The organism is Pleurocapsa minor HA4230-MV1 (genome assembly GCA_019359095.1).
GTDB lineage: Bacteria > Cyanobacteriota > Cyanobacteriia > Cyanobacteriales > Xenococcaceae > Waterburya > Waterburya minor.
The window spans coordinates 1-98,691 of the sequence record JAHHHZ010000031.1 but is presented as its reverse complement, the minus strand read 5'-3'; the positions used below and the strand labels follow the sequence as shown (position 1 = coordinate 98,691).

At 39.3% G+C, this 98,691-nt stretch carries 93 protein-coding genes, 1 tRNA gene and 1 pseudogene; 40 read left to right on the top strand and 55 right to left on the bottom strand.

Translation table 11 applies throughout. From position 1 onward, the window contains the following. Positions 1-192 precede the first annotated feature (192 nt). The 4 genes from KME09_22520 (at position 193) to KME09_22505 (ending at position 5,281) form a co-directional block, all read left to right on the top strand. Complete coding sequence (locus KME09_22520; GenBank protein MBW4536710.1) at positions 193-486, top strand: hypothetical protein; 294 nt, start codon at positions 193-195, stop codon at positions 484-486. A 483-nt stretch (positions 487-969) separates the two neighbouring features. Further along, positions 970-1,284, top strand: a complete 315-nt coding sequence (locus KME09_22515; GenBank protein MBW4536709.1) for a hypothetical protein — start codon at positions 970-972, stop codon at positions 1,282-1,284. A 165-nt stretch (positions 1,285-1,449) separates the two neighbouring features. Beyond that, complete coding sequence (locus KME09_22510; protein MBW4536708.1) at positions 1,450-5,085, top strand: tetratricopeptide repeat protein; 3,636 nt, start codon at positions 1,450-1,452, stop codon at positions 5,083-5,085. Positions 5,086-5,098: 13 nt separating this feature from the next. Continuing rightward, a complete protein-coding gene (locus KME09_22505; protein MBW4536707.1) occupies positions 5,099-5,281 on the top strand; it encodes a hypothetical protein in 183 nt (60 codons plus the stop codon). A 106-nt stretch (positions 5,282-5,387) separates the two neighbouring features. Here the strand turns inward: KME09_22505 and KME09_22500 are convergent, their stop codons facing one another. The 6 genes from KME09_22500 to KME09_22475 form a co-directional block, all read right to left on the bottom strand. Next, the gene (locus KME09_22500) at positions 5,388-7,217 is read right to left on the bottom strand and encodes a hypothetical protein (GenBank protein ID MBW4536706.1); all 1,830 of its coding nucleotides are present in this window, start codon (positions 7,215-7,217) and stop codon (positions 5,388-5,390) included. Positions 7,218-7,531: 314 nt separating this feature from the next. After that, positions 7,532-8,626, bottom strand: coding sequence for an ABC transporter ATP-binding protein (locus KME09_22495; protein MBW4536705.1), 1,095 nt, complete (start codon positions 8,624-8,626; stop codon positions 7,532-7,534). 114 nt (positions 8,627-8,740) lie between these two features. Further along, positions 8,741-9,712, bottom strand: coding sequence for a pentapeptide repeat-containing protein (locus tag KME09_22490; protein MBW4536704.1), 972 nt, complete (start codon positions 9,710-9,712; stop codon positions 8,741-8,743). Positions 9,713-9,864: 152 nt separating this feature from the next. Beyond that, positions 9,865-10,407, bottom strand: a complete 543-nt coding sequence (locus tag KME09_22485) for a DUF3122 domain-containing protein (GenBank protein ID MBW4536703.1) — start codon at positions 10,405-10,407, stop codon at positions 9,865-9,867. A 62-nt stretch (positions 10,408-10,469) separates the two neighbouring features. Further along, positions 10,470-10,646 (bottom strand): hypothetical protein, encoded by a 177-nt coding sequence (locus KME09_22480; protein ID MBW4536702.1) that lies wholly within the window; start codon positions 10,644-10,646, stop codon positions 10,470-10,472. 25 nt (positions 10,647-10,671) lie between these two features. Then, positions 10,672-10,944: a hypothetical protein gene (locus KME09_22475; GenBank protein MBW4536701.1), complete on the bottom strand. Its 273-nt coding sequence runs from the start codon at positions 10,942-10,944 to the stop codon at positions 10,672-10,674. 232 nt (positions 10,945-11,176) lie between these two features. Here KME09_22475 and KME09_22470 point away from each other — a divergent pair, with 232 nt between their 5' ends. Both KME09_22470 and rimM read left to right on the top strand, forming a co-directional pair. After that, entirely contained in the window at positions 11,177-12,460 is a 1,284-nt protein-coding gene (locus tag KME09_22470) for a valine--pyruvate transaminase (protein ID MBW4536700.1), read from the top strand. Positions 12,461-12,500: 40 nt separating this feature from the next. Then, positions 12,501-13,154: a ribosome maturation factor RimM gene (gene rimM / locus KME09_22465; GenBank protein MBW4536699.1), complete on the top strand. Its 654-nt coding sequence runs from the start codon at positions 12,501-12,503 to the stop codon at positions 13,152-13,154. A 65-nt stretch (positions 13,155-13,219) separates the two neighbouring features. Here the strand turns inward: rimM and KME09_22460 are convergent, their stop codons facing one another. The 3 genes from KME09_22460 to KME09_22450 all read right to left on the bottom strand — a co-directional run bounded on the left by KME09_22460 (position 13,220) and on the right by KME09_22450 (position 14,117). Continuing rightward, entirely contained in the window at positions 13,220-13,363 is a 144-nt protein-coding gene (locus KME09_22460) for a type II toxin-antitoxin system HicA family toxin (GenBank protein ID MBW4536698.1), read from the bottom strand. An 81-nt stretch (positions 13,364-13,444) separates the two neighbouring features. Then, complete coding sequence (locus tag KME09_22455) at positions 13,445-13,684, bottom strand: type II toxin-antitoxin system HicB family antitoxin (GenBank protein ID MBW4536697.1); 240 nt, start codon at positions 13,682-13,684, stop codon at positions 13,445-13,447. A gap of 19 nt (positions 13,685-13,703) precedes the next feature. Then, positions 13,704-14,117, bottom strand: a complete 414-nt coding sequence (locus KME09_22450) for a hypothetical protein (protein MBW4536696.1) — start codon at positions 14,115-14,117, stop codon at positions 13,704-13,706. 135 nt (positions 14,118-14,252) lie between these two features. Between KME09_22450 and KME09_22445 the strand changes: the two genes are divergently transcribed. From KME09_22445 to pheT, 3 genes are all read left to right on the top strand, one after another. Beyond that, on the top strand, positions 14,253-14,492 hold the full coding sequence (locus KME09_22445; GenBank protein ID MBW4536695.1) for a DUF433 domain-containing protein: 240 nt from the start codon (positions 14,253-14,255) through the stop codon (positions 14,490-14,492). Further along, positions 14,489-14,854, top strand: coding sequence for a DUF5615 family PIN-like protein (locus KME09_22440; protein MBW4536694.1), 366 nt, complete (start codon positions 14,489-14,491; stop codon positions 14,852-14,854). The genes KME09_22445 and KME09_22440 overlap by 4 nt, the downstream gene beginning before the upstream one ends. Positions 14,855-14,989: 135 nt before the next feature. After that, on the top strand, positions 14,990-17,500 hold the full coding sequence (gene pheT / locus KME09_22435; GenBank protein MBW4536693.1) for a phenylalanine--tRNA ligase subunit beta: 2,511 nt from the start codon (positions 14,990-14,992) through the stop codon (positions 17,498-17,500). Positions 17,501-17,522: 22 nt separating this feature from the next. Here the strand turns inward: pheT and KME09_22430 are convergent, their stop codons facing one another. Together KME09_22430 and KME09_22425 are read right to left on the bottom strand one after the other, a co-directional pair. Beyond that, positions 17,523-17,942, bottom strand: a complete 420-nt coding sequence (locus KME09_22430) for a hypothetical protein (GenBank protein ID MBW4536692.1) — start codon at positions 17,940-17,942, stop codon at positions 17,523-17,525. A gap of 3 nt (positions 17,943-17,945) precedes the next feature. Then, positions 17,946-18,170 (bottom strand): hypothetical protein, encoded by a 225-nt coding sequence (locus tag KME09_22425; GenBank protein MBW4536691.1) that lies wholly within the window; start codon positions 18,168-18,170, stop codon positions 17,946-17,948. A 232-nt stretch (positions 18,171-18,402) separates the two neighbouring features. On the opposite strand from KME09_22425, the gene KME09_22420 reads away from it, so the two are divergent. The 3 genes from KME09_22420 (at position 18,403) to KME09_22410 (ending at position 21,151) form a co-directional block, all read left to right on the top strand. Then, positions 18,403-19,332: an o-succinylbenzoate synthase gene (locus KME09_22420; GenBank protein ID MBW4536690.1), complete on the top strand. Its 930-nt coding sequence runs from the start codon at positions 18,403-18,405 to the stop codon at positions 19,330-19,332. Between the two features lie 111 nt (positions 19,333-19,443). Further along, positions 19,444-19,517: transfer RNA gene (locus KME09_22415), tRNA-Asp, on the top strand. A 353-nt stretch (positions 19,518-19,870) separates the two neighbouring features. Beyond that, positions 19,871-21,151 carry a transposase gene (locus tag KME09_22410; GenBank protein MBW4536689.1) on the top strand — a complete coding sequence of 427 codons (1,281 nt, stop codon included), beginning with the start codon at positions 19,871-19,873 and terminating at the stop codon, positions 21,149-21,151. Between the two features lie 172 nt (positions 21,152-21,323). Here the strand turns inward: KME09_22410 and KME09_22405 are convergent, their stop codons facing one another. Together KME09_22405 and KME09_22400 are read right to left on the bottom strand one after the other, a co-directional pair. Continuing rightward, on the bottom strand, positions 21,324-21,560 hold the full coding sequence (locus tag KME09_22405; protein MBW4536688.1) for a hypothetical protein: 237 nt from the start codon (positions 21,558-21,560) through the stop codon (positions 21,324-21,326). A gap of 22 nt (positions 21,561-21,582) precedes the next feature. Further along, a complete protein-coding gene (locus KME09_22400) occupies positions 21,583-22,077 on the bottom strand; it encodes a DUF4168 domain-containing protein (protein MBW4536687.1) in 495 nt (164 codons plus the stop codon). Positions 22,078-22,280: 203 nt separating this feature from the next. On the opposite strand from KME09_22400, the gene KME09_22395 reads away from it, so the two are divergent. Then, positions 22,281-23,576, top strand: a complete 1,296-nt coding sequence (locus KME09_22395) for a GNAT family N-acetyltransferase (protein MBW4536686.1) — start codon at positions 22,281-22,283, stop codon at positions 23,574-23,576. Between the two features lie 248 nt (positions 23,577-23,824). Here KME09_22395 and dndD read toward each other — a convergent pair whose 3' ends face one another. The 6 genes from dndD to KME09_22365 are packed head-to-tail and all read right to left on the bottom strand — an operon-like array spanning position 23,825 to position 32,151. Beyond that, on the bottom strand, positions 23,825-25,870 hold the full coding sequence (gene dndD / locus KME09_22390; GenBank protein ID MBW4536685.1) for a DNA sulfur modification protein DndD: 2,046 nt from the start codon (positions 25,868-25,870) through the stop codon (positions 23,825-23,827). Between the two features lie 31 nt (positions 25,871-25,901). After that, positions 25,902-27,497 carry a DNA phosphorothioation system sulfurtransferase DndC gene (gene dndC, locus KME09_22385; protein ID MBW4536684.1) on the bottom strand — a complete coding sequence of 532 codons (1,596 nt, stop codon included), beginning with the start codon at positions 27,495-27,497 and terminating at the stop codon, positions 25,902-25,904. 24 nt (positions 27,498-27,521) lie between these two features. Continuing rightward, positions 27,522-27,929: a hypothetical protein gene (locus tag KME09_22380; protein MBW4536683.1), complete on the bottom strand. Its 408-nt coding sequence runs from the start codon at positions 27,927-27,929 to the stop codon at positions 27,522-27,524. Then, positions 27,917-29,896 carry an AAA family ATPase gene (locus tag KME09_22375; GenBank protein ID MBW4536682.1) on the bottom strand — a complete coding sequence of 660 codons (1,980 nt, stop codon included), beginning with the start codon at positions 29,894-29,896 and terminating at the stop codon, positions 27,917-27,919. Before KME09_22375 ends, KME09_22380 begins: the two co-directional genes overlap by 13 nt. Before the next feature lie 16 nt (positions 29,897-29,912). Beyond that, positions 29,913-30,074 (bottom strand): hypothetical protein, encoded by a 162-nt coding sequence (locus KME09_22370; protein ID MBW4536681.1) that lies wholly within the window; start codon positions 30,072-30,074, stop codon positions 29,913-29,915. Between the two features lie 16 nt (positions 30,075-30,090). Then, positions 30,091-32,151: a DEAD/DEAH box helicase family protein gene (locus KME09_22365; protein MBW4536680.1), complete on the bottom strand. Its 2,061-nt coding sequence runs from the start codon at positions 32,149-32,151 to the stop codon at positions 30,091-30,093. Positions 32,152-32,218: 67 nt separating this feature from the next. Between KME09_22365 and KME09_22360 the strand changes: the two genes are divergently transcribed. Together KME09_22360 and KME09_22355 are read left to right on the top strand one after the other, a co-directional pair. Continuing rightward, on the top strand, positions 32,219-32,464 hold the full coding sequence (locus KME09_22360; protein MBW4536679.1) for a toxin HicA: 246 nt from the start codon (positions 32,219-32,221) through the stop codon (positions 32,462-32,464). A 10-nt stretch (positions 32,465-32,474) separates the two neighbouring features. After that, positions 32,475-32,702: a hypothetical protein gene (locus tag KME09_22355; GenBank protein MBW4536678.1), complete on the top strand. Its 228-nt coding sequence runs from the start codon at positions 32,475-32,477 to the stop codon at positions 32,700-32,702. A gap of 218 nt (positions 32,703-32,920) precedes the next feature. Here KME09_22355 and KME09_22350 read toward each other — a convergent pair whose 3' ends face one another. The 11 genes from KME09_22350 to KME09_22300 all read right to left on the bottom strand — a co-directional run bounded on the left by KME09_22350 (position 32,921) and on the right by KME09_22300 (position 42,792). Continuing rightward, a complete protein-coding gene (locus KME09_22350) occupies positions 32,921-34,033 on the bottom strand; it encodes a DUF4350 domain-containing protein (GenBank protein ID MBW4536677.1) in 1,113 nt (370 codons plus the stop codon). A gap of 21 nt (positions 34,034-34,054) precedes the next feature. Further along, positions 34,055-34,660 (bottom strand): DUF4129 domain-containing protein, encoded by a 606-nt coding sequence (locus tag KME09_22345; GenBank protein MBW4536676.1) that lies wholly within the window; start codon positions 34,658-34,660, stop codon positions 34,055-34,057. Positions 34,661-34,758: 98 nt separating this feature from the next. Then, positions 34,759-35,196, bottom strand: coding sequence for a cupin domain-containing protein (locus KME09_22340; protein ID MBW4536675.1), 438 nt, complete (start codon positions 35,194-35,196; stop codon positions 34,759-34,761). A gap of 50 nt (positions 35,197-35,246) precedes the next feature. Beyond that, a complete protein-coding gene (locus KME09_22335) occupies positions 35,247-36,620 on the bottom strand; it encodes an HlyD family secretion protein (GenBank protein ID MBW4536674.1) in 1,374 nt (457 codons plus the stop codon). Between the two features lie 89 nt (positions 36,621-36,709). Next, positions 36,710-38,938: a peptidase domain-containing ABC transporter gene (locus KME09_22330; GenBank protein ID MBW4536673.1), complete on the bottom strand. Its 2,229-nt coding sequence runs from the start codon at positions 38,936-38,938 to the stop codon at positions 36,710-36,712. A gap of 237 nt (positions 38,939-39,175) precedes the next feature. Next, positions 39,176-39,556, bottom strand: a complete 381-nt coding sequence (locus KME09_22325) for a hypothetical protein (GenBank protein ID MBW4536672.1) — start codon at positions 39,554-39,556, stop codon at positions 39,176-39,178. An 89-nt stretch (positions 39,557-39,645) separates the two neighbouring features. Next, positions 39,646-39,831 (bottom strand): hypothetical protein, encoded by a 186-nt coding sequence (locus KME09_22320; GenBank protein MBW4536671.1) that lies wholly within the window; start codon positions 39,829-39,831, stop codon positions 39,646-39,648. Positions 39,832-40,036: 205 nt separating this feature from the next. Beyond that, positions 40,037-40,435: a hypothetical protein gene (locus KME09_22315; GenBank protein MBW4536670.1), complete on the bottom strand. Its 399-nt coding sequence runs from the start codon at positions 40,433-40,435 to the stop codon at positions 40,037-40,039. Between the two features lie 363 nt (positions 40,436-40,798). Next, positions 40,799-41,359, bottom strand: coding sequence for a DUF3455 domain-containing protein (locus KME09_22310; GenBank protein MBW4536669.1), 561 nt, complete (start codon positions 41,357-41,359; stop codon positions 40,799-40,801). Positions 41,360-41,684: 325 nt separating this feature from the next. Then, complete coding sequence (locus KME09_22305; GenBank protein MBW4536668.1) at positions 41,685-42,032, bottom strand: beta/gamma crystallin family protein; 348 nt, start codon at positions 42,030-42,032, stop codon at positions 41,685-41,687. 406 nt (positions 42,033-42,438) lie between these two features. Next, positions 42,439-42,792 (bottom strand): beta/gamma crystallin family protein, encoded by a 354-nt coding sequence (locus KME09_22300; GenBank protein ID MBW4536667.1) that lies wholly within the window; start codon positions 42,790-42,792, stop codon positions 42,439-42,441. A 715-nt stretch (positions 42,793-43,507) separates the two neighbouring features. Here KME09_22300 and KME09_22295 point away from each other — a divergent pair. Continuing rightward, entirely contained in the window at positions 43,508-44,035 is a 528-nt protein-coding gene (locus KME09_22295) for a hypothetical protein (protein ID MBW4536666.1), read from the top strand. 113 nt (positions 44,036-44,148) lie between these two features. Here KME09_22295 and KME09_22290 read toward each other — a convergent pair whose 3' ends face one another. Then, complete coding sequence (locus tag KME09_22290; protein ID MBW4536665.1) at positions 44,149-45,378, bottom strand: sensor histidine kinase; 1,230 nt, start codon at positions 45,376-45,378, stop codon at positions 44,149-44,151. Positions 45,379-45,709: 331 nt separating this feature from the next. Between KME09_22290 and KME09_22285 the strand changes: the two genes are divergently transcribed. After that, on the top strand, positions 45,710-46,579 hold the full coding sequence (locus KME09_22285; GenBank protein MBW4536664.1) for a protein kinase: 870 nt from the start codon (positions 45,710-45,712) through the stop codon (positions 46,577-46,579). A gap of 164 nt (positions 46,580-46,743) precedes the next feature. Here the strand turns inward: KME09_22285 and ggt are convergent, their stop codons facing one another. Together ggt and KME09_22275 are read right to left on the bottom strand one after the other, a co-directional pair. Continuing rightward, on the bottom strand, positions 46,744-48,492 hold the full coding sequence (gene ggt, locus KME09_22280; GenBank protein MBW4536663.1) for a gamma-glutamyltransferase: 1,749 nt from the start codon (positions 48,490-48,492) through the stop codon (positions 46,744-46,746). 49 nt (positions 48,493-48,541) lie between these two features. Then, the gene (locus tag KME09_22275) at positions 48,542-49,336 is read right to left on the bottom strand and encodes a PhzF family phenazine biosynthesis protein (protein ID MBW4536662.1); all 795 of its coding nucleotides are present in this window, start codon (positions 49,334-49,336) and stop codon (positions 48,542-48,544) included. Positions 49,337-49,456: 120 nt separating this feature from the next. Here KME09_22275 and KME09_22270 point away from each other — a divergent pair, with 120 nt between their 5' ends. Together KME09_22270 and ppc are read left to right on the top strand one after the other, a co-directional pair. Then, positions 49,457-49,645, top strand: coding sequence for a hypothetical protein (locus tag KME09_22270; GenBank protein MBW4536661.1), 189 nt, complete (start codon positions 49,457-49,459; stop codon positions 49,643-49,645). Between the two features lie 322 nt (positions 49,646-49,967). Then, positions 49,968-53,045, top strand: a complete 3,078-nt coding sequence (gene ppc / locus KME09_22265; GenBank protein MBW4536660.1) for a phosphoenolpyruvate carboxylase — start codon at positions 49,968-49,970, stop codon at positions 53,043-53,045. Between the two features lie 9 nt (positions 53,046-53,054). Here ppc and KME09_22260 read toward each other — a convergent pair whose 3' ends face one another. Further along, positions 53,055-54,233: a histidine kinase gene (locus tag KME09_22260; GenBank protein ID MBW4536659.1), complete on the bottom strand. Its 1,179-nt coding sequence runs from the start codon at positions 54,231-54,233 to the stop codon at positions 53,055-53,057. Between the two features lie 315 nt (positions 54,234-54,548). On the opposite strand from KME09_22260, the gene KME09_22255 reads away from it, so the two are divergent. Further along, entirely contained in the window at positions 54,549-56,138 is a 1,590-nt protein-coding gene (locus KME09_22255) for a glycoside hydrolase family 57 protein (protein ID MBW4536658.1), read from the top strand. 99 nt (positions 56,139-56,237) lie between these two features. Here KME09_22255 and KME09_22250 read toward each other — a convergent pair. Then, a pseudogene (locus KME09_22250) lies at positions 56,238-56,369 on the bottom strand (hypothetical protein). 79 nt (positions 56,370-56,448) lie between these two features. Between KME09_22250 and KME09_22245 the strand changes: the two are divergent. Further along, the gene (locus KME09_22245) at positions 56,449-57,288 is read left to right on the top strand and encodes a prephenate/arogenate dehydrogenase (protein MBW4536657.1); all 840 of its coding nucleotides are present in this window, start codon (positions 56,449-56,451) and stop codon (positions 57,286-57,288) included. Between the two features lie 74 nt (positions 57,289-57,362). On the opposite strand, the gene KME09_22240 is transcribed toward KME09_22245, so the two are convergent. From KME09_22240 to KME09_22230, 3 genes are all read right to left on the bottom strand, one after another. After that, the gene (locus KME09_22240; protein MBW4536656.1) at positions 57,363-58,592 is read right to left on the bottom strand and encodes a 4-hydroxy-3-methylbut-2-enyl diphosphate reductase; all 1,230 of its coding nucleotides are present in this window, start codon (positions 58,590-58,592) and stop codon (positions 57,363-57,365) included. Between the two features lie 464 nt (positions 58,593-59,056). After that, entirely contained in the window at positions 59,057-59,971 is a 915-nt protein-coding gene (locus KME09_22235; GenBank protein ID MBW4536655.1) for a DUF4351 domain-containing protein, read from the bottom strand. A gap of 116 nt (positions 59,972-60,087) precedes the next feature. Then, on the bottom strand, positions 60,088-60,384 hold the full coding sequence (locus tag KME09_22230) for a hypothetical protein (protein MBW4536654.1): 297 nt from the start codon (positions 60,382-60,384) through the stop codon (positions 60,088-60,090). Between the two features lie 271 nt (positions 60,385-60,655). On the opposite strand from KME09_22230, the gene KME09_22225 reads away from it, so the two are divergent. After that, the gene (locus KME09_22225; GenBank protein MBW4536653.1) at positions 60,656-60,928 is read left to right on the top strand and encodes a DUF3143 domain-containing protein; all 273 of its coding nucleotides are present in this window, start codon (positions 60,656-60,658) and stop codon (positions 60,926-60,928) included. A 170-nt stretch (positions 60,929-61,098) separates the two neighbouring features. Here KME09_22225 and KME09_22220 read toward each other — a convergent pair whose 3' ends face one another. After that, positions 61,099-62,418: a hypothetical protein gene (locus tag KME09_22220; protein MBW4536652.1), complete on the bottom strand. Its 1,320-nt coding sequence runs from the start codon at positions 62,416-62,418 to the stop codon at positions 61,099-61,101. A 297-nt stretch (positions 62,419-62,715) separates the two neighbouring features. On the opposite strand from KME09_22220, the gene KME09_22215 reads away from it, so the two are divergent. The 6 genes from KME09_22215 (at position 62,716) to KME09_22190 (ending at position 68,378) form a co-directional block, all read left to right on the top strand. After that, positions 62,716-63,795, top strand: a complete 1,080-nt coding sequence (locus KME09_22215; protein MBW4536651.1) for a saccharopine dehydrogenase NADP-binding domain-containing protein — start codon at positions 62,716-62,718, stop codon at positions 63,793-63,795. A gap of 174 nt (positions 63,796-63,969) precedes the next feature. Continuing rightward, complete coding sequence (locus KME09_22210) at positions 63,970-64,710, top strand: Crp/Fnr family transcriptional regulator (GenBank protein MBW4536650.1); 741 nt, start codon at positions 63,970-63,972, stop codon at positions 64,708-64,710. A gap of 288 nt (positions 64,711-64,998) precedes the next feature. Then, the gene (locus KME09_22205; protein MBW4536649.1) at positions 64,999-65,223 is read left to right on the top strand and encodes a DUF1816 domain-containing protein; all 225 of its coding nucleotides are present in this window, start codon (positions 64,999-65,001) and stop codon (positions 65,221-65,223) included. A 38-nt stretch (positions 65,224-65,261) separates the two neighbouring features. Beyond that, positions 65,262-65,654, top strand: coding sequence for a response regulator (locus KME09_22200; protein MBW4536648.1), 393 nt, complete (start codon positions 65,262-65,264; stop codon positions 65,652-65,654). Positions 65,655-66,570: 916 nt separating this feature from the next. Continuing rightward, positions 66,571-67,680, top strand: coding sequence for an S-layer homology domain-containing protein (locus KME09_22195; protein MBW4536647.1), 1,110 nt, complete (start codon positions 66,571-66,573; stop codon positions 67,678-67,680). A gap of 14 nt (positions 67,681-67,694) precedes the next feature. Beyond that, positions 67,695-68,378 (top strand): DUF2993 domain-containing protein, encoded by a 684-nt coding sequence (locus KME09_22190; protein MBW4536646.1) that lies wholly within the window; start codon positions 67,695-67,697, stop codon positions 68,376-68,378. A 225-nt stretch (positions 68,379-68,603) separates the two neighbouring features. Here KME09_22190 and KME09_22185 read toward each other — a convergent pair whose 3' ends face one another. Then, positions 68,604-69,395 (bottom strand): tryptophan-rich sensory protein, encoded by a 792-nt coding sequence (locus KME09_22185; GenBank protein ID MBW4536645.1) that lies wholly within the window; start codon positions 69,393-69,395, stop codon positions 68,604-68,606. 101 nt (positions 69,396-69,496) lie between these two features. Between KME09_22185 and KME09_22180 the strand changes: the two genes are divergently transcribed. Next, positions 69,497-69,793 carry a hypothetical protein gene (locus tag KME09_22180; protein ID MBW4536644.1) on the top strand — a complete coding sequence of 99 codons (297 nt, stop codon included), beginning with the start codon at positions 69,497-69,499 and terminating at the stop codon, positions 69,791-69,793. 88 nt (positions 69,794-69,881) lie between these two features. On the opposite strand, the gene KME09_22175 is transcribed toward KME09_22180, so the two are convergent. Together KME09_22175 and KME09_22170 are read right to left on the bottom strand one after the other, a co-directional pair. Next, complete coding sequence (locus tag KME09_22175; GenBank protein ID MBW4536643.1) at positions 69,882-70,526, bottom strand: GIY-YIG nuclease family protein; 645 nt, start codon at positions 70,524-70,526, stop codon at positions 69,882-69,884. 118 nt (positions 70,527-70,644) lie between these two features. Beyond that, on the bottom strand, positions 70,645-72,144 hold the full coding sequence (locus KME09_22170) for a plasmid pRiA4b ORF-3 family protein (protein MBW4536642.1): 1,500 nt from the start codon (positions 72,142-72,144) through the stop codon (positions 70,645-70,647). Positions 72,145-72,372: 228 nt separating this feature from the next. On the opposite strand from KME09_22170, the gene dprA reads away from it, so the two are divergent. Together dprA and KME09_22160 are read left to right on the top strand one after the other, a co-directional pair. Further along, positions 72,373-73,473: a DNA-processing protein DprA gene (gene dprA, locus KME09_22165; protein MBW4536641.1), complete on the top strand. Its 1,101-nt coding sequence runs from the start codon at positions 72,373-72,375 to the stop codon at positions 73,471-73,473. A 262-nt stretch (positions 73,474-73,735) separates the two neighbouring features. After that, positions 73,736-75,412, top strand: a complete 1,677-nt coding sequence (locus KME09_22160; GenBank protein MBW4536640.1) for a ShlB/FhaC/HecB family hemolysin secretion/activation protein — start codon at positions 73,736-73,738, stop codon at positions 75,410-75,412. Positions 75,413-75,416: 4 nt separating this feature from the next. Here the strand turns inward: KME09_22160 and KME09_22155 are convergent, their stop codons facing one another. From KME09_22155 to purS, 4 genes are all read right to left on the bottom strand, one after another. After that, a complete protein-coding gene (locus KME09_22155; GenBank protein MBW4536639.1) occupies positions 75,417-75,584 on the bottom strand; it encodes a hypothetical protein in 168 nt (55 codons plus the stop codon). Between the two features lie 259 nt (positions 75,585-75,843). After that, positions 75,844-76,740 (bottom strand): D-hexose-6-phosphate mutarotase, encoded by an 897-nt coding sequence (locus KME09_22150; protein MBW4536638.1) that lies wholly within the window; start codon positions 76,738-76,740, stop codon positions 75,844-75,846. 196 nt (positions 76,741-76,936) lie between these two features. Further along, the gene (gene purQ / locus KME09_22145) at positions 76,937-77,632 is read right to left on the bottom strand and encodes a phosphoribosylformylglycinamidine synthase subunit PurQ (protein MBW4536637.1); all 696 of its coding nucleotides are present in this window, start codon (positions 77,630-77,632) and stop codon (positions 76,937-76,939) included. A gap of 52 nt (positions 77,633-77,684) precedes the next feature. Continuing rightward, complete coding sequence (purS, locus tag KME09_22140; GenBank protein ID MBW4536636.1) at positions 77,685-77,951, bottom strand: phosphoribosylformylglycinamidine synthase subunit PurS; 267 nt, start codon at positions 77,949-77,951, stop codon at positions 77,685-77,687. 149 nt (positions 77,952-78,100) lie between these two features. Here purS and KME09_22135 point away from each other — a divergent pair, with 149 nt between their 5' ends. Next, positions 78,101-78,478, top strand: a complete 378-nt coding sequence (locus KME09_22135; GenBank protein MBW4536635.1) for a transcriptional repressor — start codon at positions 78,101-78,103, stop codon at positions 78,476-78,478. 13 nt (positions 78,479-78,491) lie between these two features. Here KME09_22135 and rlmN read toward each other — a convergent pair whose 3' ends face one another. From rlmN to purU, 4 genes are all read right to left on the bottom strand, one after another. Then, positions 78,492-79,535: a 23S rRNA (adenine(2503)-C(2))-methyltransferase RlmN gene (gene rlmN / locus KME09_22130; protein MBW4536634.1), complete on the bottom strand. Its 1,044-nt coding sequence runs from the start codon at positions 79,533-79,535 to the stop codon at positions 78,492-78,494. Positions 79,536-79,823: 288 nt separating this feature from the next. Further along, positions 79,824-80,153, bottom strand: coding sequence for an MGMT family protein (locus KME09_22125; GenBank protein ID MBW4536633.1), 330 nt, complete (start codon positions 80,151-80,153; stop codon positions 79,824-79,826). Between the two features lie 60 nt (positions 80,154-80,213). Then, entirely contained in the window at positions 80,214-81,062 is an 849-nt protein-coding gene (rsmA, locus tag KME09_22120; protein MBW4536632.1) for a 16S rRNA (adenine(1518)-N(6)/adenine(1519)-N(6))-dimethyltransferase RsmA, read from the bottom strand. Positions 81,063-81,099: 37 nt separating this feature from the next. Beyond that, entirely contained in the window at positions 81,100-81,954 is an 855-nt protein-coding gene (gene purU / locus KME09_22115) for a formyltetrahydrofolate deformylase (protein ID MBW4536631.1), read from the bottom strand. 359 nt (positions 81,955-82,313) lie between these two features. On the opposite strand from purU, the gene KME09_22110 reads away from it, so the two are divergent. The 5 genes from KME09_22110 (at position 82,314) to KME09_22090 (ending at position 91,136) form a co-directional block, all read left to right on the top strand. Next, positions 82,314-85,832 carry a hybrid sensor histidine kinase/response regulator gene (locus KME09_22110; protein MBW4536630.1) on the top strand — a complete coding sequence of 1,173 codons (3,519 nt, stop codon included), beginning with the start codon at positions 82,314-82,316 and terminating at the stop codon, positions 85,830-85,832. 95 nt (positions 85,833-85,927) lie between these two features. Then, positions 85,928-87,583 carry a SpoIID/LytB domain-containing protein gene (locus tag KME09_22105; GenBank protein ID MBW4536629.1) on the top strand — a complete coding sequence of 552 codons (1,656 nt, stop codon included), beginning with the start codon at positions 85,928-85,930 and terminating at the stop codon, positions 87,581-87,583. Positions 87,584-87,593: 10 nt separating this feature from the next. Next, positions 87,594-88,508: a DUF4351 domain-containing protein gene (locus KME09_22100; GenBank protein ID MBW4536628.1), complete on the top strand. Its 915-nt coding sequence runs from the start codon at positions 87,594-87,596 to the stop codon at positions 88,506-88,508. Positions 88,509-88,528: 20 nt separating this feature from the next. Further along, positions 88,529-88,801, top strand: a complete 273-nt coding sequence (locus KME09_22095) for a nucleotidyltransferase domain-containing protein (protein ID MBW4536627.1) — start codon at positions 88,529-88,531, stop codon at positions 88,799-88,801. Positions 88,802-89,027: 226 nt separating this feature from the next. After that, complete coding sequence (locus KME09_22090; GenBank protein ID MBW4536626.1) at positions 89,028-91,136, top strand: pentapeptide repeat-containing protein; 2,109 nt, start codon at positions 89,028-89,030, stop codon at positions 91,134-91,136. Between the two features lie 81 nt (positions 91,137-91,217). Here KME09_22090 and pstA read toward each other — a convergent pair whose 3' ends face one another. Both pstA and pstC read right to left on the bottom strand, forming a co-directional pair. Beyond that, complete coding sequence (gene pstA, locus KME09_22085) at positions 91,218-92,114, bottom strand: phosphate ABC transporter permease PstA (GenBank protein MBW4536625.1); 897 nt, start codon at positions 92,112-92,114, stop codon at positions 91,218-91,220. Between the two features lie 42 nt (positions 92,115-92,156). Continuing rightward, positions 92,157-93,053, bottom strand: a complete 897-nt coding sequence (gene pstC, locus KME09_22080) for a phosphate ABC transporter permease subunit PstC (protein ID MBW4536624.1) — start codon at positions 93,051-93,053, stop codon at positions 92,157-92,159. A 190-nt stretch (positions 93,054-93,243) separates the two neighbouring features. Between pstC and KME09_22075 the strand changes: the two genes are divergently transcribed. Then, positions 93,244-93,678 (top strand): peroxiredoxin, encoded by a 435-nt coding sequence (locus KME09_22075; protein MBW4536623.1) that lies wholly within the window; start codon positions 93,244-93,246, stop codon positions 93,676-93,678. A gap of 104 nt (positions 93,679-93,782) precedes the next feature. Here the strand turns inward: KME09_22075 and KME09_22070 are convergent, their stop codons facing one another. Both KME09_22070 and KME09_22065 read right to left on the bottom strand, forming a co-directional pair. Then, positions 93,783-94,409 carry a CPP1-like family protein gene (locus KME09_22070; protein MBW4536622.1) on the bottom strand — a complete coding sequence of 209 codons (627 nt, stop codon included), beginning with the start codon at positions 94,407-94,409 and terminating at the stop codon, positions 93,783-93,785. A gap of 56 nt (positions 94,410-94,465) precedes the next feature. Further along, positions 94,466-94,681, bottom strand: coding sequence for a DUF2839 domain-containing protein (locus KME09_22065; protein MBW4536621.1), 216 nt, complete (start codon positions 94,679-94,681; stop codon positions 94,466-94,468). A gap of 220 nt (positions 94,682-94,901) precedes the next feature. Here KME09_22065 and KME09_22060 point away from each other — a divergent pair, with 220 nt between their 5' ends. Together KME09_22060 and KME09_22055 are read left to right on the top strand one after the other, a co-directional pair. Next, positions 94,902-95,552, top strand: coding sequence for an MtnX-like HAD-IB family phosphatase (locus KME09_22060; GenBank protein ID MBW4536620.1), 651 nt, complete (start codon positions 94,902-94,904; stop codon positions 95,550-95,552). A 281-nt stretch (positions 95,553-95,833) separates the two neighbouring features. Continuing rightward, the gene (locus KME09_22055; GenBank protein MBW4536619.1) at positions 95,834-97,477 is read left to right on the top strand and encodes a CTP synthase; all 1,644 of its coding nucleotides are present in this window, start codon (positions 95,834-95,836) and stop codon (positions 97,475-97,477) included. A 35-nt stretch (positions 97,478-97,512) separates the two neighbouring features. Here KME09_22055 and KME09_22050 read toward each other — a convergent pair whose 3' ends face one another. Beyond that, positions 97,513-98,367, bottom strand: a complete 855-nt coding sequence (locus KME09_22050) for a carboxylating nicotinate-nucleotide diphosphorylase (GenBank protein MBW4536618.1) — start codon at positions 98,365-98,367, stop codon at positions 97,513-97,515. Between the last annotated feature and the right edge of the window lie 324 nt (positions 98,368-98,691).

Genomic DNA, 98,691 nt, shown 5'->3' with positions numbered 1-98,691 from the left:
CTTTGGTCGTAACACTAAAGCTTTCGCTTACACACACACTTTAACTATTGAAGGTAACTACAGTGGAGCAGGTTCCGAGTCCTACTCTGAGTCTTACTAAATAGTTAATTGTAAATCGCAGTGACTTCATCTTGATGTAGTTCACTGCACTCAAGCTCTGATAAAACTTACAACTGCACAAGGTAATATCCAATGATTATCTATGATTTAGAATTTTTCAACTCTTGTGATCGAGAGTACGAAAAAAACGAAGTTGCTATCAGAGGAGGTGCTTCATCTTCCTCAGCATCAGATTCTATTAGCGTTGATGGTAAGACTTATTCCCTAACATCGATAGAAGGTGAGGGAGATGATGTCTACTCTATATCTATAGCTGGAGACAAAGTAATTAAGAAACACGGCAAGGGATACATCAAGTTTAGACTTGGTAGCCACTCTAGTGGGTCTTATGAACTAACAAAAGAGATGATGCTTAGTTATTTATAACTATTTCGCTGGTTAAAATTGGCAATAGCTTAATCTATATAATTAACCAGTAGCATTATCTAAGTTTCATTCACTTGGTTAAATGATCGACTTTCTCTAATAGAGAGAAAATCAACAAAAGGCGTTGCTGAATCGGGAATGCTATTAGATCACCGAAACGTTGCTTTCTCGCTGATTCTTGCATCAACAACATTACGCACTCACCAACGCCGTAAATGTTGATTTTTCTCCCTGCATTCAAGCTGTGACAAAGTTCTTTTCTCTTGTTTAGCAAAGACGAAAAAAGCTAACTAGTTAATTTCTTTTCAGTCTGTGGAATAGCCGTGGAAAAGTCTAATTTTAGACGGAAAAGAGTTAACTGTTGAGACTGTGAACATAATTTTAGCCCTTGATGCATACATTTAAAATTTTTTTTATGTATGTAGTTGGGTTGGCGTAAACTGTAAACAACAAACTATACACTTTAGCAAGGTTATCGAAACTATGATTATTCAAGACTTAAGATTTATTGAAGCGACCGATGCAACTGAAAATATCAATGGTGGATTCGGTGCTTATACAGGAGGATCCGTTAGTGCTAATGGAGGCGTAGCCTCTGCTAATGTCTATGCCGAAGGCTATGGACAATCTACAACTGCTAACACTTTGACAGGTACTACATCTGCTGCTTCCCCCTATTACAGCCTTAGCGCTGCAACTGGTGCTGGCACTGCTACTGCTGTAACAGTAGATGGTAAAAACTCCAGCGTAGCTACTTCTGTATATACTGGTGTTGCTACTGATATTAAACTTTATTAGATAGTCTTGGATTAAAGCTAGATTATTTTGTTCTTTGATATACTACTGTCTGGGCTGAAAGAAATATTCGCCTGACGAATAATTGGGATGCTCTTAGTTTGAGAGTGTCTTTTTTTATTTGTTTTTAAAATACTGGTTAAATTCTTAAATTAGGCATTAAGAGCGATGGAATCTCAATCTGCATCTGCCAAGTCTTATTTTCAAGTTGGTATTAAACACAGCCAAGCTGGACAAATAGAGTTAGCGATCGCCTCATGGCAAACTGCGATCGCCCTTCAACCTAATTTAGTAGAAGCTCACTATAATTTAGGCATGGCGCTATTACAGCAAGGACAAACAGAGCAGGCGATCGCTTCTTTTCAAACTGCTTTAGATCTCAATCCCGATTATCATTTAGCTAGATTAAGTCTTGTAGTTAGTCAGCTGCCGATAATTTATACAGCAGAGGCAGAAATTGAGTCGAAAAGACAGAAGTATCAACAACAGCTACAAAGTTTAGCCGATTATTATGAGCAAGCGAATGAGCAACAAAGGTCGGCAGCAGCGATGGCTGTGGGTTCTAACCAGCCTTTCTATTTAGCCTATCAGGGAATGTGCGATCGCGATTTACAGCAGACGTATGGTGGCTTGATTCAGCGGTTAATGGCAAGTCGCTATCCCCAATGGAGTCAGCCATTAAGCACACCAAAACTGGCAGCCCAGCAAAAGATTCGCGTCGGTTTCGTTTCAGGTTTTTTTAACCATCATTCAGTCTGGAAAATTATCTTGCAGGGTTGGGTAGAAAACTTAGATCGCAGTGAATTTGAATTATTTGCTTACTTTACAGGGAATAAGCGGGATGAGCAAACGGCAAGAGCAGCAAAATCATTTGAGCGATTTGAGCATCATGCCTTTTCCGTTGACCAATGGGCAGAGAAAATTGCTCAAGACAATTTACATATTCTAATTTTTCCCGAATTCGGCATGGATACGATGGCGGTTCAACTAGGCTGCTTAAGATTAGCTCCTGTGCAAATTGCCTCTTGGGGGCATCCTGAAACTAGTGGATTGCCGACAATTGACTACTTTTTAAGTAGCGATTTAATGGAGCCAACTAATGCTCAATCACACTATACAGAAAAGTTAGTTAAATTACCTAACCTGGGGGTATGTTACCAACCAATCCCAATAAAACCAGAAGCAGTAGCGAGAAAAGATTTAGGCATCTTGGAAAGCGACATCATGTTTTGGTGTTGTCAATCCTTATTCAAATATCTACCACAGCACGACGATGTTTTTCCGCGTATTGCCCAAGCAGTAAGTAATGCTAAGTTTGTCTTGATCAAATTAGAAAGTGAACTAGCTACTAATGTCTTTTGTCAGCGCCTAGCTGATGCTTTCCAAAAATTCAACTTAAATTATCAAGATTACTGCATATTTTTGCCTCTGATGAGTGCCAATGCTTTTGCTGGCTTAGGAGCGATCGCCGATATATATTTAGATAATATTGGCTGGTCAGGAGGTAATACAACCCTAGAATCAACTGTCTACAATTTGCCCATAGTTACCCTGCCTGGTGAACTGATGCGTAGTCGGCATACCCTGGCAATTCTCAAGATGATGGGGATTGAAGAGACGATCGCTCATAATAAAGATGAATATGTACAAATTGCCACGCGTCTTGGTCAAGATCGTGATTATCGTCATCACAGCTCCCAGCAAATTGCTCTTAATAAATACAAGTGTTATGGCGACTTAAAACCAGTCAGAGCATTAGAAGATTTTTTGATGGCGATCGTTGAGAAACCAAGTCGATTTGATAGCGCCGAAGTTAAAGCAGCTTTTCAACTAGCAGAACAGCATTATCAAAATAATCGTCTGGATCTGGCTCAACAACAATATTCTCAAGTGCTAGCCCTACAGCCCAAACATGCCGAGGCTCTGTATGCTTTCGGCTCTATAGAGCAGCAAAAGGGTAATTTAACCTCAGCAGAGCAATATTTTTGTGCCTCTGTTCAAGCACAGCCTAATTTTTTGAAAGCATGGTTTAGCTTGGGAAATTTACGCCAAGCTCAAGGTCAATTCTCAAACGCTGAAGAGGCTTATCGACAAGCTCTAAATTTACGACCAGATTCTGCGCCTATCTATAACAATTTAGGTTATGTCTTGCAGCAACAGAATAAATGGTCAGCAGCAGCCTCCTATTATCAGCAAGCATTAGAGCTGATGCCAAATTGTCTAGAAGCTGATGTTAACTGGGGGAATGCCCTTTTTGCCCAAGGTAAACTCTCGCCAGAAAAACAAGCTCATTATGCCAAGTTAAATTATAAATTGGGTTTAGGTCGTCAAAGAGTCGGCGATGGTCAAACTGCTGAAATTTATTATCTTCAGGCAATCTCAATGCAGCCCGATCTGGTTGAGGCTCACTATGACTTAGGCTCAATTCTGCATCAACAAAGAAATTTAGACCAAGCACTGAACTGCTATCAGCAAGTTCTGCAATTAGATCCTAATTTTGGCAAAGCATATTATAGTTTGGGGCAAGTATATCAAGACCTCGGTGATTTAGTTCAAGCTACAGCAAGTTTTAAACGAGGACTCCAGCTAATTAATCTAGCCTATGCCCAGGCGATCCTTCAGGGTACGGAGGGTGTAATTGCCCCTTCGCCCAATCTAGCTACAGTTGCGGAGAATTATACAGTTCCGCCAATCCCTTCGGGGACAGTAACCATAGGAGGACACGAATTTCCAGCTATTCCTCCAGTTAGCGAAGTTGGCAAGCGACCTTTTTGGAGTGTGGTGATTCCAGTAGTCAACCGTCCTGAATATTTCCCAGAATGTCTGGCTAGTGTTCTTTCTCAGTGGACTAGCGCAGAGGAAATGGAGATTATTGTTCTAGATAACGGCAGTAATCCTCCTCAGTGGCAAATTCCTGATGATTTAGGTCGAGGGATTATTCGTTACTATCGATTACCTGAAACTATACCCTTACAAGAAAATTGGAATACGGCAGTATCTCTTTGTCGAGGAGAGTGGATTCATCTGCTACATAATGATGATTATGTGCTTCCAGGATTCTACGAGCAATTAAAAACAAGTTTAGCAACCTGTCCAGATTCAGTTGGGGCAGCTTTTACTGGTTATCAATCGATTAATGATAATCGTCAAATTTTATACACTGAAGAATACGATCTGGAAAATTATCGTGGTATTGTCCAGGATTGGGTACGGCAGATTGGAGTAGTCAATGCAACTAGTCCTCCATCAATTGTAATTAAGAGAGCTAGTTACGAAAAGTTGGGGGGCTACAAGCTGGATATTCTGTTCACCTGTGACTGGGAATTATATAAACGCATTGCTTCTTTCTCTGACTGGTGGTATGAGCCTGGAATTCTAGCTCATTATCGTCGCCAGGCTAATAGCGTAACTATAACTGAAAACCTGAATGGTGCTTCAGGATACGATCATTTACGAGCGATTGAAATCTCAGAAAGTTATCTACCTGCAAAATACTGCGCAGAAATTACCGCTAAATCTAGGGTTAATCATTTTTTGTGGTGCTTAGATCGAGCAAACACACCACTTAAGTCTGGTAATTTAGATAGTACATTACAACTTTTACAAGCAGCCCTTAAAATTGATCGTTCTTCTGGAGCGATCGCCGAATTATCACGCTGGCTGCAAGCACAAATAGCAGCACCGCTCGTTAAACAGCTAGCTCAACTTGAAATAGATATAGATTCTGAGGAAACAGAACAAAATATTCTGCTTAATTTAGCTCGGACTATTTTCTATAATCGAGAAAAAGATACTTTAAGTTAATCAAACTACAGTTATGACCTACCAAAGAATTATTCGTAAAAAAGTTGTTTCCCCTGATGGTAAAGCGATCGCCGAAGCCACCAGTCAAGTTTTTGTCTCTGGCGATGGCAAAACGAAAACAACTCAAAGTGTTTCTACTACGGTAACCAATAACTCATCTAGTTCTAGTTCCAGTTCCAGTTCCAGTTCCAGCTAAAAGAGAATAGCATTTAAATTGACGCAAATTAACGCAAAAATCGGGAGTTAAAAGCGATCTCCTTTAACTCCCAAGTATTCAATAATTATTAAAAAGACGCGTTAGTTTAAGCAAAGTCACTAATTTTATAAGCTTGCTCACTGTCCCCATAATATATCGCTTCAACGTTTTTGACGGTCAGTACTGAACCAGAATCTTCAATCGTTAAAGTTTTATTGTCTGATGAGCTGGTGAATTGATAATCGTCTAGATTACCCCACAATCTTAAAATATCAAAATCTGTACCTCCATCAATTAAGACACTATTTTTAAAGTCGCCAATTTCAAAAGTATCATTACCGCGATCGCCAAAGACACTAGTATCTTTAATTGAATCAGACTGATCTGACGGCAAAGAAATTGCCCCAGTGAAAGGATCAAAATCAACTATCGCTGCTTTAAACCAGTCATTACCTTGACCTAATCTAATCTGACTGGATTCAACGCCAACCTCTTTGCCATAACCGATCACCCGATCGTCTCCTATTCCTGCATTTAAGCTTCCGCCTAAAATGCCGATTTCACCCATGCCAATAATTTGATCATCTCCTATTGCCGTGAGAATTTTGCCCCCAGTATTATTAATCCCAATGGCGATCGCTTGTGAAGTATCGGTGATCGCATTAGTGTTGGTTTGAGCATCAGAATTATTAACAGTACTGGCAGCATTAGCATTAGCATTGGCAACAGCAGCAGTCTTATCAATGGCGATACCCATTACAATATCGTTACCTTTGCCAGTATTAATTTCACCAAAATTAGCAATTCCTATTGTACTACCCAGGGCGATCGCTAGAGATCGTGCATCTGCCGTGGCAGTCGCCAGATCGTTAGCAGTAGATTCGGCAACAGATTTCGTCTGAGACTTACTGTCAGTTTGGTTATTGGCTAAACCAACAATTACATCATTTCCATCACTCGTTAAAATTTGACCAGAATTAACAATTCCTAGGGTAGTGGTGGTACTAACAGCAGTGGCAGAGGATGTGCTTTGAGAAACAGCCGTTTCAATTACATCAATAGCTTGACAATCACTACCTGTAGCTAAGACAGTCGCATTATAAGCAAATGCAGCAGCGATCGCCTGACTCACAGCCGAGTTAGTAGCAAAACCAATAATAACGTCATGCCCTTCGCCTGTGTTAATTACATTTGTGTTATCAAGACCGATTGCCAAGCTATCGACAATTACAACTGACTCACTATTAGCAGTGGCTGTCAAATCATTTGTAAATACTAATTGAGTTTGGGAATTAGTTGTTGAGTTGCCTGAAGCCGAAGCATTAGCAACACCGACGATGATGTCATCACCACTACCTGTATTAATTCTACCTGTATTACTAATACCAACTGCCTCTACAAGGACATTAACCGTTGCGACAGAGTTACTAGTAGCATCAGTAAAAGTGACATTACTCAAAATTGATTCTGCTTGAGCGTCAGCCGTTGAGTTACCCGAAGCCTCAGCAACACCGAAAATGATGTCATCACCTCTGCCAGTATTAATCTTCCCTGAATTAACAATGCCTAAAGCCAGTACACCAACATCCGCAATAGCTTGACTATTAGCAGTAACAAGATGATCTGAAATAAATTCAGCTTCTGCACTAGCCGTTGCAATACTTAAAGCAGAAGAAATTCCTTTACCATAAATAATATTATGATCTTTGCCTGTGGAGATATCCTGATTGTTATCCATAGCCACAGCTAGATAATTATCTGGATTATTGGGATCGGCTACAAGCGTACTATCTACATTAGATTTATCATCATATTGATAAATTGAGCCTGGTTTTTGACATGCAAGGCTATTCTTTTCTAACTCATAGATTTGATCGGGTATAGTAAAAAAACTATCGATTGATACAATATTTTTCAGTAATATATTTTCAGACATAGGATTAGATTTAATTCAGATAACTGGTTAGATAAAACAATTGTTGAAGTAAATCGATTATCTATTGAACTATTAGAATTAATCATCAAGCCCAGATGAAAATATTATTTTTTAAATCAACTAGAGGTAAAGAGTCTGTATAGTTTAGATGAAACTAATGCTCTTTAATGGCAATAATCTCTTGACTATCAAGGTGTTGGTCATATTAAATATAATCGATCGAGATCACTTACTTGAATAAATAAAATCTCTTTAAATCACTTATAGTTGATAGATTTAAGCAATTTATACTTATTCGTCCAAAAAGTTTTTAACTATTGACAGTTAACAGTCTGCCCATTATTTACATCAAAAACAAATAAATGTGCTGGGTCGAATTTTACGGTGAGGCGATCGCCTTCACGACTTGGACAGTGAGCATCTGTCAGTAAATTAAGCCTAATGTTCGATCCTGGAACAATCGCTTTAATCAAAGTTTCTCTGCCTAAAGGTTCGACTAAATCTACTTCTACAACTAGACAATCACGATCATTCTGAGCGGATGTTGGGTGAATCTGAATATGTTCAGGGCGAATTCCCAGGTTGAACTTCTGTCCTGGACTAAGTTGTAGCTGTCTAGCTAGATTTAATGGGAGAGACTGATTATTAAACACGAGCAAGCGATCGCCATCGTAGGTAGCGGGTATAATATTCATCGGCGGATTACCTAAAAACCCAGCCACCATACTATTTACAGGATTACGATAAATCTCTTGCGGACTACCAATCTGCTGCACTCTACCATGATCTAAAACCACAATCTGATCGGCTAGAGTCATCGCTTCTACTTGATCGTGAGTCACATAAATAGTAGTAATCTTAAACTGCTGATGTAACCGCTTTAATTCTGCTCTCGTATCATCTCGTAATTGAGCATCCAAATTTGATAGTGGTTCATCAAGTAAAAATACCTGGGGTTGACGGGCGATCGCTCTACCTAAAGCGACTCTTTGTTGTTGCCCCCCCGATAGTTGCTTTGGCTTGCGTTTGAGCAGATGTTCTATATCCAAAGAGCGAGCCACTTCCTGTATTTTACGCGCAATATCTGGAGCCGAATCCCGTCGCATCTTTAAACCAAAAGCCAAATTATCCGCCACTGTCATGTGAGGATAAAGAGCATAATTTTGGAACACCATCGCCACATCTCGCTGCCTGGCAGGAAGATCATTAACCAAGCGATCGCCAAAATAAAGCTCTCCTTGGGTAATCGACTCCAACCCAGCAATCGTGCGGAGAACCGTTGATTTACCACAACCTGAAGGGCCAACCAAAACCCAAAAAGCGCGATCGGGAATCTGAAAGGTAATATCTTTGATTGCTGTGGTGCTATCAAACTGTCTAGTAATTCCCTGTAGACGTACTTGAGTCATTGATTGATTACTGATTAATAATTACTGATTACTGATTACTAATTACTGATCATATTAATCAACTCGTAGGCATGATCTAAGCAATCGGTTTTTATTTCTATAATTTTCAATACCTCACGGGTGAGTTGTACCATCAGGCATAACTGTTCCTTTCCAGTTAACACCGCTTAAAACGCTATCTTTAAGATTAGCACCTCTTAAATTAGCACCTCGTAAATAAACATCAACTAAGCTAGCACTGTTTAAGTTTACTTTTTCTAAGGTTGCTTTAAACAGCAAGGCAAATCTAAAATTAGCATTTTGTAAATTAACTCCCTGTAAGTTTGCTCCGCTTAGGTTAGCCGAACCAAAATCGATTTTGTTATCTTGTTGCAAATTCGACAAGCTTAGTTGAGAGATAGTTGCCAGACTACTATTGCCTCGATCTGTGTCTTTTAAAATAGCTCCTGCTAAGATGGCACTTCGTAGATTAGCCGAACGTAGGTTTGCCCCTTGTAAAGATGCCTGTTCTAAATTTGATTGGCGTAAACTACAGCCACTAAGATCGGCTCGATTAAAGCTGGCGAAACTGAGATCCGCATCCGTAAAATTAGCCTCGCTCAAATCTGCACGAGTAAAATTGGCACCGCTTAAATTTACTCCTGTCAGATCTGCTCCACTTAGGTTAGCGCGACTCAGATTTGCCCCACTTAGGTTAGCGCGACTTAGATTCGCTCGACTTAAATCAGCATCAGCTAAGTTAGCATTACAAAAAAATGATTGGCTAAGATTGGCATCGCTTAAGTCTACTCTAGCTAAAGAAGAATTTTCTAAATTAGCCCAGCTAAGATCTGCTCCTGCTAAATCTGCACTGTTTAAATTAGCTCTCGCCATATTAGTTTTGATTAATCGAGCATTGCTCAGGTTTGCCCGACTAAAATTAGCATCTGTTAGGTTAGTACCACTAAAATTTGCCCAATCTAGCTCAGTTCGGCTAAAGTCTATGTTGACTAGTTCAACCTGTAAGATCTGAATTTGACTGAGATTAGCACGACTAAAATCTCTGTTGCCCTGTTTGTAAAGCAGTACTAACTCTTCTGCATCCATTAAATTAAATTGCCATTTCAACAACTAGCTGTAGAACACTATCTTTAGAATTCCCGATCGCTACTCTAAAATAACAGCAAATTTTAAAAGCTAGATAGATTGTCGTGATGACTTCGTGTTTTTCACTACTTTACAAGTGCGTAACATATAGGTTATTTAATTTCTTGAGCTAGTAGCAGCCATTCGGTTAGTACTTCTGAGGGAATTTTAAGCGCTAGCTCTTGATTATCTTGTAGGGGAACAGATAGTTTTAAGCTTTGTTTACCTGGCAGCTGACTGATGATTGAAGTTAAATCGTATTGTCCCACGTTAGGTGCAGGAGCAGATTGGGCATAAGCATCAGTGGCAGTGAAGACTTTTCCCTGAGAAGTAAGAATTTCTAGAGAGTGAGGATGCTTAAATGAATTTACTCCAGGAAATCCGACTAGGCGTAAATAGTAGTTAGTCTGCTCGTTTTGGTTATTTTCAGGAAATAATAGTACCTGCCAGGTATTACCGTTGCGATCTTTGAGAGAGTCTTGGGCATGATAGCGCAACACACCAGGGGTTTCGTGATGTTGTCTTAAAAGTGCGGTAGCTGAAGAGCAAAAATTGAGCCAGCTCACAATTAGAATGAGAGTAATAGCAACCAAACGATTTAACCAGGGATTTAAAGTTTTGCTCTGGCTGAATAAATTAGTTAGTCGATCGAACATGATAACTATACCTATTGCTAGATATTCCCTCGAAGATTACCTGGTTTCAAACTAAATACAGCTTACCGCTTTGCTTTCCAAGTACCGCCATAACGATAGTTAGGGTTATCTTGACTAACTTCTTGCCAACAGTTAGGACATACTAGCACCCAGTCTCCATCCTCTTGATAGCGAATGCGATAGCGAATATCTACTAAATTATGGCAAATATTACAAGGCTTTGATTTTAATTTAACCATATATTAATTAGCTTTACAGCTTGATCTAAAGCAACTTGCTTAATTCAATATACTGAGATTCCAGATCGGCTTGGAACTGAGTTATGTCGCCATGCATTTGATAAACTTTCACTAGCTGTTCAATACTCAGCCGATATCTTTCTGTTGCTTCAGTAGGTAAGTCTAATACTTTATCTAATTTCTCAAATAATAAACGAGCATTTCGTAGAGTCTGCTCAATTTCGGTATGAGTATAAGCCAGCATTAATCTTTTGAATCTATAGCTGTGGGATGCCAAACTGTTAGAATATAGTGCCATCAATGTTTTACTGTGTCAGCAAAGTTTAATTTCTCACAATTATTGGTATTGGCTCAATTGTATTGTATCAAAACAATTTTCTGGCAACAAAGCCCTAAAGAACAAGCGATCGCCTAATTTCATTTTCTCATTTAATTTTATTTTTGTTTTAGGTACTGACTGAATTTACTAAGCGAACTAAAGTTAAAATAAGCGTTACAGTTCTTTTTTTTGCAATTTTAGGTACTGATTAATGAATCTTTCTCTATCTCAATTTGGTTCGCAAATGTCTAAGCTAACGGGAGTTAGAGCGATCATGAAGGACATTATTGAAACCTTAAGAAATAGTAAGGGAAGAGAATTTATTAACCTTAGCGCAGGCAATCCTGTAATTTTGCCAGAGGTGGAACAGTTATGGCGCGACTGTACTCAAGAGTTATTAGATAGCGATGAATACGGCGAAGTGGTTTGTCGTTATGGTTCATCCCAAGGTTATACACCTTTAATTGAAGCAATTGTCGAAGATTTTAATACTCGTTATGGTTTAAAGTTAAGCGATCGCCATATTTTAATTACAGGTGGTTCTCAAGCTCTCTATCTCTATGCTGCTAATGCTTTTGGTGGCTATACAACATCAGGGGAACTAAAACAGGTAGTTTTACCTCTTAGTCCCGACTATACAGGCTACGGTGGAGTAAGTCTAACTCCAGAGGCATTACTAGCATACAAACCGACTTTAGAAATAGATGAAGTTCGCCATCGGTTTAAATATCGTCCTGATTTTAGTCAGCTACAAATTAATCAACAAACTGGCTGCGTAATTTTTTCTCGTCCCTGTAACCCCACAGGAAACGTGATTAGCGACGAGGAAGTAGCTAAAATTGCTCATTTGGCTGCTAGTTATGATGTACCCGTACTAGTCGATTCAGCCTATGCACCTCCTTTCCCCGCCTTAAACTTTACTGAAATGACTCCGCAGTTTGGCGATAATATTATCCACTGCATGAGCTTGTCTAAGGCAGGATTACCAGGGGAGAGAATTGGGATTGCCATCGGCGATCCTAAATTAATTGGGATCTTAGAATCTTTTCAAACTAACGCTTGTCTTCATTCTTCTCGCTATGGACAGGCGATCGCCGCTAAAGCCATTTCCTCTGGTAAACTAGCAAATCTTGCCCTCAACGTAATTCGTCCTCACTATCAACGTAAAATAGAAGTCTTAGCCAATACCCTCGATGCAGCTATGCCTGATATTCCTTGGTACTTACATCAAGGAGAAGGAGCAATTTTTGCTTGGCTGTGGCTGAAAGATTTACCAATGACAGACTGGGAATTTTATCAAGAATTAAAACAGGTAGGAGTCATTGTCGTCCCTGGAAGTACTTTTTTCCCAGGTCTCCAAGAAGATTGGCAACATAAGCAGGAATGTTTTCGCATTAGCTTAACTGCCACTGAGACAGAAATAGCCGAGGCAATGAAACGTTTAGCTCAAGTTGCACAGCAGGTATATCAGTCGGTAGTTTTGAGCCAGCATTAACCAAGAAGTAAATTAATTTTATTTAACAACTAACAACTATATGAATGATGAATCACAAACCATTAACCAACCAGAATTATTAGCAGTTGGTACAATCACTTCTCCTCAAGGTTTAAAAGGAGAGTTGCGCGTATATTCTGATTCTGATTTCCCTGAACGTTTTACGAAAGCAGGAACTCGTTGGCTACAACATCCTGATACAGAAGCTATCACAGAAGTACAATTAAAAGGTGGTCGATATCTAACGGGCAAAAACCTCTATGTAATTAAGCTAGAGGGAGTGGAAGATCGTCGCCAAGCAGAAGAATTTCGTAACTATAAACTGTTGGTGGATAAAAGCGATCGCCCTAAACTAAGTCAAGATGAATATCATGTTGCCGATCTTGTCGGGACAGAAGTTTATCATCAAGAGACAGGAGAGAATATTGGTGTAGTTGTAGATCTCTATTCTGCGGGTAATGATTTATTAGAAATTAGGTTACATAAACAGCCAGAAAATAACGCCAAGCCCGAAAAAGATCTTTCTCAAGTCAGCCGTCGCAGCAAACGTAAAAAATATCGCCCAAAACCTCATAACCCCGTAACTATATTTATCCCCTTTGTTAAAGAAATTGTCCCAATTGTTGATTTAGCTAATCAACGTCTGGAGATCTCCCCCCCTGATGGTTTGATTGATATTCACGAAACCGAATAATTAATAATTAAATTTACATATATAATCAAAATCTGACAAAGAAATAGCGATCGCTCTCTATTTTTTTATTCATAAAAATAATGAAATAGATCTGATTCGGAAATATATCGACAAGCTTGTCTATAAATTGCTCGGCAAGTTCCTGTGTCTAATTGACGGTGATTGGGAACTGTTAAAGTTTCTTTACCTGATATACCAATCCGACGCAATTTAACGTGACTTCTCTTTGGCTATAAACTTCAAAGTCAAACTGTTTTAAAATAGCAATAATTTCTGCGCCCGATAATCTTTTAAGCTTGGGCATAGTTAGTTTGTAACTCAAATGTACCCAAAATAGAAGGATTATCGCTCAATCCAAACTCGGCTGGATTTTCATTTTCTAAATGTAGGGAAACAGCCTCCCTTAAGTTTTGAACAACCTTATCTAAAGTTTCTCCTTGGGTTACAACCGAGATTTCTAAACATTCGGCAATATAACCGCTTTGTTCTCCTGGGCGAATAAAAGATTTGATTGTTTGCTGAAGTTGCATATTTTTACTTTTTTCAAAGTCAGACTAGATTAAATTTTAACGCGATCCGTAGGTCATGCATTAGTGCGATCGTGTAGCTAGCTGTCCGAAAGGACTTATTTCGCAAGGACTTATTTCGCATAAAAGCCTGCTCAAATTCGGACAAATATGATTTCATATCAAAGCTAGAAATTCCATAATTGTTTTCTAAAAGAGAAAATAATTTATCTCTTGAGTTACGTAGAGCAATGATTTTAGATTGACCTTCCTCGTACAGGCTTGTATATGTATCTTTATGAGCTTGATATTCTTGCTGCTCTCTTTGATGCAAACTATCAAATTTTTGTTTTGCGACGTACCCAATAACACTTAAAAAGACACCTGGAGCGAACAATACAACTAAGTATTTTTTTAACCACTCTAAAGATAGTTTTTGTTTTTCATGTTCGCTCATTGTTACTTATGATAGGCTCTCATTTGTTAAAATTTAGCTTATTTAATTCTATCAGCGATCGCCCTGCGAGTAGATTTTGCGATCGCTTTTCTCCTAACATTACAATTACAAGAGAAGAGATATAACTAAGTACTTATGCAAAATTTAGACCGAATCACGTTTAACCCTAAAGTTATGAGCGGACAAGCGTGTATTAGAGGAATGCGTGTTACTGCATCTTTAATTTTGAATTTATTAGCAAATGGCAAAACCACAGAAGAAATTATTGAAGATTATCCCTATTTAGAACCTGAAGATATTCAGCAATCATTACTTTATGCTGCGTGGCTAGCAAGAGAACAATACTATCCCAAAATGAGTGAATCAGTAAGATGAAGTTTCTGGCTGATATGGGTATTTCTCCTCGAACAGTAGCCAAGTTGAGAAGAGCAGGTCATGATGCAGTTCATTTGGTTGAAGAAGGTTTAGAAAAACTTGAAGATCGAGAAATCTTAACCAAAGCAAAAGATGAGGGCAGAATAATTTTAACTGTTGATTTAGATTTTGGCTATTTGTTAGCAGTAAGTAACGCAATTTTACCTAGTGTAGTGCTATTTCGCTTAGGCAATGAAAGCAGAGAAGTAATAGAAGAATACCTAGATGATGTCTTGTTCCAATGTAGCGAAGAATTAAATACAGGAGCAATAGTTTCAGTAAAAGATGATGGGTTGAGAGTAAGATTATTGCCCATTAAGTAAAAACAAGCACTAAATTTTAGTTGATTGTCAAGAGAACGCTCTCACCAACACCAATCAACCATCAACAATCAACGATTTAACGATAAAATTACTCTTGGCGGAAAATATAAATAAAATCATAGAATCAAGGACTCGATGCGCGTCTCTCTAAACTGGTTAAAAGAATTAGTCGATATCAATATGTCCCCAGAAGAGTTGGGGGGAATTTTAACTATAGCAGGATTTGAATTAGAAGAATTAATCGATCTGCGTGCTAATGCTGAGGGGGTGGTAGTTGGGAAGGTTTTGGAGCGATCGCAACACCCTAATGCTGATAAGTTAAGTGTTTGTAAGGTTGATGTAGGTACAGATGAGCCGTTAAATATTGTCTGTGGTGCATCAAATGTAAGAGCCGATATTTTTGTTCCTGTAGCTACGGTAGGGACTTATTTACCTGCCATTGATTTAAAACTCAAGCCCACTAAACTGAGGGGTGAACCTTCTCAGGGAATGATTTGTTCTTTGACGGAATTGGGTTTGGAGAAGGATTCTGATGGGATATATATATTTGAGAAAGATCATATTAAGCCTGGGGATGATGTACGTCCTTTGTTGGGTTTAAACGATGTCATTTTGGATTTGGCGACTACGGCTAACCGTGCGGATGCTTTAAGTATGGTGGGTATTGCTAGGGAAGTGGCAGCTTTAACTGATGCTAAGGTGAGATTGCCAGAAATAAAGGAACAGCAGCTTAATTCTGATAGTTCTTTAGTAATTGCTATTGAAAATCCAGCAGCCTGTATGGCATATATCGGTACAGTAATTGAGGGTGTAAAAATTGCGCCTTCTCCTGACTGGTTGAAGTGGCGGTTAGAAGCAGCAGGTACACGTCCAATTAATAATGTGGTGGATATTACTAACTATATTTTATTGGAATGGGGACAACCTCTTCATGCTTTTGACCGTGAGAAGCTACAGCAGGTTGCTGGTAGTGATGATTTAACTATTGGGGTGCGTTTTGCCCAAGCTGGAGAAAAGCTAAAGACTCTGGATGAACAAGAGCGAAATTTAGTTACAGATAATTTATTGATTACCGCCAATGACAAACCCGTCGCTTTAGGGGGAGTTATGGGGGGTGAAGAGACAGAAGTTGATGATAATACTAGTAATATTGTTTTAGAAGCAGCTTTGTTCGATCCTGTGGTTATTCGTCGTTCATCTCGCGCTCAAAACTTACGCAGTGAAGCTTCTACCCGTTACGAAAGAGGGGTTAACCAAGTAGAATTAGAATCTGCCTGTAAAAGAGCGATCGCACTACTGCAAGAATTGGCTGGTGGTAATCCTGTTAACCAAGCTATTTGTGATCATCGTATCGATCATGCTAGCCGTAATGCTATTGAATTACGTTTGAGTCGAATTCATCAAATTTTAGGTACAGTGAATAAAGAGGATGGTGTTGGTTATATTGAAGCTGCCGATGTTGAATCAATATTAGGAGCTTTAGGCTGTAATTTAGAGCCAGTTACAGGTAAAGAAAATACTTGGTTGGTTAAAGTACCTCCTTATCGTTATCGGGACTTAGAACGGGAAATTGACTTAATTGAAGAAGTTGCCCGTCTTTATGGTTACGATCGCTTTTGTGATACTCTACCCGATAAAACCGAACCTGGCTATCTTTCGGCTGAATATACGATTAAAAATAAACTCCGCGCTGTCTTACGAGGTGTCGGGTTAACGGAAGTAGTGCAGTATTCTTTGGTTAAACCTACAGGTAAAGAAGTAAAGCTCGCTAATCCTCTTTTTGCGGAATATTCTGCCTTACGTGCTGATTTATTCTCTGGTTTGCTAGATGCTTTTGTTTATAACCAGTCTCAAGGTAACGGCGCACTCAACGCTTTTGAAATTGAACGAGTATTTTTCCAATCAGCGCGAAAAGCCGTTGCGGGGGTTTCCCCCGTTGTCCTAAAGGATACACCTTCGGATAAGGCTATTGAGCAAGAAGAAGAACAGTTAAAAGAAAGAGATTCCGTCGCAGGAATTATGGGAGGTAATATCACTTCTCAGGGTATGTGGGTTAACGGTGGCAAAGGTACACCTATGACTTGGTATGATGCTAAGGGAATATTGGAAAACGTCTTTAGTAATCTGGGGATCAGCGTCGAATATCGTCCAACCAGTGATGAACCAAGACTACATCCAGGACGTACTGCTACACTATGGTTGCAAGGCAAAACTTTAGGGATCTTTGGGCAAATTCATCCCCAATTGGCGCAACAGCGAGATTTAAACAACGAAGTTTATCTCTTTGAATTAGATTTCAGTCTTTTACTGACAGCCTTAGATCGCGATGCCATTACTACTCCCAAATTCCAAGCCTATTCTACCTATCCAGGTTCAGATCGTGATTTAGCTTTCTTTGCACCTTTAGATTTATCCGTGGCTGAAATTACCAAAGCAATGAATAAAGCTGGGGGTAAATTATTACAAAAAGTAGAAGTGTTTGATGAATATAAAGGCAAAAACGTCCCCGAAGGACAACGTAGTTTAGCTTTTAACTTAGTTTATCAAGCAAGCGATCGCACTTTAACCGATCGAGATGTCGATCCTGTGCATCAAAAAGTCCGCGAGACTTTGGTTAAGAAGTTTGATGTAACATTGCGGAGTTAGTTTTTTAAGCTTTTATCTATTTTTAAGTTAGTAATTTAAAAATCTCGTCATTGCCAATTATATTGCTATAGCCTTTAGCTTTTAAACCATCGAGCAAAATTTTGTCATTTGTCCACAAAGACATATTCAACTCTATACTTAAAGCCAAAAAAGGAGTATCTTTTTCATCAATATCACGACATAAATCATAAGCAATAGCAAAACTTTCTGATGATATTGCCAGTTTAGGAATAACTGTAACTTCAGTAAACAAATCTCTAACAAACTCTCTGAAAGTGTCTTTTAATTTAGTTTTTTGGACAATTCGTTTCTCATACTTCTCAATTTCCAAAAAGATAAAATCTGGTGCATAGACTTTTGCTATTCTAAAAATATCTAAATAAACAGATTTACCACTAATAAGGGCTGAAAAAACAATGTTAGAGTCTGCTACAATTTCCATCAACTATAATTCCAAATCTTGTTTATATTCTTGCCAAGTTTCAGCCCGAATTTCAGCAAGCTTTGTTTCGTAATCAGATTCTTGCCAAGTTGTTCGTAAGTTCTCAGCCATAACAACGCAACTACGTCGCAGATATAACCATTTGAGACTATCTTTCACTTCTTTTTCAATTACCTGTTTACCGAAATCTTGCAAGGCTTGATCTGGTACTTCAAAAACGAGTTTCATGTTTACTCCTAATTAAAATCTGTTATTCTAATTTTAGGCTTTATTTATTTAATTACTACTGGAAGAATAGTTAAGTAAATATGCGATCGCACTTTGACCGATCAAGATGTCGATCCTGTACATCAAAAAGTTCGCGATACTTTAGTTAACAAGTTTGACGTTATTTTAAGGAGTTGATTTTTTGAGGCTATAGCGATCGCCAATAATAAGTGATCAAAAGCCAATTTAAACAATGGATGATGAACTAAAGTTTCAATTTAAGCTATATCAAAATTATTTTAAGCAGCCCTTGCAGACTAATCATGGTGTTTGGTCAATACGCGAGGGCATCATTATTAGCCTGACAAATTCAGCGGGAATTACCAGTAGAGGAGAGATTGCTCCTTTGCCCTGGTTTGGTTCAGAAACTATTGCCCAAGCAGTAAAATTCTGTCAGCAGTTAGAAGAAGCTATTACTACGCAGGAAATTATGGCTATTCCCGACCATCTTCCCTGTTGTCAGTTTGCCCTAGAATCGGCTTACCTGGCATTGACTCAACCTCATTTAGCTGGTTTCCCTCAAGCTTTAGACTTTTGTTATCTTTTACCTGCTGGCGAAAAAGTTTTGACTACTTGGCAAAATCTATATCAAGCGAATTCTGCCACTATTTTTAAGTGGAAAATTGGAGTTTTGACTCTCGCTGAAGAAATTGAAATCCTCAAGCAACTGACCGCTAATTTTCCTTCAGACGCTAAATTAAGATTGGATGCCAATGGTGGTTTAAATCTAACTCAAGCTCAACAATTATTGTCCGTAACAGATAAGTTAGAGGCGATAGAATTTATTGAACAGCCCTTATCTCCAAACCACTTCAAAGACATTTTAAAACTAAATCAAGAATATACTACTCTTCTAGCGTTAGACGAATCTGTTGCTAGTTTTCAACAGCTACAGCAAGCCTATGATCAAGGATGGCGTGGAGTATACGTAATTAAAGCAGCGATTATGGGATTTCCCACTAGATTAAAGCAATTTTGTCAGTCTAAAGACTTAGATATTGTCTTCTCTTCCGTATTTGAAACTGAAGTTGGTCGTGAGGCAGCACTAAACCTGACACAACAACTAGCTCATCCCCGTGCGGTTGGTTTTGGAGTGCAGCATTTGTATAATCATTTGCCCTGAAACATCCAAGCTTTTCCTCGAGGTAGCGAATGAATATTTTGCATCATAGTTGATTTCTCTGTTTAATATGCTACTATATATTTCGTGGCAAACAAGATAACAAAATAATTTGGGACTGTAGTTCAGCTGGTTAGAATGCCTGCCTGTCACGCAGGAGGTCGCGGGTTCGAGTCCCGTCAGTCCCGTTCAAGCTAAAAGTACTCACCGTATAGGGTCTCTCCTTTGATCTCCTACCCATCAGGCAGGCATTTGCTCAAAACTTGCTCAAAAGTAAATATAGCGAGGCTAGCAGGATAAGTAAACGGGTCTGTAAATATCCCAATTATTTAACCAGAATGTCGGGCTAAGTCCCACCCTATAAACGAGGCGGATATATCGAAGCGAAGCTGAGTACCGCCAATGTTTTAGGGTTGGGATACAGCCCGACCAGCAAACAAACTGCGTAGCCACAATATTCTACCAATTACTTATATTTGTGGTAGAATGTTATCATCCTAAAGGATTCCTAAAGGATTAGCTTCGCGTCACCGCTCCGCATATGATTCTAAATTACACTTACCGCATTTACCCAAATAGCAATCAAATTGACCTACTCAACGAGTGGTTAGAAACTTGTCGCGTTAGCTATAACTATGCCGTGAGAGAACTAAAAGATTGGATCGCATCCAGAAAATGTCCGATTGATAGGTGTAGTTTGGAATCAGAATATATTATGGCTGCGGATTATCCGTTCCCTAGTTACCACCAACAACAAAACAATCTGCCCTTAGCAAAAAAACAATTTCCAAGGCTAAAAGTAGTGCCATCTCAGGTACTTCAAACCAACATAAGACGGTTGCATGATGCCTGGGATTTCTTTCAGAAAAGAGGGTATGGTTTTCCTCGGTTCAAAAAATATGGGCAAATGAAATCTATCTTGTTCCCTCAGTTCAAATCTAACCCTGTTACGGGCTGGCAGATACAGTTGCCTAAGTTGGGTAAAGTACAGATCAATCTGCATAGACCAATACCAGAGGGGTTTGCTGTGAAACAAGCAAGGGTAATCAAAAAAGCAATGGGTTGGTTTGCCCACTTAGCAATTGAATCAGATATCGTTCTTCCCCTGGCCGTGCCTCACGGTCATGCAATAGGTGTAGATGTCGGCTTGTTGTCTTATATAGCAACATCGGACGGATATACCGAACCCAGACCTAAGTTTTTCAAGACAGCCCACAGTCGGCTAAAAGTGCTACAAAAGCGTCTGTCTAAGAAACAAAAACGAGGCGAAAACTACGAGAAAGCGAGGATCAAAGTAGCCAAACAACATAACCACATAGCATTCAAGCGCACTGATTATCAGTTCAAATTAGCTCATAAACTATGCAACATGGCAGACACAATCTTTGTAGAGGATTGTGATTTTCGGATTATGGCAAAAGGAATGTTGGGCAAGCATAGTATAGATGCTAGCTTTGGGCAGATGAGAACTATCTTAGAATACGTAGCTAGAAAGCGAGATGTATTTGTAGGCAAAGTTGACCATCGTGGAACATCTCAGACTTGTCCTAACTGTAGAGCTACAGTCAGAAAAGATCTAAGTGTTCGGTTACATGAGTGTAGCGAGTGTGGTTATGTTGTAGATAGGGATGTAGCTTCGGGACAGGAAATCTGTAACCGAGGAGAAGAAACGTATCGGGGGACTCCCGAAAAGCAAGAAATTGGCTCTCAAGTCGTACTGTCGGGGAACTTGGTTCTAGATAAGTGGCGAAATACCGAAAGGTACAGGGGAGCAATGCCCAATAGTGATATTGGGAAGCCCACGCTATACTCGAAGAGTTAGCGTTGGGAGGATGTCACGCCCTTATATTGGCAAGCACAAAAAGAGGCTGTAGAAAACTACGACTTCTTTTATGAACCCTATGAACTGAATCTTCATACTAGATAAAAAAAAGACGTATGATACCACTTCCTTAACAGTCAGGATGAACAGCAATTAGGCACAGGTTCCAAGTTTATTCAGTCATTTTTTCGGGAGCGCAATAAGCGATCGCCACAGGCTCATGGTCTTCATAAGTAAGCCAGAAATCACTAGAGTTATCACGATCGAAGTAGTTAGATATCATATCGTCTAGCATATTTGATGGAAACAAGCCATTAGCGTCAATCACTTTTTTTAAAGCAGGCACATCATTAGGTGTGACAGGTCGAATATTCTGATTGATTGGCATCTCTGTTTTCTTTCTTTCCATTTTGCGCTTTCTGGCAATACGATTAATTTTGTAACTTGAGCAAGATTTTTTGTACCTGTTGATAAAAGCTATCTTGGCGATCGTATTGGGTTTTTAACTCGTTAAAGCGACTTATGCTCAAATTGTGTCGCTGTACGATTTGTCGCGACTCGGTACAGTAACGATTGGCAATATTTTTTACTTCGGGTTTAAGGTTATTCAAAGTCGATCGCTGATCGCAGACAATATTTGGTGGGGTTTCGTCGAGCAAGTTTTTAATTTCTTGGTAGACTTCCCTCCTGAGTAGCTCTACTTCGTAACCCGCTCTTGCATAGCTTTCGGTTTCTGTGGAAGTGAATTGTTGTCCATAGGCATTGTCAGAGAAGGAAACGCTAATTAGAGGATCTAAATCAGAAGATCTTAGTGATATTTGAGGAGTCATACCCAGCATAATGCCGAGAGATGCCAATATACTGCTGCCGATCAGACGAACACATAGTTGGTTTAATTTAGGTAAAGTGAAATCAACGTTTAACATCATCAATAATAATTACTAATATCAAAATACTGCTACCTACATGGAGTTGATTTAAGGACAATAAGTTCCTGTTTTTGGCTTATTTAGCGAAAAATTTACTTAAAGTGCGTTAAGGAATTGATTGGCGAGCGCGATTTTTCTCGTTTAATATTTGGAGAACTTAAGTTTCAATATTTTTTCAATATTTTCAAATCTGGCTCAAAATGACAATAAAACTAAAAGAGATTGCCATCCAGGATTGGTCTGAGATTTACGATTTAGCCAACACCTACCGCCAACAAGAACAATGGCAAGCAGCAGCGATCGCTTTGCAACAGACAATTGAACTTAGACCTGATTTTTTCTGGTCACATCATCATTTAGGAGATGTCTTAAGTAAGCTACAGCAGTGGCAGAAAGCAGCACAGGCTTATAGTGAGGCGGTAAAGCTTGACCCGCAGTTTTTTTGGTCTTGGCACAATTTGGGAGATGTTTTGAGTAGGTTACAGCAGTGGCAGAAAGCAGCACAGGCTTATAGTGAGGCGGTAAAACTTGACCCGCAGTTTTTTTGGTCTTGGCACAATTTGGGAGATGTTTTGAGTAGGTTACAGCAGTGGGATCGGGCGATCGCTAGTTATCTTCAGGGGATCTATCTACAACCCGAACATCAACTTTCTTATCAAAAATTGGGGACTGCCTTTAAGCAGGGAGACTTAGCTCAAACGATTAAAGATTATCGTCAGTTAATTCAGACTCCACCGCAAAATTCTATTTTTGAGCTACTGCATAACCAACCCCAAAGATTAATCGAGCTTGCTAATAATTTGGTTCAGCAGCATCAGACTTACGGCGCGATCGTAGTTCACTATCTGATCCTAGAAATTCAACCGACTAATATTGATGTTTTACAATCTTTATCTCAATTATTAAAACAGCAGAGTAAGTTAGAAGAGGCGATCGCAGTTAATCAGCAGCAGCTTCAGCAGAATATGGATCGGGACAAGCCTTTAAAGGTTTGTTCCACAGCGCGAGATGTCCGTAGCGCACTGTTAACCCAGCCAGCCATAAATCCTCTGCCAAATCAGCTTAAACCAATACTAGGACGTATTTTAGTTCAAAGTAATGGAGCAATTCCTCCTGACCAATTAAATGATTTATGTAAGGCTGTGGGTTGGTCAAGTCGTACTTTAAGAAAGCTGGAAAAAGCTATACAGGCTAGTTTTAGGTATATTGCAGCTTGGCACGTCGAGCGAGAACAACAGCAGCTAATTGGCTTTGCTAGAGCCGTTTCTGATGGGGTTTATCAGGCAACCTTACTCGACATCGTAGTACATCCAGATTTTCAAGCTAGAGGAGTGGGTAAAACTCTGGTTAAAACTTTAACTAAACAACTTCAGGCAGCACAGATTGTAGATATTACTCTTTTTGCTAGTCCTCATGTTACGGACTTTTATCACCAACTAGGATTTGTTACTCAGCCTAATAATCTTCAATGGATGTTATATGGTCGTACAAAGTAAATTAGGACAATTAGGGTGATCGGCTCGAAGGTAGGAAATAGGAAATAGGAAATAGGGAGTAGAAAGTAATATTTTAAAAAGATCCTAACGTTTTTACGTAAGGCTATAAGTTATAAAAAAAGGACTTTTCTTACTTATACCAACTCTCTATGAAAATGCACTAACTGAAATTTAATTCTTTGCGTCTCTGCGTCTTGGCGCGAGATTTACAATCAAAATATTAAGTGCAACTTTAAGGAGAAATGGTATTACCAAAAATATCCCTTCTCTACGGTAGTTTGACGTTTTTCTGGATTATATTTAAGTAGATATTCTTGAGCGATCGCATCTTGTTCTCTTAATAGCTTGACTTCCTTTTCACCTATTTCTGTATCGGTTGAAAGTAGAATTACTTGATGGGATGCGGTAGGGAAATAGCGCTCAACTAAATTATGGCGATGGGATGAATCTAATCTACCTAAAGGAGTATCGATCGCAATGGGTAAATTACGTCCTGATACTCTAGCAAGTCCCCAGAGAAAGGCGATCGCCAGTAGTTGTTTTTCTCCTGCGGATAGACGTTGTTTGGGAAAGAGTTGACCTTGATGATCGTATAGTTCTAATTTAAAGCGATCGCTATCAATAGTAACGCGATTAATTAGGTTTGATTTGTGTAGTAAATAAAGGAAACAATCTTTAACTTCAGTTTCTAATTTATTGAGTTTTTTTAGTGTTAATTTTTCTTTAAATAGTTTCAAAGTTGTTTGAACTTTAGCCGAGGTTTTAATAATATGTTCATCATTAATATTATCAATCGCTTCTTCACTATAGTTTTTTAATTTGCGATTTAGTTCTTGTTGAAGACGTTCGATTTCTCTATCTAATTGTATCGATTTCTCTTGCTCAATTTGATATAAAGCTTTACAGTTACTCACCTTTTGCTGAGTATTTTCCACGGCTTGCAGTAACTGTTGATAGTCTTCTGGAGAAGCAGCGATCGCTAGTTGACTTTCAGTACGTTCTCTTTCTGCTTCTAATTGCTTTATTTGCAGAATAACATCTTCAGCAGATTTAGTTTGTAAAGGTAAGATATCTTGAGTGTTGCTAATTAGCTGTTGTAATTCTAGTTCTGTTAAATGTAAAAAGCTAGCTGCTTCGTTTTCGATTGAGTTAGCAATCTGATTATTTTCTTGCGTAATAAAAAACTCAACCTTACTAATAGATTCATCGGGCAAACTAATACTAGTTAAATATTCTAGTAACTTACGATCTCTAGCTGCCAAGATACCTTGAGCCTGTTTAAACTGCTGTATTTTTAACTCTTCTTTTCCTTGATTAGCTGCTGCGGATAATAAAGGTGTTATTAATTTTAAAGGTAAACAGCCACTGGCTAGGGTAATTAACTCTTGTCTCTTAGCTTCCAAATGAGAATTAAAATCTTTGAGTTTAGCTTCAACTTGTTCTCGTTTGCTAGCAATTTTCCCCCCTTGCTGATTAAACTTATGCCGAGCGCGATCGCGTTTTTTATTAGCTTGCTCTAATTGATGCTGTAGTTCAGTTAATTTATGATTTATCTGAGTTTTTTCTACTTGTTTAGCTGCTAACTTAGCTTCAGTTTCTTCTATTGTTAACAACTGAGTTTTATTGGCTAGTGCTTTCCGTTTACGATTAACCAATACTTCAAGATCTAAAGACAACTTTTCCGCTAACTCTAAACCCAACAAATTATTAATCGCCTCCACTACCGCAGCGGGGGGAGTATCTAATTCAGCTAACTCTTTAACCTGTTCACCATCAAATAAAAACAAATTAGAAATACCCAACGGGAGAATATTCTCGACATATTCATCCCAATGCTGTTCTAAATTACTATCAAACCGTAATTCCCTTTCAATACTCAGACTATCTTTACCATCTTGCGGATTTTTTTGCCAAGCACGAATAATTTTAAACTGTTGCCAATGTCCTTCAAAAATATGTTCAAAAGACAACTGTATTTGAGTCAAATCTACTTGCTTTGCTTGACTATTTACCGACTGAGTTAAAAAATCTCCATAGCCTAAATTACCCCTGGTTGAACATCTTGCTCTTTGTCCATATAAAGCCAAACGAATTGCATCCATGAGGGTGGTTTTTCCCCCACCATTCATTCCCCCTAATAAAATAATCGGCTGAATAACACCTTCATTTTCTTGAACGGGTCGCTTATGGGGGGAACCCCCAAGACCGCGCCCGTCCGCTTCTGGACGCAAGTTAATAATATGCTTACCTGCATATGCACCAAAATTCTCAATAACTAACTCGGTAAAAATCATTTGTTGTTTTATCTAAACGAGCAATTAACTATCAAGATTTAGGCGCAAACTTCATCTTCGCCCATCCAGCCTTATCCCCTTCTAGATCGTCATTTGGCTGATTCAACTGTTCCACTTGCTCTTTTACTGCTACAATATTACCTTGCTCGGCAGCAGTTTTTAAATCATATTGTTGATGTGCAGTTGCGATCGCTTCTTCCTTACTTCTTGAACTAGTATCAAAACATTTAGCCAAACTATCATAAATACCTAAACGACGGTTTTTAGTATAAAATTGTCGCTCAGTATCTAACAGTTTCGACATCAATTCTAACTGCATTTCATCATCACATATTTCTGCCAAAGTTTCCCACTCATCATTGCCTAATAACTTCTCATCCGCACCAATTCTAATATCTTTAAATACTTCTCCCGTTACTTCTTGATATATGCGGGGTAAACTATCATCAAACTCGTGTTTTTCTTCCAACCAAATTCTTCTAATCTCGCTCAACTCTTCAGGAGTAATTAAATTAATATCTTTAAACTCTTCTGGTGCATTTTGCCTAACTTCAACTTGCGCCGACAATACTCGCCTTAACCAAGTTTCTCGCCATTTCTTAGTATAAGGCCCAGGGATGGGTTCAATGGAAGTTTCTCCATCTTTGTTACGTTCAAACAACTGTACGTTACCGTGAAGACGACGAAAATCTCGCCGATTGCGATCGTTTTTTACTTCCAAATCATTACGGATATCTAACAAAGGCTGTAACCATTCTTTCTCTTCATCATTTTGAATCATTGCCTCCATTGATTTATCTTTATTAACAATTGTGCAAACCCAACAACCGAATCGAGAGTCTCCACAGCTAGGAGTAGATGTATCAACTACTAAAGGACATTCATTATCAGCAGTTGCCCCACGATACATAGCAAATAAATCTTGATTATTTCCTCCCCAAGGATTATCCCACTGCATTAGGTACATCCAAACTTCATTGGTAGTCCAGTCTTCAATAGGAAGATATATTAAAGAATTAGGACGACTAGGATTAGTATTAAGGCGATCGCGTACTCGCCATTGCCTATGTTTTTCCATGTTTTTCGCCCGTTTAGTACTTTCTGCTTTACGAGTTCCTAAAACTAGAATGACTTCACCGCTGTCTCTAATAATTTCACGAATAAATGAGTCGGCAGGTTTAATTTTTAGTCTTTCGGTACACCACCTAAACCTATTTCTAGGGGATGGATATCCTTTCCCCATCAAGCAAACCCAAAATCTATCTTTTACTTCTGGAAAAGTTATGTGGGGTTGAATTGGCATCTGCTGTTTTTGGGCAGCAACTTCCATCTGTTTAACACATCTATCTACCCAAGCAGTAACTATCGGATTTTCAACTAAAGTGTCGTTAGTAATAACATGAATTGTTTTAGTTCGTTTTTCTACTGGCAAGTTTGCGATCGCATTCCAGATTAATTGCAGTACACAACTACTATCTTTGCCTCCACTCCAACCGATTACAAATGGTACTTCGTCTTGAAGATATAGTTCTTGGATTTCTTTAGTTAAGTTATCTACATCGTCTACTAAATCTTTAACGGTACGTTCAGTTAATTCTGGCTGTTCTATCTTTGATTTTGTTTTCATGATTTAGATTTATTGAAATCCAGACTACTCGTTAATCATTTGCCAAATATCTCGTTGAATTTGAGATGTCGAAGTTTTATCCTGCCACTTTTTTTGTAGTAATTGAATACCTGCTTCAGCGTATTTCGTCACTATTTCCAATACTTCAGAACTATCTTTCGGTTCTAATTGATTGTTTCGTTTACGAACGATATGAACTCCTGCTTCTAAAGCTAAGCGAACATCCTCATCAAGGCGAAATACTTCTGCCAAACTATTAGATCTATTTGTTAGAGGTTGAGAAATATCTGCATTTTGCTTCATGGCATAAGTAGCAGCAAAAGCATAAGCATCAATTGCCCGTTTAAATATCTGTTTTTTCTTGAGATAATCCAAATAACCTTTAGCTTCGGATGTAGCCACAAATTTTTGAGTTATTTCTATACGTTCCATTCTTCAACCTCAATAACAGAACCATCTTTTGTACCTCCTAACCGCTTGATTTTGTGAATCTGTACGATATTAGGTCGCAACAAGTTTAAAATATTTTCAGGTAAATCTCTATCTGTTGCTAACAGTATCACTTGAGAGGGTATCTGAGGCAGAGACTTGACTATGTTTTCTTGATGAATCCCGTCAAGTTTACCAAAAGGAGTATCAATCATTAAAGGGGCAGCTTTACCAGATGCTAAATTAAGACCTGCGATAAAAGGAAAAACTAATGCCTGTTTTTCTCCTTCGCTAAGAGATTGAGGATTAACAATATCGCCATTGATTTGTTTAAGCCGTAGATTGTAGCCATTTTTAAGAACTATACCTTCATACTCATCTGGCTTATTTGTAACCATTTTATGAAAGTGTGAAGCCTGATTCTCTATAGTTTGTTGGCAGTTTTCTGTATACCAATCGATTAACTCATCTGCTGCATTGTAGAGTCCTTGGGCTAGTTGAGATTGTTTGTTTAGCATCGACATTTCGCGATCGCTATTTAACAATTCTCCTTTTTGCCTTTTTAGTTCATCCTGCTTCTTTTCCAAGGATTCCATTTCATTACGCAATCGTTCAATTTTTCGTTCTGTTTCCTTTTGATATTCTTCTTGCTGACCAACTTTTCGCCAAATTTCATCAGCTTCTGTCTCAGATACTCCTTTAGTATCTTTCTTAAGATTTTCTATTACTTGTTTGGTTTCTTCAATATCATCTTCAAGGCTATCGCGTTTTAATAGCAGTTGATCTAAGTTTGGAACTTGATACTTAGAAATTCTATTCAAATCAATACGCAAACTCTCAATACGAGAATTTTCTTCTGTTATGATTCCTGCCTCTTTAATATTTTTTAATTGTTGAGAGATAAAATTATATTCTTGTTCGTCAATACAGTTGCCACAGACACAGATATCTGCTTGAAGCAACTCTTTTAATTGGTTAACTGATATAGAGATTCTAGTATTAGTCAAAGTTTTAGTTTGTAAATCATCTGCCATTTCCTTGACAAATTTCCGCATCATGGGGATGGAAGCATTTTCTAAAATTTTAGCTATATCTTGAGCAGTTTTTTCAACCTGTTCGTTTAATCTTTGTTGTTTTATCTTAAATTCTTGTATTTTCTTTAATTTATCTCGGAGTTCTTTTATCTGACTAGCCCTTTCATTTATATCTTCAAGTATTTTCTGTCCTTGGTTGTATTCTTCAATTTCTGTTTGTAGTCGATCTCTTTTCGCAGCAATCTCATGTGTTAGTTGGAATAACTCAGTATTAATATTTTGTAACTTTTTGTTGCTAGAATTTGCCTGATTAATTTTTTGTTCAAACTGTTTGACAACATTTTTAGCGTCTGTTTTCAGATTGATAATTTCAGGAATTCCTAAAATGCTTTCTATGGCTTTGCGAGTTTCTGCCGTTTGAGTAATGTTAGAATACTCTTTTATTTTTTCACCATCGAAGAAAAAGAATTCTCTACATGAACGAGGTAATAGTGAATCTATGTGTTCTCTTGAATCTGCTTTAAGCTTACCGTTTAAATTGAATGAAGCTTCTGAGACTTCAGCAAAGAAAGTTTGTCCTCGCTTTGTCCTTTTAGCCACTCGACCGATCACATAACTATGATCTTCTTTTTGTAATGTTAAACTGACCGATAATTCTAATTCAGAGTTAACTTTGACATTAGGAAAATAAAAATAGCCTTGTTTTTCTGAAGATTGTTCCACTGAATCTACTTTGGCTTTGATTAACCTCTTCGGCGAAACTATTTCGTTACCGTAAAGACACCATAAAACAGCTTCTAAAATAGAAGTTTTTCCATAGCCATTTAATCCCCAAATAACCCAAATATTTTTATCTGTATCTAAATCAAACTCAATGATTTGATTTTCATAGCATCTCCAGTTTTGTAGATGGATTTTCTTTATTTGTAGCGTCACTTATTCAAATCCTCGTTCAATTTGATGCTTCTGAATATTTTTCAATTAGTTGAGCTATTTTTGGAACTAACTGACGATTTTTTAATACTACTTTGTCTTTTTCCATCTGAATTACTTCTTTCAATAAAAAAGCAGGTATATTATATTTTTTAGCAAGTTCCTTGATTTTTTCTTCCATAAAGTTATTTAACTAGTTAAATTAAATCGGAATAAGTAATACCATAATGAGATAATTCATCTCCTAGCTTAGTAATAACTGAGGCTCTATTGCTAGCAGTTTTGGCAAAATGTTTAATTCTCTTTACTTCAGATGTAATTAATTTTACTCGTTCGTCTCCTATAGGTGGTACAACAAGTATATCAATCAAAGTTGCCCTTTCTTTTCTTTCAGCTTTCCGTAAAATTCTGCCTCTACGTTGAATAAACTGACGTTCTGATGTGTCGCTAGCTAATATTATGGCTTCTTGGGCAGCAGGTATGTTTATACCTTCATCAAGACATTTAACGGCTACTAACGCATCAAGACGACCTTGACTAAATTCGTGTAATATTTGAGGGCGTTGCTTATCTTCTTTGGAAGTAAAGCGAGAGACTATCATTCCTTGTTGCGATAATCGATAACAGACCATATCTGCTTGATCGATATTGGCACAATAGATCATGCCTTTATTTAAAGGGTGATCTTGGATAATGAGATCAAGAATATTAATTTTATCATTGGCAGATTTAATAATACGCGATCGCTCGATAGTCAAGCGATTAATTGATACCCTTACTTGATCATTACCGCTTCTAAGTAATTTGGTAATTTTTTTGGTCAGGTTTTGATATTCCTCGTTTTCGGCATCAGTTAGGGTGACAACATAAACATAATATTCATATTGGCAGAGAATATCTAGCTTAATAGCCCGTTTTAAATCTAACTCGTAAACAACATTGCCAAAATAATTCAAAACAAAATTTGTTCCCTCTTCATCATGAGGACGTATGGGAGTAGCGGATAAACCCAAACGGTAGGTAAAGTCATCCCTTAAGATTCTGCGGTACTGTTCTGCCCCTGCGGTGTGAACTTCATCAGCAATAATTAAAGATTTTTGAGGTAAACCGCCAGCATCTTCAATAAGTTCAGCAACTGTGGTTTTAGATAAACCGCTATACGTACCTACCAAAACAGTAGGCAGCCTTTTAACCGTTTGTACGTTTCCATGAATTAAGCGCAACTTCCTGTATAGCGTATTTCTCCAGATCTCAGATTTTCCTACTGCTGCAATGGGAAAGTAAAAATCAGTCAGTTTATCTAACTCATCCATCCATTGCTTGACCAAATCTTTAATCGGCACAACGATAATAATTAAATCTAAATCTTGTATGCTACTAGCACAAGCCAAGGCGGTAATAGTTTTACCCGCCCCTGTTGCCATTGCTAAAATTCCTTGATAATTAGCAGACTGAAAATTAACTAAAGCTATTTCTTGATAAGATCGTAAAGTAATATTTAAACCGTGAAGCGATTTTCTTTCTTCTTCAGTATGATAATTGCTTTTATTTTCTGCTACTAATGTTGCCTTTTGCTTGACTGATACTGTTGGTTTTATATCAGGACGATATTCTAATAACTTACGGGCTGCTGCTTCGGGGAAACTAATAATTTCTGCATTGTAAGTTTTATTAGACCATAGTTTTGCAAAATTTTCATCAATTCGGTTAACTCTTTTTGCCTCTTCTCCTCGCCAAGAACAAAAAACTTCAATATTTTCAAAATTGTCAATCAGGCCCGATTTTGTCTCATTAATTGAACCTGTAAATGCTATTTTATTATCATTATTATCTGCTAAAATTCCAATCTTTTCATGATAAAGACCAGGAGCATCAAAATTATTAGCTACTGCTAATTTAATCTCTAATATTTTCTGACTTAGCAACCAAGATAAACAAGCTAGTCTATCTCGTGAGACGATTTCAAATTCTTTAATAATGGCTGAACTAACAACTTCTTCTCTCTGTTTTAAGCCCTTATCTATGGCTTGGATATCTTCACGAGAAAGATAAGGAGATGCTACCAAACGCATTTTACCACCAGCTTCAATTAAAGCAGCTAGCCCTTGAGAAATAGCTACAATAGAAGTACTAGAAAAATATCCCACTGCTCGACTATAGGAAATAGTTTTCGATAGACAAGGAATATAAAAATCTTCAATTAAATTATTGCGATCACTACGATAATGATCTTTAATATCTATATTTGGTAAACTCAACTAAATAAAATACTTAAAAATATATAATTTATTGACAACACTACGTGAATTTTAGCATTCCAATTAGATGGATATTGATGAAGCCCTGGTAGAACTGAAAAGCGAAACTAACATTAGATTCACCCGTTTATTAACTATAACCGAAAAGTTTTTTGGCAAACCAAGAAATAGAGGAACAAGTCACTATCCGTTTAAAACTCCCTGGCAAGGAAAACCAAGAATCAATCTTCAGCAAGGAAAAGGTGGGAAAGCAAAACCATATCAAGTTAAGCAAGTTAAAGAAGCATTAATTAAACTAAAAGAGATACAATAAAATAAAAATAATGAATAAAATCAACGAATATATTAAACATTACTCCTATGTAGTTAGCTATTCACCAGAAGATGAAGCATATATCGCTGAGTGCTTAGAATTAGGAATTATGGCACATGAAGAAACCCAAGAAAAAGCGATCGCGCAAATCAAAGAAGCAAGTAGGGTACATTTATTAATGTTAGAAGAAGATGGTGACGAGATTCCTCAACCTCTTATCTTACAAAATACAAAATAATTAAATTATTGCGATCGCTTTTATAATGATCTTGGATCTGGATATTTTGTAAATTCAATTGAATACTGATAAATATGAATTAACTTAATATCTATTATTCCCATAATTCAATAAACTTACTTATAATTGCCTTCACTAAAAAAACTTCTTTGTACCTTTGCGTCTTTGCCCCAAACTAAGCGGGATAAACGTCTTTGCGCGAGACAAAAAACGATCGCTTAACTACTTTGATTTAATTTCTGCCACTTTTGAATCCAGGTAATTAATTGAGCATCACTAATTTTCTTTCCCGCATTACTAACCCGTAATAATTGACTTAAATCTACAACTGTGTCTCCTCGCTGCTGTTTATAGGCTGTAATTAAGGTTTGCTCGTCAACCAAAGATTTACCCAACCCTAAAGCTTGTTGCAGCTTGCGCTGTTCATCTTTGGCGATCGCTTCTACGACAAAATCTGTACTATTGGCTTTCTCTAAGACTCCTGCTAAAGCATCAATATAGGCGGTACTATTATCGGCGATCGCCGTTCTGGGCTTAATTGGTAGACCAAAGCGACGAAAGGCAGCAAAGGCAGCAACTATGGCAATGAGGATTGTTTGAATCAAAAAGAAGAACCAAGGGGTTTTAGCTAAGTAACTGAGAAGATCGGCTTGTTGTTCTTTAGCAATGCTTTCTTTGTCTTTGTAACCATGAATGTATTCATCTACCCAAATGCTTTGACGATCGCTTACTAAGTCTGCCAGAAATTGATAGTTGTCGAGATTGTCTTGATAGGCGTTAGCAGCTAAATAGGGAGTCGTACAGTAAATGATTTTTCCCTTGCCAATTTGTTCTTGCCAGACTATTGCACCGTAACGATCCTGGAGAATACTTTGTTGTCCCCCTCGAAAACGACGAGTAGTGGCTATTTTGATTTGATCGTTAGATAGAGTCTGTTGGCGATAGGGAATTGAACTGTTGAAGGGTGCAGCCGTAGCTGGTTCAGACTTGCCGATGATGACTAGAGTATTTCCTTGGCCGATCCAGTTTGATTCAGTTGAAGATATGCCTTCTAAACTCAGTAAATAATCACTTTGACTCAGAATCTTAAGATAGGTGGCATCTTGTACATCAGCTTCAATGAACTGCGCAAAAGGTTTACGCCAACGCTTAAGCGGAATTTCTTTTTTGGACATGTATTCATACCAAGCGCCATAACCATCAGGACTTTTGCCATAAGTTGAACCACTATCATTCCGACCACTATTAGGTGCAGCAACCAGAGTTAAAATAATTATTACCGCGATCGCAATTCCCATCCATAACCATTTGCGTTGACGAAAATTTGGCATTATTGAGCAAGTTGTAAAATATTAATGTTTAACTTCGATCTGTTGATAAGCTTGCTGGCACTCTTCAAATAAGGCTCGATCTGCCTCAGCTTGACTGAAACACAGTCTTTGGTGAATTGATAATAATAGTTCGTAGGAGTTTAAAGAAGTAACGGCAATTTTCAAGAGCGATCGCCGATATTCTTGATCCGTGAGACTTAGCTGAGTCGGAATTATCCCTCGTTCATCCAACAGCTTTAACATTGCCTGATAGAGACAAATAATTGCCAGATGATAGTTACCGTCTACTCTGGCAGATTGCGATCGCTCTACCCAATCGGCTGCTGATAGTTGAGTTGTTTGGGTAGGAGAGGTGAAATTAGCATGGCGATCGCTTGTTCTTTGCCAACGTTTCCAGTAGAGACGTAAAAGTAACCACAGTTGCCACGCGATCCAAACCAGCAAGATGGCGATCGTTGACCACAGGCAAAATTTGATAATTTGCCATAGCAGCGTCTTTTGAAAAGAGGCGAAGTCCCAATCAGGATTTAACTGAGAGGTTTGATATTCCATCCATTCACCAAACCTTTGCTTAATTAAATTGATGCGCCAGTTTAAACCATCTTGTTTGAATGACCCTGCGGACATAATTTAATCTGAGTTGAAAGTATTTACCATCCATCATTAAACATTGATATTTCTTGATTGGGTAGACAGCAATACTGATTTATTCCTACTGAAAGAGTCTAATCAATACGAGTTAATATGTTTAAATCCTGTTCGTCTAACGTTGCACTTATTCCGTTACGAATCAACGCCGAAAAATTCTCATCAGGAACCATGATACACAAAGCATACAAACGTTCTGAACCCGTATTTTTAATCAAGTGAGTCCCTGTTTTGGGAATTAATACACTATCGCCACTGTGCAGAGGTATTTCTTTACCATCGCATATTGCCATGCCTTCACCCTTGAGAATAAAAAACATTTCTACAGCAAAATTATGACGGTTAGGAGGAGTCGCACCACCGACATCAAAAATCTCTACGCACACAGTTAATGAATTATGTGCATTACTAGGGTCGAAAATGAGCGCCAGACGATTACTATCTTGAGGACTAATTCGATAAGCTTGATAATCCTTGGGGGTTTTAATTACAGGAATTACACAATGTTCGTTCATTTTACTATTACACTTATAGCAACTTAAGTTTTTATTGATAATGAAAGAATTTACAAATTGGTAGTTAATCTAGCTTTTCTCAGCAAAAATTTCATGACGGTTTCTTCTCTGGTAACAATATCGGTTTGCCCTTCCATACCCAATTGAATCGCACATTGATTATTCCCCTTGCCTAAAGAACGATTATTAGGCTCAATTGCCACCTCATAAAAAGCTGCACCCGTTTGTTGACTAGGAGTATTAGCGGTAGAAGAGGTATGAGAATTATCAGGTTGAGGAAAAGCTGCATCAGGAGCGATCGCTGTAACTGTTCCTTTAAGAGTACCGTAATCGGAATAAGGACAAGCGGATACTCGCATTTGGGCTGTTTGACCTTTTTTTAGTTTACCTATTTCTTTGGCAGGAACTGAAGCTTTGATCGTTAGTTTGCTATTACTAGGAGCGATTTGGGCAATTTCTTCCCCTGGACGTACCGTTTGACCAGGATTACGCAGATTAAGCTTAGAAACAATACCGTCGGTGGTAGCAGTGATGATAGTTTGCTGAAGATCGGTATTGACTTGTTGCAAATCGCGGGTGTCTTTGTCTAACTGCTTATTGATTTCAATTTGCTGTTGAATCAGAGCTTCTTTTTCTTTCGCTAAAGTAGCCAGACTAGTTTTCCCTGTAGCTTCAGCTTCGGTAATGCGAGAAGTGGCGATCGCAATTTCCGCATTACTAGGATTTATGGCAGTTTGCGCCCCTGCTAATTTAGCTTTGGCTGCTTCCACTGCTTGTTGTTGTTGCTGAAAGGCTAATTTTACTTCCTCTAATTGATCGTGAGAAATTGCTCCTTGTTTGGCTGCACTGCGATAACGATTTAATTTAGCTTGCGCTGCATTTAAAGCTGCTTCTGCTGCTTTGAGGCTTGATTCGGTTTCTTGAACTGCCGTTTTGGTCGTAATTTGTTTATCCTGATATTCCCGTTGAATGCGCTGGTGTTCGGCGATCGCGCCCGCCACATTTCCCTTGATACGGTCAGTTTCGGCTAAAATTTGGCTATTAAGAGCATTAGTTTGGGCGTTAATTTGTACCTGCTGTAATCGTGATTGTTGAATGCTGTCTTGTAATTGGCTTTTTTGAGTTTGCAAACGAGAGTCGTTGATGGTTGCAATGACATCTCCTCGTTGAACAATTTGATTACCTTTGACGGCAATACTCATCACTTGACCTTCTGTAGCAGCTTGAACTAGACGTAATTCACCTTCAGGACGAATTAGGGCTTGTACTTTGACAGTTTCTTTGTATTTAGCCACAGAAGCAATGGGAAATGCTAAGGCAACGATAGCGACGATAAACAGTCCACCAAAGGTAGTCCAACCACTAATTGGAGGTAGAAATTCGTCTTCTCGAACAGAGGGGAGGTTGGGAGGATTAGTAAGCATGGCGGGAATAGGTAGTGGGTAGTGGGTAATGAGTAACGAGTAACGAGTAACGAGTAACGAGTAATGGGTAATAAATTAGTTGTAGAAAGTTAGTGGAGAGAGAGAGAATGTCCGTTTAGATGACTATTGCTGGATAATGCCACCAGGGGTTTGTCTGTAGGGATATAGTCGTCGAGGAAATCTAAATGATCGCCCCCCATAGAGCGTAATTGTTCGGGAGTACCTTGAACTTTTAGTTCTCCTTTCTCTAGCATCACCACCCAATCAGCACGGACGATTACTCTGGGGCGATGACTAATTAGAATAGTGGTTTTGCCTTGTCGATGAGCAAATAATTGTTTTAATACTCGTGCTTCACTGACTGGATCGAGTGCGCCAGTAGATTCATCTAAAATTAGGACTGGTGGATCGGTAACTATGGATCTAGCGATCGCCAGTCGTTGTTTTTGACCACCAGAAAGGTTGGCGCCGAATTCTCCTAGTACTGTTTGATATTTATCGGGTAATTCGCTAATAAATTCATCAGCACCAGCGATTTGGCAAGCTTTGACTATTTGTTCAAAGGTGACATCGGGATAACTGAAACGAAAGTTATCAATAATTGAACGACTCCAAAAGTGGGCTTCTTGGGGTAAAAGTACTACCTGTTGACGCAGACATTCTAAAGACAAGTCTTGTTGATTATAAATACCGTAGCGGAGATTACCAGATTGTACTGAATATAAACCTGCAATCAATTTCGCGAGGGTACTTTTACCACAACCAGATTGACCAATTAAAGCGACAACTTTACCACTAGGAATAGTTAAGGAAAAATCTTTTAATAAATCGACTCTGCCAGCATGATGAAAATTTAAGTTCTGACAGACAATATCGGTGTTCCCAGGAAGTTCTGCCCAAGGTTTTTTAAAGTCATTTTCATCTTCGGGAGTAGCTTCAATTACTTCTGTCAGGCGTTGAATGACTACTTGTGCGGTAATAAATTCGTCAGCTAGTCCGATGGCACTGCCTAAAAATCCCAGAAAATTACCACTCATGCCGTTATATGCCAGCAATTGACCAATACTTAAATCCCCTTTAATTACGAGATAGCTGCCCAACCACAACAAGCTGACGGAGGTGAAGCTAGACAAGACGCTGGTGATGCTACCACTGTAAAGACCCAGTTTCATGGTACTCCAGCCCAGATTAGCCAAGCGACCATAATTACCTTGATATTCTTGCCAAGCTTGGGGTGTAGCTTGAGTGGTTTTGAGTACCTGTACCCCGCGAAAGGTTTCCACTAAAAAGCCTTGATTTTCTGTACCTAAAACAATTTGACTGCGAGTCTTTTGACGCAGGGCAGGTAGAAAGACTAAGTTGACCAGAGTAACAATAATAAAAGCCACAATTGAAGCGACGCTGAGTTGCCAACTATAAAACAACATCATGGCTAGAGAAACCACCGCAATAAAGAATTGACTGGGTAAACCAAGCACGATTTGCGACACCAGATCATTAATTGCCCCGACATCAGAAATCCGACTAACTACTTCGCCACTGCGTCTACCTTCAAAATAAGACAGGGGTAAATGGAGTAATTTGCGTCCGTACTCATAAATTAGTCCCAATTGCAACTTCTGTCCAAAATGACCAATTAGGTGCGACTGCACTAAACCAACCACAGTTCTAAATACGTTCATTACAATCACGGCGATCGCCACTGTAGCGAGTAATTGGGTATCGCCTCTGACTAAAACATCATCTGTCAGCAATTGCATCATGATCGGTGAAGCTAGAGACAGCAATCCTACCGCAAAATTAATGGCGATCGCCTGAAATAAAATCCAACGGTAGGGTAATACTCGTTTGAGATAGCGTCCAAAACCGCCAAAACTTCCTTTATCATCTTCTTCCTGTTCATAGAAACGACTATCATCGGGAGAAAGTAACAACATGACTCCGTTGCCCCAACCGACAGTCAACTCACGACGAGTTAGATAACGAATACCCACGCCAGGGTCAGCAACAACGTATTTTTTCCCTTTTTTACCGTATAAAACGATCCAATGGTAGCCTTTCCAGTGAATAATAGCTGGTAGAGGAATTTCTGAGATGCGATCGATAATCTCTGTAGTTGCTTTAACTTGACGCACATTAAAGCCGAAAGTCTCTGCACCTCGATTTAAACCTAATAAAGTAGTCCCTCTAGCACCCGTACCAACTGCTTCACGTACTCGACTAATGGCAAAGGTGCGTCCGTAATGTTTAGCAACGGTAGCCAGACAAGCAGCCCCGCAATCTTCTTCACTGTGTTGTAATACAATTGGGTATTTCATTTTTCAGTAGGAATTTAAAATCTGGTTTTTTGAGTTATCTGTATCGTAGAAATTAACCCAAAAAAAAACGTCTGAAAAACGTCTCGAATCGTACCTACACTTTATGGGTAAGTCCTTTGTAACTTTAGTAGCTGAACTAGGTTTATTTCTCTATGACTAAAGTTATAAAAGTCAATAATGATCGGGAGTTGCTGAATTAGAGGCCACTTTGGTTGAGATAAATTTTCGAGATTAAGGCTATTGCACAGAAGCTTGCCTTTTTAAGACAAAATAACGATTTAAATCTTTGCTACTTACCAGATAGACCGCAATAATGGCGCTAAGAATAGCCATGATTAAACTTCCCACAATCAGAACAGTGGAGAGTTTTGAACCTAGTGCTAGAACCATTGTGATTAAAATAACCACCAGCAAACTGCAAATACTCATCAGCACCCATTTTGCCCATTTTTGTCCCTGCATAACAAAGTACATCACCACAATCGTTGGTAAGATCCGCCCAATAGCCCACAAATCCCGCGCAATAGTCACTAAGGTAATATCTAAAATGCAGAGCAATACAAGCATAGCGAGTAATCTATTTCGAGCTTTTAAAGCAGATTGGTCAGGATGGTTCATGGGTTAATAAATTTATCAAGAATAAAGGTGTGTCAATCTTTAATTAACATAGCAATAGCTATTTTATTGAGTTCAGTTGAATTAGCGTTTTAATGTAGCATTACTTCAAGATTATTTGCTTTAATATATGCACAACCTTCTTTAAAGCCTCGACGGTAATAAAGTAAAGCATTACATAATAAATGTTCGATTAAATTAAGATTCTTGTGGACAGCATTGTGCCATCCTAAACAGTAAAGCTTATAGCCTAAATAACCAACACGCTCAATTGCCATTTTGCACCTCCAATTTTTTTAAATAAAAGTAAAAAGTTAATTTGATTTATGAGTAAAAACTAGCGCGATCGCGATTTTCTAAAAGGCGATCGCCTTATTTTTAAGTCAAAATTTGCTCAAAAAGAAAGAACAAAGAACTAAGATTAACTTTTTTTTCTTCTTCCTTTAAGAAACAGCTATTTTCCTCTAACTAAATCTCTTATTTCTACCTTATGCGCTTAATGCCTGTAATTGCATCATTATTTTCACCAAGATTAGCGATACCTCCTGCTGCTACAACACCTGTATTACCTTCTCCATCAGCGTCAGTAAAAAATTGCCATGTACCTTTTCTAGTTGTGATTGATGAGACAGAATCGTTAAAACTAGTTTCTGAACCATCTGGGAACACACCAATGTTAATTAGCTCACCCACACGCGCATTTATACCCATTGCCTGTCCTTTTCCGTCTAAATCCTTGTGTAAAACTATAGCTGTAGAATTAGTAGCTTTACCAAAGAAAAACTTTGCTCCACCACTATAATTAGCAGCACTTTCGGGGGCAATATCTTGCACGAACTTAATGTTATCTAGACGATTGGATTGATTGTTGATCTTAGTCATTGTTTTTTTTCCTAATAATTTGGGTTTACTTTAGTTATCTACCAAGCAAGAGTTAATAAAATAATTAGTAGTTAGTTAATTAACTTTTACTTTGGTTTTTAACTGTCTTTATAATAAAATTCAGAGCTAAATAAAACATCTCACGAAAGTCTTTAACCTTTATAAACGAACTAAATAAACTCTCTAATACTTTAGTTATTCAGCTAAGTAAACTATTTATGACTAAAGTTATAATTGCTAATTATAAAAATACCAAATATGCAAAAAACTCTTGCCGAGAAAGGGCAAAAGTCTAATTTGGCACTAATGTTCCAATAAGTTAATGTTAATTTTTGATGATTAAATTAAAAATCTTAATTATGCTTAATTTTCTTCAGCAGTGGAACTGTAAAAGTAATAATCAGCAGTGTAATTTACAGAAATCTCTGTATTTTGGCGATCGCGATCGCAATCTTGCGTAGGGGGGTTGCCACTAGTCGTATGCAGACGCTGAATCCATTTTACGTTTGCCAACATGCCATCACCTTGAGAAGATTCTACCTTGAGAAGATACCAAGGAATTGAGCCGTTTGGGGCGCTTTCTTTAGCTTCTATACTTGCGGTGATTTTACTGCCATCGTTTGCTTCCCAAGTCGGGCCATCGTAATGCTTTCCTAAAACTTTGCCCTGGGCATCGAATAGCTTGGCATCAGGAGCCTTTAATGTCCACTTAAACTGTGATTGGTTGTCTGCCAGCCGCTCGCAAACATAAATTTGTGCTCCTCGACCTACGGCCTTCATTAGGACTTGTTGTTCAGTTGGCACTTGCAACTTTTTGGGTATTGGAGAATCGTTATTAGAGTTGGCGCGAGCAATGCCACATAGCCCTAAACCACTCAAGGAGAAAATGAGACTAATATTTAGCCATGATGAAAGTTTGAGCATAAAAATCCTCTGATCTATTTTGTTTGTCTAAAGCTGGCGCGCGATCTCCTACCAGTTTTGAGCTTTCATAAATCGCTTACTCTTCAGTCAGGAACACCTTTAGCAGTTCTTACCTTGCCATGGAAATTGGCATCGGTGTAAACTTGAATTCCACCTAATACTTCTCGGTTAAGCCCTCTAGCTTGGGGAAGCTGGATTCTTCAAAGTCTCCCAGCTACCCCCAGTATTATGTGTCACGGGGGCAAGGGATGTAAGAGGCTAACACTATAACTTGATCGACTAACCGAAAAGTAGTGATTTGGTAATAATGTACTGACTGAATCTCTTAAATAGATTTTAAGGAAGAGATTGAGTTGTTAAATCTCCCAGGAAGATCGCGAGCAGTATCTGATTCAACATCAATAGATTGGCCCTTAAAATTCGGCTCTGTGTACAACCTCCAAGTCCCACTGTTGACTACAACAGATGAACTGCTATCGTCGAAGTTGTCCTTGCTCAAATCTGCTATTCCATCGTTGACTTGCAAGGATTTTCCTCGTCGATTTTTCTTAGAATAGAGGATTACATCTGGTACTGCTTTCCCCCCAGAAACGGCGGCAGCAGATTCATTGTCAAGATCTTGCACGAAGTTAATGTTATCTAGACGATTGGACTGATTGTTAATCTTAGTCATTGTTTTTATCCTAATAATTTGGGTTTACTTTAGTTATTTACCAGGCGAAAGTTAATGAGATAATTAATAATCGGCTAATCAACTTTTGCTTTGTTTTTAACTGTCTTTATAATAAAATTTAGAGCCAAATAAAACATCTAACAAACGTCTCGAATGCAACTCAACTAAATAAATAAACTCTCTACAACTTTAGTTATTCAACTCAGCAATTTTTCTATTACTAAAGTCATAGTAGAAATTAAAGTTTTCTAAATAAATTAATTGCAGCGAATATAGTTAAAAAAAAGACCCTTGTAAAGAAGAGTCTTGGTTGAATATTTTACTACAAGTGAGAACATTGAAATCGGTAATCGCAGTGATTAAAGCTGTTACCAAAGTTTTAAGCTGATCCTTTTACAACTTCGGACTATGGTAGGGCTTTGAAAGAGGATATTTTCATGCCAAAATCACCAGCATTAACACTTTGACCTGGCCCTACGTCAATATATTTGCCTCCAAAATTTACATCTTCATAGAATCTCCATGCTTTATCATTACGGATAGTAATAGATCCAGTAGCATCATTAAAACCAAACTCAGTTAAGTCTTCTATTTTTTTATTACTGGAAAATTGAGCTCCGTATGAGTCTGATTCGGAGTATAAAGTCACATCTGTAGCTTTTAACGCTCCACCAGAAATAGCAGCAGCAGATTCATGGTCAATATCTTCTACAACTACAATGTTATAGAGAGATTTAGATTGGTTATCGATCTTAGTCATTGTTTTACTCCTAAAAATTTGAATTTACTTTAGTTATTTACTCAGTAAAGTCATTAAACTAATTAATGAGCTTTTCCTTTTCAAACTTTTTTTATCTTATAAATTAGCGAAAAATAAAACATCTCTAAAAAGTCTTGATATGGATATCAACGAAAGTAAGAAAGGTTTTATCACTTTCGTTGATGGCTAAGTAAATATTACCTACATAAAGTTATAGTTATTGCAGTTTTGATATGTTAGAAACGGCTTGTGCCACATAGTTTGGTGCTAGCTATACAATCGCGCTATCACAGCAGTAAGGACGGTTGAAGCACAGGATCAGAGTTTAAATCTCTCAAAACCTCGTTGAGCTTAACTTCAACCTTTAGCCGATCGCAAGGCAAATCATAATCCTTCTCTAGAGAGACGTTAAATCATAAGAAATGGTGAAAGATAAAAAAGTACACCATACATTAACTACTAAGTAAAGATGAATAAGACTTCACGCCCTTTTTCTGAGTTAAGAAATCCTTCTGAAAACATGACTCCATCTGTAAAAACAATTACTACAACCCTACTAGTAACACTTCCTATATCCTTATTTTTCCTGAGTCTTTTTACTGGCTTTATTAAGCTTTAGGATCTGTAGATTCTACAGAGCTTTATATTGCGTTCGTTATCTAGTTATATAGAAGTAAAAATAGTATAAAACCTGATAATTATATAATTAAAAAAAATGAATCCTAATAATTGGTTTACTATCTTTTGCTTCTGTGCGATCGCTACTCTCTTGAGTGTGAGTTATGGTTGGTTAGTAAAACAAGGAAAATTACCATTTAAATCAGTAATGGCTTTCAGTGATACTCAATGGCAGTTTATGAAAGTCTGGGTCAATGCCGCTTTGATCTTGGGGGTAGTTATTCCAGTATTTCTACTGGTTATCTTTTGGAATGAGCCAATTCTACAACAGTTTTTTGGCTGGTATTTATTAGTTGTTGCTATTCAGTTAGTAAGTGAGAGAGGTTTTAGCCGTACACTTTGTAAAAGCGTGGTTGTCATTATTGGAACACTTTACACTGGGTTTCGGATTTGGCAATTATGGTCGGGGTTACAGTTAATAACCTATTCCCAGCCTTGGCTTAGTTTATTGTGGCTAGTTTTGCTGTTTTGGATCGCAAATATGGTTATGCTAACTACGATGGCGATTCCTAGCATTCTCCCTGAATCAAATGCTTACAGTTGGCAGGGAGAGAAAACAGATTAAGTGTGCGTTATTTTATCCGAACTCAAATTACACTTTTGGATTCTGAGCGTGCGATCGCGATCTAGATAAACTGGTGCAAAATATAAAGGCTAAAACAGTATAGCGCTCGCTATTTATTGGGCTTTTTGCAAAATATTTTGGGACACATTAACATGAGGAATTTTGACTTCAATTCGACATCCAGTTCGACTTCCTTTTCTTGCTGAGGTAATTAGCTTAAACTGACCATTAACTGAGCTGATGCGCTCTTGCATTCCCCGTAATCCAAATCCAGAACGTTTTTGCTGAGGATCGAAACCTTTGCCATTATCTTTTACGCTTAAACTCAATTCTTCAGAAGTACTTTTAAGTTCAATTGTTACCTCCGTGGCTTCAGCATACTTAAAAATATTAGTTAAAGCTTCTTGGACAATACGGTAAATTGTTTCAGCTACTGGTGTCGAAACGCGATCGCAGCGACAGATATTTGTACTAATTGATAATCCAGTCCCTTTACGCAAATCATCTACCAAGCTTTCAATCCTGACTTCTAAAGGTTGTTCTTCTTGGTCGTCTTCCCTCAAAGTGCTAATAGATTTACGTACCTCCTGCATTGCCCTTTTTCCCAATGATTGAGCCTGAGTGAGGAAAGAATGAGCCTGTGCGGGTTCTTTTTCCCATAGTTTGACGGCAGTTTGCATCTGAATATTTAAGCTGGTAAGAGCATGACCTAAAGAATCGTGAATATCACGAGCAATACGATTGCGTTCCTGTACCGTTGCTAGTTCTTCAATTTTTTGACTATATTCTTGTAACTGTTCGTTCGCTTGAGCCAATTTTTGCCTCATCTGGCGTTCGGATAGTATTCTATTAGTCAACTGTAATACAAAAAAGACCCCTAAGCCAAACACTAGGGTTTCGGCGACGATGTGCATCCCAAAATTAATTTGTTGTTCTGGATTTTCTGGTACGGTTTTTATAATATATCTGTATTGATCGCTTAAAAATAACATAAACACTATCCCCGTAACGATCCAACGTCCTACAAGTTCAAACAGGAAACAACTGCGCATCACGACAATTAAATATAATGTCGGCAAGATATGCAGATAACCCAGTCTTGTCCCGTAAAAAATTAAGCCAATTTCAAATGCCGTGTAGATAATTTTGATAATTTGGTTGCCACTAGGTAAAACCAAACCCATTACACCTAAGAGAAATAAGATCGAAATGTGTTCTATGGGGATTGTATGACCCCGCCAAGCTTCTACTAATGCCAAAGAGCCACAACTGGCAAGCATTACCCATTCGGTAATGAGTAGAAAGCGAAATGGATTGGGTAAGAATTTAAAAGAAGAAATCATAAAAATCACATTGGGGCAATGTTCTTATATTTAACTGCGAAATGTAATTTGTTTGCCACTATTGAAAGCAAATTTATCACTTTGGTGGCGATCGATGATTTAGTTAGCAGACTAAAGTATTAGGAATATATACCTAATATATCAACGAAAGTAGGAGATGCGATTATCACTTTTGTTCGAGGTCAATTCGGGACGTTTTTTAGATGTTTAAATTATTTCAATTCTCTAAGATTAAGAAATATCAAATAATATAAGCGATCGCTTATTCTACTTGAGTTAACTTCAATAATTTAATCTCGCTAAAAATTTCATACATATTAGGTGCAAACAGATGAGAGACATAGAGCAAGCAATAACCAAGTCAATGTTGCTAAAAGCAGGGCTAGTCCAAGATTATATTGAGGGAATAACCTATCATGCTTTGCTCAATCAACGTCTCGAAGCAAATAATAGATTTAGCGAAGGGGAAATTAAACAATTATTAACCCAAGTCCTACCAATTCTAGAGTACATTCATTCGCTGGGAGTAATTCACCGCGATATTTCTCCTGATAATTTAATCTTCTGCAATCAAGATAAACCCCAAGTGTTGATTGATTTTAGCTGTATTCAAGAAGTCGAACTGAAAACCCAATTTGAATTAAACCAAGTAACTGCAAATATTTCCAAACCACTTAAGGCTGGTTATGCTCCTCCAGAACAGGTAGAACGGGGAATTGTTTACGCTCATAGCGATTTGTATGCCTTAGCTGCTACGGCAGTAGTGCTGTTAACAGGCAAAGAACCACAACAGTTAATCGATCCCCATGGCTACTGTTGGCATTGGGAATCAGAAGTTATTCTTAGTTCCAAGTTGGAATGGATTTTAAGTAAGATGCTGTCTCCTCATCCAAGCGATCGCTTTAGGAGTGCAGCCGAAGTTAGTCGAACTCTTCAAGGTATTTCGATCATCAGAACTTCTCAATTCACTGAAACTACTACTGAAACTACTGTTGCGCCACATCTCAATCAACCAAGCTTCAACAGAAACGTTGGAGACTTACTCGCAAAATCTCTGTTTTTTATCCCTTTTTTCGCAGTTTTAATCTTAGGGGGATATTTATGTCTAAAAGTGGCAGATTTACCAGATCTAGATGTTGTCCCTGTGCCTTCTCAAGTCAATAATTCAGCATTTGAATCAAATTTTTGTAAATGTCAGTAAATTCCTAATGGTGGTTTATTTAAGTATAAAAATACGATAATTCCTGTCTCAATAGATCGTAAGCCTGATGAAACTAGACGCAGGATTGAAATTCCCTTTGTTCCTCCTGGTCAATCAAAATAGATTATTCGACAATTGAAAAAAGCGATCGCAGTTAAATATTACTAATAAGCAACTGCCTTCCCCGCAGGTTTACGCATGTCATTAACGCCGATCATTGTGCGATCGCTCTTAACCATGATGGATTCGGCCGCACCCCAGGAACTAAAAGGCATAATGCTATAGCCCCGCAGTTTCAAGCCTCTAAAGGCTTCAGGCGTAATTGCTTGAGATTCACTAACTACTCGGTTAGGTAAACCTTGATAGTGTACACGGGGACTATTCACCGCATCTGATAAACCCATACCGTAATCAATAACATTAGTGATGACCTGCAACACCGTAGTGGGAATTGTCGGGCCTCCAGGACTACCTGTAACCAGATAAACTTGTCCATCTTTGGTAACTATAGTGGGGGACATGGAACTTAAAGGGCGTTTTAACGGCTCGATTAAGTTTGCCTCTCCCTGATTTAAACCAAACTGATTTGACTTTCCTAACTTACTAGTAAAATCATCCATCTCATTGTTGAGTAAAAAGCCTGTTCCAGGGGCAACTACCCCTGCACCAAAATAAGAATTAATCGTATAGGTCACGGCTACAGCATTACCTTCTTTGTCCACTACAGAATAGTGAGTGGTATTTGTTCCCTCATGCTGAACATCAGTAGAATATATCGACTCAGGATCGAGTGCTGCAAAAGCTATTTTTGATCTTAAAGCAGCAGCGTATTCAGCAGAGAGTAATTTATTGGTTGGGTTATCCACAAAATCAGGATCGCCCAAATAACGGTTGCGATCGCCAAAAGCGAATAACATTGAAGAGAACATCTGATGCAGACTTTGGGGTGTATGCCAGCCTAATTCCTTGAGATTATAGCCAGATAAAATATTCAGCATCTGACAAATAGTAGTACCACCACCAGGTGGCGGAGCAGAAGCCACACGATATCCTCGATAAGTGCAACTTATGGGTTCATATTCTTTAACTTGATAGCTGGCAAAATCTTCTAAACTCAAAATACCGTTATTTTTTTGACTGGCTGCTACAATTTTTTTCGCTATTTCTCCTTGATAAAAAGCTGTCGTTCCCTCCTGAGAGATAGCTTTTAAGGTGTTAGCCAGATCGGTTTGAACTAAAACATCGCCAACTTGATAAGTTTTCTTGCCATTTTGCAGAAATATCTTGGCGACATTGGGTTGTAGCAATTTGTCTTTCCCCGCTTCAAATATCTCTACATCTCCTGATTGCAGAGCAAAACCTTCTTCGGCTAAAGCGATCGCTGGTTCAATTACTTGTTCTCGTTCCATCGTGCCATATCGATCGAGGGCATAATTCAAACCCTTAACTGTACCAGGGACAGCCACCGCTAAGTAACCATCAGTACTCAAATTTTCAATCAGCTCACCCCGATCGTCTAAATACATCTGGCTGTGAGCTTTTAAAGGTGCAGTCTCGCGGAAATTAATAAAAGATTCTGTACCGTCGGCCAAATGAATCAGCATAAAGCCACCGCCACCCAAATTACCGCAGCAGGGATCTGTCACCGCCAAGGCATAACCTACCGCCACCGCAGCATCGATCGCATTTCCTCCATCTTGAAGCACCTGCAACCCCACTGCTGAAGCCTCTTTCTGGGTCGAAACCACTACTCCATTGCTACCGACAGCTTTAGGCTGGACTGTTTCAGCATTAACCTTACTCCAACTATCAACTGTTGAATAAACTAGATAAAGATTATTGATCGGGTAATTACCCATCACAATGAGCAAAATAATACTCAGTGCTAGAGATATAGCTCGTCTAATTTTCATCTATCTGCTCCCAAATACAATAACTTTAATGCCAGAATTTAATGGCCACTCACAATAATTCCCCCCGCATTACGGTTACTGCTTGACCTTGAAGCAAAACGCGATCGCCACCATCGTAATTGATTTTCACTACTCCCCCACGGGCAGAAGCCTGATAAGCTAAAAACCGATCGAGTTTAAGGCGATCGCGCCAATAAGGGGCAAGACAGCAGTGCGCCGATCCCGTCACTGGATCTTCGTCGATGCCGACTCCAGGGGCAAAAAAGCGTGAGACAAAATCATATTGGGAATCGCTGTCAGCTTTACTAGTCACAATCACCTTGGAGATGGGTAATTGCTTGAGTAGGGTAAAATTAGGCTGTAGCTGCTCGACCTGTTGAGCTGTAGCAACTTCCACTAAATAGCCTAGAGAATTGTACAAAACTGTTTTTAAAGGTACGCCCAGGGCATCCCCTAATTTAGTAATCGGCGGAATATCTTGCGATCGATTAGCAGGAAAGTCCAACTCGATCCAATCGTCTTGATATTTAGCAGTTAAAACACCACTTTTGGTTTCAAACTGAATCGACTGTCCTGTAGAAGCATATCCTTCCGTCCAGAGTACGTGAGCGCTAGCAAGGGTAGCATGACCACACAAAGATACTTCGGTTGTGGGAGTAAACCAACGTAGACTGTATGCTTGACCGTGCTTGTGTAAAAATGCTGTTTCCGACAAATTCATTTCCCTCGCTACCGACTGCATCCACTGCTCATCTTGAGGTGATTCTAAGACACAGACAGCAGCAGGGTTACCCTGAAAAGGGCGATCGGTAAAAGCATCTACCTGAACTATGGTTTGTTTCATAAATACTGCTAGGGACTAAGACTAAAGACTTTAATAAAATTTAATCAAAATCATATCGCTTTGCGTTACGAATGCCCAAAGTCAATACAATACTAAGAAGGAGTATTGAATAATTAAACTATGAAGACTAGCAACCCAACAGATCTCAAATTATTTTTAGCCTTAAGTATTGCCACAAGCCCGTTTATTTTTAGCATTTTGTTGTTATATCTCTTGTCAGAATTTATGACTGAATTCGGCAAAGCTAGTGAAGAGATATTTCGCTCAGAACGCTTGCCTATTCTAAATTTCCCTAATTTTGATCGTTGATTGTCTTGAATTTAATTAGCGATGTCGCGACGAGCGCTTCTTTCATAGTACTGGTGTAGTTGAAAAGTCAGTCTTAATGAAGGCTGGAAATAGCTGGAAACTTTTTGTCCTGTCAACACCGCGATTAGAGATGGCGTCCTAAAGGACGACGCGAAGCTAGTCCTAAAGGATAAGCTTCGCGACACGTAGTTAGTCCTTTAGGGCAAATGCTTTAGCATACACCTTCGGATAAGGAAACCTCGCCCTCTCTCGCGGTCAAATCTCAAACATTATTACTGCAACAATCAAGCTACGATTTATCTTAAGTCAAATAGAGGTTTTTATGAGTTCGCTTGTTCAATCTTCGATAGCAAATCGAGAAACTGATGTGGTTGACACTTCCCACTTACTTTTGCGCCATCGGCAACAATTGATTGAAGACCTCTGGGAGTCAGTACTACGAGCAGAATGTGGTCAGGAAATGCTCGATCTGCTTCAGCAAATGCGTTCTCTTTCTTCTGCTGAAGGACAGGTAGCAGAAACATTTACTCAATCTTCCGTATCTCAGTTAATTCAAAAGTTAAGTCTCAACGATGCTATCCAGGGAGCAAGAGCATTTGCGCTTTATTTTCAACTGATTAACATTGTCGAACAACACTACGAATCAAGAGAGCAAAAACTAGCTCGGCGTGTGACTCAAGTTTATACTCATGAGGTTAACGGTAAAAAGCCTCAGATTGCCAATAATCTGCACCACCAAAATTTGCCTAAATCAGAAGAATTAAGCGAACATTGGACTGAACCCAGCATATCTAGCAGTAATCAGGCTGGACTATTTCATTGGCTGTTTCCTTATCTCAAGGAAATTAATATGCCGCCTTTGATGTTGCAAAGATTATTAGATCAGCTTGATATTAGATTGGTTTTCACTGCCCATCCTACAGAAATTGTCCGTCATACTATCCGTAAGAAACAGCGTCGTATTTCCCAAATTTTAGAGCAGTTAGACCTTGCCGAAGAAGCAATGCAGGAAATCGGGCAGATTGAATCCTGGGAAGCTAATGAAACCGTGGCTCAGTTAACCGAGGAAATTCGTCTTTGGTGGCGGACTGATGAGCTACATCAGTTTAAACCCAAGGTATTAGATGAAGTAGACTACTCCTTACACTATTTCCAAGAAGTTTTATTTGACGTAATTCCTCAGCTCGCTGCTCGGCTCAAACAGTCTTTAGGGGCATCTTTTCCCAATCTAGTTGCTCCCACCCATAACTTCTGCTACTTCGGCTCTTGGGTTGGTTCAGACCGTGATGGAAACCCTTTTGTGACACCTCAAGTAACTTGGGAAACTGCCTGCTATCAACGAAAAATTGTGATTGGCAAATATCTTGAGGCGATCGCCCAATTGCGAGAAATTTTGAGTCTTTCCCTGCACTGGAGTGATGTCCAGCAAGAATTACTCGACTCTCTAGAGCAAGATCAGCAGCGAATACCGAGTATTTACCAAGAATTAGCGATTCGCTATCGTCAAGAGCCTTATCGTCTCAAGCTGGCCTATATTTCTTATCGATTGAACAATACCTTGGAAAGAAATCAAGCTTTGTCGTCGGCGGCGGGAAGACAGGCGATCTCGGAAATTAATACGGAAAATATTTACACTTGTGGAGACGAGTTCGTTGCTGAATTAAAGCTGATGCAAGCCAGTTTGGCTGCCACTAAGCTACAGTGTCGCGAGTTGAATAATCTCATCACTCAGGCTGAGGTGTTTGGCTTTAACTTAGTTGAATTAGACTTTCGGCAGGACTCCTCTCGACATAGTGAGGCGATCGCCGAAATTACAGCCTATCTTCAGCTCTTACCCAAACCTTATGATGAACTTTCTGAAGCGGAAAAAACTACCTGGTTGATTCAAGAATTAAAAACTCGTCGCCCCTTAATTCCTGGGGAGATGCCCTTTTCCCCTACGGCTTGTGAGACAATCGAAACTTTTCGGATGCTACGCCTTCTACAGCAGGAATTCAGCACGAAAATTTGTAAAACCTACGTCATCAGTATGACTAATTTTGTCAGTGATGTTTTAGAGGTGCTGTTGCTTGCTCAGGAGGCAGGGCTATACGACCCCGCAACTTGTCACACTTCGATCAGAATTGTGCCTTTATTTGAGACAGTAGAAGATCTAAAACGCGCTCCAGAGGTGATGCGGGAATTATTTGAGCTACCACTATATCGAGCCTCTCTAGCGGGTGGATATGAGCATGTCTCGACCCAACAGAATGAGATTGTAACTGCCACTTCAACCCCCCTCGAACCCAGCAATCTACAAGAAGTGATGTTGGGCTATTCTGACAGTAATAAAGATTCAGGTTTCTTAAGCAGTAACTGGGAAATTCATAAATCACAACGAGCCTTACAGCAGGTGGCGGCTGAATTTGGTATTTCCCTACGGATTTTCCACGGTCGTGGTGGTTCGGTGGGTCGTGGTGGTGGGCCCGCTTACTCGGCAATTTTGGCTCAACCAACGGATACGATCCAGGGCAGAATCAAAATTACGGAGCAGGGGGAAGTACTAGCATCTAAATACTCTTTGCCCGAATTAGCTTTATATCACCTGGAAACGATGACCACAGCAGTAATCCAGTCCAGTTTGTTAGGTAGCGGATTCGATCGGGTCGAACCCTGGAATCAAATTATGGAAGAACTATCCGCGCGATCGCGCGCTGTATATCGTGCTTTAATCTATGAACAGGAGGATTTTGTTGACTTTTTTCATTCCGTCACCCCTGTAGACGTAATTAGCCAGCTGCAAATTGGCTCTCGCCCTTCTAAGCGTCCAGGCAAAGGCGGGGCGAATAAAAAGAAAGATATGAGCAGTCTTCGGGCAATTCCCTGGGTATTTAGCTGGACTCAGAGTCGCTTTTTACTACCTGCTTGGTATGGTGTTGGCTCGGCACTCCATGGTTTTCTAGAGCAAGAGCCTGAGAAAAATCTCGATCTGCTGCAATATTTTTACGTTAAGTGGCCTTTCTTTCGTGTGGTTATATCTAAAGTAGAAATGACCCTGGCTAAAGTAGATCTTCAGATTGCCGAACATTACGTCAAAGAATTATCTCAACCCGAAGATCTCGAACGTTTCCAAAAGTTATTTGCTCAAATCTCGGAGGAATATAATCTCACCAGGGTCTTAATTCTCAAAATTAACGGTCAACAAAGGTTGCTGGATGGTAATCCTGAACTACAGCGATCGGTTCAATTGCGCAATGGCACAATTGTTCCCCTCGGATTTTTACAGGTGGCGCTGATCAAACGTTTACGGCAACACGACAAGTCTCAAGCGCTTCACTTCCGCTTTAGTAAAGAAGAATTATTGCGGGGAGCAATGTTAACTATTAATGGCATTGCTGCGGGCATGAGAAATACGGGCTGATGCTATTTCCTACTTGTATACCAAGAGAGTAAAGCGAAAACAGCTACCAGATTCAGGCGCACTGTCTACCCAAATTTGACCATAATGGGCAGAGACTATCTGGTGGCAAGTTGCCAGTCCTAATCCATAACCTTGGGCAGCGCGATCGCGCTGAAGTCGAAAGCTATCTTCAAAGATCTGTTCTCTTTTGCTAGGGGGTATTCCAGGCCCTGTATCGCAAACACTTACCTGTATCTTTTGATTGGTTCGATGTAGAACGGATAAGGAAATACTACCTTTTTCAGGCGTATATTTAATGGCATTATCTAGCAAATTACTGATCAGTTGACGGATTAATTCAGCGTCAGCATAAATTAAAGGTAGATCTTGAGGCAGATCCATCACAAAATTCATCGATTTTTGCCCTAATTTGGCATCAAACTGGCTGGCGATATCTTGACACAGCGAACACAAATTAAGTGGCTTTGGTTTAACTGCTAGTTTGGCATTGTTGTTTTGAGAATTTTGCAGCAGTTCACCAATCATATTATCCATGATGTTAAACTGATTTCTTGCTTGTTTAAACAACTTCCGTTTTAAAGCAAGCAGCTTATTTTCTGACAAGCCATCATTTTTCTCCGATAACTCAATTGTTTCCACTGCCATAGAGGCTGCCGTCAATGGTGTTCGCAAATCGTGAGCCAACATTGCCAAGATTTTATCTTTGAAACGTAGCTGTGCTTCTAATTCTGCTTTTTCTTGCCTCAGACTAAATATTTCATCGGACAACATGATGTCTTGAGCATCGTAGCTGCTATTCGGCATTGCTGTAGCGGTCGGATTCTCTGGATTTTGGTAGCTGTTTTTCTCTAAAGAAACTTTTACCTGACCTTTCCACTGAGGCCACCACTTCTCTAACTGCTGAATTAAATTACTTCCTGCTAGGGTTTGTCTCGGTGCTGGAGACATCTTCACCAGAGCAGGAGTGGCAACTAATCTAAAGAATTCTACCAGATGAGGCTGTTTTTCAATCTCCACTACATCCAACTTAAAAGCATAATTAGAGCGCAAGCTCTGTAAGTAAGCTTTAATTTCTTGAACCTGTTCTTCAGAAGAAGAACGTTGATCGACAAATAATAGTAGTTGAAGCAATAGTTCCTCCGCACTACCTTGATCGGAATCGGGACATTGCTTATGAAAGTGCAACACTAAATCTAACTCAACACTTCAATATTCGTTCATTAGACGGCGATTTGAGCAATCCTCTTCTACTATTTGCATCGTGTTAAACAAAGTAACTACAATAATTCAATTAGAAAATTAATTAAAAATAGCTATCACTTAACAATCAGCTTAATTAAAGAGAGTTGACCCGCAACTAAAACTTTATTAGAAGACACTATTAAGATATCATAAAATTTACCTAGATTGCCCTAGTTCCTCAATTCAAATCAACCCTTAGCTTTAAAATCTTGTCTTCACTGCTAGCAAAAAATATTTAGAGATACTACAATATACTACATTATGGCTCTTGGTTATCTTGCACTTGTCTTACACGCTCACTTGCCTTATGTCCGACATCCAGAAAGCGATTTTGTTTTAGAAGAAGAATGGCTGTTTGAAGCCATTACCGAAACCTATGTCCCTCTGCTACAAGTTTTTGAAGGCTTAAAGCGAGATGGAGTAGATTTTAAAATGACGATGAGTATGACACCTCCTTTGGTGTCAATGCTGCGGGATGAACTACTACAAGATCGTTACGATGCTCATTTAGCCCAGCTAGAAGAACTAATTGCTAAAGAAATTGACCGACATCAACACAACGGTCATATGCTGTACCTGGCTGAATACTATGCCAACTCATTTAGCCAAATTCGAAAGACTTGGGAAGGTTACAACCGCGATCTAGTCGGTGCTTTCAAGCAATTTCTAGATAGTGGCAACCTGGATATTATCACCTGTGGGGCGACTCATGGCTATTTGCCGTTGATGAAGATGTATCCACAAGCAGTCTGGTCACAAATCAAGGTTGCTTGTGAACACTATGAAGAGAACTTTGGTCGCGCTCCCAAGGGAATCTGGCTGCCAGAATGTGCTTATTATGAAGGTTTAGAAAGAATGCTTGCTGATGCTGGCTTGCGTTATTTTCTCACTGATGGACACGGTATTCTTTATGCTCGTCCTCGTCCTCGTCATGGCTCCTATGCTCCCATCTATACTGAAACAGGAGTAGCAGCTTTTGGTCGCGACCATGAATCTTCTCAACAAGTTTGGTCTTCTAAAGTAGGCTATCCTGGCGCAGTAGAATATCGTGAATTTTATAAAGATTTAGGCTGGGAAGCTGAATATGAGTACATCAAGCCTTATATTATGCCCAATGGACAACGTAAAAACACAGGTATTAAATACCATAAAATTACTAGTCGTGATGGCGGATTGACCGAAAAAGGTTTATACGATCCTTATTGGGCAAGAGAAAAAGCGGCCGAACATGCGGGCAACTTTATGTATAATCGCGAACGCCAAATTCAAAATTTGAGCGGGATGTTACAGCGTCCACCAATTGTGGTTTCCCCTTACGATGCTGAGTTATTTGGTCACTGGTGGTATGAAGGGCCTCAATTTATCGACTTTTTATTCCGTAAAAGTTGGTATGACCAAGGTACATATGACATGACACACTTGTCAGAATATCTTCAGCAGCAGCCAACTCAACAAGTCTGTCGTCCATCCCAGTCTAGTTGGGGTTACAAAGGGTTTCATGAATATTGGTTGAATGACACTAATGCTTGGGTTTATCCTCATCTGCACAAAGCAGCGGAAAGAATGATCAAGCTGGCGAATCGTGAACCTGCTGATGAATTGGAATGGCGAGCTTTAAATCAGGCTGCAAGAGAGTTATTATTAGCACAATCGTCTGACTGGGCTTTTATTATGCGTACTGGTACGATGGTTCCTTATGCAATTCGCAGAACGCGATCGCATTTACTTCGCTTTAATAAGATCTACGATGATATTTTAATCGGTAAGATTGATTCTGGTTGGTTAGAAAAAGTGGAATTAATTGATAATATTTTCCCCAACATTAATTATCGAACTTACAGAACTATATAGTTGTAAAAAGCTATTAGCCTTGTGATTATTCTTATCCCTAACTAAGATTATTGATATCTGGTTGAGGGATATTTTTTACTAAAAATTGTCTAGTAATCCTCAATACTGAGTCGCTAAAATGGCAGCCTGAGTGCGATCTCGTAAATTTAATTGACTGAGAATGTTGGTAACATGGGCTTTAACAGTTCTTTAGCTTTAGGGTAATTGGCGTGATGCCAGAAAAAGGCGCATCTTTTAGAACAGATGTTAGCTAAAAAAAATAATGGTTATTTGATGAAAGACCAAAAGTATTAAATCAGAATTTTAGAACATGAAGATCGGGATTATTGGTTTGGGTTTAATTGGTGGTTCTTTGGGGTTAGATTTGCGATCGCAGGGACACCAGATTATTGGGATATCTCGCCAGGAGAATGTTTGTCAGATAGCTTTGGCTAAAGGTGTTGTTACCGAAGCTAGCACTGAATTCAAGGCTCTGGCTGAGGCAGAAATTGTCATTGTTTGTACTCCTATTGCAGCGATCGCCTCAACAATTAAGCAGATTATTCCTTATATTAATTCCGAGACAATTATTACCGATGTTGGTTCAGTCAAGCAGCCGATAGTTGAAGAATGTAGTCAGTTATGGCCCAACTTTATTGGGGGACATCCGATGGCGGGAATGACACAAAGCGGAATCGATGCAGCTATAGCTAATTTATTTACTGGTGCAGCCTATGTACTTACGCCGACAGCAGCTAGTAAGCCTGAAAATATTGCCAAGTTAACAGCGATCGCCTCAGAGTTAAATGCGATTCCCTATGTTTGTGATGCTCAAATTCACGATCGCGCTGTAAGCTGGATTTCTCATCTACCAGTGATGGTGAGTGCGAGTCTGATTAAAGCCTGTTTACAAGAAGAGCCTGATACGCTCCAATTGGCGCAAATACTCGCTAGTTCTGGGTTTCGCGATACTAGTCGAGTGGGAGGAGGTAATTGGGAATTGGGGGTAATGATGGCAAAATATAACCACCAGGAACTGTTGCGATCGCTTTTACAATATCGTCATAATCTAGACGAGATGATTGCTTTAATCGAACAAGAAGACTGGCAAAATCTTGAACAAACGCTACAAATAACATCTGCTGCTAGACCAAAATTTCTCAACAAATAGTTATAGTCGTTTTCATTTGAATAGACTATGTTTTTAATGAGTTATTTCGTAGCTTTTAGCTCTTAGCTCTTAGCTTATAGCTTTTCGGCGATCGCCATGGCTTTTAAAGCAAATATTTTTGTAATCACATCCGCCACCACTTTATCGGGAGTCGAAGCACCAGAAGTAATGCCAACAGTAATTTTTCCTGCTGGAAGCCAGTTTTCGGCGATGGTGAGATCTCGATCTAGAGGTTTATGTTCAAGGCGATCGCGACTGATGATTCGTTCTGCACTATCGATATGGTAGGAAGGAATTTGATGTTCTATGGCGATTTCTTGTAAATGGGTGGTGTTGGAAGAGTTAAAACCCCCAATAACAATCATTAAGGATAAATCTTCTTCTACCAGGTCAAACATAGCATCCTGACGTTCTTGAGTGGCATCACAGATGGTATTAAAGCTCATGAAATGCTCGTTTAACTGAGTTGGGCCATACTTTTTCAGCATCGTCTGTTCTAGCAGTTTACCAATCTGTTCAGTTTCGCTTTTGAGCATGGTAGTTTGATTAGCGATACCGACTTTCTCTAAATCGCGATCGGGATCGAAACCCTCTGAGTAGGCGTTTTGAAACTTATCCAGAAACTCTGCTCGATCTCCGCCATGGAGAATATAGTTAGTGACGTATTCCGCTTGAGCTAGATTTAAGACTACCAAATAGCGCTCGGCAAAAGAACTGGTGGCGACAGTTTCCTCGTGGGCATATTTCCCGTGAATAATTGAGGTATAGTCGCGTTTTTTGTGTTTTTCTACCGAATTCCAGACTTTTGATACCCAAGGACAGGTAGTATCCACAATTTTACAGCCTTTATCGTTGAGTAGCTGCATTTCTTGAACGCTAGCACCAAAAGCAGGTAGAATTACGACATCTCCTGGAGTGACTACGCTAAAATCTTTTTGCTCATTAACTAATTCGATAAAACCGACGTTCATCTCTTGTAAACGCTGATTTACAGTGGGGTTGTGAATAATTTCGTTAGTAATCCAAATTTTTTCTGTAGGGAAATGTTCTCTAGCTTCATACGCCATAGCGATCGCTCTTTCTACTCCCCAACAAAAACCAAAAGACTCCGCTAGACGGATGGTAACATCACCCTGTTCTAGACGATAATGGCGATCGCGGATCGTCTGGATTAAATCACTTTGATACTCAGAATTCATCGTCCCTGCTACTTCTTCATCGTGTCCAAAACCGCGACGATGATAGTTTTCTGACTGTTGTAAAGTACGTTTAAAAGCTTTTGTATCTATCTTTGGATTATTCATAAGAGTATATTTTAGATGTGATGTATGATTTTTCGTTATGCAGCCGATACATCAGTTATATATGATAGCTTTTGAACAACATCAGTGAGGATCAAACCTAAGTTAATTAAACAATTCTTGGCAATATTGAACAAGGGAGTCCTGGGGTAAGTCGGGGATAGCCATGGCGATCGCGAAGCAAAGTTTGGGGGTTATTACGCCAGCGATCAAGAGCTATTAGATATGATCAAGGAAGCAATCTCAGCAGCAATTGATCGCGCCTCATTAGAAGTAGAAGAAGGTATTTACCAAGCTGATGATTTAAGATCTTTAATTTGATAACGATTTAATTATTGAGCGTGTTTTTACACTGGTTAAAAAAGGTTCTAGTCTTTCAAACTAATCTCTTACAACAGTGCGATCGCCTATCTTGTAGATTGGATAGCGCGAAGCAAAACCCAACATCATTCATTGAAAAATTAAGACTAACAATTACTCAGCCACTGATTAAGATCGTCCAGAGTTTCAAAATCTAATAGATCTTCCGTTAAAATATCCAATTTGGAAGACTCCAAAGACTTAATCCGTGTCGCAATATTATCTGGTAGATTGCCCAGTTTACGTTTGAGTTGACGCAAGGTAATAGAAAGCTTTTCTTCAATTCGACCTTCCTGCCGACCTTTTTGTTCCCAACTAGTAGTAATCTGCATAATCTTTTCCTGCTCCTGTAATTCCATTGTACTTAATAGGGATTGAAAGTGCGATTCTTCCTGCTGATTGAGATTGAGGTAGGTATCAACAAAACCTGAAATAAGCTGCATCTTGGCTGGGTCTAGTTTAAGAGTAACCATCAGTCTCAGACATTGAGCTTTGACTGTAGGGCGATCTTCTCGATTAATCTTCATCTTGCTCATCAAAGCGGCAGCCACAGGATTCCGCTGTTGCAAGAAGTCACGCCAATTAAGACGATTAAGCTGAACAATTTGGTAATCAAAATTCAAAACTTGTCTATCTGGAAAATTAATCACAAAATTGCTTTTATCTAGTCTTTTGGGAGAGTCATAAGAGAAAATAGCTATTGGATAAATCGGTCGATCATATTTGAGGAAGAGGCTACAGAAATAACGAAACATTCTACGATTAAATTCTGGGGCGTTAGAAGCTTGATTTTCTAGGTGAATTAAAAATGAATAATCTTGCTCTTGAAATTCAGCTAAAGCCACGATATCAACAATGTTTTTCTCCCCTCGAACTACATCAGTAAAGAGTTCTTTATCTATAAAAGTGATGCTATCAGTATCGAGATATTCCAGCACCGAGGGAAAGAAAAGTTCTAGGAATTCAACAAAGAAAGTAGTTAGAAGCTCTTTAAAGAGTTGATCGTGGTTAATATTAGTCATGAATCCAGTGTATTTAATCAGCCAATAATAGAAAAATAACTGAGACTTACGATAATAAATACCATATAACCTCGGTAACAAACCAAAGGGGAAACAGTGCGATCGCTTTTTTCCATCTACTCGCTCACAGATTGATTTGATTCATTTTTTGTCAGTATCACACGAAAAATTTCTTTATCATCAGCATCAAAATCTTTTGTTAAATGAAGATGGAAGCCTTTTTGATAATCACAGATTGCTATTTTTACAAATAACTTTGCCATACTCAATAAAGCTTGGCTATTTGCGTACATAACTGCAACACCATTTTCAATACAAAGATCAATTTCTTCTTCCGTAGCATCATCATACTCAAAAGTGATTGTGTTTTCTAATGATTGATCTTCAAATTCAAATTCAAACTTTCGTTTCATGTCTAGTGCGATCGCTTATCTCGTATTTTAGGTAGCACGAAGCAAAACCTAACATCATCTATTGAAAAATGCAGTAATTTGCATAATCTGTTCCTGTTTCTGTAATTCCATAATAAACACTCCATAACCTCGATAAAAAACCAAAGAGAAAACAAGGCGATCGCAATAAATCACTTGACTTTTAAGACCATCTCTACTGGCGTGTCTAATTGAGAGGTGCAATTAAGATAAAATCGTTACAATACCTTATTAAGTTTATAAAAATATTTTAGTGAGTTTACCAGAAGCAGACACTCCTCTTTACAACCATACCTTGCCAACTATCGAAGACTGGTTACGCAGCAAGGGTTGCAATCAAGATCGAGCCAATCTTCACTGCTGGCATTTGGCACAATCAGCTTGGAAAGCAGAAATCTGTCTTGAGACGGAAGAATTAACAGTACGTTATTTTGATGCTGAACAAGAAAGTCAAAATCTCAGTCGTTCGTTTAAGTATTCTTTGAGTCGGCAAGATGTAGAAGATGCTGTGTTTTCTGGGCCATAGTTAGGAAGTAGGAAGTAGGAAATAGGAAGTCCGTTTAGACAATTTTAATTAAAACTCGCGCAAAGACGTTTATCCCGCTTAGTTTGGGGCAAAGACGCAAAGGCGTTTATCTCGCTTAGTTTGGGGCAAAGATTTTATAAGAAGTAATTAAGCGGACTTGATATAAGTTCCTAAGAGCTTTTGAGAAATCCTGTCTTTTTCTTCTTTTTGGTTTTAGATTTGGTTTTTTGGACTTGAGCTACTGCCGCTTCAAATAAATTATTTAAGTGGATCGGCACGCTGGCGATCGCAGGTAATTCAGGAACAGCGGGTTTATTGTATTCTTGTAGTAGCTTTTCTAAGTCGGTTTCTAATTGAAAATCTGGCTTGTTTAAATAGTTTTGCAGCAGCTTTTCTAAGCTAGTGGGATATTCTTGTTTGAGCTGTTGCCAGACATAGTAATTAGCTTGAGGCTGTTCTAAATATTTGCGCACCAATAGCTGATTATTTTCTGTTTGAGGATCGGCTTGAGCTAGAAGCTGGGTAAATTTTTCGTGGTTAGGTAGAAACATCTGTCCCCACTTTGCCTCAGAGTATACCGTCACAGATTCTGCCTGCTTGATCTCTGGCGGTAACTCTACCTTGGGCGTTACCATTGAATTATTTTTATTATCCATGAGCTTGGCTACTGCTTGAGCATCTGCACCCAGATCTGCTGCTGCCGTGGTAAACTCTGACTCTGTTTTACCTGACTCTTGCAGTAATTCGGCTAAAGATTTAGAGTGATCGATACCAGCTTCTGCTAGCTTTTTCTGACTCATAACTGTCTGTAGCTCACTAATCTTCTGGTTTAGTTTATAACCTGGTAAAGTCAGGCGATCGCTTCCCAGATAGTCCACAAATTCTTGATGGTACACTGCTACTGATGACCAAGCTTCCTCTAGTAAATCTGGCGCATCAGCATAAAGTGATTCAGGGTAATTATCTCGAAATTCGCCAATGGCTACCGCTAGTTTTGGCTGGCTTAATCGACCTTTAATAATGCGATCGCTAAAAAAGAACCATTCAGTTTCATTCAGCGGTGCAATGATACAGAGAATAATTTCTCCTGGCTGCCATCTAGATATCTCTTTATCTGACATTCCCGCGTGTCTATATACTCTATAGGTTTTAGCGGTTAACCAGTTCATCAAGCGATAAGAGTCGGCTTCGATGGCTTGAATCTCAAACAAACCAATGAAATTTTTCTGCCAATGTTTGACAATTGAGATATCTGCTGTCGATAAATTCTTAGCCTGTTTAATAAATATATCTAGAGGAGTTTGCTCTCCAACCTTACCTTGAGTTAAAAATAGATCTACTGCCAAATTCTGCTGTTTAATACCGTAGCTATTTTTCTGACTTTTTTGGGCAGCATAACTTTCTAAGGCAACGGCGATCGCGCCTTCGTCATCGTAAACAAAATCAACTAAATTTTCTTTTAATTCTAAAGCTCTAGCTAGATCTAACATAAATAGATTTTAAAACATAGATAAGAGGTAAATATTACCTGGAATCAACTAATCTGCCATCTAGACATAGATAGAGATTTAGGTTTGATATCATCAAGTTCAACTGAGGTTGTACGATAAGTTTAATGTGAATAAAATTTGCTTTCAGAATAATTGTTAGTTTAAAAGTACTAGTATTTTAAAGTTGAGCATTGAGAGCTAAAAGCTATATGCGAAGCTGTATCCTTTAGGAAGAGCTAAAAGCTAAAAGCTAAAAACTAATAAATTAGCAAAAAGCTAACTTATATCAGGCGCACTATGACCAAAAAAGTATTAGTAATTGGCGGTTACGGCAGAATTGGTAATCGGGTAGCTCAAGACATTGCCCAACATACCGATGCTGAAGTTACGATTACTTCTCGTCAAACTCAATCGCAAATCAAACCATTTAGATTCTTAGCTTTAGATTTAGACGATCGCCAACAGCTACATCAAGCGATCGCCAAGCAAGATTTGATCGTACACTGTGCAGGGCCATTTCATCATCGAGACGGTAGAGTTTTGGCAAGCTGTATTGACGAAGGAATAGATTATATTGACGTGAGCGATCATCGTTCTTTTTATCAACAGGCGATCGAATATCAGGAGCGAGCGATCGCTTCTGGCACTACGGCGATTTTGAATACGGGGATCTTTCCTGGTATTTCTAACAGCATGGTTAAACAAGGAGTAGAGCAGTTCGAGCGACCAGAGAAAATCCATCTCAGCTATGTGGTAGCAGGTTCAGGTGGTGCAGGGTTAACCGTGATGCGAACTACTTTCCTGGGGTTAAAACATCAATTTTCTGCCTGGATCGATGGTAAGTGGCAAGATATCTTACCCTACACCGAAAGAGAGCTGGTGGAATTTCCTGCACCCTACGGTAAAACGGGAGTCTATTGGTTTGATGTCCCAGAAACCTATACATTTGCTGATTCCTTTCCTGTAAACACCGTGATCACCAAGTTTGGCTCAATTCCTGACTGGTATAATCATTTAACCTGGATTACGGCTCATATCTTTCCTGAAGCTTGGGTAAGTAGTCGTCGAGGCATTGAATTCTTTTCCCAAGTCAGTTATGCCATGACCAAAGTAACCGATCGCTTTAGTGGGATTGGAGTGGCGATGCGAGCAGAGATTACAGGACAAAAAGCAGGTAAACCGCATACCTATATCAGTACCATGGTACATCACGATACAGCGATCGCCGCAGGAGCAGGCACAGGCGCGATCGCGCAATTAATTTTAGCGGGTAGATTAAAACAGCCAGGTATTTACCCTGTAGAACAAGCATTATCAACAGAGTTGTTTGTTGAAATGATGAACAGTCGTCAAATTGAAATTGTGGTTAGTTCTTAAGGGTGATCGCCCCTACGTAGGTAGTAGAAAGTATAGTCATTTCAAAAATGTCCTAACGTTTTGACCTCTGGCCATAGCATCACAAGATCGTCAATTTTTCTAAGTAATGTAATATTTAGAGTCAATAAATTGCTTGTTTAAATTTTGTCAACCATTCGTTACCAGGTAAAAATCATGGTTTTATCTATCCAGCATTTTGCAAATCGTGATTTTCAAGAAATACCCGATCGCGCTAATCAGCTATTGAATCTTTTACCTAATTCCGAATTGCAAAATTTACTGATATATGCAAAACGCATTATTCTACCAGCCAAAAAAACGATTCACAAGCCCTACAAAGCAATAGAGAAAATCTATTTTCCAATTCGAGGTATCATCTCTTTGCTTAATATTAGCCAAGAAGGTTTAGTAGCCGAATCTGCTGCGGTAAGTAATGAAGGAATGATTGGCATTGCTGGATTTTTGGGTGGCAATACTGCTTCTAATTGGGCGATCGCGCAAACAGAATGCATTGTCCTGAGCTTGCCCATCAATATTCTACGACGAGAATTAGCCCGTAGTGGTGAATTAAAGCGAATATTATTGCTCTATTCTCAAGCTCTATTGGCTCAGATTTCGCAAAATGTCCTCTGTAGCTGTCATCATACCCTAGAACAAAGACTAGCTCGTTGGTTAATCTTTTATAGCGATCGCTTAAGCACAAAAAAGCTGTTCTTGACTCAAGAAACTCTTGCCGATCTGTTGGGTGTCAGGCGTACTAGTTTGACGGTAATGGCGGGAGATTTGCGCCAAAGAAAATTGATTGACTATAGCCGTGGCAGAATTTTAATTGAAAACTCAGTAGCTTTGAGAAAAGTCGCCTGTCAATGCGATCGCACAATCTCAGATGAATATACTCGTTTGTTAAATTTATAAAGTATAAAGGTTTGCAAATTATGTGGGAATTCCGACAGATATTTCCTTTTGCTATCTGCATAATGGCACATAGCGTGAGTTAGGGTTTAGGGCTTCGGGGTTAGGGGTTTGGAGTTCGGAATGTCGAACTCACGTCATATTACAAGTATTTAATTTAGTATTTTTAGTATTTAGGTGTGTGGGTAGTAGTTCGAGCAGTATTTATCTAGATTAAGGAGCGATCGCATTTTGAATTATTATAGAGCTACCTCGATAATACGTAGTAAAGCCATCCCGCTGGGCTTATCTATTTTCAAGCCAGCCAATAAAATTAAATTGAAATTGCCTTGGTGGGTCAAAATCACAACTGCTAAACCCAAATGTGTTTATTATTTTGGCCCATTCGCTAGTCAAAACGAAGCAGTAGAATCTCAGTCTGGATATCTTGAAGATTTGAAAGCAGAAAAAGCCCAGGAAATAAATATTGAAATTAAACAAGATTTACCTAAATTATTGACTATTCCTGAAGAATAATCTTTGGTTTCATTAGAATCTAATTAAACATTTAGAGCATGAATCAGCACAATATTCTAATCATCGAAGACGATACGGGAATTCAAGCCTTAACTCAATTCAGTTTAGAAATGGACGGCTATTGGCAAGTTACCAGTGCTTATGTCGGGAAGGAAGGACTGTTTAAAGCTATGAATATAAATCCTGATGTAATTCTGCTAGATTTAATGATGCCAGATATGGGAGGAATCGAAATTCTAGAAAAATTACGATCCGACAAGACAACACGTAATATACCAGTGATTTTGTTTACAGCTAAACTAATGGAAACAGAAAGTCTTGAATTAGAAAACAAGAATGTCATAGGTTTAATCACAAAGCCTTTTGATTGTCTTACTTTATCAGCAGACATTTTGGATATGTTGAAAAAGTATCAGTTAGTCGCAAGATGAACTAAGGTATGTAACGACGATCGTTGCTGCATTTGGTTATCTCTCTCAGGAACTTAGGAAAGATAATGTGGAAAATGTTGCTCTATTTGAGCCTTCGGTTTTTCGACTAATTCTACTTGTTTTCGGCTCTATTTTCTGCCAGATAAGCTGTTTGAACTACAAACTACCAACTCCGCACTCCGAGCTATTGTAACTCGGCTAATTGAGATAATTTACCGTTATTGACTCGATCGACAACAGGTAATTGGCATTGAGTTAATTTCCCTGCCTACAACCATTGTTCTATAGCTGCTTGCGTGGCAGACTGATACTAAATCCGATTCTCAAAAATAACTTTGTGCTAAGCAGTTTAATTTTGCTGAAACTCTATTACCCATTACCCATTACCCATTACCCATTACCTTTACTCAATTTTTAAATGTTGTATACCAACGGGATTTAGTATGAGTTGCGATCGCATCTAGCTATAGCTATTCATCAAATTTATTAACTGAGAACTGATTAACTACCTGTAGGTATTAAAATAAAATAATTATCAATAACTACTAACTTTTGGCAAGTAGCCGTAGCCATGTTGTTTGAACAAAAAGATCGCTTAGCGATTAACGGAATTATCTTCACCAGTTTGTTAACACTATTAAGTGGTTGCGGTAATAGTGCAGCCTTAGAAGGCTTTATTGGAGCAGATCCCCAGCTAACAAAAAAGGCTGAGGAAGTTTCTCTACAAACTCAAAATCCTGCTATTACATCTCCAAGAAAATCAGGCTCAGCCAATAATTCAGTTAGTAATACTGCCAAAAACCCCACAGCAGCAAACTCCTCTGGCAACCTAACGCGATTTACTCAGATTTTTCCTGTTTATCCCCAAGCTGAATTAGTAGAAGCCAAGTCTAGTCAGGATCGAAACTCAGGAACGATGCTTTGGAGGATACAGGATGAGCGCCAAGCTATTGCTGACTATTATCTGGCAGAATTGTCGGCTGATGGTTGGGATGTAATCAAACCTTTTACGATTAATCCGCAGCAACAAATAGCCAGAGCGATCGCCATTAAAGATAACCTGAGAGTAGAGCTTTCTCTTTTGGCATCGGCAAATAATCAAGCATCTCAAGGCGAAAACTCTAGATTGTCAGTGGTTTATCATCCTTTAGATCGAGATATTCCTCCATCTAGTATTTCTCAATGGTCAAACTCCTCTGAAGCTGCAAATTCGACAACTGCTCAGCAACCTACACAAAATCAAACTCGCTCTTTATCAGAGAAAACTAAGCAAAATACTCGTCTACCTCGCTCGAAATCAAGATCAAATCAGAATGCCTACAAGTTATCTGATGCTAATTTCCAGGATTTAGATGAAATACCCCCACAACTACAACAACCCATAGAATCAGTCGCTGCTTTGGGTATTTTGACTCCTTATACTAGGCAAGGTAACGTCGATTTAACCAAATTTGCCCCGAATCAAGTGATTACTCGTGGTGAATATGCTCGTTGGCTAATTGCTGCCAATAATCGCTATTATGCCGATAATCCTGGTAAAAAAATCTACCTGGCAACGGAGACTAGCCAGCCTGCATTTAATGATATCAATCCTAGCCATCCAGACTTTGCGGCAATTCAAAGTTTAGCCGAAGCAGGTTTAATTCCTTCTCGTCTGACAGAAGATAGTACTAATGTACTTTTTCGCCCCGATGCTCCTCTAACTAGAGCCGATTTAGTTACCTGGAAAGTACCATTGGATACTCGCAAATCTTTACCCAAAGCTTCTATTCAAGCGATTGAAGAAAGCTGGGGATTTCAAGATACTGCTGATATTGACTCTTCTGCCACGAGAGCTTTATATGCCGATTTTCAAAATGGCGATCGCTCTAACGTTAGACGTATATTTGGCTATACCACTCTTTTCCAACCCAAAAAACCTGTAACTAGAGCAGAAGCAGCAGCCTCACTGTGGTACTTTGGCTTTCAGGGAGATGGGATTACAGCCAAAGAAGTGTTAGCATCGACGGCGAAAACGAAGAGTTAATTAATAGGTGATAGGTGATTGCAAAATTATTGTCTGGCGCGGTAAAACTATATTTGCGATCGCAAGTTGAGGCAGTTGAAGCTTTACAAGTCAAGATTTTGGGTAAAAGTAAGCAAATTCTTCAGGGATATATTCCCCAGGTATTGCTGAGTTGCGATCGCGCCGTTTATCAAGGATTACATTTAAGTCAGGTGCAGCTTAACGGTACAAATATTGCCGTCAATTTGCCAGAAGTGATTAAGCGCCAACCTTTGAAACTCCTAGAAGCAGTTTTTGTGGAGATTCAATTGAAGTTAGGTGCTGCTGATTTACAAGCTTCTTTAGATTCTGCTTTATTGCAGAGTGGTTTATCAGATTTATGGCAGATGATTTTAACTAGCCAAAAAAATTATTCTCCAGAATTAATTAAGCTGAAGGTTGAATGGCAAACTATAGCGATCGCCAACAATCAATTGAACTTTGCAGGTATCTATCAAGATGCTTTAGGGGAGATTAAAACAATAGCTTTATCGACAGGCGTAAATTTAGCTAATGCTCATACTCTTTGTTTGTCATCGTTAAAGATTACGAGTAATTTATCTAGTGATAGCCTAAAACGTGAATTAGAAATTGATTTAGGAACAGATATAGCGCTACAAGAATTGACGATTGAATCTGAGCAAATATTATGCCGAGGAAAAATTAGAATCAATAACTAAATATTAATGTGTCTACTCAATTGAAAACTCGCGCAAAGACGTTTATCCCGCTTAGTTTGGGGCAAAGACGCAAAGGCGTTTATCCCGCTTAGTTTGGGGCAAAGATTTTATAACAAGTAATCAAGCGGACTTGATATAAGACATAGTGGGGGTTAAATCTCCTACTATGTAAGCTTATAGCTTATAGCTTACGGCTTATAGCTTATAGCTAACCGCTTCGCGGTTTTAATTTGTTTGATGATCTTGACCATAAAAGCTAAAAGATAAAAGTAATACGATCAGCGAAATACTTAAACCGATCGCTGTACCCGAAATCAGCATAATCTTAGAATTTTGAATGGCGATCGCAATTGCTGCCCAAATAAACACTCCCGCATAGGCAAAATCGAGGCGAGGGAGAACCACAAAGTGAGTGATCAAGCCAGCGATTAACAGCATAATTACCGTCCATACTTCTGGGCTAATGCCCCAACCATCCCACTGCCAAGATTCGAGTACGATTGCCCCATTAAGTATTGTTGCCACGCTAATCCAGGCTAAATAGATGCTGATGGGCAGTTTAATGAACCATTGTTGCCAGCGGGAAATGCGCGTCTTAAAAGGTAACCCCCAGTAAGCGCCAATTAGGGGGAACAAAATACACAGCATGGCAATCATAGAAGCGCCATATTGTCGGTATAAGAAGCAGAAAACCCAAATTATTTGAGCGAGGGAGGCGATCGCTAACTTATAGCCAATTTTAACTAATAAACCATCGTTTTTTTGAGCTGGTAATGCCTGAAAGATCGCAAAAGAGATTAAACCCAGATAAATTAACCCCCAAATAGCAAAAGCATAGCTAGCGGGGGTAATTAGCACATTTTTGAATATATTTTGTGAGATTTCGCCAATAGTTAACCCGTTGGGTGGATTAATGTTGGCCCAAATATTCATGCCAAAAGCAGCAATAATGGCAATTAAAGTAGATACTTGTCTGATGATAGCTGGTTTACTATTTACCCTATAGCGATCGCGCATTTGTTAATAGTAGTTTTTAAGTTATTAGCAGCTTATCTTAATTGTATGTAAATACTGTTTAATTATAGAAACTAAAGTCGCAGAATAAATAAGCAATAATAATGAATCCAACTGTAGCAAAATTAATTAAAATTGCCTCTATCCTCGCCATGACCAGTGCTTTAGGATTATCAGGTTGGAATTTAGCCCTACATTTACAAGGAAAATCATTACCCCCTAACTTAACTTCTCTGTTTTGGCTGGGAAGCATTGCTCTAGTTGCTCATGGCGTTGAAGGAATAATTGCTGGCTTGAAAGCACGTTCTCACAACAAGAATCCATTACTCTATGGCATTTATACTTTTTTTGTCGGCTTCGTGGGTTTACAAGAGTTAGCCAAGGATGAGCTAATCTCCTGATTTTGATCTAGCCCTACGTCAAAACATTAGGACTTCCTATTTCCTATTTCCTATTTCCTATTTCCTATTTCCTACTTCCTACTTTCTATTACTGAGCTTCTATAACTGAACTCCAGTCATCATTCTCAACCGCTGCTTCTAGTTTTTGCCGACGTTGTATTTCTGTTTCACTTTGGTTAGTTGGCGCTGCTAATTCATCCATCAGAGTTGTATCTGCCATTGCTTTACGTAGCTTGAGCTTTTTCTCTTCATAGGCGTTTCTTTCAGCTTCTGTCATAGTTGCTTTAGCAGCCTCACCAATCGTACTCGCCCAGGTATTACCCTCCTGATTACCAACAGGGAGATAGTTTAATTCACAGAGCCAGGCTGTTTTTAACGCTTCCATCTCCTGACGTTTGGGAAACTTAAAGGTTTTGACGCGGATATAGCTACAGACTTGAGTACCGTTTTGGGTAATATGTCCTTTTAGCGATCGCAAAATATCTCTAGAATAACCAATATATTGATAAAGGCGATCGCTGTCCAGAACAGCATAAACTCCAGCAACTTTACTATTTTCTGTTTGTTGCTCCCAAACTAAGATCTCAACTATCTCTGTTCCATCAGAATTAATTACGCCAGCAGCATCTTCTACGCTGTGTTCACGATCAGAACTATACAAAAAACTATGTAACCCTTGATGGGCGATGGGAACGTTTTGATGTTCTAAAGGTTTATTCTGATTAGATTCCACAGTAGTTTTAAGTTCTAATTTAAATGAGTACAGTTTTTATCCTAGCTGGGTAAAATTGCAGCGCAACAGATCTAGATATCAATCGTAATCAAATTTATGTTTTGATTGACGCCCCTAATTAATACTCTTCCCAGTCAGGATATTGTTCGGGGGCTTTTCCTTCACTAGCGATAATCTCACCATAGCCAGAACGCCGATCTGATTTAATTTCTTCAAGCTGTAGCTGAAACTCCCAATTATCGCCAAAATCAAACAGATATTCCATAACTGAACCCACTGTCAAAGGTAAATCAGCTATTTTCACCTCCTCCGTAGAGGGTGATTCATTCATATAGGGATGAACTACCTGCACAGTGCGTCCTAGCTGATTTTTATAGCTAAACATATCTAGATGATCGCAGTCAAAATCATATGACAGCAAAATCAATTGGCTTAAATCCCAGAGAGTCATATCACTAGAAATAGCAATCCGTCGCCAAATCTGCTGCCAGCTAACCTTAAAAATATAAACTCCCTGACTAGACTCAATTTTAGGCAGTTCGATAATTTTCTGCCATTGAGGAAAATAGGGCTGCAAAGCTGGCTGGAGCTGACCAAACTGAATATTTGCTGTTTGCTCATCATCGTCCCAAATCATTTCGGGAAAAGTCCAACCGTCAAATGCAACCTGAAGCAACCCCTTGCCCCAAGCTGTTTGCTTGACACTCTTAACTCGCCAACCCCTACCCGCTTCTGGTTTACCATAGCTAGCCTCAATTAAGCCAAAAAGCTTCATCAGAGCAATATTATGAAACCCTGGGTAATATTTAAGGTTTTGCTGGGTTTGATAATCTGGAAACTTTTCCCCTTTAGCGGGCATTTTCGACCAATACTGTAGACATCTTGTCCCCTCGGTCATATATCCCCTTTCTCCCAGCATCTCCTCATTGGCGACTACTAACCAGGCTTCTAATAAATTCAAATAACGTTCGGTCAGATTCATCTGTTGCCAATTATCGAGCATCATCGGATCTAACATCAGCTTGGATGTTTTGCCCTGTTGAACTACTTTACCCATCCCTGTAGCTCTTAACAGTAGATATAAGCCGTTAATTGTCGGATAAGACTTTTGTTGGGGACGCTGTAGATTGGTTTTAATTGGTTCGGCTAGCTGTTGATTGATTTGAGCTAAAGACTTGAGGGGAATTAAATTACGCTTACCGCCAACGGCAATTCCCTCTTGACCAATAAAATCTAAGAGGGTTTGAAAATCTTGTAAGATAGTTCCTGGAGTAGTTTCAGTAATTACTTGTTGCGAAATAGCGATTAGGCTCCGCCTATCCTGCGGGATCGCTGGTTGAGACATATCTGGTATTGCTTGAACTAGTTTTTCCGTCATACTTGCTAGTTGTTGCTGAAATTCTTGAGCAGAAGGGACTTCTTGGTAAAATTCTGCTAATATCTCTGTGGCTAATTCCTGCAACATTTGCTCTAATTCTGTCCAGCCTGGAGGTAATTCATCATTGTCTGTCAAATCATTAGATAAACTTTCACTTGAGTTAGCCCCAGCCAACTCTTGATTGTGCTGTGGTGTAAACTTTTTTCGTGCTTCGTTAGTTAATTCAAAATGCTCTGACATGGGGAATGAGACTACTGACTTCGTGAAGATTGACAAGCATGGCACTGAAGGTATCTAGTATTTTGAGCATACCTCTTATCGTCAGTAATTTACGTAAATATACTGAGAAATTAAACGAAGTGTTAAATTTATTTACTTATTTAAGCAATTGACAATCAATCAAGCCGAATTAATAATTGCCTGTGATTCAACTGCGATCATTAGCAAACTAAAATTTTAGGCAACTTTATGCAACAAGAACGAGCTTATTGGTTAGCCTGGTCGCAACTTAAAGGGATTGGGGCGGTTTCCCTGAAAAAAATTTATCAGCATTTTGGTTCGTTGCAAATAGCCTGGAATGCTCCAGCGATCGCCTTTGCTGAAATTGATGGCATTAATGGCAAAGCTGCTGTGGCAATACAGAGTAGACCCCAAAATTTTCCTGCTGAACTATTTGCTCAACATCTCCAGCAAAATCCTCAGTTTTGGACCCCAGACGACGAGCTATATCCGCGTCTTTTAGCCGAAACTCCTAGTCCCCCACCCTTGCTTTACTATCGAGGACAGGTTGAGCCTGAAGAAAATCTGGGGAGTAAGCCGATGATTGGCATTGTTGGCACCCGTAATCCCTCGGAATACGGTAAACGCTGGACTAAAAAAATTACTCAAGCTTTGGTTAGTCATGGCTTTGGCATTGTTTCAGGAATGGCAGCAGGAATTGATGCGATCGCTCATCAGACCTGTTTGGAAGCTAAAGGCAGAACCATTGCGGTGTTAGGTACAGGAGTCGATTTGGTCTATCCTTTTAGCAATCGTGAGCTTCATCGCCAATTGAGCGATCGCGGTTTGATCGTTAGTGAATATCCTGCTCAGACTCAACCAGATCGGGGTCATTTTCCTGCTCGTAATCGCATTATCGCTGGCTTGTGCCGTGCGGTGTTAATTATTGAAGCACCTCAGCGTTCAGGAGCTTTAATTACCGCTCGTTATGCTAATGATTTCGGTCGCGATGTTTATGTCTTACCAGGTTCTCTGGATAATTCTCGTTCTTTAGGCTGTCTAGCACTGCTTAATTCTGGAGCGCACGTTATTTTGGGCATTGAACACTTATTAGAAATGCTAGGCACTATGCCTTGTCTCGATCGCCTGCCAATTACCACCAAGCCCAAACCAGAACTAAACTCGGAATTAGCCCGTATTTATGAGCTAATCAATCACGAATCTGTGGCGGTTGATGCGATCGCCGAACAAACAGGATTAGAGATCAACAAGATTTTAGCAGCATTATCTGAATTGGAAATGCTGGATTTAGTCTGTCAGCTACCAGGGATGCGTTATCAAAAGCAGTAAATTTATATCGAAGTTAAATACTTTAATTTGGGGACTTGGAGACTTAGAGACTTGGGGATTTAGGGACTTGGGGAATCACTTTATTTGAAATCATTATTTATATTTGATTTTAGAGCTAATAGCTAATAGCTGAGAGCTAATAGCTGAGAGCTAATAGCCCTTTACCATTAGCACAATAATTGAGCAAGCGCTGTGATCTTGTTACTTGTTGACTAGTTTGGGGAACTTTATAGAGGCGCATCTTGCAAAGCTAGTGAATAATATGCTGACATCAGATAATTTGGCGAGAAAGTTAAGCTTAATTTATTGTTTAAATTACTTTGCCAGGGTTAATTCATCTGTTTTAGCTTTTTTTTTAGCGATCGCTTTGAGCTTATTCGGACTACAGCCACTAGCGGCACAGGTTTCAACTAAGTCTGGGTCACAAACTGTCAATATTTCAGATAACCAAGTTCCTCAAAGTATTGTGGTAAAAAACTTTGAGGTTGTAGGCAGCACTATTTTTACTCAACCAGAATTAAATCAGGCGCTCAAATCTTATCTTAATCGTCCTCTAAGTTTAGCCGAGCTATTTCAAGCCAGAAGCTCTATTACCAAGCTGTATACTGATCGAGGCTACGTTAATTCAGGAGCTTATCTTCCTCCACAGGAATTAAATGACGGTACAGTGCAAATTGCTGTCTTAGAAGGGAAGTTGGCAGAAATTAACGTTTTAGGCACAAAAGACTTATCTAAAGACTATATTACCGATCGCTTAAAAACCGCAGCAGCAGCACCCATAAACGTCGATTCACTACTTTCGGCACTACAATTATTACGTCTCGATCCTTTGATTGCTAATATATCGGCTGAATTATCAGCAGGTATTCGTCCAGGCACTAGTGTACTTGACATTACAATTGAAGAGGCAGATGTCTTTAATCTGGCGCTCGACTTAAACAATAGTAGATCTCCTAGTGTGGGAACGAACCAAAGATCTATCGGCATTAACCATGGTAATCTTTTAGGATTTGGCGATCGCTTTAACTTGGAATATGCCAATACTAAAGGGAGTAATGCTTTCGATCTGGCTTATGGCTTCCCTGTTAACGCCAAAAATGGCACGCTTAAGGCTGCTGTTGGCATGAACTCCAATCATGTCATTGAAGATCCCTTCTCGGCGATCGATCTTGAATCTAAATCTCGCTACTATGAGTTAAGTTTCCGCCAGCCTATTCTGCTCAAGCCAACTCAAGAATTGGCGATCGGTATTAGTCTTACCCGTAGTGAAAGTGAGACTTTTTTGATGAACGACGGGTTCTTTCTCTCTCGCGGTGCCAACGATGAGGGAGAAACTAAAATTAACGCTGTCAGACTAGTTCAGGAATTTGTTAAGCGTAACGACCAAGAGGTTTTAGCTTTGCGTTCTCAGTTTAGTCTAGGGGTAGATGCTTTCAACTCAACCATTAATGATGATGGTGAACCTGATAGTACTTTTGTTTCTTGGCGTGGTCAAAGCCAGTGGACAAGACGTTTTGATGAAGATTTTTTACTCCTGTTGAGAGGGGATATCCAAGTTGCAGAGGGAAGTTTAGTTCCTTTAGAGCAATTTAGAATTGGTGGTGCCAATAGCATCAGGGGTTATCGCCAAGATTTAAGCTTGGGTGACAATGGTTTATTTGCCTCGGCAGAATTACGCATCCCTATTTTACGCTTGCAAAAATTTGACGGTTTGCTACAGGTTACCCCCTTCTTTGACGTTGGCACAGTTTGGAATACTGATGATCTGGAAATTGCTAATACAACTTTAGCTGCGTTAGGATTGGGCTTAAATTTGGCGCTGGGAGATAATTTTAATGCCCGTTTAGATTGGGGAATTCCTCTAGTCGATCTTGAAACTAAAGGAAATTCTCTACAAGAAGATGGAATATATTTCTTTGTAGACTATAGTTTCTTTTAAGCTACTACGAGCCGACAAAAACCCCGACACTTTCACCAGCAGCAATAGTGAAATCACCTTCTGGTACTTCACCCAAGAGATCGACAGAGTTTGCTGTGCGCGCATTATTTGTCGTACTACTCGAACCAAAAGAGACATCAGCAATTAAATCATTAGCTCCTCCAGTTGCCATATTTTATTCCTCAAATAATTGCTTTGATGTAACTAGGTTTGTAATACCTTGATTGATGCATTTAGTACTACAAAATACATCAATAAATTATACATACTTCAACAAAAACAAATCAAAATAACAAGCTAAAATAATTGAATTGTTAAAAGTTGCAATAATCTTACATTAAAATACTAGAGAAACAATCTAAAAAGCTTATGGTTTATAGCTTATAGCTAAAAATAAATCACTATGATTTTTAATTCACAGTAGGCGTTTATCAGAAACTGTAATTAGCAGTCAGATTATAATCATCCCCCGCAGCTATTTCAATTATTTCGTTAGCAGCGTTGGCGGTTTCGACACAGACGAAATGTTCATAGTCGCGATCGCCCAAATCAGCCATTTTCGCCGAAATATCTGCCCCAGGATTCCAAACAATTGCCGTCTGACTATTAGTGGCAGTTACCGTAATTTGCCGATTTAAGGCGCGATCTTCGATAGTTAATTGGGCGGGGACATCTAAATAAATGCGATCGCACTCTCCAGAGAAAGTAATTGCCCCAGACTGAGTTTTTTGTTCACCGCGATCGACCTTATCTATATAGGCTTTATCTGCTAAACCCAACACCCTGACTTGATTGATATCACCAATTTGAAAATACGTATGTAAAGCCTGAGTAATGGCAAAAGATGCCGATCCCGTGTTGCGAGTAACTAAGTTGATGGTCAAAGTATGACCCACGGTAATCACAATGGACAAATCAAAACTATAATCCCAGATTGCCCTAGTTTCTGGAGTATCTACCAGCCCCATAGTTACCTGAGTTGCACCATTTTGAGTACTGACCACATCCCGCACTTGCCAAAGGCGATCGCGGACAAAACCATGACTAGCACGCCCTTTACCTTCAGGATCGGGGCCAAACCAAGGCCAACAGATGGGTGTACCACCTTTCATCGCTTTACCTGTATGATAATAGGCTTGGCTACTCAAAAACATCATGTCTTCAGTTTGATCGACTGGCTTAAAAGATAATACTTGTCCTGCATATACAGAAATCGTAGCTTCAGCATATTCATTACTGATTTTAATCAAGGGAAAATTGCCTTGACCCTCAACAAACTTTACCTTGTCTACAATACCGTAATCGGCGTTCAACTGTTCAATATTCATGGTGTAATTCAGCTTAGAATTTTAGAAGTTGTAATGGCACTGAAATTTAAATTGGCAACTAGCAACTAGCGATTCAGTAATCAGTCTTAAAGGATAAGCTTCGCCCTAAAGGATATGCGAAGCGGTATGCTTTAGCACTAGCTTCGCGTCGCAAATAATCAGTAATCAGTAATCAGTAATCAGTAACTAGTAATCATCAGGCGATCGCCATTGTGTTAAGTAACCCTTTAAATAAAGCCAGACCATCAATACCACCAATCGCTTTATCAGCAGCTCTTTCGGGGTGAGGCATCATCCCTAATACGTTACCCTGGGGATTAATAATTCCCGCAATATTATTCATTGAGCCATTTAAATTATGCTCAGCACTGGTTTCTCCTGATGGACTACAGTAGCGAAACAACACCTGATGGTTATCTTCGATCGCTTTTAAAGTATCATCATCAGCATAATAACAACCTTCTCCATGAGCTACAGGAAGAGTAAGTATCTGTTGTGGTTGATAGTTTTCTGTCCAAAGTAAATCATTGCGTTCTACCTTGATAGGAGCGCGATCGCAAATAAAATGTAGACCTCGATTACGAATTAAGGCTCCAGGAAGTAATCCTACTTCTGTAAGTACCTGAAAACCGTTGCAGATCCCCAAAACATATTTACCTGCTTGAGCATGTTCGATAATGCTATTCATCACAGGAGAAAATTGCGCGATCGCTCCACAACGAAGATAATCACCATAGCTAAATCCCCCTGGAATAACTATGACATCTAAATCAGCAAGATCTGTTTCCTGATGCCATACCATACGGGTGGGGGCAGCTAATAATCCTTGAGTTACGGTTAAAACGTCGCGATCGCAATTTGACCCAGGAAAGACGATAACGCCAAATTTCATAACTTGATCCTTTGGTAGTAAATTATTAAAAATTCAAATTTTTATTTAAATTTTATGCTGTAGCCATTTCTGTAAGTTCAAAGCGATAATTTTCAATTACCGTATTTGCCAACAGGCGATCGCACATTTCATCTAGATGCTGTTTTGCCTCTTCTTCATCATTGGCGCTCAACTGCATTTCAATATACTTACCAATCCTGACGGATTCTACCTCGGTGTACCCCATTTGCTTAAGTCCCGATTCAACTGCTGTACCTGCGGGGTCTAATACCGAAGAGCGCAAGGTAACATATATACGAGCGTGATATTTAGTAGCCATAGAATTATTGTCAGTGATTGCTTTACTTAAAGCTGAGAGCCTTTTTGATTTTATAGCTTTAGCCGAAACAAACAGAGATAGATAAAAGTTAAAATCAATTAATCTAGCAACGTAAGATAGACTTAGGTTTGATTTTCCATCACAAATGTATGAAAATGCAACGTACTCGTTCGCAAAAGCGTATTCTAACTTTACTCCAGAGTCTCAAATGTTCTATTTCGGCGCAAGATTTATATATTGAACTCCGTAATCGTCAACAGGATATGGGTTTAGCTACGGTTTATCGTTCTCTTGAGGCTTTAAAACTACAGGGAGAAGTGCAGGTACGTACTCTAGCCAATGGAGAGTCTGAATATAGCTTAATTAAGAGCGATCGCCATCATCTCACCTGTGTTAACTGTGGCGTGTCGATTGCGATCGATGAATGTCCCGTACATAACTTAGAAAAGCAGTTGGAAACATCCCACACTTTTAAAGTTTACTATCACACCCTAGAATTTTTTGGTTTGTGCCAAAAATGCCATTAGACTCCTTTTCAGCCTATACTTTTGATGCTCTCAGTTGTCCGCAGGCTGCATCTGCTTCCAAGCCACGAGAATAGCGTACGCTGACGGCAATATTAGCCTGTTCGAGAATAGTTGAGAACTCTCGGATGCGGTGATTTCTGGGTCTTTGATAGTCAACTTCAGAGATAGGATTATAGGGAATAAGGTTGACGTGAGTTTGAAAACCTTTTAGGCGCTGAGTCAATTCCTGTGCATTTTCAGGTAAATCGTTAACTCCTGCTAGCAAGACATATTCAAAAGTAACTCTTCTGCCAGTTACCTGGATATAGTCTCGACACTCATCTAAAAGATGATCTAAAGTATATTTTTTAGCACTGGGAATCAATTGTTCGCGCAAAGCCTGATTAGAAGCATGAAGACTAACTGCTAAGACAATTTGTAGTCTGTGCTGTGCTAGCTGTTGAATTTTACCAGGAATACCTACTGTCGATACTGTAAGCGATCGCGCGCCAATTCCCACATCTTGATTGAGAGACTTCACCGCCAACACCACCTCATCAAGGTTTGCCATTGGTTCTCCCATACCCATAAAGACAACGTTGCTGACTCTTTGTTCAAAATCTGACTGTACCGTCAACACCTGATCGACAATTTCGTGAGCCTTGAGATTACGAGTAAAACCCCCTTTTCCCGTAGCGCAAAAGTCACAGTCCATCGGACAACCAACCTGGGAGGAAACGCACACCGTTAGGCGTTTAGCGGTGGGAATACCAACCGCCTCAATAATCAAGCCATCCGCCAGACGTAATAAATACTTACGAGTCTGATCTGGTGCAACACTACGATAATGAATTGTCGAGCGTCCAAGGGGATAATCTGCCATCTCTTCGCGCCATGGCTTCGGCAAGACGGAAATATCGCCCAGCGATCGCGCTCCTTTTTGGTATAACCATTGATGTAGTTGCTTGCCTCTGTAGGCTGGTTGTCCTCGATCTTGTACCCAGGTGGTTAATTCTGACAAAGATTTGCCTAAAAGTGCTTCTGAAGTGTCTGATTGCTTGATTGTTTGTAGCGTCATTATATTTAATGTGTCGGCAGAAATGTCGGCAAAAATTAAGATTTAGCTACTTAAAATGATTATCTATCCTATCGATCATTATTAATTAGCAGCAATCTCTAAACAAATCTATTTTACAGTTAATTGCTCTGAGCAAAATGATGATTTTGATGTTATGGTTTTGGCGATCGCTATTTTTTCATTTTAGTTCCACTTTGCGTCTTTGCGTCTTTGCGCGAGATTTAAACTTAAAATATCAAGTGCAATTTCAAGAAGAAATAGTATCAGATCTTCATAACTTAAATTAATTTACCTGCTAGCAGAATTAAAATTTGGTTGCCAACGATGTTTGTTCAGGTCAATTTTGCCGTTACTTTTAAACTCAATTCCTTCCTCTTCCAACAAAACTTTTTGTAAATAATCGCCACCCTGACGTTGAAGAGAATAGGATATTTCTCCTTGAGCATTAATAACTCGATGCCAGGGGATATTATCCTCTATTTGAACTCGAAACAGAGCATATCCTACTAACCGCGCTTTGCCATATAATCCAGCCAAGTCGGCAATTTGTCCGTAGGTAGCTACTTTTCCAGCAGGTATTTGGCGAACGGTGGTGTAAATGCGCTCATAGTTGGACATCGTTAGTTGCTTTAGATTAGGAAGATATTAAATATTTAGCTGAATATTTATATTTATTATTCATTTTGCTAGATTAATCTTGTCACTTAATAAAATCCATTCTTCTAAGCTTAAATCTTCGGCGCGGCATTGAGGATTAAAATTAAGCTCTTCTAAGATAGAAGTTAGCTCTGCAATCTTAATTGAACCTTGCAAATTGTTGCGTAACATCTTACGACGGCTGGCAAAACCTAGCTTAATTAATGTTTCTAATTGCCGTGGATTCTTGGCAGGATGTTCGAGGGTTCTGGGACGTAATCTCACCACAACTGAATCTACTTTTGGTTGAGGATAAAATGATCTAGCAGGAACATCACAAATCAGTTCGCAACTGGCTAAATACTGTACCCGAATTGACAATGCACCGTAAGCTTTAGTTCCTGGAATAGCTACTAAGCGATCGCCCACTTCTTTTTGTACTAATAAAACAATGGATTCATACTGTTGAGGTGCGGGAGTGGCAATTTTTCCCAGTAACTTAGCAATAATTGGCCCTGTAATGTTGTAGGGGATATTAGCAACTACTTTATTTGGGTTTTGAAACTTGGGGAAATTTTCGAGGAAGGGTGAGAGATCTGATTTCAAAAAGTCATTTTGGATCAAGAGAAAGTTGGCTTGTTCACCATATTTATATACCAATTTTTTGCATAAATCGCGATCAATTTCTACGGAAACTAAAGCAGAAACTATTGATAGTAATCGGCTAGTTAAATTACCTGTTCCTGGCCCAATTTCGAGAACGCGATCGCTTTGGCTTAATTCCGCAGCAATAATAATTCGATCTAGGATCTCTCGATCCCGCAACCAGTGCTGTCCAAATTGTTTGCGCGGTTGAATAGAGCGTCTTGTCGAGCTTTTGCTAGAGGTCATCTTAATAATTATTTAAATTGTGATTAATTTGCTTAAATTAGCTAAAAACAACAGTTTTGTTGTCGTAAACAAGGACGCGGTTTTGGAGGTGGAGTCTAACGGCGCGAGACAGCACTAGTCTTTCTAAATCTTTACCCCTGCGAATTAAATCTTGGACGGTATCCCGATGGTTGACTCGCACCACTTCCTGTTCAATAATTGGGCCTTCATCAAGATCTTGGGTAACATAATGAGCCGTCGCTCCAATAATTTTAACCCCTCTAGCGTGGGCGCGATGATAAGGTTTTGCTCCAGGAAAAGCAGGTAAAAATGAATGATGAATATTAATAATCTGCGGAAAATTATTAATTAAATCTGGGCTAAGAATTTGCATATATTTAGCCAAAACTACTAAATCTATTTGATATTGTTGTAAAAGTTCAAGCTGTTTAGCTTCTTGCTCTGCTTTGTTCTCTTTAGTTATGGGTAGATGATAAAAGTCGAGCTGAAACTGTTTAGCGATCGCTTCTAAATGAGGATGATTACTGATAATCAAAGCTATATGACCAGGCAATTCCTGAGCTTGATGTCGCCAAAGCAAATCCCAGAGACAATGATCTTGTTTGGTTACCCAAATCGCAATCTTTGGTTTAGTATCAGAAAAGTGTAGCTGCCAAGTAGCTTTGAGGGGTTTGGCGATCGCTGAAAAAGCGGTGGCGATCGCTTCGCGGGGCAAATTAAAGCCGTTAAGTTGCCATTCAATGCGAATCAGGAATAAACTTGTAGCGCAATCGGTGTGCTGATCGGCATGAATAATATTCCCCCCATTAGCATAAATAAAGTTGGCAATTTTGGCGACTAATCCAGGGCTATCGGGACAAGAAATTAATAAGGTTGCAGTAGACTCATTCATACAGGCTAAATAAGTGGCGTTTAGTAATAACTATTAAAATGGTACTGATTGAAGCTTGGAGAAACAGAGCATAACAGATTATTTGAGGAAACTCTATTTTTAATCGCCAAACTTAAATTTGATCCGTGATTTTTGGGCAAACTAGATAATGTATAGCCACTTATATAATTCAGATTAAAATACTTAACTAAACCATGTCTTACTAAATAACTTTTCTCTAACCTCTATTTTAAAAATTACAAAACTCTAACTTGAGCATTTAGAGTGGACTTTTAACTACTTGTGAAGACAATATAGAGTCCTCTTGCTAGCCAAGTTAAGCAATTCAGCAATATTTCAGTTAAAACTGCTAACTAAGTATGAACAGTCACAATAAGCCTATCGATGGGAATGACAATCTAGATGAATCATTGTCAAATTCTGGTGCTAGCCAACAGTCAGCAGAAAATTCAATAGATTTATGGAAAACAATTCATGATGAAGATGCTGAGATTGTAACTGAATTTATCTCCGCTGAAACCGCAGCTAAAAACGATGCGGAAGCTTTAGAAAAACTTGATTTAGATAGTAGTTATATTAAGCCCAAACGAAAGAATAGCGCTCCTTTAGATTTAGATGATTGGGATTTTCGTAATCTAAATTCAACTGAATTAGAATCTGAGCCAGATTTAGATGCTGCTGATGAATTAGACGATTTAGAGAGCGATCAAGTCAATCAAATAAATTCCTCAGTTGAGGAAGAAGTAGCATCGAATTGGTTAGATAGCGACAATGATCTGTTGGTTGAGCCAGATGAAGAGTTAGCTAACCTAGCCGAGATCTCTCTAGAACCAGAAGCTGAATTTATATCAGCAATGACGATAGAGGATATAGATGAGCCTTTTGTTAGTTTAAATGATGATGAATTGACGCTAGATAATCTAGAGATTAATCTCTTAGATAACTCAGAAAAGTTAAACCTATCAGAAGAATCTTTCGTCGAGATGAATTTAGCCGACGATGAACCAAATTTAATTGAGTCTGATTCAGATTTATCAGATTTGGCAATTAATAGCTTAGAACTAGAAGCACAAACAGATCTAGATTCATTAGATGCTTTAGCAGATGGCGGATTAGATAGCCTGGGTCATGATTTTGATGAATTATCTTTAGAGTCGAATAGCGAGTCCCTAGACGCTCTCATAATCGACGAGCCTGTAGATGAATTAGATAGCCTGGGTCATGATTTTGATGATTTATTATCTTTAGAGTCGAATAGCGAATCCCTAGACGCTCTCATAATCGAAGAGCCTGTCGGTAGTCTAGACTCATTAGCCAGCTCTTTAAATCCTACAGATTCAATCGATCTAGATTCTTTATTAGATAGTGAACCCCAGGCTGAACTCCCAGCAATTGCACCCCCGCGTACTCCCAAAGCTCAACCCCAACCCAGGGTAGCCAATGTCGAGCCACCAGATGTCTCTCCATCGCCAGCTTTTGACCAGACCATGAGGGTTTCCGTACGTAAACTAGATGATCTCAATAATCTAATTGGAGAACTTGTAGTTAAGCGGAATCGACTAGAAGATGACCAGGAAAGATTGCGTCGCTTCCTCGACAACCTGTTGGGTCATGTCCAGTCCCTAGGGGATGCTGGAGCTAAAATGCATGACCTGTATGAGCGATCGCTTTTAGAAGGTGCTTTGATGGCTAGTCGTCAATCTCGCGCTAACTCCCCCATCGCTGCGGGAGGATCGAGACGGGTTGAGGAAAAACCCCAAGAGCAAGGACTAGACGCTCTAGAATTAGATCGTTTTAACGGTTTTCACTTACTCTCCCAAGACATTATTGAATTGATTGTCCGAGTCCGAGAAGCAGCATCGGATATTCAGTTTGTCGTTGATGAAACCGATAAGGTTGCTCAAACCTTCCGTCAGGTAACTAGTCAGCTACAGGATGGGATGAACTCTTCCAGGATGGTTGCTTTTGGACAGACCGCAGATCGCTTACCTAGAGCAATTCGCGATATTTCTCGCAAGCAGAAAAAGCAAACTAACCTGCATGTTGAAGGAAAAGATGTGCTAATCGACAAAATGATTGTTGAGCATATTTATAATCCCATGACTCACCTGGTTAATAATGCTATTTCTCATGGCATCGAGCAGCCAGAAGTCAGACTTAGAAATGGCAAGACCGAAGCGGGAAATATTTATATTCGGGCATTTATTCAAGGAAACCAGACCGTAATTACTGTAAGAGATGATGGAGCAGGAATTAACCCAGAAATAGTCAAAAAGAAAGCGGTTGAGAAAAATCTGATTAGCTGGGCATCGGCACAACATTTATCCGAACAACAGGTATATGAACTGCTGTTCCATCCAGGGTTTAGCACCAAGGATGAGGCAGATGACTTTGCAGGTCGTGGTGTGGGTATGGATGTGGTCAATACCGACCTGAAAAAAATTCGCGGTTCGGTCAGTACAGAATCGCAAGTGGGCAAAGGCACGACCTTCACGATTCGACTACCTCTGGTACTGAGTATCTGCAAAGCTCTAACCTGCGTTGACAATAATACTTCGATCGCTTTCCCCATTGATGGAGTGGAAGACACCAAAGAATATTTACCCAGTGACATTCAAACTAACGCTAATGGAGTGCGCTGTATTGCTTGGCAAGATACTCTATTGCCCCTAAGACCTTTACGGGACTTGCTCAACTACAATCGTCAGATCCGTCGTACAGGTATTTATAATGCCAACCAAAATAACGATGATACGGTTTCTGTAGTCATTTTACGTAGTTTAGACAATCTACTGGCGATCGAGGTAGATGAAGTCAAAGCCGAGCAAGAAATTGTAATTAAGCAAATCGATGGCCCAATTGCCAAACCACCAGGTATTGCAGGGGCGACAGTTCTGGGTGATGGTTCGATTATGCCGATTGGTGACGTTTTAGAGCTAATTGAAATTGCTCAAGGTAAGAGAACGATTGAAATTGGCTTTAATATTCTGGCTGGTGCTGGAGATGTTAAGCAGGCTCCAGTCGAAAGCATTCAGCAAGAGCCGATGGTACTAGTCGTCGATGACTCCATTACAGTTCGTGAGTTGCTGTCAATGAGTTTTAATAAGCTAGGTTATCGAGTAGAGCAAGCTAGAGATGGTCAAGAAGCCTGGGATAAACTCCGTGGTGGTTTACAGTGCGACATGATTTTTAGTGATATTGAGATGCCTCGTATGAATGGTTTGGAATTACTATCAAATCTTCATCAAGATAGCAAACTAAGATCTGTTCCTGTGGCGATGCTGACTTCTCGTGGTGCAGATAAACATCGTCAAATAGCCAATGATTTGGGAGCAAAGGCTTATCTGACTAAACCCTATACTGAAAAAGACTTGATGGATGTGGCAAAACATCTAATTGAGATTAATCGAGCCAATCAAGAGGAATCTGTTAACGATAAAGCTAAGAAAGTTAATCAGTCAGACACCATTTTTAAAGATGCTCCTCTGGTGCTAATTATCGATGACTCAGTGACTGTAAGGGAATTATTATCCATGACCTTTAGAAATGCTGGTTATCGAGTGGAACAAGCTAGAGATGGTCAAGAAGCTTGGGATAAACTCCGTAGTGGTTTGAAGTGCGATATTGCCTTTTGCGACATTGAAATGCCTCGAATGAACGGTTTAGAATTGCTCTCACAACTACAACAGGATGAGAAACTAGCTGCTTTACCCATCGCCATGCTAACTTCTCGCGGAGCGCAAAAAATGCGTAAAATAGCAGCTTCTCGTGGAGCTAACGGCTACTTTGTTAAACCTTATGTCGAAGAAGATTTATTAAAAGCTGCCAAGCGCATGATCGATGGGGAAACCTTAATTGAAATTATTGAAGAAGATTGAACAGTAAGGTGTTGCTGATTCAAAACATGAATTGATAGTGATATCGTTTTTAGCTATTAGCTTCTAGCTATTAGCTTTTAGCTCTAAGAGGAATAATGTTTAAACTAACGATTTATCTAGGTGTCTTTTTATTAGGTAGTCTTGGTAGTTGGCAATCGGCGATCGCTGCTGAAACAAAAGCTCAGGATATTGAACTGGAAATCGGTATTCTTCAACGATTGGGTGCTGCACCAATGATTGAGGGAGATCCTGAAATTAAAAAAGTTACAATTCAAAGTACGCCAGGAGACACTCTACAGGTAAGTTTTCCCGATCAATCTCAAGCGACAACTATTAAAACTCAAAACGTGGTGTTGAAGGTAGATTCTGCTCGTTTATCTCAGCCTAAGCTAGCCGAAAAATTGATTTTAAGCGATCGCTCTACGTTTGAAACTGCTGAAGATAGTGCTAAATCTTGGCAAAAGCTGGGAATAGAAGTTGAGATAGCACAACCAGGACGCTGGCAAGTCTGGGCTAAACGCGATGTTTATCAAACTCCTTTGATTCGTCGTTGGCTATTACACAGTTTAAAAGCCAATGGTTATGAAGATCCTTATTTGGATACGCAAATTCTGGCTCAAGAACCTGATATTGTCTTGGAAATTGAGGGACAGAAATATAATCAGGATGAGGTGAAAATTACTAGTGGCAAAAACTTAGTCAAGGTTAACACCACTGAGCAACCCCAAGAAGCTAGGCTCTATGGAGGTAGTTTACGTCTTCAGCCAAACGCTCACGGCGAATTTACCCTAGTTAACCAAGTTCCTCTAGAAACTTATCTACGGGGAGTTGTTCCTCACGAAATTGGCGCTAATGCTCCTGCTCAAGCGGTGGCGGCTCAAAGTATTATTGCGCGTACTTATGCTCTACGGAACCTCAGACGTTTTGCCGTAGATGACTATCAATTGTGCGCTACGGTTCATTGCCAGGTATATTACGGTTTAAAAGATACCAACCCAATAAGCGATCGCGCGATCGCTAAAACCGCAGGATTAGTTCTTACCTATGATAATCAGTTAATTGATGCGCTCTATTCTTCCACCACTGGGGGTGTTACCGCCAGTTTTGAGGATACCTGGAACGGCACTGAACGTCCGTATCTCCAGCCTGTAATTGATGCCCCTAAGCCATTTTGGGATCTACTCAAATATCCTCTAGATAATGAGCAAACCTTTCGCCATTTTATTAGCCTAACCAAGGGATTTAACGAGACAGGTAGAACAGGAGTATTCCGCTGGCATAAAACCCGTAGTATTGCTGATTTAAGCCAAGATTTACGTCAATATCTGCTGAAAACACGCCATCCTCTAGCAGAATTTAAGACGATTAAGTCAATGGAAATTCAACAGCGATCGCGCTCTGGCAGAATTTTAGCACTTAATATTCAAACCGATCTGGGTAAACTACAGCTACATAAAAACGAAATTCGTAGCGCCCTAGAACCACCTCGCAGCACCTTTTTCTACCTAGAACCAATTTACAATCAAGGTAAACAACTTAAAGGCTACAGCTTTATCGGTGGCGGATTTGGGCATGGCGTAGGTTTAAGTCAGTATGGTTCTTATAATCTAGCCAAACTAGGTTGGTCGGCTGAAAAAATCTTAGCTTTTTATTATCCTCAAACTATTCTTAAACCTCTAGACGATACGATTGTCTTTTGGCAAGAAGATCAAGAAGACTCCCTCACATCCATTAGTAATAGTCAAAAATAAATTAGCCTTAATGACTAACATTAACCATGACCAACTTTTTAAGGAGCTTCTTACTACCTTTTTTGTCGAATTCATAGAGTTATTTTTCCCTGCTATTCTCGAATATCTCGATACTGATTCGATCACCTTTGTGGATAAAGAATTATTTACTGATCTTGTTCGAGGTGAGAAGAACATCATGGATATTGTTGCTTTGGCTAAGTTTCAAGAACAAAATTATTCTTTTCTTATTCACGTAGAAAATCAAGCTTCTAATGCACCTGAGTTCAATCGTCGAATGTTCCGCTATTTTTGTAGCCTTTTTTTGAAATACGATCGCCCAATTTATCCCATTGTTATCTTCTCCTATGATCGCCCTCAGAGATTGGATAAAAGTAGTTTTGCGATTGATTTTCCCAATAAACAAGTTTTGAATTTTGATTATGACATAGTACAGTTAAATCGTCTTGACTGGCGCGACTTTCTCAAGCAGAAAAATCCTATAGCAGCAGCTTTGATGAGCAAGATGAGAATTAGCCCACAAGATCGCCCAACAGTCAAAGCTCAATGTTTTCGTCTCTTGGTTACTCTCAAGCTAGACCTTGCCAAGATGCAGTTGATTTCAGGCTTTGTCGATAATTATCTCCGTCTTAACTCTAATGAGGAGAAGTTATTTCAATCTGAGTTAAGTACAATGGAAACAAGGGAACAAGAACAGATTATGCAGATTACTACATCTTGGAAAGAAGAAGGAAGAGTTGAAGGGCGAATTGAAGAAAAGCTTGCTATTACTTTGCGTCAACTTAATCGTAAACTAGGAAATCTCCCAGAGGCGATCGCTGACCGCATTAAGTCTTTAGAACCAATCCAGTTAGATTCTCTGACCGAGGATTTACTCGATTTTCAATCTCTTGGCGATCTTCAAAATTGGCTCAGTAATTCCTAGAGTACATTAAATGAGACGAGATGAGAGAGCTATTAGTACTGCCAATTCAAATACCTTTTAAAAGGCTAAAAGACTTTTGTGAGGGTCACAATATCGAGAAACTATCGTTGTTTGGCTCAGTACTAACAGATGATTTTACGTCACAAAGCGATGTGGATTTATTAGTAGAGTTTGCTAAGGGAAAAACTCCAGGTTTAGCCATCATCGATTTACAGGATGAATTATCACAAATGCTGGAACGAAAAGTAGATTTAAGAACGCCAGCCGAATTAAGTCGTTTTTTTCGAGAATGAATGTTAGTCGAAGCTGTAGTAATATATGCCCAAGATTGATGATTTATATTAGTTTTCAATCTCGATTCTGATGAAAGCTTAAGAAAAATAGTTAATAAAAGTCAAATAAAAGCAAATATTTTATGATTAACTGACAAGCTTCAACTGAGTTACAAAATATTAATTGTTTGCCAATGCTTCATATTCAGTCAGTAAATCTAAGGAAAACTAACTAGAAAGCTAAGGAATGAAAGCTAGTAAAGTTCTGAAAAGATATGCAGCAGGGGAAAGAAATTTTCAACGTTTAAATCTTCGAGGACAATCTTTTAAGGGACAAGATCTTACTGGTGCAGACTTTAGTGAGGCGGATATTTGCAGTACTAACTTCACTGGTGCTGATCTCAGAGGTGCAAATTTTACTGGTGCCAAGTGTGGTCTTCAAAAACGTTGGGTAACACTTTTAACTATTCTTTCCTGGCTGTTGGCTAGCATATCAGGATTCTTCTCAATGTTCACTGGAGTTTTCGCTTCACTAATTTTTGACTCCTCTAGCCCAGAAAATCGAATTATCGGTTCTGTTAGTTTACTAGTACTAGTTATATTCCTGATTTTAAGTATTCGCCAAGGAATAAGCGTATTACAAATAGCAGTAGCGTTTGCAGCAGGAGTAGCAGGAACAGCAGCAACAGGAGTAGCGTTTGCAGCAAGAGTAGCAGGAGCAGAAGCAACAGGAGCAGCAATAGCAGTAGCAGGAGCAGTAGGAACAGTAGGAGTAGCAATAGCAGTAGCAGCAGTAGCAGGAGCAGTAGCAGAAGTAGCAGCAGCAGGAGCAGCAGGAGCAGGAGCAGCAGTAGCAGTAGCAGTAGCAGTAGCAGTAACAGCAGCAAGAGCAACAGGAACAGGAACAGGAGTAACAGGAGTAACAGCAGCAGTAGCAGGAGCAGGAGCAGTAGCAGCAGTAGGAGTGTACATTGGCTGGCGTGCTATGAGAGGAGATGCCAGGGATACTGGGGTGCGGTCTTTTGCCATTGCTTTTGCTGCTACAGGTGGGACGAGTTTTCGTGGTGCTGACTTAACTGGTGTTAATTTCACAGGAGCAAAACTAAAAAGTACAGATTTCAGAAGAGCTACTCTTACTAGTATTCGTTGGTATGGAGCGAAAATGCTCGATCTCGTTCGTCCTGGTAATAGTTATCTGAAAAGCACTCAAGTCAGGCAATGGCTGATCGGCAAAGGACAAGATAAGAATTTTGATGGTCAAAAACTCCAGGGTATTAATTTCCAAGGAGCAGATCTAACTGATGCTAGCTTTATTGATGCCAATCTAAGTGAAGCTAATTTACAGGATGCAGATTTATCTAGAGCCAAACTGGTACAGACGCAGTTAGATCGAACAGATTTTACAGGAGCTACTCTGACAGGAGCTTTTATTGAAGATTGGGGCATTACAACTTACACCAAACTAGATGATGTCAAGTGTGAATATGTCTTTATGCGTCTGCCTACTGAGGAAAACCCCGAACCACGTCGCAAGCCTGATAATCGGTCAGAAAAATTTGAAGTTGGTGACTTTGCCGATTTTATTAAGCCGATTTTTGATACCCTAAACCTCTATCACAATCAAGGAGTAGACCCCAGAGCGATCGCTATTTCTTGGAAACAGTTAGCAGAAAACAATCCCGATGCCAAACTTCAATTAGCCTCAATGGAAGTCAAGGGGGAAGACAATTTACTACTGAAATTAAAAACTCCACCAGACGCTGATTTATCTAAATTGAGTGCTGAATATTTTGATATGTATAATCAAATCAAAGCTTTAACAGAAAAAGATTCTAAAAAACTCGTAGCAGAAAAGAATAATCGCATTCAAGCATTAGAAAGTATGGTCAATACGGCACTAAAACGCCCAGGTTTCTATGCTGAAAATTACAATCATCAAGGAGACAACGAAATGAATAGCGATCAAAGCAGAAACCAAAATATTTCAGGCGGAACTATAAACGCTAGTGGTGCAGGTGCATTTAGTTTAGGAGATCTTAGTGGTACGGTTGCGAATACGATTAATCAGCTACCATCCTCATCTAATCCAGAAGAACCAGGAATTAAAGATTTACTAATTCAAATTCAAGAAGCAATTAACGATCCTCGATTGTCTCAAGAGGATCAAAAGCAAACCTTAGAACAGTTAGAGGTTTTAGCCGAAGCAGGACAAAATCCTCAAGATGAAACTATGCAGAAGAAAGCTAAAAAAGCAGTGGGCTTTCTAACAGTGATTTCGGATGGAGTAGAACCTGCTACCAAATTAGCGATCGCCTGTACCAAAGTTTTACCTAAAATTCTCGCTTTCTTCGCCTAATAGAAAACTGAACCCTTTAACCTTTTCCCCTTTCCCCTTTCCTCTTTGCCAGCCTAAGCAGATTAATTTGCTTATTAGGAGTTAATAAGTCCGTTTCGCCGTTGCCCAACGAGAAAGTATACTAGTAAATAAAACCAGCATTACTAAAATAAAAGCTGCACCCCAAGCCAATTCCTGCTGATTCTTAAAGGGAACGATCGCAAAATTATAAACCAACACCGCCAAAGAAGCCGTCGGTTCTACTAGTAAAGCATCCCAATTGGGCCAAAATTGAGTAAATAGAGCTGTAAACAGTAAAGGCGCAGTCTCCCCCGCAGCACGGGCGATCGCTAGAGTAATACCTGTAATAATCGCGGGCAAGGCAGCAGGTAGCACCACCTGTAAAACTGTTTGATATTGATTTGCGCCAATCCCCACAGAAGCCTGACGTACATCTTGAGGTACTAGCTTGAGAGATTCATCAGTAGTACGCACAATAATCGGCAACATTAAGATGGAGAGAGCAAAACCTCCAGCCCAGGCTGAATAGCTTTTAAAAGTAAGGACGATCACACCATAGGCGAACACCCCGACAATAATCGACGGTACTCCACTCAAAACATTAGTCGCAAACCTAATCCACTCAGCAACTTTACCCCCGTTGAATTCCGAAAGATAAATTGCTGCCATAATGCCCAAGGGAATGCTAATTAAAGCTCCAATGCCCACCATTAATACGGTACCTAAAATGGCATTACCAAAACCACCACCATCTACTAAGGGTGGAGGAGGTAATTCAGTAAAGACAGAGGCGGATAAAGAACTAATTCCTTTAGTGATTAGATAACTCAGAATAATAAATAGCGGAACAATTGCAGCGAGGGTAAACAAACCAGCAATACCGCTCATTACCAAACCAAACAGGGTGCGGGGGGATGTTGGATTGCGCTTAAGGCTGATTTCTCCGTAATCTGATTTTTCGAGCTGAGGTGAAGTCATGATGTTCTTTAATTGGATCTAGATTTGATAGTTTTGCCTTACCTAAATTCTTTGCAGTCTAGTTACGAATAACTGAGCCAAAATATTTACTACTAGAGTAATGAAAAACAGAATTAAAGCTGCATACATCAAGGCTGCCACTTGTAATCCACTGGCTTCGGCAAACTGATTCGCCAGTAGAGATGAAACTGTATTGGAAGGAGCAAATATATCGAAAGCAGCCACTCGGTTAGAATTACCAATTAACATGGTGACGGCCATAGTTTCGCCTAATGCTCGACCAAGAGCCAACATGATTCCGCCAATAATACCTGAAGATGCAGCAGGCAGAATTATTTGGATAATTGTTTCCCAACGAGTAGCGCCTAAACCCAAGGCAGCTTGCCTCATACCAGGCTCGACGTTCGTAATGGCATCACGACCAATAGCAGCAATCGTAGGTAAGATCATTACTGACAAAATCAACGCAGCAGGCAACATCCCCTGCCCCTTTAAAGGCGTAAAACCTTTGAGAAAGGGAATTAAGACAAAGATACCCCATAGACCGTAAACTACACTAGGAACGGCTGCTAATAATTCCACCAAAAATACAGTGATTCTTTGAACAGCAGGAGGTAGATAATCTTCACTCAGAAAAATTGCTACTCCCAAACCAATTGGCACTGAAATCGCCAAGGCAATGAAAGAGCTAGTGATAGTACCGTAGATTGCTGGCCAAACTCCATATTGTTCTTTGACAGGATTCCAACTGCTAGTAGTGATAAATCCGAAGCCAAATTGTTTGATTGCTGGCATGGCAGCGATCGCTACTTGAATGGTAATCCAAACTAAAATACCAGCGATCGCCAAAGCCAAAAGTTTAGCTGACCAATAAAAAGCACTGTCTAAAGTTCTTTCAACTCCTGAACGAGCCTCTATCTTTGACGCTTGATGATTCATAAAAATTTTAAGTATTTTAAGGTTAAATATTGCTTAAAATAGGCAGTGAAAATATTGTACTAGTATCTATTTACAATGCTCTGATTAAATCGAGGTAAAGCTTGGGTTATTAAGCTCAACTCTTAACCCTCACAAATCTAATTACGCTAAAGTTTAAAAGAAAATAGATTTAGATTAGGAGATATTAAGCATGGCTTTATCCGTTGGTTCTGCTGCTCCAGCTTTTACCACTGTTGATGATGAAGGAAACAGTGTTTCTCTAGCCGATTTCCAGGGTAAGACAGTTGTTCTATATTTTTATCCCAAAGACGACACTCCAGGTTGTACAAAACAAGCCCAAAGTTTCCGTGATAATTTCGCTGAATATCAAGAGCAAGAAATGGTAGTTTTAGGAGTGAGCCAAGACGATCGGGCTTCTCATCAAAAATTCAAAGAGAAGTATGGTTTACCGTTCAAACTATTAGTCGATAGCGACGGTACCATTACCAAAGCTTACGATGTTGATGGTGGTGGCTACGCTAAGCGTGTTACCTACATTATCGATGCTGATGGCACAATTGCTCACGTGGACAGTAATGTGAACACTAGCACTCATGCTACAGATATTTTGACCAGTATTGGTTAACTCTAATTTAGAGCTTTAAGTAAAATTTGCTGCAACAAAAAAAGGGAGTGAATAAGTTTCCTCCTTTTTTTTATTTCCAGACACTGACAGCAAAACCAAGCAGATTAACGTAAAAAGCAGCTTACGAGCCAAAATAAACAGAAAGTTACGGTAGCAGCAAACTGATTATGATCTAAAGCAGTAATCCCTCCCTGACTTAAGACTAGGTTGGCTAAACCTGTGCCGATCGCGATCCCAGCAAACAAAGCCACAAAGCTAATCAAAAATGCTCTACCTGAGCGTCCTTCTTTACGATTGAGAAAGTAAATATTAGCAATAAAGCCCAAAGCCATTAATAGCGGAAGAATCGAGGCTTCACTATTGGAAGAAAATACGGCGATCGCTGATAGGGTTAAGAAAATACCCGATGGCCAAAGAATATCTGTTTGAGAAGGTGTATCTACTAAATCTTGTAACCAAACAGCAGATTTATCGTTAACGATCTGGGGAACTTTTAAAGTTTTTTCCGCATTACGTTCAGGAAAACGAATTTTTTCGGGAACTTTAATTTTACCTTCTTGACGCAACCGCAAGCGATCCATAATGATTGAATCGTAAGCGATTTCTACTTCTTCTAGTACGGTATGATCGTGACCATGTTGTTCATAAAGTCTCTTTTTGGCAGCCTGTATTTCTTCAAATGAAGAATTTTCTGTGACCCCAAGTTGTTCGTAGGGATTTTGTTCGCTCATCTCTTAACCTGCTCTATAAATACCTAGTTTTAAATTTTTCTGCGCTAGACAATTTTTTAATAAACTTCCCAGAAACCGAATGCTGGGCCAATAAATCTGACGGTCACCCAAACAGCAATCATGATACCAATCCCAATCCAAGCTCCCTTACTAGTTATGTTAATAAATTTTTCTGCTTGAGCTTTGGTAATTGGCAGCCAGGGAAGTATTCTGTCAGACTTTTGACCATATTCTGTTCCCAATGCTGATTTACGGCGTTTTGATTCTCCCATAATATATATTAGTTATTAATCGTAATCGTCAATAAGTAAGTTATGAGTCGATCATAGCGTTTTCTGGTCACAGATTCTCTTGCTCCTAATTCAAGCCACTTTTTGCCGATCGGGTTGAGCTACATATACCATGTTGCCAATTTAATTGAGTGGGAATAATTTTTGCTTGATTATTGAGCCAATCGTCAACTAGGCTGATCTCATCACTCTCTTAATAATAATGAATTCTTCACGAGTTGTTTTCTGTGATTTTGATGGCACAATTACCGCTAAAGATACTTTTGTCAGTATGCTCGAAAAATTTGCCCCCAAAACGGCAGCCCGACTGTTACCCGCAATTTTTCGCCGAGAAATAAGCCTCAAAGAAGGTATAGACAAAACTTTAGGTGCAATTCCTGTTCAACATTATCCAGCTATGATTGACTTTATTGCCCAACAACCAGTTCGTCCAGGACTTAAAGAATTTATAGAATTTCTTAATGATGCCACAATTCCTTTCGTGGTCATTTCAGGTGGACTAACAAGTATGGTTACAGCAGTATTAGAACATCAGCAATTGCTGGATGGCGTTACAGCTATCTATGCAGGGAAAGTCGAGACTAGAGGCGAATTTTTACAGCCTTATTCCGCAATTTCTAGCGATACAGAGTTTGTCGCTAAAGAGATCGTCATGGCACAGTATTCGGCTCAAGAAAAAATAGCGATCGGCGATTCCGTAACAGATATTAACATGTCTCTAGCTGCGGATTTGGTGTTTGCCCGCGATCGCCTTAAGCAGTATTTGGATGTTGAAAACAAGCCTTATGTTCAGTGGCATGATTTTTGGGAAATCCGAGACTATTTAGCTGCTAGTTGGCAAGTCAATGTGTGATTATTAAACCATGCTTTATGTACTTGTCTGGACTTGTATTTACTAGCTGTTTCCAGTAATGTTATTAACTTGTAGATGTTAAGTTTAATCTCTGACATTTACAAGTTAATTAAGTTAATACAGATTAAACTTTTTTGATGAGTATGTTGTCAGCGTGGCTTTTCAAAGCGTTTATCTACATCAAAATTATCTACTTAGCATCACTCAAGCTCCTTACTCTACCGTATCTGGCTGAGACATATTAACGATAGTTATCAAGCAGTAATTATGGTGAAACATATATGACTAAATTTGTATTTATTACTGGCGGGGTAGTCTCAAGTATCGGTAAAGGAATCGTGGCAGCTAGTTTAGGTCGATTATTGAAATCGCGCAACTATTCCGTCTCGATTCTCAAGCTCGATCCCTACATCAACGTCGATCCAGGCACTATGAGTCCTTATCAACACGGAGAAGTTTTTGTAACTGATGATGGTGCAGAAACCGATCTCGACCTAGGTCATTATGAACGTTTTACTGATACTTCAATGTCCCGTCTTAATAGTGTCACTACAGGCTCTATTTATCAGGCGGTAATCAATAAAGAAAGAAGAGGCGATTATGAGGGGGGTACAGTTCAGGTTATTCCCCACATTACTAATGAAATTAAAGCCAGAATCCATCGAGTTGCCAGTAATACAGGCTCGGATGTAGTCCTGACGGAAATTGGCGGTACGGTGGGGGATATTGAATCTTTGCCTTTTATGGAAGCGATTCGTCAATTTCGTAAAGACGTGGGCAAAAACAATGTCGTTTATATGCACGTTACTCTAATTCCCTGGATTCCCGCTGCGGGAGAAATGAAAACTAAGCCGACTCAGCATTCAGTCAAAGAATTACGTTCCATCGGCATCCAGCCTGATGTTTTGGTTTGCCGTAGCGATCGCCCTTTGTTTCCTGGAATTAAGGAAAAGATTGCCGAATTTTGCGATGTGGAAGTCAATTCGGTGGTTACTTCTCTCGATGCCAGCACGATTTATGAAGTGCCTCTCATTTTAGAACAAGAAGGGCTAGCCCAAAGAACTATCGAGTTACTACAGCTTGAACAGCGCGAACCAGACTTAAAAGACTGGCGTAATTTAGTCATTAAAATGAATTCTACCCGCACCAAAATTACCGTGGCGATCGTCGGTAAATACATCCGACTCAGCGATGCTTATTTATCGGTGGTAGAAGCATTAGGACATGGAGCGATCGAGGCAGACTGTGAGGTAAACTTACGTTGGATCAGCGCCGAAGATATCGAAACTCATGGTGCAGCTAAATATCTTCATGACGTGGGTGGTGTTATCGTACCTGGTGGCTTTGGCATTCGGGGGGTAGACGGTAAAGTAGCAGCGATTGAATATGCTCGTTCGACCAATTTACCTTTTTTAGGTTTGTGTCTGGGGATGCAGTGCTGTGCGATTGAGTGGGCGCGTAATGTAGCCAAATTAGATGATGCCAATAGCGCTGAATTTGACTCGGAAACATCTAATCCCGTGATCAATATTTTACCCGAACAACAAGACGTTATTGATTTAGGAGGTACTATGCGCCTGGGAACATATCCCTGTCGCTTAAAATCAGATACCCTGGCTTACTCTCTATATCAAAATGAAGTGATTTATGAACGTCATCGTCATCGATATGAGTTTAATAATGCTTATCGCAGCCTGTTGTTAGAAACAAACTACGAAATTAGTGGTACGTCTCCGGATGGACGTTTGGTAGAAATAATTGAAATGCCAAATCATCCTTTCTTTATTGCGACTCAATTTCATCCAGAGTTCCGTTCTCGTCCTAATAATCCGCATCCACTGTTTTTAGGGTTAGTTCGAGCAGCTTTGAAAAGAAATAGTATCTCAATTGAAGAACATACTTCTACTGCCGCTTCAGTAAGCTAATAATTGAAATATATAATGTTTGCTACTTATAATCTTCAAACGAACCTCATGCTTAAATCTAACCAAGGCGATCGAGTAATTGGCGCACTGCTAGAAATATAATCAACTCCAGTTTCGGCGACGGCACGAATTGTCTCTAAAGTGATGTTACCCGAGGCTTCTATCTTAACTCTTTTGCTTGTATTGCGAATTAGCTCTACAGCCTGAATCATTGTTTCTAAAAACATGTTGTCCAGCATAATAATATCAGCACCATGTTGTAAAGCTGCTGCTACTTCTTCCAGATTGCTTGTCTCCACCTCAATACTTAAGGGATAAGGAATGTTGTTTCTTAAAAGTGCGATCGCTTTTTCTATTCCCCCTGCTGCTTTTATGTGATTATCCTTAATCATCACCGCATCATCTAATCCCATTCGATGATTTACTGCACCACCGACTCTTGTGGCATATTTTTCTAATACTCTTAAACCTGGCGTAGTTTTTCGAGTATCTACTAATTTAGTTGGCAAGTTACTAATCTCTGTTACATAATTACGAGTTGCGGTAGCAATTCCACTCAAACGCATTGCCAAATTAAGTGCAACTCTTTCTCCTGTTAGCAATGCTTCTCTACTTCCTTTAATGCTGGCAATCTTCGTTCCCGACTTACAATAGTCCCCCTCTCCTACATCACAGGTGAACTGAGCTTGCTTATCTAATAACTCAAAAACTCTAGCTGCGATCGGTAATCCTGCAATCACCCCGTCTTCTTTCACAACCCATACACCTTGATTGATTTCAATTTTGTCGTTGAACAATCCTTGAGTAGTAAAATCTCCTCTGCCAATATCTTCTAATAACCAATTTTCTAGTAGGCGATCGACAATTATTAAGGAAGGTAAATTAGCCATACAAACTTTTTTAGTTAATTTGAAAAATAAAATTAAATGCTTTAACACTATAGCTAGTAAAGCTTAAATGATAATAAATAAGGCCAAAAGAACTAAAATCCTAAAATAATGTTGGAAAAGGGGGTTGACTTTATTAGAAATGTTGCTTATATTGGTAAATGCGCGGTTGAGAGGGATGCAAGTCACCCAAAGCGCACAGAACCAAGACAATACAATAGTTTGACAGTTTTAAAGCCCCCAAGTTTTTTGGATAAAAAGTCAATTATAAACCACTCCAAGTGAGAGGATAGAGCAAGTTTTAACAAACTTAATCAAAACTTCACA

Bases quoted from the DNA above. Each gene is read 5' to 3' on its own strand.
- KME09_22520 (MBW4536710.1), top strand. From the start codon at position 193: ATGATTATCTATGATTTAGAATTTTTCAACTCTTGTGATCGAGAGTAC.
- KME09_22515 (MBW4536709.1), top strand. From the start codon at position 970: ATGATTATTCAAGACTTAAGATTTATTGAAGCGACCGATGCAACTGAA.
- KME09_22510 (MBW4536708.1), top strand. From the start codon at position 1,450: ATGGAATCTCAATCTGCATCTGCCAAGTCTTATTTTCAAGTTGGTATT.
- KME09_22505 (MBW4536707.1), top strand. From the start codon at position 5,099: ATGACCTACCAAAGAATTATTCGTAAAAAAGTTGTTTCCCCTGATGGT.
- KME09_22500 (MBW4536706.1), bottom strand. From the start codon at position 7,217: ATGTCTGAAAATATATTACTGAAAAATATTGTATCAATCGATAGTTTT.
- KME09_22495 (MBW4536705.1), bottom strand. From the start codon at position 8,626: ATGACTCAAGTACGTCTACAGGGAATTACTAGACAGTTTGATAGCACC.
- KME09_22490 (MBW4536704.1), bottom strand. From the start codon at position 9,712: ATGGATGCAGAAGAGTTAGTACTGCTTTACAAACAGGGCAACAGAGAT.
- KME09_22485 (MBW4536703.1), bottom strand. From the start codon at position 10,407: ATGTTCGATCGACTAACTAATTTATTCAGCCAGAGCAAAACTTTAAAT.
- KME09_22480 (MBW4536702.1), bottom strand. From the start codon at position 10,646: ATGGTTAAATTAAAATCAAAGCCTTGTAATATTTGCCATAATTTAGTA.
- KME09_22475 (MBW4536701.1), bottom strand. From the start codon at position 10,944: ATGGCACTATATTCTAACAGTTTGGCATCCCACAGCTATAGATTCAAA.
- KME09_22470 (MBW4536700.1), top strand. From the start codon at position 11,177: ATGAATCTTTCTCTATCTCAATTTGGTTCGCAAATGTCTAAGCTAACG.
- rimM (MBW4536699.1), top strand. From the start codon at position 12,501: ATGAATGATGAATCACAAACCATTAACCAACCAGAATTATTAGCAGTT.
- KME09_22455 (MBW4536697.1), bottom strand. From the start codon at position 13,684: ATGCAACTTCAGCAAACAATCAAATCTTTTATTCGCCCAGGAGAACAA.
- KME09_22450 (MBW4536696.1), bottom strand. From the start codon at position 14,117: ATGAGCGAACATGAAAAACAAAAACTATCTTTAGAGTGGTTAAAAAAA.
- KME09_22445 (MBW4536695.1), top strand. From the start codon at position 14,253: ATGCAAAATTTAGACCGAATCACGTTTAACCCTAAAGTTATGAGCGGA.
- KME09_22440 (MBW4536694.1), top strand. From the start codon at position 14,489: ATGAAGTTTCTGGCTGATATGGGTATTTCTCCTCGAACAGTAGCCAAG.
- pheT (MBW4536693.1), top strand. From the start codon at position 14,990: ATGCGCGTCTCTCTAAACTGGTTAAAAGAATTAGTCGATATCAATATG.
- KME09_22430 (MBW4536692.1), bottom strand. From the start codon at position 17,942: ATGGAAATTGTAGCAGACTCTAACATTGTTTTTTCAGCCCTTATTAGT.
- KME09_22425 (MBW4536691.1), bottom strand. From the start codon at position 18,170: ATGAAACTCGTTTTTGAAGTACCAGATCAAGCCTTGCAAGATTTCGGT.
- KME09_22420 (MBW4536690.1), top strand. From the start codon at position 18,403: ATGGATGATGAACTAAAGTTTCAATTTAAGCTATATCAAAATTATTTT.
- KME09_22410 (MBW4536689.1), top strand. From the start codon at position 19,871: ATGATTCTAAATTACACTTACCGCATTTACCCAAATAGCAATCAAATT.
- KME09_22405 (MBW4536688.1), bottom strand. From the start codon at position 21,560: ATGGAAAGAAAGAAAACAGAGATGCCAATCAATCAGAATATTCGACCT.
- KME09_22400 (MBW4536687.1), bottom strand. From the start codon at position 22,077: ATGTTAAACGTTGATTTCACTTTACCTAAATTAAACCAACTATGTGTT.
- KME09_22395 (MBW4536686.1), top strand. From the start codon at position 22,281: ATGACAATAAAACTAAAAGAGATTGCCATCCAGGATTGGTCTGAGATT.
- dndD (MBW4536685.1), bottom strand. From the start codon at position 25,870: ATGATTTTTACCGAGTTAGTTATTGAGAATTTTGGTGCATATGCAGGT.
- dndC (MBW4536684.1), bottom strand. From the start codon at position 27,497: ATGAAAACAAAATCAAAGATAGAACAGCCAGAATTAACTGAACGTACC.
- KME09_22380 (MBW4536683.1), bottom strand. From the start codon at position 27,929: ATGGAACGTATAGAAATAACTCAAAAATTTGTGGCTACATCCGAAGCT.
- KME09_22370 (MBW4536681.1), bottom strand. From the start codon at position 30,074: ATGGAAGAAAAAATCAAGGAACTTGCTAAAAAATATAATATACCTGCT.
- KME09_22360 (MBW4536679.1), top strand. From the start codon at position 32,219: ATGGATATTGATGAAGCCCTGGTAGAACTGAAAAGCGAAACTAACATT.
- KME09_22355 (MBW4536678.1), top strand. From the start codon at position 32,475: ATGAATAAAATCAACGAATATATTAAACATTACTCCTATGTAGTTAGC.
- KME09_22350 (MBW4536677.1), bottom strand. From the start codon at position 34,033: ATGCCAAATTTTCGTCAACGCAAATGGTTATGGATGGGAATTGCGATC.
- KME09_22345 (MBW4536676.1), bottom strand. From the start codon at position 34,660: ATGTCCGCAGGGTCATTCAAACAAGATGGTTTAAACTGGCGCATCAAT.
- KME09_22340 (MBW4536675.1), bottom strand. From the start codon at position 35,196: ATGAACGAACATTGTGTAATTCCTGTAATTAAAACCCCCAAGGATTAT.
- KME09_22335 (MBW4536674.1), bottom strand. From the start codon at position 36,620: ATGCTTACTAATCCTCCCAACCTCCCCTCTGTTCGAGAAGACGAATTT.
- KME09_22330 (MBW4536673.1), bottom strand. From the start codon at position 38,938: ATGAAATACCCAATTGTATTACAACACAGTGAAGAAGATTGCGGGGCT.
- KME09_22325 (MBW4536672.1), bottom strand. From the start codon at position 39,556: ATGAACCATCCTGACCAATCTGCTTTAAAAGCTCGAAATAGATTACTC.
- KME09_22320 (MBW4536671.1), bottom strand. From the start codon at position 39,831: ATGGCAATTGAGCGTGTTGGTTATTTAGGCTATAAGCTTTACTGTTTA.
- KME09_22315 (MBW4536670.1), bottom strand. From the start codon at position 40,435: ATGACTAAGATCAACAATCAATCCAATCGTCTAGATAACATTAAGTTC.
- KME09_22310 (MBW4536669.1), bottom strand. From the start codon at position 41,359: ATGCTCAAACTTTCATCATGGCTAAATATTAGTCTCATTTTCTCCTTG.
- KME09_22305 (MBW4536668.1), bottom strand. From the start codon at position 42,032: ATGACTAAGATTAACAATCAGTCCAATCGTCTAGATAACATTAACTTC.
- KME09_22300 (MBW4536667.1), bottom strand. From the start codon at position 42,792: ATGACTAAGATCGATAACCAATCTAAATCTCTCTATAACATTGTAGTT.
- KME09_22295 (MBW4536666.1), top strand. From the start codon at position 43,508: ATGAATCCTAATAATTGGTTTACTATCTTTTGCTTCTGTGCGATCGCT.
- KME09_22290 (MBW4536665.1), bottom strand. From the start codon at position 45,378: ATGATTTCTTCTTTTAAATTCTTACCCAATCCATTTCGCTTTCTACTC.
- KME09_22285 (MBW4536664.1), top strand. From the start codon at position 45,710: ATGAGAGACATAGAGCAAGCAATAACCAAGTCAATGTTGCTAAAAGCA.
- ggt (MBW4536663.1), bottom strand. From the start codon at position 48,492: ATGAAAATTAGACGAGCTATATCTCTAGCACTGAGTATTATTTTGCTC.
- KME09_22275 (MBW4536662.1), bottom strand. From the start codon at position 49,336: ATGAAACAAACCATAGTTCAGGTAGATGCTTTTACCGATCGCCCTTTT.
- KME09_22270 (MBW4536661.1), top strand. From the start codon at position 49,457: ATGAAGACTAGCAACCCAACAGATCTCAAATTATTTTTAGCCTTAAGT.
- ppc (MBW4536660.1), top strand. From the start codon at position 49,968: ATGAGTTCGCTTGTTCAATCTTCGATAGCAAATCGAGAAACTGATGTG.
- KME09_22255 (MBW4536658.1), top strand. From the start codon at position 54,549: ATGGCTCTTGGTTATCTTGCACTTGTCTTACACGCTCACTTGCCTTAT.
- KME09_22245 (MBW4536657.1), top strand. From the start codon at position 56,449: ATGAAGATCGGGATTATTGGTTTGGGTTTAATTGGTGGTTCTTTGGGG.
- KME09_22240 (MBW4536656.1), bottom strand. From the start codon at position 58,592: ATGAATAATCCAAAGATAGATACAAAAGCTTTTAAACGTACTTTACAA.
- KME09_22235 (MBW4536655.1), bottom strand. From the start codon at position 59,971: ATGACTAATATTAACCACGATCAACTCTTTAAAGAGCTTCTAACTACT.
- KME09_22230 (MBW4536654.1), bottom strand. From the start codon at position 60,384: ATGAAACGAAAGTTTGAATTTGAATTTGAAGATCAATCATTAGAAAAC.
- KME09_22220 (MBW4536652.1), bottom strand. From the start codon at position 62,418: ATGTTAGATCTAGCTAGAGCTTTAGAATTAAAAGAAAATTTAGTTGAT.
- KME09_22215 (MBW4536651.1), top strand. From the start codon at position 62,716: ATGACCAAAAAAGTATTAGTAATTGGCGGTTACGGCAGAATTGGTAAT.
- KME09_22210 (MBW4536650.1), top strand. From the start codon at position 63,970: ATGGTTTTATCTATCCAGCATTTTGCAAATCGTGATTTTCAAGAAATA.
- KME09_22200 (MBW4536648.1), top strand. From the start codon at position 65,262: ATGAATCAGCACAATATTCTAATCATCGAAGACGATACGGGAATTCAA.
- KME09_22195 (MBW4536647.1), top strand. From the start codon at position 66,571: ATGCTTTGGAGGATACAGGATGAGCGCCAAGCTATTGCTGACTATTAT.
- KME09_22185 (MBW4536645.1), bottom strand. From the start codon at position 69,395: ATGCGCGATCGCTATAGGGTAAATAGTAAACCAGCTATCATCAGACAA.
- KME09_22180 (MBW4536644.1), top strand. From the start codon at position 69,497: ATGAATCCAACTGTAGCAAAATTAATTAAAATTGCCTCTATCCTCGCC.
- KME09_22170 (MBW4536642.1), bottom strand. From the start codon at position 72,144: ATGTCAGAGCATTTTGAATTAACTAACGAAGCACGAAAAAAGTTTACA.
- dprA (MBW4536641.1), top strand. From the start codon at position 72,373: ATGCAACAAGAACGAGCTTATTGGTTAGCCTGGTCGCAACTTAAAGGG.
- KME09_22160 (MBW4536640.1), top strand. From the start codon at position 73,736: ATGCTGACATCAGATAATTTGGCGAGAAAGTTAAGCTTAATTTATTGT.
- KME09_22155 (MBW4536639.1), bottom strand. From the start codon at position 75,584: ATGGCAACTGGAGGAGCTAATGATTTAATTGCTGATGTCTCTTTTGGT.
- KME09_22150 (MBW4536638.1), bottom strand. From the start codon at position 76,740: ATGAATATTGAACAGTTGAACGCCGATTACGGTATTGTAGACAAGGTA.
- purQ (MBW4536637.1), bottom strand. From the start codon at position 77,632: ATGAAATTTGGCGTTATCGTCTTTCCTGGGTCAAATTGCGATCGCGAC.
- purS (MBW4536636.1), bottom strand. From the start codon at position 77,951: ATGGCTACTAAATATCACGCTCGTATATATGTTACCTTGCGCTCTTCG.
- KME09_22135 (MBW4536635.1), top strand. From the start codon at position 78,101: ATGAAAATGCAACGTACTCGTTCGCAAAAGCGTATTCTAACTTTACTC.
- rlmN (MBW4536634.1), bottom strand. From the start codon at position 79,535: ATGACGCTACAAACAATCAAGCAATCAGACACTTCAGAAGCACTTTTA.
- KME09_22125 (MBW4536633.1), bottom strand. From the start codon at position 80,153: ATGTCCAACTATGAGCGCATTTACACCACCGTTCGCCAAATACCTGCT.
- rsmA (MBW4536632.1), bottom strand. From the start codon at position 81,062: ATGACCTCTAGCAAAAGCTCGACAAGACGCTCTATTCAACCGCGCAAA.
- purU (MBW4536631.1), bottom strand. From the start codon at position 81,954: ATGAATGAGTCTACTGCAACCTTATTAATTTCTTGTCCCGATAGCCCT.
- KME09_22110 (MBW4536630.1), top strand. From the start codon at position 82,314: ATGAACAGTCACAATAAGCCTATCGATGGGAATGACAATCTAGATGAA.
- KME09_22105 (MBW4536629.1), top strand. From the start codon at position 85,928: ATGTTTAAACTAACGATTTATCTAGGTGTCTTTTTATTAGGTAGTCTT.
- KME09_22100 (MBW4536628.1), top strand. From the start codon at position 87,594: ATGACTAACATTAACCATGACCAACTTTTTAAGGAGCTTCTTACTACC.
- KME09_22095 (MBW4536627.1), top strand. From the start codon at position 88,529: ATGAGAGAGCTATTAGTACTGCCAATTCAAATACCTTTTAAAAGGCTA.
- KME09_22090 (MBW4536626.1), top strand. From the start codon at position 89,028: ATGAAAGCTAGTAAAGTTCTGAAAAGATATGCAGCAGGGGAAAGAAAT.
- pstA (MBW4536625.1), bottom strand. From the start codon at position 92,114: ATGACTTCACCTCAGCTCGAAAAATCAGATTACGGAGAAATCAGCCTT.
- pstC (MBW4536624.1), bottom strand. From the start codon at position 93,053: ATGAATCATCAAGCGTCAAAGATAGAGGCTCGTTCAGGAGTTGAAAGA.
- KME09_22075 (MBW4536623.1), top strand. From the start codon at position 93,244: ATGGCTTTATCCGTTGGTTCTGCTGCTCCAGCTTTTACCACTGTTGAT.
- KME09_22070 (MBW4536622.1), bottom strand. From the start codon at position 94,409: ATGAGCGAACAAAATCCCTACGAACAACTTGGGGTCACAGAAAATTCT.
- KME09_22065 (MBW4536621.1), bottom strand. From the start codon at position 94,681: ATGGGAGAATCAAAACGCCGTAAATCAGCATTGGGAACAGAATATGGT.
- KME09_22060 (MBW4536620.1), top strand. From the start codon at position 94,902: ATGAATTCTTCACGAGTTGTTTTCTGTGATTTTGATGGCACAATTACC.
- KME09_22055 (MBW4536619.1), top strand. From the start codon at position 95,834: ATGACTAAATTTGTATTTATTACTGGCGGGGTAGTCTCAAGTATCGGT.
- KME09_22050 (MBW4536618.1), bottom strand. From the start codon at position 98,367: ATGGCTAATTTACCTTCCTTAATAATTGTCGATCGCCTACTAGAAAAT.